This window comes from Pseudoalteromonas piscicida, from assembly GCF_000238315.3.
Classification (GTDB): Bacteria; Pseudomonadota; Gammaproteobacteria; order Enterobacterales; family Alteromonadaceae; genus Pseudoalteromonas; species Pseudoalteromonas piscicida.
The window spans coordinates 634,384-749,726 of sequence record NZ_CP011925.1 but is presented as its reverse complement, the minus strand read 5'-3'; the positions used below and the strand labels follow the sequence as shown (position 1 = coordinate 749,726).

At 42.7% G+C, this 115,343-nt stretch carries 81 protein-coding genes and 2 pseudogenes (2 of these 83 only partly in view); 32 read left to right on the top strand and 51 right to left on the bottom strand.

Going from position 1 to position 115,343, the window contains the following annotated elements; all coding sequences use genetic code 11:
* The 17 genes from PPIS_RS22750 to PPIS_RS22670 form a co-directional block, all read right to left on the bottom strand.
* A protein-coding gene (locus PPIS_RS22750; protein ID WP_010374816.1) for a sigma-54-dependent transcriptional regulator crosses the window boundary here: on the bottom strand, positions 1–740 show its 5' portion. It extends 601 nt beyond the left edge of the window; the window shows 740 of its 1,341 coding nt (coding positions 1–740); the start codon lies at positions 738–740; its stop codon lies off the left edge, out of view.
* Positions 741–854: 114 nt separating this feature from the next.
* Positions 855–2,057, bottom strand: a complete 1,203-nt coding sequence (locus tag PPIS_RS22745) for an ABC transporter permease (RefSeq protein ID WP_010374817.1) — start codon at positions 2,055–2,057, stop codon at positions 855–857.
* Positions 2,058–2,075: 18 nt separating this feature from the next.
* Positions 2,076–3,389 carry an ABC transporter permease gene (locus PPIS_RS22740; protein WP_010374820.1) on the bottom strand — a complete coding sequence of 438 codons (1,314 nt, stop codon included), beginning with the start codon at positions 3,387–3,389 and terminating at the stop codon, positions 2,076–2,078.
* 3 nt (positions 3,390–3,392) lie between these two features.
* Positions 3,393–4,115, bottom strand: coding sequence for an ABC transporter ATP-binding protein (locus PPIS_RS22735; RefSeq protein WP_010374822.1), 723 nt, complete (start codon positions 4,113–4,115; stop codon positions 3,393–3,395).
* A gap of 14 nt (positions 4,116–4,129) precedes the next feature.
* Entirely contained in the window at positions 4,130–5,386 is a 1,257-nt protein-coding gene (locus PPIS_RS22730) for an efflux RND transporter periplasmic adaptor subunit (protein ID WP_010374824.1), read from the bottom strand.
* 400 nt (positions 5,387–5,786) lie between these two features.
* Positions 5,787–6,419 carry a sensor histidine kinase gene (locus PPIS_RS22725; protein ID WP_010374827.1) on the bottom strand — a complete coding sequence of 211 codons (633 nt, stop codon included), beginning with the start codon at positions 6,417–6,419 and terminating at the stop codon, positions 5,787–5,789.
* Positions 6,420–6,422: 3 nt separating this feature from the next.
* A complete protein-coding gene (locus PPIS_RS22720) occupies positions 6,423–7,184 on the bottom strand; it encodes a response regulator (protein WP_010374830.1) in 762 nt (253 codons plus the stop codon).
* Between the two features lie 181 nt (positions 7,185–7,365).
* Positions 7,366–7,944, bottom strand: coding sequence for a thymidine kinase (locus tag PPIS_RS22715; protein WP_010374832.1), 579 nt, complete (start codon positions 7,942–7,944; stop codon positions 7,366–7,368).
* Positions 7,945–8,000: 56 nt separating this feature from the next.
* The gene (locus PPIS_RS22710; protein ID WP_248694175.1) at positions 8,001–8,726 is read right to left on the bottom strand and encodes a type 2 periplasmic-binding domain-containing protein; all 726 of its coding nucleotides are present in this window, start codon (positions 8,724–8,726) and stop codon (positions 8,001–8,003) included.
* Between the two features lie 104 nt (positions 8,727–8,830).
* Positions 8,831–9,292 (bottom strand): methylated-DNA--[protein]-cysteine S-methyltransferase, encoded by a 462-nt coding sequence (locus PPIS_RS22705; protein ID WP_010374837.1) that lies wholly within the window; start codon positions 9,290–9,292, stop codon positions 8,831–8,833.
* Positions 9,289–10,647: an AlkA N-terminal domain-containing protein gene (locus PPIS_RS22700; RefSeq protein WP_010374838.1), complete on the bottom strand. Its 1,359-nt coding sequence runs from the start codon at positions 10,645–10,647 to the stop codon at positions 9,289–9,291. The genes PPIS_RS22705 and PPIS_RS22700 overlap by 4 nt, the downstream gene beginning before the upstream one ends.
* A gap of 142 nt (positions 10,648–10,789) precedes the next feature.
* The gene (locus tag PPIS_RS22695; protein WP_010375214.1) at positions 10,790–11,401 is read right to left on the bottom strand and encodes a superoxide dismutase; all 612 of its coding nucleotides are present in this window, start codon (positions 11,399–11,401) and stop codon (positions 10,790–10,792) included.
* 14 nt (positions 11,402–11,415) lie between these two features.
* Positions 11,416–11,934: a hypothetical protein gene (locus PPIS_RS22690; protein WP_010375217.1), complete on the bottom strand. Its 519-nt coding sequence runs from the start codon at positions 11,932–11,934 to the stop codon at positions 11,416–11,418.
* A 107-nt stretch (positions 11,935–12,041) separates the two neighbouring features.
* Positions 12,042–12,923: a cation diffusion facilitator family transporter gene (locus PPIS_RS22685; protein WP_010375220.1), complete on the bottom strand. Its 882-nt coding sequence runs from the start codon at positions 12,921–12,923 to the stop codon at positions 12,042–12,044.
* Positions 12,924–12,980: 57 nt separating this feature from the next.
* On the bottom strand, positions 12,981–16,109 hold the full coding sequence (locus PPIS_RS22680; RefSeq protein ID WP_010375223.1) for an efflux RND transporter permease subunit: 3,129 nt from the start codon (positions 16,107–16,109) through the stop codon (positions 12,981–12,983).
* Positions 16,110–16,122: 13 nt separating this feature from the next.
* The gene (locus PPIS_RS22675; protein WP_010375225.1) at positions 16,123–17,232 is read right to left on the bottom strand and encodes an efflux RND transporter periplasmic adaptor subunit; all 1,110 of its coding nucleotides are present in this window, start codon (positions 17,230–17,232) and stop codon (positions 16,123–16,125) included.
* 383 nt (positions 17,233–17,615) lie between these two features.
* Complete coding sequence (locus tag PPIS_RS22670) at positions 17,616–17,942, bottom strand: DUF2946 family protein (protein WP_010375229.1); 327 nt, start codon at positions 17,940–17,942, stop codon at positions 17,616–17,618.
* A gap of 272 nt (positions 17,943–18,214) precedes the next feature.
* Between PPIS_RS22670 and bfr (PPIS_RS22665) the strand changes: the two genes are divergently transcribed.
* Positions 18,215–18,682 (top strand): bacterioferritin, encoded by a 468-nt coding sequence (gene bfr, locus PPIS_RS22665; protein ID WP_010375232.1) that lies wholly within the window; start codon positions 18,215–18,217, stop codon positions 18,680–18,682.
* 15 nt (positions 18,683–18,697) lie between these two features.
* Positions 18,698–19,162 carry a bacterioferritin gene (gene bfr / locus PPIS_RS22660; RefSeq protein WP_010375235.1) on the top strand — a complete coding sequence of 155 codons (465 nt, stop codon included), beginning with the start codon at positions 18,698–18,700 and terminating at the stop codon, positions 19,160–19,162.
* A 32-nt stretch (positions 19,163–19,194) separates the two neighbouring features.
* Here bfr (PPIS_RS22660) and PPIS_RS22655 read toward each other — a convergent pair whose 3' ends face one another.
* Positions 19,195–19,389 carry a (2Fe-2S)-binding protein gene (locus PPIS_RS22655; RefSeq protein ID WP_010375238.1) on the bottom strand — a complete coding sequence of 65 codons (195 nt, stop codon included), beginning with the start codon at positions 19,387–19,389 and terminating at the stop codon, positions 19,195–19,197.
* Between the two features lie 482 nt (positions 19,390–19,871).
* Between PPIS_RS22655 and PPIS_RS22650 the strand changes: the two genes are divergently transcribed.
* Positions 19,872–24,359, top strand: a complete 4,488-nt coding sequence (locus PPIS_RS22650) for an EAL domain-containing protein (RefSeq protein WP_010375241.1) — start codon at positions 19,872–19,874, stop codon at positions 24,357–24,359.
* A 45-nt stretch (positions 24,360–24,404) separates the two neighbouring features.
* On the opposite strand, the gene PPIS_RS22645 is transcribed toward PPIS_RS22650, so the two are convergent.
* From PPIS_RS22645 to PPIS_RS22635, 3 genes are all read right to left on the bottom strand, one after another.
* The gene (locus PPIS_RS22645; RefSeq protein WP_010375243.1) at positions 24,405–27,188 is read right to left on the bottom strand and encodes a hybrid sensor histidine kinase/response regulator; all 2,784 of its coding nucleotides are present in this window, start codon (positions 27,186–27,188) and stop codon (positions 24,405–24,407) included.
* Between the two features lie 118 nt (positions 27,189–27,306).
* Positions 27,307–28,197: a cation diffusion facilitator family transporter gene (locus PPIS_RS22640; RefSeq protein WP_010375246.1), complete on the bottom strand. Its 891-nt coding sequence runs from the start codon at positions 28,195–28,197 to the stop codon at positions 27,307–27,309.
* Between the two features lie 528 nt (positions 28,198–28,725).
* Positions 28,726–29,211, bottom strand: coding sequence for a GAF domain-containing protein (locus PPIS_RS22635; RefSeq protein WP_010375249.1), 486 nt, complete (start codon positions 29,209–29,211; stop codon positions 28,726–28,728).
* A 70-nt stretch (positions 29,212–29,281) separates the two neighbouring features.
* On the opposite strand from PPIS_RS22635, the gene PPIS_RS22630 reads away from it, so the two are divergent.
* The 4 genes from PPIS_RS22630 (at position 29,282) to PPIS_RS22615 (ending at position 37,456) form a co-directional block, all read left to right on the top strand.
* The gene (locus PPIS_RS22630; protein WP_010375252.1) at positions 29,282–33,976 is read left to right on the top strand and encodes an ATP-binding protein; all 4,695 of its coding nucleotides are present in this window, start codon (positions 29,282–29,284) and stop codon (positions 33,974–33,976) included.
* A gap of 28 nt (positions 33,977–34,004) precedes the next feature.
* Positions 34,005–35,210, top strand: a complete 1,206-nt coding sequence (locus PPIS_RS22625; RefSeq protein WP_010375255.1) for an EAL domain-containing response regulator — start codon at positions 34,005–34,007, stop codon at positions 35,208–35,210.
* A 46-nt stretch (positions 35,211–35,256) separates the two neighbouring features.
* Complete coding sequence (locus PPIS_RS22620) at positions 35,257–36,459, top strand: response regulator (protein ID WP_010375258.1); 1,203 nt, start codon at positions 35,257–35,259, stop codon at positions 36,457–36,459.
* A gap of 121 nt (positions 36,460–36,580) precedes the next feature.
* Positions 36,581–37,456 carry an AraC family transcriptional regulator gene (locus PPIS_RS22615; protein ID WP_010375261.1) on the top strand — a complete coding sequence of 292 codons (876 nt, stop codon included), beginning with the start codon at positions 36,581–36,583 and terminating at the stop codon, positions 37,454–37,456.
* A gap of 84 nt (positions 37,457–37,540) precedes the next feature.
* Here the strand turns inward: PPIS_RS22615 and PPIS_RS22610 are convergent, their stop codons facing one another.
* The gene (locus PPIS_RS22610; protein WP_010375263.1) at positions 37,541–39,952 is read right to left on the bottom strand and encodes a TonB-dependent receptor; all 2,412 of its coding nucleotides are present in this window, start codon (positions 39,950–39,952) and stop codon (positions 37,541–37,543) included.
* A gap of 534 nt (positions 39,953–40,486) precedes the next feature.
* Positions 40,487–41,389, bottom strand: coding sequence for a sulfite exporter TauE/SafE family protein (locus tag PPIS_RS22600; protein ID WP_010375269.1), 903 nt, complete (start codon positions 41,387–41,389; stop codon positions 40,487–40,489).
* 255 nt (positions 41,390–41,644) lie between these two features.
* Here PPIS_RS22600 and PPIS_RS22595 point away from each other — a divergent pair, with 255 nt between their 5' ends.
* From PPIS_RS22595 to PPIS_RS22580, 3 genes and pseudogenes are all read left to right on the top strand, one after another.
* Positions 41,645–43,912, top strand: coding sequence for an aminotransferase class V-fold PLP-dependent enzyme (locus PPIS_RS22595; RefSeq protein WP_010375271.1), 2,268 nt, complete (start codon positions 41,645–41,647; stop codon positions 43,910–43,912).
* 316 nt (positions 43,913–44,228) lie between these two features.
* Positions 44,229–44,390, top strand: a pseudogene (locus PPIS_RS25850) (DUF2256 domain-containing protein).
* Positions 44,391–44,495: 105 nt separating this feature from the next.
* On the top strand, positions 44,496–46,658 hold the full coding sequence (locus PPIS_RS22580; protein WP_010375274.1) for a TonB-dependent siderophore receptor: 2,163 nt from the start codon (positions 44,496–44,498) through the stop codon (positions 46,656–46,658).
* 61 nt (positions 46,659–46,719) lie between these two features.
* On the opposite strand, the gene PPIS_RS22575 is transcribed toward PPIS_RS22580, so the two are convergent.
* The 6 genes from PPIS_RS22575 to PPIS_RS22550 all read right to left on the bottom strand — a co-directional run bounded on the left by PPIS_RS22575 (position 46,720) and on the right by PPIS_RS22550 (position 54,484).
* Positions 46,720–47,226 carry a hypothetical protein gene (locus PPIS_RS22575; RefSeq protein ID WP_010375277.1) on the bottom strand — a complete coding sequence of 169 codons (507 nt, stop codon included), beginning with the start codon at positions 47,224–47,226 and terminating at the stop codon, positions 46,720–46,722.
* 87 nt (positions 47,227–47,313) lie between these two features.
* Positions 47,314–48,324, bottom strand: a complete 1,011-nt coding sequence (gene ltaE / locus PPIS_RS22570) for a low-specificity L-threonine aldolase (RefSeq protein WP_010375280.1) — start codon at positions 48,322–48,324, stop codon at positions 47,314–47,316.
* A gap of 283 nt (positions 48,325–48,607) precedes the next feature.
* Positions 48,608–50,356, bottom strand: coding sequence for a hemopexin repeat-containing protein (locus PPIS_RS22565; protein WP_010375284.1), 1,749 nt, complete (start codon positions 50,354–50,356; stop codon positions 48,608–48,610).
* A 114-nt stretch (positions 50,357–50,470) separates the two neighbouring features.
* Positions 50,471–52,057, bottom strand: coding sequence for a sugar porter family MFS transporter (locus PPIS_RS22560; RefSeq protein WP_010375286.1), 1,587 nt, complete (start codon positions 52,055–52,057; stop codon positions 50,471–50,473).
* A gap of 6 nt (positions 52,058–52,063) precedes the next feature.
* Positions 52,064–53,071 (bottom strand): LacI family DNA-binding transcriptional regulator, encoded by a 1,008-nt coding sequence (locus PPIS_RS22555; RefSeq protein ID WP_010375290.1) that lies wholly within the window; start codon positions 53,069–53,071, stop codon positions 52,064–52,066.
* 69 nt (positions 53,072–53,140) lie between these two features.
* Positions 53,141–54,484, bottom strand: coding sequence for a GH1 family beta-glucosidase (locus PPIS_RS22550; RefSeq protein WP_010375293.1), 1,344 nt, complete (start codon positions 54,482–54,484; stop codon positions 53,141–53,143).
* A 185-nt stretch (positions 54,485–54,669) separates the two neighbouring features.
* On the opposite strand from PPIS_RS22550, the gene PPIS_RS22545 reads away from it, so the two are divergent.
* From PPIS_RS22545 to PPIS_RS22530, 4 genes are all read left to right on the top strand, one after another.
* On the top strand, positions 54,670–55,920 hold the full coding sequence (locus tag PPIS_RS22545) for a sugar MFS transporter (RefSeq protein WP_010375296.1): 1,251 nt from the start codon (positions 54,670–54,672) through the stop codon (positions 55,918–55,920).
* 3 nt (positions 55,921–55,923) lie between these two features.
* Positions 55,924–58,464 carry a glycoside hydrolase family 3 protein gene (locus PPIS_RS22540; RefSeq protein WP_010375299.1) on the top strand — a complete coding sequence of 847 codons (2,541 nt, stop codon included), beginning with the start codon at positions 55,924–55,926 and terminating at the stop codon, positions 58,462–58,464.
* 240 nt (positions 58,465–58,704) lie between these two features.
* A complete protein-coding gene (locus PPIS_RS22535; protein WP_010375302.1) occupies positions 58,705–59,109 on the top strand; it encodes a DUF1801 domain-containing protein in 405 nt (134 codons plus the stop codon).
* Between the two features lie 273 nt (positions 59,110–59,382).
* Positions 59,383–59,922 carry a YqcI/YcgG family protein gene (locus PPIS_RS22530; protein ID WP_010375304.1) on the top strand — a complete coding sequence of 180 codons (540 nt, stop codon included), beginning with the start codon at positions 59,383–59,385 and terminating at the stop codon, positions 59,920–59,922.
* A gap of 272 nt (positions 59,923–60,194) precedes the next feature.
* Here PPIS_RS22530 and PPIS_RS22525 read toward each other — a convergent pair whose 3' ends face one another.
* The 3 genes from PPIS_RS22525 to PPIS_RS22515 all read right to left on the bottom strand — a co-directional run bounded on the left by PPIS_RS22525 (position 60,195) and on the right by PPIS_RS22515 (position 66,772).
* Positions 60,195–60,773 carry a LysE family translocator gene (locus PPIS_RS22525; protein ID WP_019647445.1) on the bottom strand — a complete coding sequence of 193 codons (579 nt, stop codon included), beginning with the start codon at positions 60,771–60,773 and terminating at the stop codon, positions 60,195–60,197.
* A 322-nt stretch (positions 60,774–61,095) separates the two neighbouring features.
* Positions 61,096–64,047 (bottom strand): TonB-dependent receptor, encoded by a 2,952-nt coding sequence (locus PPIS_RS22520; RefSeq protein WP_010375309.1) that lies wholly within the window; start codon positions 64,045–64,047, stop codon positions 61,096–61,098.
* Between the two features lie 70 nt (positions 64,048–64,117).
* On the bottom strand, positions 64,118–66,772 hold the full coding sequence (locus tag PPIS_RS22515) for a glycoside hydrolase family 16 protein (protein ID WP_010375311.1): 2,655 nt from the start codon (positions 66,770–66,772) through the stop codon (positions 64,118–64,120).
* Positions 66,773–67,240: 468 nt separating this feature from the next.
* Between PPIS_RS22515 and PPIS_RS22510 the strand changes: the two genes are divergently transcribed.
* The 4 genes from PPIS_RS22510 to PPIS_RS22495 all read left to right on the top strand — a co-directional run bounded on the left by PPIS_RS22510 (position 67,241) and on the right by PPIS_RS22495 (position 69,594).
* A complete protein-coding gene (locus PPIS_RS22510) occupies positions 67,241–67,714 on the top strand; it encodes a nuclear transport factor 2 family protein (RefSeq protein ID WP_010375312.1) in 474 nt (157 codons plus the stop codon).
* Positions 67,715–67,812: 98 nt separating this feature from the next.
* Complete coding sequence (locus PPIS_RS22505; RefSeq protein ID WP_010375314.1) at positions 67,813–68,613, top strand: AraC family transcriptional regulator; 801 nt, start codon at positions 67,813–67,815, stop codon at positions 68,611–68,613.
* Between the two features lies 1 nt (position 68,614).
* Positions 68,615–69,298, top strand: coding sequence for an AzlC family ABC transporter permease (locus PPIS_RS22500; RefSeq protein ID WP_010375315.1), 684 nt, complete (start codon positions 68,615–68,617; stop codon positions 69,296–69,298).
* Entirely contained in the window at positions 69,295–69,594 is a 300-nt protein-coding gene (locus PPIS_RS22495) for an AzlD domain-containing protein (protein ID WP_010375316.1), read from the top strand. Before PPIS_RS22500 ends, PPIS_RS22495 begins: the two co-directional genes overlap by 4 nt.
* Here PPIS_RS22495 and PPIS_RS22490 read toward each other — a convergent pair.
* The gene (locus PPIS_RS22490) at positions 69,568–70,017 is read right to left on the bottom strand and encodes a DUF4920 domain-containing protein (RefSeq protein WP_019647446.1); all 450 of its coding nucleotides are present in this window, start codon (positions 70,015–70,017) and stop codon (positions 69,568–69,570) included. The genes PPIS_RS22495 and PPIS_RS22490 overlap by 27 nt on opposite strands.
* Before the next feature lie 136 nt (positions 70,018–70,153).
* Positions 70,154–70,828 (bottom strand): TorF family putative porin, encoded by a 675-nt coding sequence (locus tag PPIS_RS22485; RefSeq protein ID WP_010375318.1) that lies wholly within the window; start codon positions 70,826–70,828, stop codon positions 70,154–70,156.
* 284 nt (positions 70,829–71,112) lie between these two features.
* On the opposite strand from PPIS_RS22485, the gene aroQ reads away from it, so the two are divergent.
* The 4 genes from aroQ (at position 71,113) to PPIS_RS22465 (ending at position 75,411) form a co-directional block, all read left to right on the top strand.
* Positions 71,113–72,318: a gamma subclass chorismate mutase AroQ gene (gene aroQ, locus PPIS_RS22480; RefSeq protein ID WP_248694176.1), complete on the top strand. Its 1,206-nt coding sequence runs from the start codon at positions 71,113–71,115 to the stop codon at positions 72,316–72,318.
* A 254-nt stretch (positions 72,319–72,572) separates the two neighbouring features.
* Positions 72,573–73,028: an azurin gene (gene azu / locus PPIS_RS22475; protein WP_010375320.1), complete on the top strand. Its 456-nt coding sequence runs from the start codon at positions 72,573–72,575 to the stop codon at positions 73,026–73,028.
* A gap of 529 nt (positions 73,029–73,557) precedes the next feature.
* A complete protein-coding gene (locus PPIS_RS22470; RefSeq protein ID WP_010375321.1) occupies positions 73,558–73,812 on the top strand; it encodes a hypothetical protein in 255 nt (84 codons plus the stop codon).
* 3 nt (positions 73,813–73,815) lie between these two features.
* Complete coding sequence (locus PPIS_RS22465) at positions 73,816–75,411, top strand: PepSY-associated TM helix domain-containing protein (RefSeq protein ID WP_010375323.1); 1,596 nt, start codon at positions 73,816–73,818, stop codon at positions 75,409–75,411.
* A gap of 79 nt (positions 75,412–75,490) precedes the next feature.
* Here PPIS_RS22465 and PPIS_RS22460 read toward each other — a convergent pair whose 3' ends face one another.
* Both PPIS_RS22460 and PPIS_RS22455 read right to left on the bottom strand, forming a co-directional pair.
* A complete protein-coding gene (locus tag PPIS_RS22460) occupies positions 75,491–78,316 on the bottom strand; it encodes a TonB-dependent receptor plug domain-containing protein (RefSeq protein WP_010375326.1) in 2,826 nt (941 codons plus the stop codon).
* A 271-nt stretch (positions 78,317–78,587) separates the two neighbouring features.
* Positions 78,588–78,878 (bottom strand): hypothetical protein, encoded by a 291-nt coding sequence (locus tag PPIS_RS22455; protein ID WP_249031273.1) that lies wholly within the window; start codon positions 78,876–78,878, stop codon positions 78,588–78,590.
* Positions 78,879–79,080: 202 nt separating this feature from the next.
* Here PPIS_RS22455 and katG point away from each other — a divergent pair, with 202 nt between their 5' ends.
* On the top strand, positions 79,081–81,267 hold the full coding sequence (gene katG / locus PPIS_RS22450; RefSeq protein WP_019647448.1) for a catalase/peroxidase HPI: 2,187 nt from the start codon (positions 79,081–79,083) through the stop codon (positions 81,265–81,267).
* Between the two features lie 171 nt (positions 81,268–81,438).
* Positions 81,439–83,349: a S9 family peptidase gene (locus PPIS_RS22445; RefSeq protein WP_010375335.1), complete on the top strand. Its 1,911-nt coding sequence runs from the start codon at positions 81,439–81,441 to the stop codon at positions 83,347–83,349.
* A 159-nt stretch (positions 83,350–83,508) separates the two neighbouring features.
* On the opposite strand, the gene PPIS_RS22440 is transcribed toward PPIS_RS22445, so the two are convergent.
* A complete protein-coding gene (locus tag PPIS_RS22440) occupies positions 83,509–84,390 on the bottom strand; it encodes a LysR substrate-binding domain-containing protein (RefSeq protein WP_010375337.1) in 882 nt (293 codons plus the stop codon).
* A gap of 112 nt (positions 84,391–84,502) precedes the next feature.
* On the opposite strand from PPIS_RS22440, the gene PPIS_RS22435 reads away from it, so the two are divergent.
* A complete protein-coding gene (locus PPIS_RS22435) occupies positions 84,503–84,808 on the top strand; it encodes a hypothetical protein (protein WP_010375339.1) in 306 nt (101 codons plus the stop codon).
* 68 nt (positions 84,809–84,876) lie between these two features.
* Here PPIS_RS22435 and lodB read toward each other — a convergent pair whose 3' ends face one another.
* Complete coding sequence (gene lodB, locus PPIS_RS22430) at positions 84,877–86,007, bottom strand: lysine-epsilon-oxidase maturase LodB (RefSeq protein WP_248694177.1); 1,131 nt, start codon at positions 86,005–86,007, stop codon at positions 84,877–84,879.
* A gap of 5 nt (positions 86,008–86,012) precedes the next feature.
* Positions 86,013–88,097: a CTQ-dependent lysine 6-oxidase LodA gene (gene lodA / locus PPIS_RS22425; RefSeq protein ID WP_010375342.1), complete on the bottom strand. Its 2,085-nt coding sequence runs from the start codon at positions 88,095–88,097 to the stop codon at positions 86,013–86,015.
* A 387-nt stretch (positions 88,098–88,484) separates the two neighbouring features.
* Between lodA and PPIS_RS22420 the strand changes: the two genes are divergently transcribed.
* Positions 88,485–90,176 carry a hypothetical protein gene (locus PPIS_RS22420; protein ID WP_010375343.1) on the top strand — a complete coding sequence of 564 codons (1,692 nt, stop codon included), beginning with the start codon at positions 88,485–88,487 and terminating at the stop codon, positions 90,174–90,176.
* 86 nt (positions 90,177–90,262) lie between these two features.
* Here the strand turns inward: PPIS_RS22420 and PPIS_RS22415 are convergent, their stop codons facing one another.
* Both PPIS_RS22415 and PPIS_RS22410 read right to left on the bottom strand, forming a co-directional pair.
* On the bottom strand, positions 90,263–91,504 hold the full coding sequence (locus PPIS_RS22415) for a UPF0149 family protein (protein WP_010375344.1): 1,242 nt from the start codon (positions 91,502–91,504) through the stop codon (positions 90,263–90,265).
* A 317-nt stretch (positions 91,505–91,821) separates the two neighbouring features.
* The gene (locus PPIS_RS22410; RefSeq protein ID WP_010375345.1) at positions 91,822–92,175 is read right to left on the bottom strand and encodes a hypothetical protein; all 354 of its coding nucleotides are present in this window, start codon (positions 92,173–92,175) and stop codon (positions 91,822–91,824) included.
* Between the two features lie 360 nt (positions 92,176–92,535).
* On the opposite strand from PPIS_RS22410, the gene PPIS_RS22405 reads away from it, so the two are divergent.
* Positions 92,536–94,608: a DNA phosphorothioation-associated putative methyltransferase gene (locus PPIS_RS22405; RefSeq protein WP_010375349.1), complete on the top strand. Its 2,073-nt coding sequence runs from the start codon at positions 92,536–92,538 to the stop codon at positions 94,606–94,608.
* Here PPIS_RS22405 and PPIS_RS22400 read toward each other — a convergent pair.
* Positions 94,603–95,151 carry a hypothetical protein gene (locus tag PPIS_RS22400; protein WP_010375352.1) on the bottom strand — a complete coding sequence of 183 codons (549 nt, stop codon included), beginning with the start codon at positions 95,149–95,151 and terminating at the stop codon, positions 94,603–94,605. The genes PPIS_RS22405 and PPIS_RS22400 overlap by 6 nt on opposite strands.
* Before the next feature lie 39 nt (positions 95,152–95,190).
* Positions 95,191–96,300, bottom strand: a complete 1,110-nt coding sequence (dndA, locus tag PPIS_RS22395; protein ID WP_249031272.1) for a cysteine desulfurase DndA — start codon at positions 96,298–96,300, stop codon at positions 95,191–95,193.
* Positions 96,301–96,452: 152 nt separating this feature from the next.
* On the opposite strand from dndA, the gene dndB reads away from it, so the two are divergent.
* From dndB to dndE, 4 genes are read left to right on the top strand one after another with little or no spacing between them, the layout of a single operon-like run.
* The gene (dndB, locus tag PPIS_RS22390; protein ID WP_010375355.1) at positions 96,453–97,541 is read left to right on the top strand and encodes a DNA sulfur modification protein DndB; all 1,089 of its coding nucleotides are present in this window, start codon (positions 96,453–96,455) and stop codon (positions 97,539–97,541) included.
* Positions 97,534–99,189, top strand: coding sequence for a DNA phosphorothioation system sulfurtransferase DndC (gene dndC / locus PPIS_RS22385; protein ID WP_010375357.1), 1,656 nt, complete (start codon positions 97,534–97,536; stop codon positions 99,187–99,189). Before dndB ends, dndC begins: the two co-directional genes overlap by 8 nt.
* Positions 99,189–101,153 (top strand): DNA sulfur modification protein DndD, encoded by a 1,965-nt coding sequence (gene dndD / locus PPIS_RS22380; RefSeq protein ID WP_010375359.1) that lies wholly within the window; start codon positions 99,189–99,191, stop codon positions 101,151–101,153. Before dndC ends, dndD begins: the two co-directional genes overlap by 1 nt.
* Complete coding sequence (dndE, locus tag PPIS_RS22375) at positions 101,153–101,491, top strand: DNA sulfur modification protein DndE (protein WP_010375361.1); 339 nt, start codon at positions 101,153–101,155, stop codon at positions 101,489–101,491. The genes dndD and dndE overlap by 1 nt, the downstream gene beginning before the upstream one ends.
* Before the next feature lie 94 nt (positions 101,492–101,585).
* On the opposite strand, the gene PPIS_RS22370 is transcribed toward dndE, so the two are convergent.
* The 7 genes and pseudogenes from PPIS_RS22370 to dptF form a co-directional block, all read right to left on the bottom strand.
* Positions 101,586–102,737 (bottom strand): potassium channel family protein, encoded by a 1,152-nt coding sequence (locus PPIS_RS22370; protein WP_010375364.1) that lies wholly within the window; start codon positions 102,735–102,737, stop codon positions 101,586–101,588.
* Position 102,738: 1 nt separating this feature from the next.
* Positions 102,739–103,131 (bottom strand): hypothetical protein, encoded by a 393-nt coding sequence (locus PPIS_RS22365; protein ID WP_019647449.1) that lies wholly within the window; start codon positions 103,129–103,131, stop codon positions 102,739–102,741.
* Positions 103,079–104,106, bottom strand: a pseudogene (locus PPIS_RS22360) (IS3 family transposase); the annotation flags it as partial. The pseudogene PPIS_RS22360 and the gene PPIS_RS22365, both read right to left, overlap by 53 nt.
* Before the next feature lie 9 nt (positions 104,107–104,115).
* Positions 104,116–104,817, bottom strand: coding sequence for a ParB N-terminal domain-containing protein (locus PPIS_RS22355; protein WP_010377948.1), 702 nt, complete (start codon positions 104,815–104,817; stop codon positions 104,116–104,118).
* Positions 104,818–104,832: 15 nt separating this feature from the next.
* Positions 104,833–109,893 carry a DNA phosphorothioation-dependent restriction protein DptH gene (dptH, locus tag PPIS_RS22350; protein ID WP_010377946.1) on the bottom strand — a complete coding sequence of 1,687 codons (5,061 nt, stop codon included), beginning with the start codon at positions 109,891–109,893 and terminating at the stop codon, positions 104,833–104,835.
* Positions 109,874–111,208 (bottom strand): DNA phosphorothioation-dependent restriction protein DptG, encoded by a 1,335-nt coding sequence (dptG, locus tag PPIS_RS22345; RefSeq protein ID WP_010377943.1) that lies wholly within the window; start codon positions 111,206–111,208, stop codon positions 109,874–109,876. The genes dptH and dptG overlap by 20 nt, the downstream gene beginning before the upstream one ends.
* 1 nt (position 111,209) lies before the next feature.
* Entirely contained in the window at positions 111,210–112,805 is a 1,596-nt protein-coding gene (gene dptF / locus PPIS_RS22340) for a DNA phosphorothioation-dependent restriction protein DptF (RefSeq protein ID WP_010377941.1), read from the bottom strand.
* Between the two features lie 437 nt (positions 112,806–113,242).
* Between dptF and dgt the strand changes: the two genes are divergently transcribed.
* Positions 113,243–114,766: a dGTPase gene (dgt, locus tag PPIS_RS22335; RefSeq protein WP_010377940.1), complete on the top strand. Its 1,524-nt coding sequence runs from the start codon at positions 113,243–113,245 to the stop codon at positions 114,764–114,766.
* Positions 114,767–115,120: 354 nt separating this feature from the next.
* Here dgt and PPIS_RS22330 read toward each other — a convergent pair whose 3' ends face one another.
* Positions 115,121–115,343, bottom strand: the 3' end of a protein-coding gene (locus PPIS_RS22330) for a TonB-dependent receptor domain-containing protein (RefSeq protein ID WP_010377938.1). The gene runs 2,159 nt beyond the window's last position; only the last 223 of its 2,382 coding nucleotides appear in the window; its start codon lies off the right edge, out of view; the stop codon is at positions 115,121–115,123.

Sequence of the window (115,343 nt, the reverse complement as noted above, 5' to 3'; positions counted from 1 at the left end):
CCTTTATCAGCAGCTTCAAAGCGACCAATACGCTGCTTATTCGCACCGGTATAAGCACCGCTCTCAGCACCAAAAAGCTCAGCTTCGATTAAGTCACTTGGGAGCGCGCCTGCATTCACTTTGACAAACGGTTGGTTTTTTAGTGGTGAGTTCGCTTGAATGATCTCCGCAATTTTTTCTTTACCGCTACCATTTGGACCGGTTATTAACACTGACACATCAGATTTAGCGATTTGCAGCGCCATATCTATGACTCGCTGCATGGCCACCGATTTATACACAAACCCGCATAAATCCGCACCTTGATTAAACTGTTGGCGTTCTTGTTCAGCCCGTTCAAAGTTTGCAACTTGCTTATGTGCCTCACCAAGCGCAACGAGGTTTGCAATGGTGGTGAGTAACTTTTGATCGTCCCACGGCTTAGCTAGATAGTCTGCCGCTCCGGCTTTTACCAGTTCAACCGCAGTGGTGAGCTCAGTCCAAGCCGTTAATAAGATAATAGGGAGTTTTGCATTTAATGCTTTCAATTGGTGAAATAGCGCAGCCCCCTCCTCTCCTGAGGTGGTGTCTGCACTAAAGTTCATATCTTGGATAACTAGTGCAATTTGCTGAAACGACACCACTTTAATTGCTTCTAACGGTGAGCACGCGGTAACCACTTGATAATCATGCAGCTCTAGTAACAATGACAGCGCATCAAGTACTGCGGGGTTATCATCCACAATTAAGATTTTATCCATATGATTTTATTCTTGTTATTACATGTTGCCACTTACCTATACTAGCACAACTAATACAAGGCAAGTTAGAGTAATGCTAATCAGGCTACTCACACAACCTGATTAGCATAAGGGTTATACACTTCTTGTCGCGATACTCGGTGAAATGTTCGCCGCCTTCTTAGCAGGAAAAATTACTGACGCGATACAAAGCACGATAAGCCCAAGCGCCGTTATCAAAATATAACTTACTTCTAGCGGCGGCACTGAATACAAAGACATTAGCTTTTGTCCTAGGAAAATCGTAGCCACTGTGCCAAGTACTAAGCCAATTGCACAAACAATGAGGTTTTCTACCACAAAGTAACGAACAATTGCAGACTTGCGCGCCCCCAAAGCTCTGCGAGTACCTATCTGTTTAGTACGTTTGCTGATATTAAACTGAGTAAGACCAAATATTCCCAGCGCCGTCACGACGACTAATGCGGTGATGAGCACTAGCAACATTCTTAGCATCAATAAGTCTTTAGAATTGTACTTTCCTTTCACCTCATCAAGCCCTTTAATGCCTGTGATCACACGACTAGGATTTTCTTGAAGCAGCGCCGACTCTATTTTTTTCATTACTTCGCCACGCAAACTCGGATCGGTGCGAACTAAGAAATCTTGAAATCCATTCGCATTCACCATAGGAAAAATAATTAAGCGATCAGCATTTCTAAAACGCGGCCAAGCATTAGTCATACGCTCAACAATCCCCACGACTTTTAACGGGCCACCACCATAATAAATCGTTTCGCCCAATCCTTTACCCTCACCAAATATCTCGTCCGTAAAAGCCTTACTGGCAATAACAACATCTGGTTGCTTAGCGTATTCACTTGAGATCAAGACATCACCAGATGTGAAATCACGGCCTTCTAACAATTTAACGCCCAAGGTACGGATCACTTGTTCATTGGCGTATAAATGCCCCGAGTTTGTATGTTTACCATCGTCTTCAGGGGTTAAGCTGAATCCTGAATTGCTACCTCCTCCTGAAAGCGGAACCGAGCTCACTCCCACGGCTTCTATAACTCCAGGGATACTTTTTAGTATTCTCTCATCAACGATAAGCTGTTGGTTTGCATCTATCTTGTCGTCAAACGACATGACACTGAAGGTGATTATCGACTCTTCTGGATAGCCAGTTGGCTTATTGAGATAGGTGACGCGCTCACTAATAATCGACAGTGAATTGCTGACAATTGCCAACGTCAAGGCAAGTTGTAGGATCGCAAGTACGGCACCGACTTTAGAGCGCAATAACGCATTGATAATAGGTTTTAATTCCAACATGGGACTCTCCTTATTGCCTTATTGCACTTTTAAATAAGTAGCAGGTGATGTTTTACACACTATCCAAGCTGGGTAAAGCCCAGCAAGAATACAAGTCACAATAGCGATGCTCGGCGCTGCTAACAGCATAGAGACATCCATCGTTGCAAGACTTTCGTAGACATGGCTAGTTTTACGGATCCCCCATAAGCCAAGCTGAGCAAAAACTATCCCTATTACTCCCCCCATAAAACCAAGCAACGCCACTTCAACCAAGTGTTGGTAAAACACCTGCGTTTTACTTGCGCCAAGTGCTCTTCTTACGCCAACATCAGGGGCACGTTTAAGAAATTTCGCCAGTAACAATCCAAGAATATTGGCTAAGCAAACAGCAAGGAAGATAAAACTTAAACCAATCATGACTTTGTTATCTTCACTGACTACATTATTGTACTCAAGCCACTCAGTGACATTTCGAAGTGAAAATTCTCGTGTTTTACGGTTAAATCTTCCCAAATCTTGTTGGGTTTGGATGTAGTTATCTAGTTGTGTTGCTAACGCTTGTTGTTCTTTTTCATTCTCTAATTCAACCCAAAACTGAGTCCAAAGCATTTCTGAATTCATTTTGTCCGTGAAGTTGTTAATCTCTTCGCGCTTCCAACCATTTGTATTTCCCCAAGTATCAATCTCATAAGCTGCCGCATGACTGAAGGGAATGAAGATACGCTCTGCATCAGCAAACGCGCCATTGTTTAAGTCATACATTTTAACGTTTGGCTGCCACTCCTTAGTTACTCCTACGACTTGATATCTTCGCTGCGCTAAATAAATACTTTCTCCCACCACATCACTGCGGCCAAATAGCTTTTGTGCGATAGTTTCGTCAATAACAACCACAGGTGCAGCATTGTTTGCTTGGCTTTGGCTCCACACTCCACCATACAAAAAATTCAACTCAAACATGGCAAAAAACTCTCGGGTTATTAGCCGTGTCGTTTGCAACATGGGGTTCACTTCGGGGTTGTTTACATGAACCGCAAAACCAGATTTAAACATCGCGACTTTTTTGTCGATGTTTAGCGTTTGATAGAGGTTTTTCGCATCTAAAAATGTCAGCTGAAAGGGTATATCATCCGCTGAATGATAGGTTTCTCCCTCGTCCATCACTTGTAGTTGTACAGCATAGAGTTTGCTGCTTTTACTTGGAATTGGATCGGCAGACATCATGTGATACACAGACAAACTCACCATAGTGACGCCAATACCAATAGCAATGGCCAGCGCCATTAGGCTAGTTGCAAGTGGCGTGGCTTTGAGGCTACGCCACGCTAAATCAAGGTAATGGACAAACATAACTTACGCTCCTACCTGAGATTTCAACGCTTGTGAAGCCGTACCTTTACCTTGATACAAAGTAAAATCCGCAACCTGTCCGTCTACAATTTGGATGTTTCTTGGTGTACGCCTTGCGAGCTCCGGATCGTGGGTAACCATTACTATCGTTGCGCCGTCACTGTTAATTTGTTCTAGTAATTCCATCACCTGACGCGCCATTAAACTATCTAGATTCCCCGTTGGCTCATCGGCGAGTAAAAAGCGAGGCTCACCAGCAAGTGCTCTTGCGATAGCTACACGCTGTTGCTGACCACCGGACAACTGTTGTGGCAAATGTTTTGCGCGGCCAGCAAGGCCAACTTGCTCTAGACAGTTTTCAATTCTGCGCTTGCGCTCAGCTGCCTTGATACCACGATAGCGTAGTGGCACTTCAACATTTTCGTACAAGTTTAAATCTGGGATAAGGTTAAAGCCTTGAAAAATAAAACCGATTTTTTGGTTTCGCAGATCAGCTCTTTGATTGTCGTTGAGCTTACCAACATCAATTCCATCTAGCATATATTGGCCACTAGAGTACCCTTCTAGCATCCCAGCAATATTTAAGAAGGTCGTTTTACCTGAGCCTGAAGGGCCTGTTACCGCGATAAACTCACCTTCATTTACTTGCAGGTTAAAATCTCTGAGTGCGTGTGTTTGCACCATATCAGTTTGGTATACTTTGCCGATATTATTCATAGCTAACATTATTGTTTTCCTTCTTATCTTAATAAGATGCTGGGCGCACGTTCGAATGCGTCGTAACTACTGATGATGATTTGATCGCCTTGCTGTAAACCATTAAGCACTTCAACTTCACTGATGCTTGAGGTACCGGTGGTGATCTCAATTCGCTCAGCGATATCACCACTTAGCTTGTAAGCGATGTGCCCACCTTCACTCATGAAAGCACCACGTTTAACCATTAAGGTGTTTTCTTTGTGTTCTAGTAAAATTCGAGCAGACAAACGTTGATTTTGTCTAATGCCATCAATGTTTTCGTCCGAAAAACGTACTCGAGTGGTGACTTCACGGTTATTTACTTCTGGAGAAATCGCAGATAACACGCCAGAAATATTTTGGTTGCCAATCCTGAGCTCGACGGTCATCCCGAGTCCAAGCTCTGCCGCATAACTTTCAGGAACCTGAAGCTCGGCTTCATAAGCACTTAGGTCAACGAGTTTCATCAACCCCTGATTGGCATTAACAAGCGCATTTTGATCAACTAGTAAATTACCGACTATGCCTGAAACCGGCGCAATCACATCTAAACTTGCAACTTGACGTTTTAATTCCTCAACAATTAAACGTTGCCGCTCAAGCTGTTTCTCAACAGATTTAAGTTCAAAGGCCAAGGTATCTTTGCCTAGCGCAACTTCTTGCTCTGCATGATTGAAGTTTAATTTTGCCCGCGCGAGGTCGTCTTGCGCTTCTTCTAAATCAATTTGGCTGATGAGGTTTTTTTGGATAGATAACTGAGCTCGTCGGTCCTCTCTATCTGCCGCTAATAGTTCGACACGAGCGAGATCTAAGGAGCGATTTAACGCCAAGTTTTGACGTCTAACATCTAACTTTTTCCCTTCAAGCTCACCACTCAGTCTTTGCAGCTCCGCTTCTTCTTGTTGGAGCCGGTTGGTTAAAGTTGGACTTTTGACTGTGGCTAGCACTTCACCTTGAGTCACGCTATCACCCGCTTTAACCTGTAAAGAGACATAACCCTGCTCCGGACTGTAAATTTGTGGTGCATTTGCAGCAACGACAAAACCTGTGGCGGCAATATCGCGGGTAAACTCACCAAAAGTCACGGCTGCAATTTGTACTCTATCTTTAGCCACGGAGCTACTCGCATTGGGTCCACCAAACACGACTTGTGCACTAAGCGCTGCAATAATTACAACACCCGCTAATACAAGACCAAGCTTCTTTTTAGATTTACCAGTTTGGAGCACTTCGTCTTGTCCGCTTGTGTCTTTAATCATAATGATTCTCCTCGAATTAACGAGTCAAATACCGCCACAACCGTTGCTACAGCCAACATCATCAAGGGTGAAATTAAAAAAGCAGTACTTAACCACATAACGTATCTTCTTTATTAGTTTGTATGCAGTAAAAGAGGCGAACTTTGTGCCAAAATTTAAAGCGTTGATTTTATTGATTTATTTTATTTTAGAAGTGGATAAAATATGTCCGCGGACGGAAAAAGTGTCCGCAGCGGACACTTCTTCACCTAAAGTTATAGCGCTATAGGTGTCAGTCGCCACATTTCTGCATCTTAATATATCGACTGAAGAGATAACTTGAGGATTGGATAGATAGCAAACTAACTGATTTCTTTAAGTTCAGATTTAATAATTGGAGAGTGCATTAACCAGAGTTGAATCAAATTAGTGGCAAATTTATAGTCGCTCTGGTGCCTTTACCGATAGTAGATTTTATGATCAGTTCACCACCGTGAGATTTGATGATATTAGATGCGATAGTTAACCCAAGTCCCACATGCTTTTCTGAGGCTTTAGTGGTATAAAACGGATCAAATACTCGATGTACCAGCTTATCCGCAATCCCCTCACCACAATCGAAGATATCGATAGAGAGTGTTTGATCCTCAACTTTCGTGTTTATTTTAATGGCCTTTCGCATTCTACCCGTACTTTCTAAAGCGTTCTTTATGAGGCAGTAAATACTGTGTTCTAGGAGTGCTGGGGCACAGTGCAACTCAAACCGCTCTCCTTTTTCAAATTCAATTAGGCTTAAGTTTGTACCATCCAACTCCAAATTAATCATCACAGAATCCATAATTTGAGAATAGAATTCTACTTGCTGAAACTGAGTTTGATTACTCTCAAAAAACACACTCAGTTCTTTAACAATCAGTTGAATTCTGTCGAGTCCCGAGTGCATTTCAGCCATCACATCATCACTTTCACTCAAAGCCCAGTTTAGTTGATACTCTTTCTCCAATTCACTCAGTGATTTTGCACATTCAGGCGAGAGTTGCGAATTATTTGCCAAAAATTACCAAGCTCGATACAACTTAACCAACGAACTTTGTACAAACTCTAAGTTACTTTTTAAGTACGCAAGCGGATTATTTATTTCATGGGCTACACCCGCAGCAAACTGTCCTACTGAAGCGAGCTTTTCTGATTGGATCAACGCTTGCTGCTGCTCAGCAATACGGTTATATGCCTCTCTTAAGGCATCATTTGACGACTCAAGTTCATGGGTGCGCTGCTTGACCTTTTCTTCCAATCCTTCGTTAAGTTTGGTTAGTTCATCGGTCAACAACTCAAGTCGATTTAAATCTCGATAAGAGCGCAGCGAGCTGGTTAACATAGTGAATAGACGAGATTTTGTGAGGTCAGTTTTATTTTTATAGTCATTGATATCATAACGCAGCATGACTTCATGTTCCGGCACACTGCCGGGCTGACCGGTTCGTAGTACTATTCTCACGTTATGATAGCCAAGTTCTTCACGTATGTATTGCGCACATTCTAAACCCGCTTCTTCACTTTCCATAATGACATCGAGTAAAATCAATGCAACATCATCTCGATTGCTTAAAATATCAATCGCTTCTTTTTTGCTATAGGCATGAAGTAACTCGAGCGGTTTTAATTCAAACCTGTAAGCCGTTAACACAAGTTTAGTCACATCATGCACTTCAGGTTCATCATCGACGATCAACACGACCCAAGGAGATGCACACTCGTCTAGGCTTTGTTCATCAGGCTCTGAAACGTTTAAGAAAGATAATGGCTGCTGCTGACTCATTAAAATGACATCCTTACTCCTATTTCTTAAGGATGGTACAAATCCGCAGGTTTACCAAATTATTCGAACCAGAAAATGGTATATATTTAGCACTATGGTAGGAAGAAATACTGAGTGACTATAGAACGGGATCTGTACTGTAAAGAAGCCACTCTTCACAGCACATCAGGTTTGAATATACTTATGCGCTTAGGGCATCCTTATAGTGTTTTCTACAAAGAGAAACATACCTATCGTTACCACCAATCACAACTTGATCGCCATCCGCAATAGCTTTACCGTGCTCATCGGTGCGAAGCACTCGGTTTGCTTTGCGACCGCAGTGACAGATGGTTTTTAGCTCAATCAATTTATCTGCCCACGCCAGCAAATATTGCGAGCCTTCAAACAGCTCACCACGAAAGTCCGTCCTAAGACCATAGCATAATACCGGGATCCGCAGTTCATCGACGATATCCGTCAGCTCTGCGACTTGAGCTTTTGTTAGAAACTGGCACTCATCTACCAATACACAGTCAATTTTATTCTCGGTATGAGCAGACATCAGTAGTGCTTTCACATCTGTTTGGCTTTCAAAAACTTGCGCCTCAGCCTCTAAGCCGATACGCGACGCTACTTTGCCCACACCAGCACGGTTATCAATTGCAGCGGTGATAATAAACGGGCGCATGCCTCGCTCTCGGTAGTTAAATGCCGACTGCAATAAAGTCGTAGATTTACCGGCATTCATTGCCGAATAGTAAAAATAAAGCTGAGCCATAATAGATATTTCGAAATAAAAATTCGCGCTAGTTTACTGACTAACGATTAAAAGATCTATTGCTTATCCATTTGGGTGGTTTGTGAACGTAAATACTCACTATATAAGGTGTCGAGGTTAATAAGCTGACTTGCACGCCACACTTTCCAGCTTAACTCAGGGTGCTGCTGATAAAACTGCTCAGAAAATGCCATAAAACCAAACGACGTTTCTAACGGTGGAAAAACCGCTTCTAAGTGGTTAAAGGGGGGTGATAATGTGATTGGCATATTACCGATTTGGCAAAGACCTATGGTCGCATCAAGTAATTCATTTTCAACCAGTGCAATAGCATGCTCCAACGAGTCGGTTTCGAATATGGAAAAATGCTTGGGCATACTTTCTCGAATAGCGTAGCCACGAGGGACTGCGAGTTCTATTTCTTTGCTCAGATTTAATGCTGCTTTATTGGTTTTGCTTTTGAGTAAACAAGTGCTGATCCGATTAATTGCATATTGCTGTGCAACAGTGCCATCGGGGTTCTTTGGATATGCCATTAGCCCTTCTCTAGACGCTCGATGGCTCGCCACCACAGCATCAACTTTACCATTTTCCAGCTCATGCAAACAACGGCTCCATGGCTTTCGAGTGTAGGTGAAGCTCACCTCTTTTACGTGCTCGTCAAGCTGTTGTACTATCCGGATCGTGACGCCTGGATTTGCCGATGGCACAGTTTGTCCTGCACCATGGATAAAGGGTGGAGCATGTTTATCTTCATAACAAAAACGAACCTCTGTTGCCATACAGGCCCACGAAGTAAAAACGCAAAAAACAATAAATAGCAGTCTCAACATTCACTCCAAACATATAGTCAATCGAAATAACAACGATTAACCACTAGTATACTCTATTTTTTGAAGCTCACTCCCTCATGTTGTAACAACCACTCTTTCGCTTCAAGTCCGCCAGCATATCCTGTTAGTTTGCCATTTGCACCAATAATGCGATGACAAGGCACGATGATACTAATTGGATTTTTGCCGTTAGCAGCGCCAACAGCACGGACAGCATTTTTGTTACCTAAGCGCTGTGCTATCCAACCATAGCTATGCGTTTCACCAAATGGTACTTGTGCCAACACCTGCCAGACTTGCTTTTGAAAGTGCGTACCATCCACATCAAGCGCCACATCAAAGCATTGGCGTTTGCCAGCAAAGTATTCTGTTAACTGTTTTTTTGCCATTTCTGTATGCAGATTTTCCCCTTGCTCGTAGCGCGCTTTTGGAAAAAAACCGACATATCGTAAACCAATACTAGATGCTTGTATTATCCACTCTCCAGTGGGCGAGGTTAATGTAGTTTCAATCATAATTGTTGCCATAGTTGAAAAGTTAAATAAGAACGAAAAGGAGCACACTTTTCGATATCTATTGTTTTTAAGGATTTTTCCATTGCCTTTTTGACACCCAAATCACCACCCAAGTAAATGTCTGGGTGACTCAATCCGCGCATTTTTGCATAATCGACGGTCCAAGGGCCTATACCTTTAATATTTAACCAGTTATCAAGTTCAACATGTTCCGAACCAACGTATTGCTCAGCAAAAGCTTTAATAGCCGCTTTTCGTCGCTCAGGCATTTTGAAAAAGGCAAGATCACTATCAAATACGGCCTTAGGCTTAGGGAAATAACGCATGCCATCTTCAGCCACCTCACCGAGCGTTTCGACCAATAAAGCGAGTAAGTTTCTCGCCGCTTGAACACTGATTTGTTGACCCAAAATAGCTCTCATGCCCGCTTCAAACTCACTCCAGATCCCGGGTAATCTGAGTCCCTCTTGTAGCGGCAAATCAGGCGCGGCTTCATGAAGGTGAGACTCAATAAAACAGGTGTCCGCATCTAAATCTAACACACGCCTGATCTGTGCAATCATCTGAACTAACAAGGATAAATCGCTGAGCGCGATAGCCACTTTAAAGCGATGTTTTTCAGGCTCGATTGTCGCGGTGAAACGCCCTGTTTCACCTTGTATCATGACGGTTCGCCCATAACTGTTTTCTGTTAACCACTCGATACCTGGCACAATTCTCATCGCTAAAAACTGCTGCATTTTGTCCCAGTTGTATGGTGGTCGATAGGATAAGTAAATCGCAATGGTAGAGCCACTACCTGCGTCTTTTCTGAGTTGACTTGGTGATAACTGATACAGCTTTTGGAATGCATCATTAAAGCGTCGCAATGAGTTAAACCCGGCGGCAAACGCGACTTGCGTAACAGGAAGGTCACTTTGCTGTAACAGCTGCTTAGCTAAGTCACATTGCTTATAAAGTGCATATTGTTTGGGGCTGGTGCCAAAGTATTGATTGAATACTTTATTTAAATAACGGACCGAAATGCCTAACCTATCGGCTAAGTCTTCTGTCGAATGGCGTATTAAGGCCCCCTCATCGATTAACTTTTTGGCTCTGACTGCGGTTGTTTCCGTGCCAAGCCATGCATAACTACCCGGTGCACTATCGGGGCGACAGCGAATACAAGGTCTAAAGCCAGCTTGCGCAGCATTGTGGGCAAATTGAAAATACTCTACATTTTTTTCTTTTGCAGCAGGTGCAGGGCATATTGGCCGACAATAAATGCCGGTGCTCTTGACCGCAACAAAAAACAACCCATCAAATCTAGCATCGCGACTATTTCTAGCTTGAGAACAAACTTCTGGTGTATACATGACTTTCGCTCGTACTTCGTTTTCACTCAGTCTAATAGCTATCACTATAGCAAACTAGCCATTTTTGGTACTCAACCATGTTTGGAGTATTCATGAAAAAAGCCCGCTAGGGGCTTAACTAACTGAGGAAATAAGAAAAGTACTAACTTATTGCTTGATTATATCTGCGCTCGACTTCAGACCAATTAATGACGTTGTAAAAAGCCGCGATGTATTCTGGTCGACGATTCTGATATTTGAGATAATAAGCATGTTCCCACACATCTAAACCCAATATTGGGGTATGCTGCTCCATGTAAGGGCTGTCTTGGTTGAGACTACTCGTTACCGCTAATTTGCCATTTTCATCGACAACTAACCATGCCCAGCCACTGCCAAACCGACTGACAGCAGCGTTTGTAAATTCAGTTTTAAAGCTTTCAAAACCACCGAGCTCACTTTCTATCGCCTGTTTTAACGGCCCGTCACATAGAGGCGCATAATTTGGAGTCATAATTTGCCAGAACAAACTATGGTTATTGTGCCCGCCGACATGTTCTTGCACTGCTTTTTGTAAGTCTTCAGGTAATGTTTTAATGTTTCTCAGCAACGTTTCAGTGTCTTTACCCGCGAACTCCGTCCCCTCTAACGCGGCGTTTGCTTTATTTATATATGTCTGATGATGCAAAGTATGATGGATCTCCATCGTTTTCGCGTCGATGTGTGGTTCCAGTGCATCATATGCGTACGGTAACTCAGGTAAGGTATAAGCCATTCGACCTCCAAATGTTAATGTAAAACGCGAGAATGCAGGTGCGTTACCAGCATCGCTTCGTTAATTTGATGAATAAGCTCAGGTAAGTGAGGATAGCGTTTTGCAAAATGGATCAACTCTTGTCGAGTTTTATGCAAATGATGCAAGACGATAGGTGCAAGTTCGTGGTTATATTCAAGGTAGGTTGCATGTATCTTCAGATGGATTGAGATAAGTTGCTGGCACGCTCTATTTGGTTGATCAAGCGCAATAAAGGTGTCAGCTAGATTATGCGCGGATACGACGACAGCTGGCAAACTATGCGCTATGGCACTCATCACGACATTGTCTTTTTGACATAATAAAAACTCATCTAAAATACCTGTCGCGAGTGTCAATGCAACCTGATATTCGTCACGGGCACGCAGAAATATTTGCGCTTGATATGCTTGATTACCTGAGAGTATTTTAGCTTGCCAAGGTGACAGCACTGAAGATAACGCGCAAGCTCCGCTGGCTAAGCGATTTGCACTAAGGTCCATGCGATTTTTCATATTCTACCCTATTACCGAACTAGCTTACTTGTGCAAGCAAACCAGTATGAGCTATTGGGGCACTATACGATCACACAAACATTAATGCAAACCATTTTCATTTGTATTTATTTAATTTCTACACACTGATGTGTTATCAAAGAGTCTTCGGTTAATTCAAGTGTGGTATGCGACAATCCAAACCGCGACTGTAACCCACCTTTTAACCGTGCTAGCGTGCTTTGGTCGCTCAAGGATGTAATGACAACTTGCGCCTCTAAAATATATTCATGCTCATTGAGCTGCCAAACATGAATATGGCTTACTGTCTTAACATTCTCTTGAGTCTCAAGATATTCCTTAACCTCTTGAATATTCATATTATCTGGCGTCGCCTGCATGAGAATTCTAATACTACTCTTACTTAGTTCAACGCCATGGTAAATCACGTATGCGGAGATCAACACAGTGGCGATAAGATCTACCACGTACCATTGATATAAGATGATTAATGTTCCAGCCACGATCACCGCAACGGAAGCCGCAGCATCAGAAACATTATGAATAAATGCCGCACGAATATTTAGGCTGGTTTTTGCACCTGCAGAATAAGTAATAAGCGCTGTGATAACATCGATAACTAACGCCAAGGCCGCGAGCCACACCACTATCCAGCCATCAATTGGCTCTGGATTTAAAAATCGAGAAATCGCCTCGAATAACAGATAAACCCCAACAACAATGAGTGTCGCACTATTAATTAACGCCCCAATTATTTCAGCACGTTGATAGCCATAAGTGAGTTCAAGTGAGGCCGGCTTTCTTGCAACTTTTTGCGCGACTAACGCGATAATAAGCGCACCGGCGTCACTTAAATTATGTAGCGCATCAGCAACCAAAGAGAGACTGCCAGAAAGAATGCCACCAACGACCTGCGCGACACTCAGTAGAATATTAACAAATACAGCCCAACCGAGCTTGTTTCCATGATGGTGATGTGCGTGAGGCATACTCAATCCTATTTATTGATCCGAAGAAGGGGCCACTTTCAATGGCCCCCACGGGCATTACGAATTTTTAATTTGCTTTGAGAATAGTGGATAAAGTGCTGGCAATACAAACAAAGTCAGCAAGGTTGACGTTAATAATCCACCAACAATTACACTGGCAAGCGGTCTTTGAATTTCAGCGCCCACTCCTGTCGATAACAGCATGGGAATAAGTCCCAGTGCAGAGGTGATCGCAGTCATAAGCACGGGCCTAAGCCTTGAAATTGCTCCCTCAAAGACACCTGAATGAAGCGATTCTCCCTCAGCCAATCGCTGGTTTATGCTCTCAACCATGACCACACCATTGAGTACCGCGACACCGAATAAGGTGATAAACCCAACCGAGCTTGGGACCGATAGATATTGTCCTGAGATATATAAAGAAAATACCCCACCAATAACCGCAAGCGGCACATTCACTAAAATAAGCGCAGCCTGAGCCATTGAACCAAATGCAAAGTAAAGCAAGAGTGCTATTAGCGCCAAAGATAGCGGCACCACGATTGCTAAGCGTTTTTGTGCTCGTTGCTGGTTTTCAAATTGACCACCTATTTCGACACCATAACCTGTTGGTAAGTCAACTTTACTATCAATAGCCGCGCGAATATCACTTACTACACTGCCCATATCCCGACCTTGCACATTAGCTTGGATCACCACTCGACGTTGAACGTCATCTCGTCTTACTTGCGGTGGACCAGATTGATATTCAACATTCGCAACATCAGCCAACCGGATCCACGCTCCTGAACTCGATTGTAAACGTATTTCTTCAATGGTCTGTTTGCTTTGACGGTATTGAGGTGCCAAGCGGACATAAATATCATAGCGTTCGTTACCGTTGATAACCTGCCCTGCTTTACTGCCACCAATCCCATCTTGTACTAGTGCCATAACATCTCCAACTGCCAAACCGTAGCGAGATAACGCTTGACGTTTTGGGGTGATGATCAGCTGTGACTCACCTGCTATTTGCTCAAGTTGTACGCCTTCCGTCCCCTCAACTTGCGTTACGGCCGCTTCAATTTCCTTGCCTTTTTTTGCAAGCACAGCTAAGTCTGGGCCAAATAACTTAATCGCCAACTGCGCCTTAACGCCTGAGAGTAATTCATCGACACGCGTCGCAATAGGCTGTGAAAAATTAAACAGTAAGCCAGGATAAGTCGATAGCTTTTGTTCCATCAAGGCTTGTAATTCGTAGCGATTGTTTGCGCTTTGCCACTGTGCTACTGGCGCAAGGCCAATATAGATTTCAATGTTATTTACCGGTTCAGGATCGCCACCTATCTCCGCTCGACCAATTCTGCTCAGCGCGTAGTTTACTTCAGGAAAAGTGAGCAGCATTTTTTCCAGCTCAGGCGCAACATTAAGCGCGGTTTCAAGACTGGCGGAAGGTGCCAGCGTTACCCTTAGGTTGATGGTGCCTTCTTCAAGTTCTGGGACAAACTCGGTACCAATTTTAGTGAACGTAAAGCCAGCCGCCGCAATTAATAAAATGACCATTGCCATCAACAACTTTTGCCTATGCAACACTCGACTTAACGTCCAACGGTAGCCTTTTTCCAGTGCGACGAGAATGATGCTCTCTCGCGCTTTAACGCCATGTTTAAATAAGTAGGTCGCAAGTGCTGGGACGATGATAAGGGCAACAAATATCGCTGCAACAACAGCCAAAATAATACTGATTGCCATAGGTTGAAATAGTTTGGCTTCAACCCCTTCAAAACTAAATAACGGAGTGAATACCACTAAGATAATACTGGCAGCAAAAAAGATTGGTCTTGCCACTTCCTTTCCTGCAAGCTCAACAATAAGTCCCACTGAGAAGTCATCACTTTCCTTTTGCTTTGTTAGGTGTTTAAAGATGTTTTCTACCATCACGACTGAGCCGTCAACTAACATCCCTATCGCTACAGCGATACCGCCTAGCGACATCAAGTTGGCAGATACACCCAGCCACGCCATGACCACAAGTGCAATAGCAATTGAAATAGGAATTGAAATGAGCACCAGAAAAGTTGCTCTCAGATTCATTAAAAACAGCGCAAGCACAACAACAATAAAAATAAATGCCAGTGCCAAAGCTTCAACGACGGTTTGAACTGCTTTGCTGATCAAATCAGACTGATCGTAAAAAGGCTCAAACCTTACCCCTTCAGGTAGTGCTTTGTTAATAAGTTCCACGCGGTTGTTAATGCTATCAATGGTTGCTTTGGTGTTTGCTCCCATCCGCTTTAGCACTATGCCTGTTACGACTTCACCGAGCTGTTCCACTTCACCCGAGCCGCTTTTTCTAGACATCGTCACCGCGCCTTGGCGGATTTCTCCACCAATCGATACCGTAGCAACCTGAGCCACAGTCACGACCGTGCCATCAATGGTTTTGACGGGCACGTTGGCAATCTCCTCGATCCCCTTCTCCCCACTTTGAAACCAGCCTGTTCCGCGGATCACCAACTGCTCTTGACCGCGCTCGAGATACCAACCGCCGACATTTTGGTTATTACGTTCAATGGCACTCACCACATCTTGCTGAGTAAGCGCATAAGCCAAGAGTTTATTGGGGTCAATATTGACTTGATACTGACGCACATCGCCGCCAAAGGCCAATACATCAGTTACCCCGTCAATTGGCATAATTAACAGCTTGACCACCCAGTCATTGAGACTACGTAAGGCCATTGCATCATATTCAGAGTTCGGTTCGCTCATCAGCATATATTGAAATACTTGACCAAGCCCTGATGTATTTGGCCCCATTTCTGGCGTACCCACACCGCTTGGGATCAACTCCTTTGCAGCTTGGAGGCGCTCAAATACCAACTGTCTGGCAAAGTAGATATCGGTGCCTTCCTTAAATACTACCGTAACGCCAGATAGACCTGTTTTAGAAATTGAACGCACTTGCTGCACATCCGGCAGGGCATACATCACAGCCTCAATTGGATAGGTGATTAACTGCTCAACCTCTTCCGCTGCCAGTCCCGGCGCTTCGGTATTCACTGCAACCTGTACATTCGTTACATCGGGAAACGCGTCTAAGTTGAGTTTTGGAATAGTCACGCTAGCAGTTGCTGTGATAACGAGTAAAAAAAGAATAATTAGAAGCCGATTGTTTACAGACCAATCGATAATTCGATTAAACATGGTAAGGCCCCCTTTAATGGTTATGCGGATCGAAGCCAGCTTTGGCTTGCTCTGAGGCAATAAAGAATGCTCCGGTAACGGCCACGCGCTCACCCACAGCCAAACCGATAACTTCTACCTGAGCGCCAAAGTCTTCACCTAAAGTCACTTCTTTGGGATGGAATTCGCCGGGCGCTTCTTCGATGTACACCACCCAATCACCATCAGGACTACGACTTAACGCGTCTACAGGTAACGCAATGGTTGGCTCTTTCGACGGTATGATAAAGTTGACGTTAACAAACATCCCTGCGTGTAGCTTGTCGTCACTATTTTCAACCAATAGCCGGATCTGCCGAGTTCGAGTAATGGGGTCGATAGTATGCGCTTCTTGAATAACACGAGCTGCGTATTGCTGATCTTCTATACTAATCAATGCTTTAGAATTAACCTCTAACGAAAGTTGAGAGTTGGGTTGTAAACGGGCCTCCACCCATAGCTCGCTTTCATCAGTGATTGCCATTAAAGTTGTGCCAGAAGCAACATGCTGGCCCTGAGTAAAGGCATCTTGAGTTACCACCCCCTCGCGCTCAGCAACGAGCGTATATTGGCCAAGTTCACTGGCGGGCTTAGTGGCTATTTCTTTAATCTCTTTTTCTGTTACGCCAAGTGCCAACAACTTTGAATAAGCCGAACTAAAATCGGCACTTGCCTGAACACGCTCGCGCTCACTAATGGTTTCTTTGCTCAAGCGTTTCACTCTATCCCACTCTGTTGAAGCCACCAAATACTGCGCTTGGGCCTGCGCCATTGCTTCTGAGAACAAGGTGATAAGTGGGTCGTTAATATTTACCATAGAGCCAAGCGTAGTATGGCGCTTTAACACGATTGAATCGGCTCTTGGCGATACTAAATAGCTGGTATAGCCATTAGCTTTTACTTCTCCTGGTGCAAAATAAAAGCGCGCATGGTTTTCAAGCTTGACTTCTTTGGTCTGAATTCCAGCAAAACGCATTTGCTGCTGTGTTAGTACGATAGCATTTTCTTCCTCTTCATGTTCTTCATGACCGTCGCCGGCATATGCCAGCGAGCTAAAAAGCGCGTTCACCGCGAAATAGATGGAGAAAATTTTAAAGTTTGTCATTCGATACTCTTTTACTCAAGAACGTAAGTTGACGTTCAAAACCGTTAGCTTGTTTAGCGAATTGCACCAAGCATTGCTTTTACAGTGCCAATTTGCGAACAAGAATGCGCTTCTCAAGCAGACGTGGGTTATCTGTAATCAACGTCATCAGCTAAGAAGGAGTAATACCAATCAGTGTTAAAGTAGCTTATTTACTAAATACAATTGGTATAAACGGAGTGGGCAGTATCACTGAAAGCAAAACACATAAGCATAGAACACAGGCCTAGTTGTTTACTCACAAGCACGAATTTGCGCTAAGTTAGATTTATCAATTTACTCATTAACCTAAACTCAGGTTAGTTAAGTCAAATTGAGATCGCGCCTTCAATGATAACCGCTACTTAAGCGATCGGTGGACGATGTGCTTGCTCTACAAAAGCGCGCACTTTGGGGTCTGATTGAGGATAAATTTCGCTATTTGGTCGCATTTCAAAGGGGATAAAAGATTTTAAAATCACTAAATTCAAATGCGTCCCACTGCAATGACCACAGTGGTGGCAATCTTTTGTATGATGTCCGCTGGGGTCTGCTTGCACATCTTCAGCATGGTCGTGAGTATGTTGGAGGTGAGACACTTCAATTTGATGGAAGCTAGATTCAGACGCAAATACACTTACGGATTGCACCGCAAGTAGAAGCATCACAAAAATCAGGATTAGCTTATTCAAATCTACATTTCTCTTTAACACAAAAGATCGTTGTCAATTTACCACCTGCACTTGTCCTGTCAATAGCAGTGCTAAGCTTTAAGTCTTATTTTTTGCTGTCATTACTGATCTCACTCAAAATGAAATAACAATAATTTGCATTGTTAGGCCAAAATATCAACTTAAATGCGAATTATAATCAATATATAACACTATGTTTTATAAAGATTTTTCATTGACACATCATATAAATCCGTTAGACTAGCCGCATATTCACAGTTTGAGGTAACAGCATGCAAGGTAAACAAAAAGTCATCGACGCATTCAATAATCTATTAGCCAATGAGCTTGCAGCTATCGATCAATATTTCATCCATTCACGTATGTACGAAGATTGGGGTTTGAGCAAACTATACCAACGCCTTGAGCACGAACGTGAAGAAGAAACGACGCATGCAGATTGGTTGATCAAACGCATTCTTTTCTTGGAAGGGGTACCTAACATGACAAAACGTCGTGATTTACTCATCGGCCAAGATGTTAAGTCTATGATGGAAAACGACTTAAAACTAGAGCTTGAAGTTGTCGAATGCGTTAAAGAAGCAATCAAAATCTGTGAAGAAGAGCAAGATTACCAATCTCGAGAAACGCTTGAAAAGCTGTTGTTTGATACAGAAGAAGATCATGTTTACTGGCTAGAGCAGCAAATTCGCCTGATTGATCTTATCGGTGCTCCGAATTATATCCAATCTCAGCTTTAATTAAGGACTCTACAAATGAAAGGTGATAGAGAAGTAATCGTAGCGCTTAATAAAGTATTGGCCAATGAGTTAGTGGGAATCAATCAGTACTTTTTGCACGCACGTATGTTTAAAGACTTCGGTTTTAGCCAGTTAGATAAAGCGGATTACAAAGTTTCAATCCAAAAAATGAAAAACGCTGACCGCCTTATCGAGCGAATTTTGTTCTTAGAAGGCCTACCTAATTTACAAGATTTAGGTCGTTTAAAGATTGGTGAAAACAGCGCTGAGATGATTGATTGCAATATGGCATTTGAGCAAGCGTCTTTGGTTGATCTGCAAGCAGCAATTAAGTTGTGTGAAGAAAAGCAAGATTACATTAGCCGTGAAGCGCTAGACAAAATTCAAAATGAGCAAGAAGAGCAAATTGACTGGCTTGAAACTCAGCAGCACCTAATTAAGGTGATGGGAATAGAAAACTACTTACAGTCTCAACTATAAGTATTTAATTGAGGTTGCGTGATAATGTATTGTTACGCAACCTGATCAGTGACATCAACAATAGCAATCAGCTTTTCATTTAAAATTTTCTTCGCACAGTTACAGCACTTTCCGCACTGTTTACCAACAGATAATGTCTGGCTAAGATCACGCATTGAACGAGCACCATTGTCTATCGTCTCTGCAATCTTTTTATCTGTAACACCATGACAAATGCATACGTACATAAATGAAAACCAATCTCAAACTCATTAACTGCAAACAAGTCTAATCTAAACGATAACAATTATCAACACATACCTTAGCTATAAATGCGAATTATTTTCCTTTGTAAGCTGCTACAAAGACTTAGGTTATTCACACTTCGTAAAACGTCGTACTCAAGCCGACGTTTATTTCTATAAAATTAAGAAAAATCCAATAAAACTGCTACGCTTAAATTAACTTGATAAGCGTTACTTTACACATAAGAGTGAGGGTGCTCTTGCATCCAAATAGATTGTTTTATTTGCTACAAATGACAAACCTTAAACATGTATAAATTGTTAAATATATTGCATAAAAACCAAGGTTTAAGTTGATTTCAATCTAGTGTTTCCGCTAGACTGCGCGTCACCGCTAACAGTTTTATTAGCGCGGATCAGCTTAGTTTGATTTGGTAACATGTTGTTAAAGGACTAAATAAGATTGGATAGAGAAAGGTCTTTTAATGAAGCAAGCGCTATTGTGTTTTTTTATATTATTTTCTTTGTGTTGCATAGTCGCGCCTAGCCACGCCCATAACTTCGGCCAATATACTTCTCGTTTCTCTGTGGAGGAAGGGTTAAGCCAGTCTGCAATCACTGCTATAACACAAGACAAACATGGTTTCATTTGGATAGGTACTCTGCAAGGGCTAAACCGTTATGATGGCAATCAGCTCATTAATATTGCCGCTTCTAAGGGTCTTGATGAACAAGAAATAGTTGGGTTATTCAATATATCGAATGATGAGCTTTTGATCTCTACAGGTGCCAGCGGCGCATTTTTACTGAATGTTGATGACTATACAATTCAACAAATCTACGACGGTAAACGCCAAGACAGTAACGCAGTTCTAAAACCCATCGCCACAGCTATTGGTCATCGAGAAAATATCATTTTCTCCATTGAAAGCGACCTCTACACATTAGACAGCAATACGTTAAAATCTGAATTACTCACTCACTTCAAACCAAGTAGTTACATTCGCGCCATAAACGTTATTGGTAACTTTGTGATTATTGGTACAACAGAAGGCCTGTTCACTTATTCTCTTGCAACCGGAAATGTAGAGCAAATAAATTACACTGATTCAAAATCAGAACTCAGTCATGATGTTAAATTACTCAAACGCGACCCATCGTTGGGACTGCTTGTTGGTACTGTAGAAGGTTTATATGTCATTCCAGTCAGTAACCAAACACTGGTTGCTTCAAAAAGCTATGAGCTTGTTCCTGAGAAAAATATTTGGGGACACCAAATCACTCCCTATGGCGAGTTTATTGCTACGGAGCATGGACTGTTTCTTATTGATAGAAGAAAAAAAACCAGCTCAAAAGTTCTATCCTTAACCGAGGGACAATATCGCCTCACTAATCCCAGTATCACTAAGCTTTACGCAGATAGAAACAACAACCTATGGATGGGTACATATAATGATGGCGCATATTTATGGCCTTCCAGCTCGCTACGTTTTACCACATTCATCAGTACTCAAGACAGATTTGCCAATAACAATATCTGGTCAATTCATCCTACCAGCCAAAATACGGTGCTCCTTGGTACAGATAACGGCATTAACGAGTTTGATTTAAGCACCCGGCAATTGAAATCTAGCTACCTGCAAAATAGAGATGCAAAAGCACTATACGGAGCAGATGCCGTATTTTCTATTTTTAATTCTGCACATTTCGACGAAAATACCTTTCTAATCCAAACAACTCAAGAGACCGCGCTATTTAACATCGACACCAAACAGCTAAGCCCAATTACGCTTGAAAGTGGTGACAAACTTGAGCCATATAGTTGGGGTATCGCTAAGTACTCAGAAAGCAAGTTTCCATTTATCAATAGCAATGGATTTTACGAATATGATGCAGCCACCAATACGGTACGCGCATTAGAGGGATTATCAAAACAGCTGGCAGCGGCACAAAGCTTTTTGCTCCTGCCACCTCTGGATGCGACCGATGATGAATATTGGATAAGTACGGATATCAGTTTGGTCAAATATAATGAGTCAACAGATACCCTAACAACGATTTACAACAAATCGGATAAACACTTGGTCTCAGCCGTTAATAGTTGGGTAGTAGATAGAGCAGGAACGCTATGGTTGGCAACCTCAACCGAAGGTCTTGTCGGGATCAATAAAGATACTTACGCCGAAGAATACAAGCTAACGACTGAACAAGGTTTGATGAGTAATGCTATCTACAACCTCCTGTTAGATAGAGATGGAATGATTTGGGCCAGCAGTCAACGCGGCATGTTTAGATTTGACCCAATAAATAAAGTCTTGGAAACCTTCGGAACGAATCAAGGTCTGCCGACGCTCGAGTTTAACGGCGGCGCTGCAGCAGCACTTGAATCTGGTAAGCTGATGTTCGGCACAGTCAACGGCTCTATCACTTTTGATCCGGAACAGTTCTCAGATAGTGCTGTTAAGCGCCGCCCACTACTGATCACCCAAATGGATATCTTAAGCAGAGATCAAACCTACTTAGCCCCTGACGCAATTTTACAAGCACTTGATTTTAAGTTTGACGACATGGGCATAGAGCTACAGTTTTCTGACTTTGACTTCAATGCCGATCATCACATTCAATACCAAGCTTCTTTACATGGCCCAAGTGCACTGACGTTTTCAAGCTTAAAACGAAATAAAGTTTTTCTAAATCAATTACTCCCTGGTGATTATCAGTTAATCATTGCACCGCGTTCACTTGACAGTAAAGACCTGAGCAACGCACTCAACTTGCGCTTTAATGTTGCCCACTCTCCTTGGCGCTCGCCTTTTGCATTAAGCTTATACAGTCTAAGTGCATTCGCGCTGATATTGCTCATCATTATTAAGCACAAACAAAAACAACGTCAGCTTGAAACGGCACTTAGAGCCGTTACGCATGCGGGAAGACAGACAAAACTGGCGTTGAAATCAACCAAAAGCGGTGTTTGGTCGGCGGATCTCGCTGCACGCCAGATCACACAACAGCGGGCCGAAGCGCTGGGCTTTGAGAGCGATACTATGACGCTGCAAGAGCACTATAACGCCATTCACCCGGATGATAGAGAACTCGTCGAGCGTGCTTGGAAGAAATTTATTTCTAACCCCACTAAAGAGCAGCTCTCTCTATCTTATCGACTGCGCTGCGCAGACAATAATTGGCATTGGTTTCACGACTTTGGCCAAGTCGCAGAATTTGACTCACAAGGTAAAGCCACTGAACTGCACGGCATTTATACCAATGTAACCACGCAAAAAGCGAACCAGATGCGCGCAAATATGCTGGGCGAAGCCTTCAGCCAAGTGAACGATTGGATTTTGATTTTAGACCCTAATTTACAACCCATTTCAGTCAATAGTAGCTTCTGTAGAGCGTTTCAACTGCAGGAACACGAAGCGTTAAACGACTTAACAACTGAGCGTTTTGTTAATGCTATCGGGCAAAAGAAGTTTCACGGTTTAATTGCAAATTTAAAATCTCTTGGACCGAATCAATATCTAAGACAGGAAGTTCAAGTTACAGACGGCTGGGATAAAGTGCACCCGGTTCAACTTAGTATTAGCGCGGTTTCCAAGGACAATGTGAACCTCCAATACTTCGTGGTCGTTGTTACCGATCTGACAGAGCAGAAAAAAGCCGAGAATGAACTTAGATATCTCGCCAATTTCGACGCTTTGACTGAGCTACCAAATCGCAGCTTGATGCTACAGCATATTGAATTTGCACTGTTTAACGCAAACAATACACAGCAAAGCTGCGCCCTACTCTTTATAGATTTAGATAAATTTAAACCAATCAATGATGCCTACGGACACCATATCGGCGATAAATTACTGGTCGCGATAACTAAGCGGATCAAAGAGCAAATTAACAATAACTGTATCTTAGCAAGACAGAGCGGCGATGAGTTTCTCGTGCTAATTAAGTCCTTCCCTAGCATCGAATATGTGAGTGAAGTAGTTACCCGCTTAGTGAAGCACATACCCGAACGTATCGAAATTGATGGGATCACCATGAGTGTATCTGCCAGTATTGGTGTTGCAGTTTATCCATTCGATGCACCGGACTCAGAATCTTTGATCCGTAACGCTGATATCGCCATGATCCATGCAAAGCAGTCGGGAAGAAATGCATTCAAGTTCTTTACTGAGTCAATGAATGAAGAGATCAGTAAAAAGCTTCGGTTAGAAACCGCAATGAAAACGGCAGTTAAAGACGGTGAGTTTTTCAATCACTACCAGCCTATCATCAATACCACTACAGGTCAGCTTGCCGGCGTCGAGTTACTTATGCGCTGGCGCAATAATGACATGCTAATTCCTCCATGCGATTTTATTCCAATAGCAGAAGAAAGCGGTTTAATTGAAACCTTGACTGAGCAAGCGCTTATTAGAGCCTTAATAGAATTACGTCCATTATTTACACAAGAACCCGACTTTTATTTATCTCTTAATTTAAGCGCAGTTCATATTTTACGCTCAGACATTGCACACCAATTCACTGAGATTTTAAAAGCGCATGGTCTCACTAATCGGTGTTTAAGACTCGAAATCACCGAGTCAATTTTTATGTCTGATATGGTTAAGGCTCGGGCAACTATAAACGAAATGAAACGGGCTGACTTTGTATTGCTACTCGACGACTTCGGCACCGGCTTTTCGTCACTTACGTACCTGAATGAGTTCCCTCTTGATATTATAAAAATTGATCAAGGGTTTGTTCGTAACATGAGCGCAAAACCCGCGAATAAGTCTATCATTAGAACCATTTATTTACTGGCACAAAGCTTAAACATGAAGTGTATTGCAGAAGGTGTCGAGACAGAATCTCAGCTTAATTACCTAAGAGACGTAGGCTGTGAATATATGCAAGGCTATCACTTCGCAAAGCCTATGGCGATTGACGATTTACTGGCATTTTACGAACAGCATGAACGCTCAAGAGCTTGATATCGGGCTTAATGCTTTAATGTAGTGACTGCGGGCTAACAAGCGTTAGCCCTTATCTAGCGTTTCACTATCAGGTAGTTCTGAGCGCTGCCACTCACTAAGTTTTTGATAGAGTTCATTAATATCAATGGGTTTTGCAATAAAATCATCCATGCCCGCTTGGATACATTTTTGTTTATCTTCCTCGTAGGCGTTGGCTGTTATCGCAATAATATGTGGATTGCCGTATATACTTGGCTCGTTTCTGATTGCTTTGGTACAAGCAAAGCCATCCATATTCGGCATTTGGCAATCCATTAAAACCAAGGCATAGTTCTTCGCCTTCATCGCTACTAAGGCTTCGACTCCGTCGTCCACTTTGTCTAACAAGCAATGAGTTTTCTCGAGCAACTTACCAACAACCACTTGGTTAATTTTATTGTCTTCTACCAATAGAATATCAAGGCCGTTGAAATCAGGTGCCCCAACTTCTTGTTGCTCTCTCTTGACGCCCTGTCCTTTCGAGGCCGGAATATCTACATAGAATTGACTACCAAGCCCAAGTTCACTGTGAACCCTTACCTCACCATGCATCGCTTCAACTAGTTTTTTAGAAATGGCTAAGCCAAGTCCGGTACCACCAAACTTTCTTGTGGTTGAAAGATCAGCCTGTGTAAACTCATGAAATAACGTTTCCTGTTGCGCTTTTGAAATGCCGATCCCAGTATCAGCAACGGTAAACTTTAATATCCCACTGTCATAATGGACGGAGAATGTGATCTGGCCTTTATTGGTAAACTTTCCAGCATTGCTGAGTAAATTATTTACCACTTGTGATACGCGTAGTTCATCTAACTCAAGGTATGTAGGTAGTTCACTACCCTTTTCGTACTTAAACTCAACGCCATATCTGACATTGGAAATTTTAAAAATGCTGACCAGACTGTCGAGCATTTCTTGCAAGTTCACAACTCGACGTTCTATTTTCAGAGCTCCCGCCTCAATTTTAGAATAATCCAAAATATCATTGAGGATAAGCATTAGATTCTTTGCCGATTGCCGTATAATTGTTATTTGGTCTGCCATCTCATTGCTAAGGCTTTGCTCTCTGATCAAGCTATCCGACATACCGATAATTCCATTTAACGGCGTTCTAATTTCATGGCTCATATTGGCGAGGAATCGGCTCTTGGAATGGTTGGCGGCATTTGCGGCTTCAACGGCTTTGGTTAGCTCTTCCGTTTTCTCAGCAACTTGCTGCTCTAACTCACGATTGAAGTCGGTAAGCTTGCGGTTAAGTCTTTCGTTTTCTAGGCTGGCTTGGTTTTGCTTTGTAAAACTCAGTGTTAGCTTAAACGCCAACTGATTGAACTGCTGCTGCAACTCAATTATTTCTAAAAAGCTGCTATCTGCATTGGCCGAATTTTCGATTAAAGTTGAAGGTTCGTAAGCATGAATATCATGACTGAGCGCCACGATTGGACGCACCAACAATCTCGTGAGTTGACGGACAAAAATAGAGCTCAATACAATAATCGCAAGCGCAAGTCCTAATGCATCTGACCAGGCTTCAGCAGCAACTAAGTTAAGATATTTACGGTCGAGCATAGTGATAACTGACCATTCATATTGTTTAGATACCGCAGCCTGTTTAAACAAGATTTGCTCGGTAGAATCTTCAAAAGTTGAGGATTCTTTATCAAATAAGGCCTGCAACACCACGTCACTTGGCATATCCAGGGTTTTAAATTCGGTCTTTAACGAGCTATAAACGACCCTTTTGTGTTTATCCAACACAATCAAGTTAGCATCTTCAGCAAGGATTTTTGGAATAAAGCGTTCAAACGAGCCAAATATTAAAGACCCTTCCACAATCCCTTTAAACTCTTCGGCGATAAAGATTGGTGCTGAAATTGCTACGATAGGTGCTTCATCAAAACCTCGTCCTTGAAATATGCCCGACACAAATCCTTCGGGGTATTCAGATGCTTTAATAAAATAATCTCTATCAGATACATTGGCATTTGTTCCCTTCATCGTATCAGCAAAATGCTGCGGATAAAGGTGAGTAACATTAGCATCTTTGTCCGCAACAATCGCGGTTCTAAAATTAGCGTGAGTTTTTAGCAACCGCTCAATAACATAATCAGCATCAATCCCTAAGGATACATCCGTTGCGGATATCACCATCGCGCGACGATATGCATCAAGGTAGTCATCAATTTGAGCGACAATTGAACCAGAGGCTTCTTCAAGCTGTGTTTTTATCTCAGCTTCAATTCTTTTGTAGTAATTGTTTGTCAATACAACGGTTGTCATCAATACAACCAAAACGATAACAAGGTTGACGGTAGAATTAAGAATTTGATTGAGCGGCATCCCTTGCCACTTGCTGCGAGTAAAGAAAAAGCTCAGCAAGTCGACCACAGCGAGACAAATACCTGCGTTGATTAGGTACTTAGCCAGTGCAGTGAATATAACGAGTAGCGGCAGTTCGAGGGCAAAATAGCCAAAAATAAATAATGCAGGCAAACCCAACAAAATCCAATAAACGATACCCCGAACAAAAAATGGCTTGGCGAAACGGACACAAACAAAGTGAAGCCACAACACTTCGAAGAAAAAAACCACAGAGGGCCAAGCATGCTCCCATCGATACCAAATAAAGCCGGCACCAATAATCACAGCAATAATGGCATAGCGCCATCCGCATAGTAGCAGGATAAATAGTACAAACAGCTGGCCAAAAAGAAACTCAGAGCTATCCAAAAACCAAATTGGCAACAGATTGGCCAGCCCGCCTAATACACCTAAGACTAAAGTTATGATGAGCGCTTGCTTTTGATTCAAATGTTACACCACCGGTTTGTGATACTGCCTATGTATAACAATAAAAAATATTTTAAAACCTGCCAAGGTAGTGTAACAAATAACTAAAAAATATATCACATATTAGGATATGTTTACCCTAATGATGAGGGCAATCATGGCTCTCTATTTGTAGCACACTACTCAGTACATTAAAGGACTTTTTCAACGCTTCTTCCACTTCTACACGACACGCTGAATCATGAGATTCAATAGTACAGTGATGCTTTAATACCACATGTGCACCAACGACAACCGCCCCATCAATTTTGCTAACCGTAATATTATGGGCGCTTTCAACATGCTCGGTAGACACAATCGTTCTCTCAACTTCTTGAACCGTAGGCAAAACTTCTGGAGGTGTAGCAAGCCCTTTAAGACAAGCAATTATCACCTTAATACCCGTAAACAATACAAAGACAGAAATCAGCATACTCGAGAGAATATCAACCACCTCCCAGCCTGTGAGGTGTATGATCACACCTGCGATAAATGTCGATATGGTGGAAAGTAAATCAAAAAATGAGTGCAAGAAAACAGCATAGACGTTAATACTGTCTTTACGGCCTTTGTACAACACCCAAGCGGAAGCGCCGTGAAACAAAAACCCAATTGCAGCAATCATAGACATTAAATAGCTGTTCACCTCTAGGTCATGACCGCCCGCATGATGAGACAACCGCTCACTCCCTTCGAGTAAAATAATTACCGCAATTGAAAGGTAGAGGATGCCATTGATAAGCCCGCCAGTATATTCAGCCCGCTTGTAACCATCGTTATATGTTTTAGCAAGATAGACTGCCACACTTGACGCTATCAACGCGATAAACAAGGAACTATTGTGAACAAACAAGTGTCCAGCATCAGCCAATACTGCGAGAGAATTAGCGTAATAAGCACCAATAACTTGAATGATCATAAAAGAGCAAGTGATTGCGAGCGCAATCAGTAGTCTCCGGCGAGAAGCTTGATGCGTAGTGATATCTGTCATGAAATGAGTCGTGTACCTAATTAAATATAAGATGCTACGTACAACCACAACATAAGATGGAGCCATTTGACTAAATGCACCTCACCTTATCTTTTATACCGTGTAGGAAAAAGCCGTGATTCAAAAATACAGAAATAGATCTAGAAATATACGTAGTTAACCTGAGCTTAGGATAATTAATGCCTTTCTAGCAGCCAGTTTTAGCGCTAACTGCGTTGAATTCACTTCCAATAGCCAGCTATTAGTGCGCAAATTCGCCCAGTTATCACCAAAACTCTCTGGCTAGATAAAGAAGTAATTTAATGTTACTTTAGAAGCAATGAGTTACCTCATTCCTTATCCAAACCTCAGGTTAGTTATCGTTTAAACATTGCCCTAAATGGCAATGATATACAGTCTCAATTGTAACGTTTCCACGAGCTAAATGCACTAATATTTGCGACTATAACGGCCGACTTTATGGAAAATTTTAGCCTTTATCGTTTTTACTTGCGCAACTTTATCGTTTTTACTTGCGCAAAAGTACAATTAGATTTTCTCCAGTTGAGTCACAACGTCGTTTGCAATTTGCCTTAGTATTTCACAGTCAGCTTCACTCAACTCTCGGGGCTCTAAGTCGATAACACACACGGTTCCAATACGAAAGCCGCTGGACAATATGATAGGCGCACCAGCATAAAATCGAATATGTGGGGCATTTAACACCAAAGGGTTATCCATAAAGCGAGGATCTTCGAGCGTATCGGAAACTACGAATACCGTGTCTTCTAATATTGCATGGCCGCAAAATGAAACGTCGCGAGACGTTTGCTCAGCATCTAATCCAAAGCGGGATTTAAACCACTGTCTGTCCTTGTCAACAAGACTCACCAATGCAATTGGAGCATCAAAAACATGGGCTGTAAATTGAGTAATTCGGTCCAATTCAAGTGTTGGTTTTGTATCGAGTATCGCAAGCTCCCTAAGCGCATGTAATCTGGCATGTTCGTTTTCAGGTAACTCAGGGATTTTCATAATCTACTTAATTAGACAGTGTTTATATTTCTACTATAGTTTGTTTTGTGAGATAACGCAGGTGGCAAATGTGAGCAAGTATTTTAAAATAATCTCCCTAACCTTTTTTTCCCTAGTCTGCTTAAGTGGTTTTTACCTCGAAATTAACGAGTTTAATAAAAATCGTGTGGTTCACCAGAGTCTGACTTTATACTACAACAACCTTTCCGCCCTAGATAAAGCAATTGAAGTGATCTTTAGTCTGCAACGTGAACGCGGCATGTCCACGGGATTTAAGTCCGAGGAAGAACACGACGCGCGGCTACTGGCATATTATCAGGAAACAGACGAAAAAATAACAAGACTCACAGCTGAAAAACTCACGAGCATTAATAACTTCGATCAGTTTCAATTGACCATAAAAGACGATATACAAACACTGAGAAAGCTCAATAGACAAGCAAATATCAATCACGAGCAACTATTTCTTCGCTACACAATTTTGATAAATCACTTAATCGATACAGTCCGAACCATACAAACTGAGCAGTCCTTCATCCATAATTTTGGTAGCAATGAGGACAAAACACAATATCAGAATATTCACACACTTATCAGAGCGATAGAGTTAGGGGGCAGACTCAGAGCGAAGATCAGCCGATACCTAACGGCAGATGAAGAGGCCACTAGATTAAGTGCAATGAGAAGTGCGCTACAATACTACGCCACTCATGTCACACTGATGGACAGCCTCAAAGATAATCAAAATACCGTACAGCTATACAATGCTGCTACGGCGTCTAGAGAGTATGACTATGTCACCTCAGCCTTAAACCGCTTTAGCCGTGGAGCTGAAGCCAACTTACCACACTATGTGTGGTGGGATAACAGTACTGCCTATTTGAACCTGCTCGCTAGTGGCAGTCTGAATCTACTTAAATATATGAAAGAGTCAGCTTCTGCATCCATGCAAAAGTCACAAGAGCGAGCTCAAACCTCACTCATTATCTCTTTAACTATTGCACTGCTTTATATCATTTTAATTTGCCTATTGATTAAAGCGTTTACCGAATTAAAAATATATAAAACGGCACCGCTTAGAACACAAACTGCACAGCTCATTGTAATATTTTCGTCAGTACTTGCCGTGCTATTTGTGGAACATTTTGCAAGCCAAAAGCAGCTATTGTACCTCTCTGAAGTGCAAACTCTTAGGCAGCTAAACAACCACTCATTAGAGCGTATCAACCACCTTAAAACGCTATGGTATAAGCCACATATAGAAAGCCTTAGATATGCCAGTATTGGTACCAATGCCAATCTCACTAAACCATCTCAGTTGCAAACGCTAGACGTTAATAAGCTTAATAACACTCCGTATATAGACAAAAGCCAGATCGCGTCGTTTTATTCTCAATATCAAGAAAGTTTGCACCGTGGAGGGGTAGTTACACAAATCATAAGGGGTAATGATGGCCACCGTATATTGATTATGACGGGTCTTGGGCTATCCGATAAGGGGCTGACGCAAACACTGTATTGGTACGAAGCTCAACTAGATGTGTTACTTGGCAGCCTAGAACTCAGTCTTGATACTCGTCTAGAAAACGCATCAGGTTACTACACTAAGCAGGAAGTCGAAGCGATTAAAATTAGCGGAACACATACTCCATTAAGCCAATTACTGCTTACTAATAATCTTGACCAAACCGACTTTCTAAGTGCAAAAATCTGGGATCAGGAGCTTCAAGTGGGTACCTATGCCTATTCACGTGAAGCATTTAATCAAGATCTCTTCTACACCATAGAAATTAAGTTTATCTGGCAGGTGTTGTCATTAGTTGCATTTTGCTTATTTGGTTTAGCAGTTAGCTATCGCGCCCAACAAAGAGCAAAATTAGACAAGCAAGCTGCAAAAGACGCTATCCAAAAGCGCCAAACTTTATTGAACTCATCTGAGAAGCTTGCCGCCATCGGCAGTTTTGAGGTGGCTGTTGGACAACACCTAGCACATACCTCTGAAGGCTTTAGGACGCTGTTTAACTTAACTCCCGAACTTGAGTACCATAATTTAAAACCAATTATAAAATTACTCGATAGTGACAATAGGAAGAAGTTGCAATCAAACTTACGTTCCTTAACTCACGATCAATCTAGTGAACTTCAATTGACAATAAGAGACGAGTCTTCAACTAGATATCTAAATGTCATTCTCAATTTAAAATACTACTCAAGTGAAAATTCGCAGTTTGTTGTCGGGGTTGTAAAAGATGTAACGAATCAAGTTAATGAAAGCAATCGCCAAAAGAGAATACAAAAGGAACTCGTCGCCGCGAGAAAAGAGGCCCTAGAAAAAATGCATGAAGCTGATGTGGAAAGAATGTCAGCGCAGCATTTACTCAAAGTCCAAAAGTCGACAGAAAAGCTGCTTCAAGAAGCCATTGATTCATTTCCAGCATTTATCCTGCTAATTGATGAAGACCAGCATATAGCTATGCTGAATCAGTTTAACGAACACATCAAAAGAACTGATCACAACGAATACCAATTCATGGGAAGCTCTCTCAACAAAGGCTCTGACGTTATAGCATTTATTACCCAGCTTCCAATGACAGACGATAGCGAATTACTGTCCATGTTAGAAGAGGCAAAAGACAAAGAACAATATCAAGCACTAACGACGTGCCAGTATGTCAGTGAAGATATCCTGCACTGGTTCAACGTGTTAGTGAAAAACATCACTACAGATTCAGGGAAATACACTCTCATCTACCAGAATGATATCACTAAAAGTATCAACTTTTCTGCAGAGCTTGAGCAAGCTCGCATAAAAGCAGAGCAAGCAAGTGAAGCAAAGTCTCGTTTCCTAGCAACAATGAGTCACGAGATAAGAACGCCGATGAACGGCGTGGTAGGCATGCTGGATATTCTTGCCCAATCTAACCTTGATCATGAGCAATCTCACCTCACCAAAGTCGCAAAAAGTTCAGCATTGGTGCTACTTCGAATAATTAACGACATATTAGACTTTTCAAAAATCGAAGCTGGAAAAATGCAACTTGAATCCACACCATTTAGCTGGCAAGAAATTATTAAAGAACTCGCGGAGCTCCTTGCATATCAAGCGGACTCTAAAAAGCTCAAGCTTGCCTTTTATCTTTCGCCACAGTTACCGAATTGGCAATTAGGGGATCCGGTTAGACTGCGCCAAATTTTATTAAATCTAATCGGTAACGCGTTAAAATTCACCAAAACTACCGCCACAGCCTCCGGTTTTGTAGAAGTGACTATTGGGCGCTCTCCCGATGATGGTTATATGGAAATTAGCGTGAAAGACAATGGTAAAGGTATGTCCGAAGAACAAGTAGAAAACCTTTTTAAGCCATTTGTTCAAGCAGATAGCAGTATTCAACGCCAATATGGCGGTACCGGACTGGGCCTTTCCATTACCCACAAACTTGTTGCCATGATGGAGGGGGAAATTGACTGTAGAAGCCTAGAGGGCTTTGGCAGCAACTTTATTGTTACTCTGCCATACTGTGAAGTGCCAAAACAAACCAGCGCTATAAGCTTAACCTTAGACAGACTAAAAATTGCCGTAGTGGGCGACGAGGACAAATTTGAAAAGGACCTCCAAAATCAACTACGCATCTATGAAGCCCAATGTGAAATATTCCCTCGAGAACTGTTTAATGCGCAACTAATTGATAGTCAACAATTTGATTATCTCGTTATCACTGCAGAAGCCTTCCAACAACTCACTACAGAAGGAAAAGAAGTTTTCATCGCGGAAAGCGAGTGCAAGTATATTTTGCTAGACAATAATCAGGATAAGCTTCCGCATGCAAATAATATCAACGTCTCAAACCTCGCACTATATCCTTATTATGCGTATAAAGTCGTTTCACACATCGCCACCTTAGAAGGGCTAATCGACAGTGAATCAACAAATGACGACAGCGATACTAAATTTAAGACATTGCCTACAATTAGTGATGCCCAAGCACTTAACAAGCTTATCTTAGTCGTTGAGGACAATGTTTATAATCAGGATTTATTCAAAAGACAGCTGGCACTGCTAGGCTATCAATGCATTATCGCCGACAATGGTAAAGTTGCCTTGCAGCTACTCGAACAGTATCACTTTTCGCTTATTATTTCAGATTGCCATATGCCAGTGATGGATGGCTATGAATTCACAAAACAGCGTCGCGAGCATGAACGTGAACGCAATCTAGAGCACATTCCTATCATTGCAGCAACGGCTAATGCGTTAGACGGTGAGAAAGATATTTGTTTTAACGCCGGGATGGACGATTACATTGCAAAGCCCATTGTCTTGCAAAAATTAAACAAAAAGCTAAAAAAATGGTTTTCAAGCAACATTCCAACAAACAGCCAAGAAGCGGAGAATCCTCCCTCACTGATTGAGGAACTAGATGCGCCAACCAGACATATCGATTTGGTGATACTCAGTGAATATGTAGGTACAGATAAAGAGCTACAGAGTATTTTCTTAAGAAGCTTTGTTGACGACACAAAAAAACTGTTACAAGGGGTAGACCTAGAACATCCTGAAAGTGTCAAGAATATTGCACATCAAGGGAAAACCTCGGCAAAAGCAGTCGGCGCAACACAACTCTCTGAAAAAATGGCAGAACTTGAGCATGCAGCAAGTGAAGGTAAGCACATAAAAATTGAAAATTTATTGAATCAATGTTTGATGCTTTTTGATAATGCACAAGCTGAAATCGCTTCTATACTTAATGTGGAAGATCTCACGTAACACGTGCTAAAACTCAGGCCTAGTATGTATGATAAATGAAAAGCACCTTATTATTGCGATTGATGATAGCGAGCTTATTCTTACGCAATTGCAATTGTTGATTTCTAACCAGACACCATGCACTTTTAAAGGGTTTAACAGCGGCCTGTCTGCATTAGGAAGTCAAGAGCTCCATCAAGCTTCCCTCATTTTGCTTGATATCAACATGCCGCAAATGGATGGTGTAGAGATATTGCGAAAATTTGCCGAACTAAGCATCCAAGCACCTATCGCATTACTAAGTGGCGAAAAAGGCCTATTCATCAAAAATACCGCAGCACTGGCTGAGCTTCATGGCCTCACCATTATATCTAGTTTAGAAAAGCCACTCTCTGCAACCAAACTAAAAGAACTTTACAGTCAGCTCCAGTCTCAAAATACATCCACTAAGTCCCAACACGCACTACAAAACTATAGTAAAGATGAGATCTATGAGGGGCTATTGCGAGAAGAGTTTTGTGCTTATTTCCAACCAAAAGTCGCCAGTCCATCCGGTGCAATTATTGGCGCAGAAGTACTTGCAAGGTGGCATCATAATACCGATGGCACAGTGCCACCTTCACAGTTTATCGCGACAATGGAAGAGCATAATCTTATTCATTTGCTTTCATATAGTTTGTTAAAACAAACCTTGTCCTTGCTTAGCTATAATCGAGATATTCTTAAAGCGCTTCAGTTCAGTATTAATTTGAGCGTTAAAGAGCTAGAAGACATAAAACTCCCAGAAAAACTCGAGTCCATTTGCGAAGAGTATTGCACACCCACCTCTCAAATCACTTTAGAGCTAACTGAAAGTCACTTGTTGGAAAACATCAAGCGCGCGCTTGATGTGTTGCTGCGTTTAAAACTTAAAGGCTTTAAGCTGTCTATTGACGATTTTGGTACTGGATATTCTTCTATTAAGCAACTTAACGAGTTGCCGTTTGATGAACTCAAAATCGATAGATGCTTCGTTGATGGCTGTTCAACGCAACCCAACAAACGCGTCATTATCGCGAGCACCTGTGAGATGGCTCACCAACTTGGACTAGAGGTCGTCGCTGAGGGTGTCGAAGAGGTTGAAGATCTCGTCGTTGTACAGAGCTACGAAGTAGAATCAGTTCAAGGCTATTATTACTATCCACCGTGTACGCCATCAGAGTTTTTGCAAACTGTCTCAGAATCCGCATTGCAAAAGTCTCATTCTAGTAAATAATTAAAATTAATGGGCTGTGTTGTACTCTCATAGTCAGAGGGAATCTATGCATAAAAAAGACGTTGAACACGCACAACGACATCCAAAAGTGATTATTATTTGTGACGATCCAGCTGAAATGACTGGCGTTGTCGATATTGTTGCTTCTCAAGTCAATGAATACCGTACTCTCACTAGTCATAAAGAAGTAGCAGAGGTGCTAACTGAGTCTCCACCTGGTGTCATCGTTATTGCTCGAAAAACGGTCGCAAAAAGTGTCGAAATCTATAGCTTGCTTGCCAAGCACGGCTTGCTTAATTATGCTCATGAGAACATTTTGTTGTGTGAAAACAAAGAGTCTGGCGTGGCCTTTCGGTGTTGTATGAAAGGTATTTTTACCGATTACTTTGTCTACAAACCTATGTATGAGAACTACCGATTTCGTATGATCCTACATAATGCCTTGGTTCGCACAGAAGGTACATCTGAAGTTGCCAAAATCAGAGAGGAACATTTTGGTCGCATAGATGACAAGCTAAAGCAATTGATTGATGATGCAGCCTTGTACCACCAAAAAGCGGATGAGACGCTACAAACGGTAAGACGTAATCTCGACAATGAAAAAGGGATTAATAAAGTTCAAGATGACTTACTAAATGAATTAAAACAAAAACATTTATCACCACTGTTGGATGAATTAGAACATCAGCTTGCTGAGAGTGTTCATGAATTAACGAAGCGATTAAAAGACAAACAATTCTCTATCGCTGAGCTTACTGCATTGCTGAGCGAAAAAGACAACTCTAAGTGCGCGCAATTAGCGCAAAATGTATTGCCTGTGGGTGATACGGGTGAAGTCGATGTCAGTGAGCCAAAAGCGCTTGAAACCAAACAAGAAGAAATAAAAATAATGGTGGTGGAAGACAACGAAATCTACCGTGAAATGATAGCCAAGATCCTACGTGATGAGGGGTATAAAGTAGACTGTGAAACCAGTGGGTTAGGCGCTATAAAAACATTGAGAAAGCATAAATTCACCATGGTATTTATGGATTTATTTATGCCAGAGCTTGATGGTTACAATACAACCAAAAATATTCGCAATATTCCACATTGTAAAAAACTTCCTATCATTGCGCTAACTAGCAATAAAAACAAAGATATAATCAGAAAGTGGGCGTCTTTGGGGCTCACAGGGTACATCACCAAACCGTCTACCAAATCATCTATTTTAAAAGCCGTGGAAAAAGCACTTACGGAAAACCAATAAGTTGCGTAAAGTACAAATCAGCAAACATTATCAAATCGAGTTCTGCCATGATAAGCCATATCAGCTCTGACGTAAGTTTCGGAGTTGTAATTGGCCGCATAAACCAACAACGAAGTGAACGATGACTAGAAAAGCAACGACCCTGAGCCATTACACTACTCGCTTAAATATTGTTATTGATTACATCTATAACAATATTAATCGCGAACTTGATGTGATCACGCTTGCTGATCAATGCCATATGTCGACTTATCACTTTCACCGTGTTTATCGCTCAATCGCAGGGGAAACCATCAATGCAACCGTGAGAAGAATGCGACTACATGTTGCTGCAGGTATGTTAATTCGCACCCAAGACTCCATTGCAAAGGTGGCTGAGCAGACCGGCTATGCAAGTATTGAAGCGTTTAGCCGAGCATTTTCTCAACGATATAAGCAACCACCTAGCCTATTCCGCCAACATGAACAGGCCAAGGCAAAAGGCTGTGCGGCCGAGTTTTATATCATTAAGGTAGATGAGGATTCGAATATGTTTAATGTAGAAATAAGCAGTAATGAGCAAATGATGTTAATCGGGCTTGAGCACCATGGCGATTACATGCAAATCGGTCAAGCATTTGAAAAGTTAAACGTACTGGCGCAACAACAAGGCTTATTAGGTGGAGATACGCGTTTCTTTGGGGTGTATTTTGACGACCCAAAAACCGTAGAGGAAAGCAAACTGAAATCAATGGCAACAATTTTGGTGCCAAAGACAACGGCATCCCTCCCTGATGAGCTTTGTGAATTCGCCATTCCATCGGGCAAAACAGCTAGCCTACTTTACCAAGGTGACTATGCTTCTCTTGAAACACCTTACGAGTATCTGTTTGGACAATGGTTACCAAACAGTGAGTTTGAACCTGCCGATGTGCCTGTTATCGAAGAGTACTTAAATGATGTCAGAGATACACCACCACACGAGCTTCTCACTCGTATCACTTGTTACATTAAATAACTGATTTTTTATCCTGTTCAGGGATTAACTGATCTAAACGTGACTAAGAAAAGGAGGGACTTCCCTCCTTGTTCTTTGTGAACCTTAGAACCTATAGTTAAAGCTCAACTTAGCATTACGCTCGTTGCCAGGCGTACCGCCTAAGAACAATGCTTTACTGTAATAGCGCTCATCAGTTAGGTTTTCAAGGTTTAGCTGAATATCGAACTGTTCAGCATCGAACTTAATCGCAGCATCCCAGCGGGTATAACCATCAATGGTTGCCGTAGGCAGACCGAAAGAAACAGAGTTAATTGTTCGTTCACTCTCATAGTTAATGCCAAGACTGTACTCTAACGCCCCCTCAAACCAATCCACGGGTTGAGTATATTTAATCCACGTGCTGGCAAACTTTTTCGGCACGCCTTTCATTTGACCTGAGCGCTCATTCAAACGGATCTCAACAGCATCTTGATAGGTTGCGTTCATATTCACACTAATCTGGTCGTTCAATGCTAAATTTAAGTCAAGTTCTACACCTTTTGACTCGTCTTCATCATCGAAGAAATAGCGTGGAACACTCACATTGTAGTCTTCACCAGGCTGCTCGTTATACTCAGGGTTGTTATACATTAGGTTTGTGCGTTTAGTTTCAAACCACACTAATGACCCCAATAAATCTTCGTCAAACGCAGTAAAACGCACACCAATATCTAACGTTTCAGATTCCGAGTCAGGTCTGTTTTTACGGTTCGCATCAGCTTCATTTTCTAGGCTACCCAGTACACTGTATGCAGTACGACCTTTTGCCATATTTACAAAAGCAGAAAGCTGAGAGGTCACTTGATAATTCAAACCAATATTATACGTCATACCAGCATCATCCGTGTCCAGCTCTTCACTCTCTTCAGGTGAACGCTCAGTGCCCAAATGCTGATATTTTTGTTCAACGCTAGTATATGCAAGGCCAGCACGAGCAGTTAGTGCATCAGTGATATACACCACTTCTTGTGCACTAATGCCATACGCCGTAAGTGTTTTATCGTAGTTACTGCGTAGCGATGGGTTATAATCCTCAAATTCGCCTGTCGGCCAGTTTGGCTCGCGAATATCTAAGATATATGGAATTGAGCCTTTACCATCTGCATCATATGCAGACCAACTTTTTAAGCGCATATCACGATTTTCATAGTTAACGCTAACTAGGTGCTCACCGCTCAAAGAACCCATATCCCAAGTTAACTGTAAATCAGCAAAGTACTGCCACGTTTTTTCGCTGGCAACTTGACGGCGATACTCTTGACGGCGAGCCGCATAAGGATATAGCACATCATCAATCACAAGCGGGGCTCTTGGGTTTGCATTGATCACACCATTGCGCTCCCAATAAACATAATTATAAGCACCTGTTTGGCGAACAAAATCCGAATCGTAACTACGCCATAATATCTGCTGGGTTAGCTTTGAGCTGCGATTTAAGTACCAATCGTGACGAAGCTTTATCCGTAACTCTTCACCTTCATTAGGACGAGATAAAGGAGAAATAAGATTCCCATCGCCAAGATTGAAAGGCTTTAAGCCATCGCCAATACGGATTGACTCAGCAAGTTGCGCGCGCTGTTCATCATTCAGTTGTACACCTAACCACTTACCTTTCTCAGCATCATATTGTGGGTCATTTGGCAAGCGATCAGCTGTAACCAGTCCTGGTTGCCCAGTAATGCTATCCCAGTTAATAATGCGTACAGGATCGCCAATTGAATCTACTTGTTGCGAATCATCAATATAAGCCGTTGATAGTAAAAATGAGTGCTCACTGCTTGGGTCGAAACGTAAGCTTGCATAGATTTCGTCTCTATTAGATTCTAGATCTCGATAGCCGTCGCTACGCTCATGGTTTGCAACAACACGGTAGGCAAGCTTGTCAGTAATTGCATCTGTAAAATCAACGCCCAAGCCATAAGTATTCCATGCGCCCACTTTACCGTTAATTGCAAGCGCTTGTTCAAATTGTGGCTTTTTCTCGACTAAATTAACTACACCACCAGCTGCACCAATACCATAAAGGCCTGTAGCAGGACCTTTTAACACTTCAATACTTTCGATGTTGGTTAAGGAGCGTGTTGGGTTAAAGCTGTTACCTAAGTCAGCACCACCATACATACCATCATAGGTATAGTTTACGCCTAGGCCACGAACCATTAGCGAATCACCAATGCCGTAGTTATTACCTGCCTGAGATAAACCACTTACGTTGCGTAGTGCTTCTTGTAAAGTCGCTGCGCTTTGCGAATCTAGTAGCTCTTTGTCAACAACAACAACCGCTGCGGGGGTCTGCATAAGATCCATATTAGACTTAGTTGCAGTTCCAGATTGCAAAATAATTTTATTGTGTTTGCCGTAGACACTGATTTTTTCTATGTCTTCAGAAGCAAAAGCCGCTGTGCTTGTACCTAGTAAAGCTAGCTTAACCGCAACACATGAGGCGGAAAGAACAGAAGAGCGAGAGTATTGCATTTTTTAACTCCAAACTACGCAATTGGATCTTTTTGAAATAGCCACGAATACCTATTTCAGAAAATAATTTATCAGAGAGAGAGCGAAGTTTAGCAAAACAATAGTAATGATAACAACTATCATTTACATTTTAAATTTGTAATGTTTTTTGCAATACACGCAAAGATGATAATAAAGTGTAACGGATGGATATTTTTATTTAGCGAGCGTAATCTAACTTCGTTATTTCCTCGCTGCGCGGCTTACCCAATTTTGTAAACCGCATTAGGGCCTGTTGACCTTTGCTGTTTGATTTTTGTTCTCCTGAGTGTATTTTGGTCGCGACGCTCGACTTGCCGCCTAGTAATCTAGGCAAAAGTTGAGCAACAATGAACAAAACGCACTCAGGTGAACCCAAAGGGCAGCGCTTGATTGGCATTTCTACTGTGTTATCGCCTGACTCACATAGAACAACTATGCTACACAGGCTCTGCCTTGTATAAATACCAATCAAACTGCTGCAAAAACAAACTTGAAAGATAAACAGGCCCTAGATTAAAACAAACCTAGCAGCGTCGGATATAACTCATAACAGGTAAAGCTCACTTCAAGCCCAATCAAGACTAAAAGAAAACTGACCAAATGCCCTACTTTTACTTTTGAACAAACATAAGCGCCTAAGGGGGCACCAACGACCACAATCGGTATTGCCGCTAGCAAATAGCCATTTATTTCACTGGTGATCGTATTGAGATGCCACGCATTGATGCTACTTCCAATCAATGAGGTAAACGTCATCACCACGACAGAGGTTGCAGTCGCCTTTTTCACATCTGCATTATAAGCAATCACCAACAAGGCAAAGAGTGCGATATCTGCACCCGACCCTACCAATCCACTCGCTATACCTCCAATTAATGCTACAACCATAAAGCGTAGCATTTTAGGTTGGATAAACTCACTGCTAGGTTGATGATGTGCCTTACGCCACCACCTTAAAATCAGTGTTAGTGCAAAGCAGAGCAACAAAAAACTAAAAATAGACTTAACGAGGAGCCTAGGTGCTAGAGGTGCGATATATAATAGGCTGAGCGTTACACCAAGCGCAGCCATTGGCAACGCCATTAAAATAACATTTTTATATACCGGAATTCGGCGACAGAAAATGGTAATGGTCGCCGCGGTCATACCAAAGCTTTGTATCGCTAGAGAAAATACCTTGGCAGTAGCAGGATCTATATCTAATAATTTAGTCATCACAGGAAATGCAACAGCGCCACCACCTAATGCCGTTCCACCTGCCACAAACGATCCCAACGCCATGGTAAGCGCAATATGGGATTCACTGATAATTTGGCCAAGCGCCTGATAAAAGCCTTGTACCCAGATCAACGTAGCGTACACACCCAGTGTAAAAAATAACGGCCACATTGTCGGTTTTGTTATTCGTTGCAACATCATTCATCCATTACTCTAAGAGCCTTTCCTTACCATTTCGATTACCTTGCTCGCCTTGCCTTTGAGCGAACGCAATTAAACATGATGAATACATTTTTTTCAAATTAATTTTACATTAAACATCACTCTATCTAGTCTGCAAGAAACACATCCTCAATAGTTGAAACGTACGCCTATCTCCCTTATTATAACTATAAATAATTACTTATTACTTTTTGTTATATCGGTAATTTGCTTATACCTAAAGGCTCAGTCATGACAGTAGAAACGGTGTTACCTCAAATATATCTAGATGCTAATGCAACAACCCCTGTATTAGAGCAAGCAGCAGACGCAGCATTGGTTACCATGAAAACCATGTTTGGCAACCCCAGCAGCAGCCATATTACAGGCCTTCAAGCGAAGCAACTGATGGAGCATACTCGTCAAAAAGCACGTGCTGTTTTAGGTTCTGGTCATGGTCGAGTGATCTTCACCAGTGGCGCAACCGAGGGCATCCAGACCGGCATACTATCAGCCCTTTGTGAAGCAAAAAAGAAGATACAGCCAAACAAAAAATATACGCTACTTTACGGGGCAACTGAACACAAAGCGGTGCCTGAATCACTCAAACATTGGAATCAAATTTTAGAAATTAATGCCGATGTCAAAGCTATTCCAGTTGATGGTGCAGGTAATCTGGATTTAGCGTTTATCGCAAATGAAGTGCCTAATGCGCTAATGATTTGCACTATGGCTGTTAATAATGAAACTGGTGTATATCAAGACCTGAACAAATTAGAAGAAGTAATAAGAAAGCATAATTCAGATATTTTTTGGATGGTTGACTGTGTGCAGGCGCTGGGCAAACGCAGCTTAAACCTAGCAAGAACAACAATTGACTACGCACCTTTTAGCGGCCATAAGCTCTATGCACCAAAAGGCATCGGTTTTGTTTATATTCGAGAAACCGCACCGTTTACGCCATTTATTGCAGGAGGCGGTCAAGAGAGCGGTTTACGCTCAGGAACAGAAAACTTGCCAGGCCTTGCCGCACTGAGTGTGATTTTTGACGAACTGCTAAAAGAAAATGACAGCCAATTTGCAAGCGTAGATAAACTACACAATTTTCGAAATCAACTGACACAAACGCTTAAAGATGCGTTCCCGACAATTGTATTTAATAATCAATTCAGTAATAGCGTTCCAACTACACTAAACTTTGCAATTCCGGGATTTAGCTCAAAAGAAATCATGGATTTGTTCGACGCAGCAAACATCCGTGTCAGCTCGGGCTCAGCGTGCAGTTCAAAGGTAACGCGCAGTTTTGTGCTAGATGCCATGGGACTCCCTGCATGGCAAAGCGAGTCGGCTATTCGACTGTCTTTTGGTCCTGCCACAACCCAAACTGAAATAGACGCGGCGTGTGAGCGCATTCTCCATTGTGCTCAGGCACTCGGTCACAGCTGTCTCATGCAAGCGGCGAATGGCGTTAACAATAAAGAAGCGCTTGACGGTCTAGTACAATTCAAAGTGGGTGGTGCATGCTGTTGGCTGTTTGCTGATAAGCAGTCAAAAACGGCGATTATTATCGATCCACTTCCTGAGCTGGTAGAGCGTCTTAATACGATATTGGAATGCCAGCAGCTAACACTGCTCGCTGCGCTTGATACACATGGTCACGCAGATCACGAATCGAGTCGAACCGCACTGACTTTACCAAAACAAACATGCGACCATTTAGGCTGGCCTACTCAAACTACACAAATTGAATTTAAAGGCCAGCCACTTGAAGCGCTAGCCATTGGTCACTACCGTCTTGCAAAACTAGCCACCCCTGGACATACGGAAGATAGCGTCACCTTTATGCTATTGGAGCAACAGCAAGGTGAGTACACCATTAGATACGTTTTTTGTGGTGATCTAATCCTAATGGGGGCGCTAGGTAGAACCAACTTCTCCACCAGCTCATCAAAAGCGATGATGCACAGCATTCAGTTACTTGCTCAACTTATCGAATCCGATACTTTGTTATGTCCAAGCCACGACTACAACAATGAGTTTGCAACCACCCTAGCAGCAGAGTGTAATCGTAATTTGCTATTAAATAGTGTGCTTCAACATGACATTGCTGTTGATATATTTGTCGAGAAAAAGGCACAAATAGACAAAAACATTGTTGATGAGGCTGGCAGCGAGATCATGTGTGGCGCAACGGTTTGTACTAAAAACCAATTTGAATTGCACGAGTACACCACAAAAGAGCTCAATGCCCACATCGCAAACAACGAAAGTGTGCTGTTAATTGATATACGAGAACCGCATGAATATGCCCTAAACCACGACAGAGCATTTGATCAAAATGTGCCCCTCACCCGCCTTACTGACTTTATTTGCAAACATAGTCAAGACAAGTCGAAAGAGTTGGTGTTGGTGTGTCGCAGCGGCAGCCGTTCACAAGCTGCCGCACAAGCGCTGGCGAGACTTGGCTTTCATAATATCGGACATTTAAAAGGAGGGTATGCACTCATTCCATCTGCATAACCTTTACCGTTTCCTTTCTAAAGCCCCTACAGCGCTTGCTATGGGGCTTTTTTGATCTCGTTTTTCATCATTACCGTATGACTACTAAAAATGACTAATACCAATTGGCTTAATTAAGTGCTCTATTTTGAGGCGAGAAAGTCTTGTCGATAACCCCGCTACCGCGTCCTGCTATCGCCAAGATACCTACATCCGTGTAGGCAAGGCGAAAATTTTGCTATTTAGTTGTTCTAAATGAGAAATTTTTAACGCAGTTAGCGTCAGATTTGCTCCGTCAAATTGAGCAAGTATTAAGACTAATTGGTATAACCCTTACATGGCTCATAAAAAACCAAATCTACCTTATAAAGTATGCCCTATTTGCAAACGTCCGTTTTATTGGCGGAAAAAATAGCAAAGAGATTGGGAAAACGTTAAGTACTGCTCAAAGCGCTGTGCTGCCGAGCGCCGCTCAAATATAAGGCACATCAATACGTAGTCTAGAATAAAGCTTTGTAATATTTGCAAATTACAGAACAATGATATTGATAATCACTCTCATCTACAATATCATTTGCGCAAACTTAGATCATAGGGATTAATCATGCGCTCATTTAAATACAAATATCCAAGCCTTATTGCCAGTGTTGCACTGGCGTTGTCTTGCTCCGCAATTGCACAAGAGCAAACCAAACAAGATAAAGACGACATTGAAATCATCGAAGTTAGCCCAAGAGGTCTGATTTCATACGTTAGTGCTACTGCGTCAAAAACAGCAATTCCTATCGTCAAAACGCCAGTTTCAGTTTCTGTATTAACAGCGCAACGTATTTCTGATTTAGGTGCAGAAACGCTGCAAGATGCGATTGGGTATGTTGCGGGTGTTTATAATGGGCCATATGGCGTTGATACTCGAGGCGACTGGTCTAAAATTCGTGGCGTCGACCCCTTACTCTATGTTGACGGCCTGCAAAAACTGTTTGGCAATTACAACAACACGCGTACTAACCCTTATGCGCTTGAAAGCGTCGAGATTTTAAAAGGCCCTTCATCAGTACTTTACGGACAAGGGTCTACAGGTGGTATCGTCAACGCAGTATCAAAATTGCCAAAAGCAGACACTGAAGGTGAGATCTGGGCACAAGTGGGTAACTACGACCGTAAGCAACTAGCACTTGATTACAACACCACATTTGGTGAGCTGCAAGAGTATCAAGCACGTGCTGTTGCCATGTATCGAGACAGCGGCACGCAGACCGATTATGTTGATGACAACACCCTGATGCTTACACCAAGCTTTAGCTGGCTTGCTTCAGATGAAACTAAAATTACCCTACTTACCAATCTTCAGAGAAATGAATCAGGCTCTTCAACGCAATTCTTCCCGCATGAAGGCACTATTCTACCAGCAAAATATGGCCAAATTCCCAGTGAGCGTTTCGTCAGCGAGCCAGGCTGGGATAAATATGATACTGAGCAACAAGCAATCACCGCTATTGTTGAGCACAGCTTTGATTTAGACACACATATTAAGTTCTCCGGTCGCTACAGCGATAGTTCATCCGAGTACCGTACCATTTATTCTTGGCCACCAAAATTTGAAGCCGACAAACGCACTGTTAAGCGTATCGCCAGCCTCACCGATTCAAGTGCACGTAGTGTGACGATGGATCTTCAATTCCATAAATATTTGGAACTGGATGTGGTTAAACTCACTATGGTTTCAGGTGTTGATTACCAAAATGCAGATACTGACTCTGATCGCGGCCGCGGCGTTGCAGCACCATTAGACTTATATAACCCAGTGTATGGACAAAGCACTGAGTTACCAACTGCGGTTGTCGATAACCCTGAAAATACGCTAAATAACAAGCAGCTTGGTGCTTATGCACAAGTTACTGCAGAAATAAACAGCTGGGTACTCAATGCGGCACTTCGCTATGATGACGTTTCAAATCAAGTGCAAACAGCAGGTGCAATCAAGAATAGTCAGAATGCCACAACAGGTAGGATTGGTGTGCTTTACCAGTTTGAGAATGGCATAGCACCCTATGCTAGCTATTCTGAATCATTTAAGGCTGTATTTGGACAAAAACCACAAGGTGGCGCATATAAACCGCTTGAGGGCGAGCAAGTTGAACTTGGCTTGAAATATCAGCCAACAGGTACTGAACACCTTATCACGGCATCTATATTTGAAATCAAAGACAAAAATCAAATACGAAAAGTGTCCCCCGAATTTGAAGTACAAGACGGTGAAATCGCGGTAAAAGGATTCGAGCTTGAAGCCCAGCTTGAATGGCAGCACCTTGATATTTATGCGGCATATTCTTATTCAGATACGGAACAAGACGTTTCTCCGCTGTCACCTACAGAACTCTATGTAGCGCAGGACTTGGTTACGTTAATCACAGATGATGCTCAGCTCTCAGCAACACCAAAGCACTTAGCTTCAATTTGGGCGACATACCGCGCGGACGAATGGCTTCCTGGGCTTAAATTTGGTGCCGGTATCAGACATGTGGGAGAAACCTACGATGGCAGTCGTACAGTTGAACTAAACGGACAAACACTACATCAGCAATTAGTGACCGACAACTTTACGCTTGTTGATATGATGATTGGCTATGACATTGAACAATATCAATTCAGTTTGCAAGTTGATAATGTCAGCGATAAAACGGTTATTACCAGCTGTTTGTTCCGTGGAGACTGTTTCTACGGACAGCGTAGAACTATTAGTGCTAACGTAAAGTATAAGTTTTAACGATTAAATTATAAGAACTAAATCGCCCTAGAACCGAGACCAATGGTAATAGGGCGATGACTTAAAACTGATAGCTAAAAATTAAACTGCCATCAGCGCGATCAACGTTATGTCTATCACTTTCACCATAACCTGCAACCAATTTAACCCGCCAACCTGGTTGATTGATACTGGTAAAATAGTAGCTATAACTTACACCGATACCATTTGTCGTTTCACTATCAAAGAGGTCGATAATTGGCTCAAAAATACCACATGTAATATTATCATCGTCTTCACATACGGGGCCCGCATCTCTTGCTCCCAAAGCCCCTAACACCACGCCTATCGCATGTTTGTTATTGTCAGACACCGCTTTCTCATAGCCTACAGAAAACCCATCGTCCAGACCAATAAGATAATTTCCATACCATCGACTATTACTATCGGCCTGTGGAAGAGACAGTTCAATTTGACCAAAAAATGGATAGCCAGTACCAGCAGAAAAATCGACCGAATTGGCAACACTTGCGGTGCTGATTAGCAAAGCAGAAATACCAAAAGTGGCCTTTATCAACGAAGAGAACATTAAATTTTCCTTGCTTAACTTTCGCACAAAACTAGCAGTAATCGTTCCCAAATGAAATACACTCGATGTAAAGACGTGTAACATCTATCACATCAACAAATTAGTGAGTTCTGTTATTAGCTTATCCACATCGGCGCGGCTCACCCCCATATGCGTCACAAATCGCATGCCTTGATATCCTGGAGTGATATTAATGCCCTTAACCTTTAACTGCTTTGCTGCCGCAAAAAGATCAATGCCAGCTTCCACTTCAGCGAAGATAATATTTGTCTGTACCAAGTGCTTGCATGGCTTAAACCCAGGCAGTTGCTCAAGTTTTTCAGCTAAATATTGCGCGTTTTGATGATCTTCCTCGAGACGCTCTACATTATGTTGCAAAGCATAAAGACCAGCCGCCGCGAGCATACCCGCCTGACGCATACCGCCACCAAGCATTTTTCTAAGCCTTCTCGCTTTGTCTATCAACGCCTTATCACCAAGCAATAAAGAGCCAACCGGCGCACCAAGTCCTTTAGATAAGCAAATAGTAAATGAATCAAAATACTTTACGATTTCTGTGATATCAACCTTTAACGCAACTGCTGCGTTGTAGACTCTTGCACCGTCAAGGTGAAGTTTTAAGCCACGCTCATCACACAGCGCTCTGGCTTGTGCGATATATTCTAGACTTAATACCTTGCCACCAATGGTGTTTTCTAAACTAAGCAGCTTAGTTTTCGCAAAATGAAAATCATCAGGTTTAATTGCTTGTTTAATTCTTTCTAAGCAAATACTGCCATCGGCCTCGTTTTCTAGTGGCTGCGGTTGAATAGACCCAAGCACAGCCGCACCACCCGCCTCAAATTTATAATTGTGCGCTTGTTGGCCGCAAAGATATTCATCCCCTCTTTCACAGTGGCTCATCAGTGCAAGCAGATTTGCTTGCGTACCTGAGCTGGTAAATAGCGCAGCCTCAAAACCATGACGCTCAGCCGCAAACTGTTCAAGTGCATTTACTGTTGGATCATCACCATAAACATCGTCACCAAGCGGTGCATCAAACATGCTTTGTTTCATGGCGGGGGTCGGTTGCGTAACCGTATCAGATCTAAAATCCATCAATATTATCCTTGTCAAAAGAGGAGCACACAGCATAATACCAATTGAATTAATTCTCTAATCAATTTGAAGGGTGAAATAGCATATTAGCTTCGTTAAAAATTTCTCATTTAGAACAACTAAATATCAAAATTTTTGCCTTGCTACTAAAGCTATTTCCCCGCTTCAAGATAGATCATTTACTTAATACAACTGGTATAACTGAAAAACGCGCATTGAAGAATAAAACAAGATGACAAAGGGAGTTGTTCACTCCCTTCAAGATCCGATACTTTTGCAGGGTTTACTGCAACCCGGGCCAAGTGCCATTATCAATGGCTTTAGGATAACCCGCATCCACTTTGTCAAAAGTAATGCTATATCTTAAATAGCGACCGTCAGTTAAGAAGAAATAAGCACGCGTGTCGTTCCACTTTAATGCTGCACTTATCTTTGTCGCGTAGGCACCAAGTCCCGGCCAAGTATTATCGTTGATAGCCTTGGGATACCCACTGTCCACTCGGTCATCTCCCAAGTCATAGCGTAAGTATTGACCATCATCTAGGAAGAAATACACCTTATCTGACGTCCAACGAAGAGTTGCGGTTATTTTATTTGCGTAGGCAGCAAGCCCTGGCCAAGTATTGTTATCAATTGCTTGAGGGTAACCTGCTCGTACCTTATCGCTCTGTACGTCATAGCTCAGGTATTGACTATCCGATAGGAAGTAGTACACCGTATCACTGTCTTTATAAAAACTCGCTCGAATTTGTTGTGCATAATCGCCAAGTCCCGGCCAGTTGCCATTAGTCACCGATACCGGATAGCCATCATCTGTTTTATCTAACACCGTATCGTAACGCCAGTAGCGCGCGTCTTCAGAGAAAAAGTAGCTCTTAGTATTGTGCCACTGATGCGCCGCACTGAGTTTCAGCTCGGTAACTCGATAGCCAACATACACACCCTGTTGCTCAAAGCTATAGTTATTGATGCCAGATTCGGGCTGCGGATCTTGCCACTGTGTAACACCAGCAGGCAATGTTTCAACCAATTGGCTATTTCGATAAACACGCGTTTGCGCATTCGCACCATTTAGCCACGTAAATAGTTTATTGGCATAATTGAGTTTACGAATTCCTAAGTCACCGTACATCGGCGTGCTTTCAAAACCCGCTTGCACATTTGTTTCAATGCCCATGTAAGATAAAATCGTCGGTACAATCGCTGTCTGTGCTGGATAGCCATATAAACCAGAAAAGTCGGTATTAGCAGGATTAACGTCTTTTGAGCTAAATTCTTTATTCAGCACTTTGTTGGTGGCGATAAAGATGGTTTTCTCAGGCTCGGTTTGCTCACCGTGATGACAGCCGACAACCGGTGTACGGCCATGATCGGTGGTGACCATCACCAACCAGTTCTCACCGTTTTGCTCTCTTGCTTCAACCGCGTCGAGCAGTTTACCCAGTCGCTTGTCCGCATCTTCTACCGATTTATTGTAGGCAGAACCAAAGCATAAGCTGTGACCCACGGCGTCCGGTTCATCTAAATGTAAAAAGACAAAATCAGGTGAGCCGTTATTTAATGTTGCCAGCGCTTTATTTAAATTATCGTCGTCGCTACCTCCCTCCGATCTTCTGTCCATCAAGGCAACATCGTCACTGAAGAATTGCGTATGAATGGGTCCCCAAGTACTAAAACTTGAGATATCGGCGTTAGCATCATGTTCTGCGATGTAACGATAAAGGCTGGGATAGGCTTTGTTTGCTAGACCTGAGTCGTTGCTCGGCACTTGATGCTTATTCACCCAAATCCCAGTTAAAATTGTCGCCCAACCTGGGCCACTTTTGGTTTTTTGCTGTGTTTGTGTTTTTGCGATCCCGCCAGTGTAAGCTTGAGTTAGATATAGGCGATCAAAGTTCGGCGTATTATTGGCAGCAATTTTTTCGTATTGCAGGCCATCGATACCAATGAGCAATACTTTGTTTTCAAGTGCATTTACACTTGCGGTAAATGAAAGTGCAAGTAATGCACTGCTAAGCACGGGTAATTTCATTATCTTTCCTTTAAATGTGAATTTCTGGACTAGTCCAAGGAAGATGATAAATCCCCAACATGAAAAATCGTTTACAAAAAAATTACATGGAAAAATATTTTATCGCGAGTTTTGCTAACCTGCTCTTGCTTCCAAACTTTCGCTTAGCTGCTCCAAGCTCTTACCCTTGGTTTCTTCCACAAACAAAAATACCAGCGCAAACGAAAGCAATGAAAACAGGCTGTACAATAAAAAGGTGGTGCTTGCACCTAAATATTCAAGCTCCCACGGAAACACTAGTTGTACAGTAAAGCTAGCGGCATTATTAATCACACCGACAACGGAAATCGCAACGGCTCGAATTGCATTTGGAAATATCTCCGAAAACATTACCCACATGACTGGCCCCAGCGACATCGCGAACGACGCCACAAAAAGGGAAATCCCAAGCAGAACCAGTTTTGCTGGCATATTAATACTGTGAGCGAAAATCACGGACTTGTATTGCCGGTACTCATCTGCAGTTAAACGCTGCTTGATTGCGTCATTAAATGCAACATCGGAGGTGAAAGTCTGGCCTAATATTGGTGCTAAAGCATGCACAGGAAAATCGTCTACTTCAGTTTTAATTTCAGCAATATGCGCTGTATTTAGCTGATAAGTTGCTTGTTTAAAGCCCCAACTACACAGCGCCATACTAAAGCAAATACCAGTTAACCCAATGAGCAACAATGGTCGCCGTCCGAGTTTATCTATGGTCAGTAGCGCAACGATGGTAAAAACCACATTGATCAGACCAATCCAAATCGCTTGCATAAATGCAGCGTCAGTACCAATACCGCTTTGCTCAAAAATGGTCGGAGCATAAAAAAACACCACATTGATCCCGGTGACTTGCTGCGCGACGGCAAGCACAATGCCTACCATCAAAGGGACACGAAGTCGCTTACTAAACAAACTGCCCATTTTGCGTGCAAGCGACAAACTACTCAGTTGCAGTTTAGGTAACGCGGCTTGAATAGCATCAAGTTGCTGTTGTGCATTGTTGCTACCAAATAATCGCGTCAATGTACGTTTAGCCTCTAGCTGCTGATCCTTCATCAATAACCATCGAGGGCTTCGCGGTAATAACAGTAACAACAAAACCCAAGCCAGTGCTGGCAGAGCTTCAACACCAAGCATCCAACGCCATGTTTGACTGTCTATTTGCCAACTAGACACCCACATTGCATCGCTATGGCTGAGCTGAAGTAAGAAATAATTAGTGAAATAAGAGATAAATAGGCCAACGACGATATTGAGCTGGTTAACCGATACCAAACGCCCGCGCTGATCCGCTAAGCTGATCTCAGCAATATACATAGGCGCCACCATCAAGGAACAAAATGCCATACCGCCAATAAAACGCGCAATCACCAATGCTTCAAACGAAGTCGCAAAAGCCGAGCCAATCGCGGAGACAAAATACAAACACGCGGTCATCAGTAATGTTTGCTTACGGCCAATGGCATCGGCCACCGGCCCTGCAATAAGAGTTGCGACCAACCCTCCTAAGGTAGGCGCACTCACGACTATCCCTTGCTGCCATGGGGTGAGCTTAAAGGCCTCGCTAATAAACCCAATTGCACCCGAAATCACCGACGCATCAAAGCCAAAAATAAACCCACCTAACGATACAATTAAGGTGTACTTTAATGCATTGGATATCGACAGGCTGGTCATCGCTTATTACTCTGCTTTTACGGCGATAGAATCGCGCAAGATTAAGGTTGGTGGGTAGAGATTTTCCACATCGGGTTGGTGCTTCTCTTTATACACATGCTTAAGTACCCAACGCGCGGCCGCATTGCCCATTTTACGAATAGGGTTATCTATGGTGGTAAGTTTTGGATAAAGATATTTGGTAAATAACACATCGTCAAAGCCTACAACGGAAAGCGCTGATGGGACATCAAGTCCTGCTTCTCTGGCCGCAGTCATCGCACCTGATGCCATCTCATCGTTTGCGCAAACCAAGGCACTAAAGCGCTGCCCTGTTTGCATTAAATGATTAAATCCTGCGATGCCATCGATTTCATGATAACCGCCTTCAAATGAGAGCTTAGGATCGAATGACACATTGTATTCAGCTAAGGCTTTTTGATGACCAGCCAAACGCGCTTTGGCGTCAAGCTTAAATAACGGTCCACTGATATACGCGATATCTCGATGTCCGCGCTGCAATAGCGCCTCAGTCGCTAAGTATCCACCCAGTTCGTTGTCAGTATAAAAACAGCGCTCTGCCAACTCTGGAATGTGGCGGTTCACTAGCACCAGTTCTACATCTCGTCCCGCAAGCTCAATGAGATATTCATCACTGACTGCTTCTGCATGCACAATTAAGGCATCGCAGCGCCTGTCCAATAAAAATTCGATGGCTTGTTGCTCTTTTTCTTCATCACTGTGACCCGCAGCAATAATGGCATGTTTACCCGCCGTTCTCAGCGTACTCTCTATGGTGCTCATCATGTCACCAAAGAAAGAACCGTGTAGCTCAGATACCATAAGCCCCACACTGTTACTGCGGTTAGAAGCCAAAGATTGCGCGATGGCGTTAGGTTTATAACCTAACTCTGACATTGCCGCGAGCACCTTCTCTTTGGTTTTGTCACTCACCTTTGCATTGCCATTCATCACCCGTGACACCGTGGCTAATGATACCCCTGCAGCTTTTGAGACTTCGTAAATCGTTGCCATATCTATTACTTTTACTCCATCAGTTGTATCTGCGCACTATACCAATTTTGGCTCAAAATGCGCATAGTTTTAGACACTTGATTTACGCTCAAGCAGCATCGTTTGGTAGGCTTTTGCACTCGCCTTTAAGGTTCTTTGCTGAGTATGATAATCAACGTGCACAATACCAAAGCGTTGCGTATACCCCTCTGCCCATTCGAAGTTATCCATTAAACTCCATGCAAAGTAGCCACGAATATCAACGCCCTGCTCCATTGCTTGATTAACTGCGAGCAGATGAGATTGGAAGTAAGCTAGTCTTTGCGCGTCTAATACTTCGCCATTTTCCATTTTATCGTCAAAGGCCGCACCATTTTCTGTGATATAAAGTGGTGGCAATTGGTACTCAGCATGTAACTCCCGAAGCAATGTACAAAAAGAGTCTGGCACGACTTCCCAGCCCATTGTAGTAAGTGTTTCTGCACTAGGCTCAACTTGTTCATACCATCCATTACCATCAGATTGATAAATATTTCGGGTGTAATAGTTCACGCCAAGATAATCAATGGGCGCAGCAATAATCTCTAAATCTCCAGCTAAAATATCTGGTTGTACGTCCCTTGGGAGCTGGGCAAGTAAATCTGGGTACTGCCCTTCAAGAATAGGCTTGATATACCAGTGATTACAGTAATCATCCGCGATTTTTGCCGCTTCCACGTCACAATGCGCTGTAGACACAGGATCCGCATTGGCAAAATTCAACACGACTCCAAGAAGGCTATTTGGGCAATGCGCTCTTAGTACTTGCATCGCTAAGCCGTGAGCAAGAAGCAGGTGATGAGCTGCTTGTCTTCCCGCCGCTTGGGAGCGCAAACCCGGTGCATGAATACCTAATTCATACCCCAAATGTGCACTACAAAATGGTTCATTTAACGTGGTGTACGCATACACTTTATCGCCTAGTGCTTTACATACCACCTCGGTATACCGTGCAAATGCTACAGCCGTTTCTCGATTCAGCCAACCGCCCTTATTCTCAAGCGCTTGTGGCAAATCCCAGTGATAGAGCGTGACAAACACTTTTAAGCCTTTCGCAACCAACGCATCGACCAATTGTTGGTAAAATGAAAGTCCAGCATCGTTAACCGTGCCATCATCATTCATTACTCTTGGCCAAGAAATAGAAAGGCGATAGGCGTCAACCCCCAAACTGGTTATGAGCTCAACATCTTGCTGCCACCTGGATATATGCTCACAGGCAATATCACCGTTACTACTATCCTTTATCGCGCCATCATGTTCACAAAACCTATCCCAAATTGACTCACAACGCCCACGCCGCTCACCTTCGATTTGAAATGACGAAGTCGCAACGCCGAAAATATAGTCTGCCTTCAACATGGCCGAGTGTGTTGGCAGGATAATTTTATTCATGGTTAATCGTTCCAAGTTATGTGTTCACGCCAAGGTACGAGCGTGTTGTGTTAGTGACTGTGCAAGGCAAAAACATTTTTTATTTGAATTCGTGTTCGCTTTCTGCAATCATCATTAGAAATGTAAGCGCTTTCATTTTTATAAATGTAAGCGCTTTACCAAAAAAAATCAACTAGGAGTTTGTCGTGAGCGTACCGTCTCAATCACAGGTTTCAGCAGCAATCGCTACGGGCCATACTGGCCAGTACCGATTTGCTTTGGGGGCCCTCACCTCACTATTTTTTATGTGGGGTTTCATCACATGTTTGAATGATATTTTAATTCCGTACCTCAAAGGCGCGTTTGAGCTTAATTACACTCAAGCGATGCTGATCCAATTTTGCTTTTTTAGCGCCTATTTTGTTGTTTCGGTGCCAGCTGGCAAATTGGTTGGAAAAATCGGCTATCAAAAAGGCATTGTAACTGGATTACTTACCGCAGGCGTTGGTTGTGTGCTTTTTTACCCAGCGGCTGAAAGTGGTATCTATGGCGTGTTTTTATTCGCGCTATTTGTACTAGCGGCAGGGATCACAGTGCTACAAGTTGCAGCCAACCCTTTTGTTAGTGTACTAGGCTCCCCTGAAACCGCCCCTGCACGACTCACCATGACCCAAGCCTTTAACTCCCTCGGTACGACTGTCGCCCCATTTTTTGGCGCTATGCTCATCTTCAGTGAGGGAAGCACAGTTGAGGTGGGCAATGCCAGCGCAACCCAGTTGCCTTACTTGATGTTGGCAGCCATGCTCGCGTCATTGGCTTTGGTCTTTGCCTTTATTAAACTTCCCCAGCTAAGTAGTACTACTGAAGAAGTCACCACAGGTGAAATCAAGGCATGGCAGCATAGACATTTGGTGCTTGGTGCAATCGGTATTTTCGTTTATGTTGGGGCTGAAGTAGCGATTGGATCAACACTCGTTAGCTTCTTACATCAACCGGACATTGGCAACATGACCGAAGCCCAAGCCGCAAAGCTCATCGCATATTATTGGGGTGGAGCTATGGTCGGACGCTTTATTGGCGCGTTAGTCATGCAGAAAATATCGGGTCGAACCGTGCTTGCCTTTAATGCAGCCTGTGCATTTGCATTAGTCCTTATCGCAGTATTTAGCAGCGGTCAGCTCGCCCTTTGGAGCATTTTGGCGGTCGGGCTTTGTAACTCCGTGATGTTCCCGACTATCTTTAGCTTATCGTTGAATGGGCTTGGAAAACAAACGGCACAAGGCTCTGGTATTCTCTGTCTTGCTATTGTCGGCGGTGCAGTAATCCCGCTATTTCAAGGGATGCTAGCAGACGGAATCAATCTGCAGCTGTCATTCTTACTGCCTGCTTTATGCTATATCTACATCGCCTACTTTGGATTAAAAGGCGCAACTCCCCAGCGTTTCAAGAGTAATTAAGACATGAAAACGAAAATAACCATGCTAAGTCTTGCAATGGCTATCGCAACCTTAACAGGATGTAGCGAAAGCCCAAATAAAACCAGTGTTGATGCAGCTCGCCAAGTGGAAAACTGGCCAGCGCTGACTCCTGCTATCGAAACCGATAACAATCTAGAAGAAAGAGTTCGGTCGATACTCGCTAAGATGACCCTAGAGCAAAAAATTGCGCAGATGATCCAGCCTGAGATTCGAAATATTACCGTCGCAGAAATGCGAGAGTACGGATTCGGCTCATATCTCAATGGCGGCGGCGCATTTCCTTACAACAACAAACATGCAACGCCTGCAGATTGGGTCAAACTTGCCGAAGCGCTTTATCAGGCATCGATTGACGATAGCCTAGATGGCAGCACAATTCCTACCATGTGGGGAACGGATGCGGTTCATGGCCACAATAACGTCATTGGCGCTACGCTATTTCCACATAACATTGGCCTTGGCGCGGCAAATAATCCAGATCTCATCGAGAAAATCGCCCACATTACCGCAAAAGAAGTGTTAGCCACCGGAATTGATTGGATCTTTGCCCCTACGGTCGCGGTGGTACGTGATGATCGCTGGGGACGCACCTATGAAGGGTACTCTGAGCATCCCGACATCGTAAAAGCGTATTCCAGCGCTATTGTTAAAGGCTTACAGGGCGACCCTAAGGCGGACTTTCTTGGTAAGAACCGCGTGATCAGCACAGTAAAGCATTTTGTTGGCGATGGTGGTACGGTTGATGGCGACGACCAAGGCGACAATATCGCCTCTGAAAAAGCATTAATTGCACTTCACGCTCAAGGCTACGTAGGTGGACTTGAAGCCGGAGCACAATCGGTGATGGCATCGTTTAACAGTTGGCATGGCGAAAAGGTGCATGGCAGCCATTATTTGCTTACCCAAGTGCTCAAAGAGCGAATGAATTTTGATGGTTTTGTGGTGAGCGACTGGAATGGTCACGGCCAAATAGAAGGTTGTACGAACGACAGCTGCACAGAGGCCATCAATGCCGGCATTGATATTGTCATGGCCCCGAACGACTGGAAAGCCTTGTACAACAATACGCTAGCGCAAGCAAAAAGCGGTGCTATCGCGCAGTCTCGCATTGATGATGCAGTAAGTCGTATTTTAAGAGTTAAACTCCGTGCGGGACTTTTTGAAAAACCAAGTCCTGCAAATCGTCCATTGGCTGGCAACTCAGAAATCATTGGCGCAGAGTCGCACCGTAAAGTCGCGCGCCAAGCCGTACGTGAGTCACTGGTTTTACTCAAAAACAACGATCAGCTATTACCACTGAAACCGAACCAACATCTTTTGTTAGCAGGCGATGGTGCCGACAATATCGGCAAACAATCGGGCGGTTGGAGTATTACTTGGCAAGGTACCAACAACACCAATGCTGACTTCCCGGGCGGTACTTCTATTTATGATGGTATAAAGCAGCAAGCAGAAGCGGCTGGTGGCACCGTCACATTAAGTACTAGCGGTGATTTCGAAGATAAGCCTGACGTTGCTATTGTGGTATTTGGCGAAGATCCCTATGCAGAAGGCCACGGTGATAGAGCAACACTTGAATACAAGCCGTCTGATAAATCTGATCTTGCATTACTCAAACGCTTTAAACAAGCAGGAATTCCTACGGTGGCGGTGTTTATCAGTGGTCGCCCAATGTGGGTAAACCCTGAACTCAACGCATCAGATGCATTTGTGGCGGCATGGTTACCGGGATCTGAAGGAATTGGGATCAGTGACGTATTACTCGCCGACAAAAACGGTCAAGTTAAGTATGATTTTACTGGCAAGCTTAGCTACTCTTGGCCAAAAACGCCGACACAAATCGTAAATTACCAGGATAAAAATTACGACCCACTTTTACCTTATGGTTTTGGCTTACGTTATTCAGACCAAAATGTACTCGCAGATAATTTACCAGAGCAAATACAAACTCAGGCAAATCTCGCCAGCGGTGTAGACTTACTGGTAAGGTCGATCAATAAACCTTGGCAAGGTCATTTATACAGCAGTGGCGAAAATCAACTGATAAATGCCAACACCCATACGCTTGGTGGTATTAGCTACCGCACAACGGACAGAGAAGTACAAGAAGATGCCATTGAGCTACTTTTTGACGGTAGTCGACGCAGCGGCTTTAGACTCGCCAGTGAAAGCTATTTTAGGGAAGACATCAGCCCAAGTGTTCCAACCGACAGCGCCCTTACCTTTAAAGTACAAGTTGATGCTGCGCCAGATAAACCGGTTTGGGTAGCGATGAGTTGTGAAGGCGAAGCGGATGCAAACGGCTCATGCACCGCAAAGGTCGATATTGCTAAGCAACTTCAAACGATCCCTTTAGCCAAGTGGCAATCACTAAGCATTGACCTCAATTGCTTTACAGCCCAAGGCATGGACTTCACTAAAACCGTTGTCCCTTTCGAGCTTTCAACCGCCGGGATACTGGAGGTAACACTGTCTGAGATACAGATCTCTTCAGAAGCATCACCAACACTAAGCTGCAATTAGTCTCCTTAACACGATGTGGTCACGAGGCCGTGTTCACATCGTTTTTTAGTGTCTAATGAAGCCACTTTAATGTGGACTAGAATTTAAGAGATCTAAGATAAGCCAATTGTCTGATGCGCGCGTTTATTCTTTTTACAGGGCACAAACAAGCGATTTAAAAAGTCACACCAAGAGCACACTTGCCCTCACCTGCTCAATTTAATACTCTACTTTATGAGCTAACACCAAGGAAGAGCCAGAGTGTCAAACATAGCCGAACAAGTGATTAGTACCTACCCACCTGCTGCGCAAGCAAAAATCAGGGCACTGCGTAGTCTCGTTATGCAGGTTGCCAGTGAGCAAAACTTTGGCGCGGTGATTGAGGCAATAAAGTGGGGAGAGTTAAGCTTTAGTGTTAAATCGGGTAGCCCTTTCCGTATGGCTTGGAAAGCCAAAACGCCTACTAACTATCACCTTTATTTTCACTGCCAAACGAAGCTAGTTGATACATTTAGAGTACTATTTTCCGACGAGTTACAATTTGAAGGAAACCGAGCGATTGTCCTTAAACTAGAAGAAGACATGCCAACAGCACAACTTTACCGTTGTATTGCCATTGCAATGGACTATAAAAACCTCAAAAACTTACCTTTACTCGGGCAGTAACAACCAATCTAGGTAAACCTTGCCCGAAGCGAAAAACCCACCGTTACCAATTTTTACAACCGTGTACTTCTTACCTGAATAAAACGTGAAAAAATTACCCCTTTAAAATACAAAAAACAAAAACCAATAAAATTCAATGAGTTAAATTTATTAATTTGTGGTTCAAGCCTTGCTTACTTAATGATAGATAATCAGTGTAGATGCATTTCGCCATTCAGCATTGGAAACCACCAAAACCAACTAGCGCAAATAACAACATTAGGAGCATAAAACATGACACCAGAACCCGAGCTGCAAGAAAGTTTTATTGATTTCGTGAACAAGCAGCAATTTCCATGCATTTGTGGTGGTAATAGAGCCGAATTAGCGTTTAACCATGTTGAGGTTTTAGGTTTTGGCGATCTCACCTCAAGACACAACAACTTTAGTTTGATAACCAGTCTCTATTCTTTTGTCGAAAAGGTAGATTTTGACAGCATGAAAAGTGCCGCGTTTGTGGCGATTTTTGAGCAGAGCCAACACTTAGATGACAGCGACTTTAATAAGTCTGTTTGGCGTAAACTGCAGGAATTGCAAAACCTAGTTTCGCAGAGCACTCCTAGAGGGCCGCATTCTCAATCGTCAGATTGCAGCAATAATTTTCATTTTAATTTGGATGGCGAGCCGCTTTATATCACTTGTTTAAGCCCTACAAGCGCATCGAGAAACAGAAAGTTTAAGTACCCAGCGATTGTTTTTAACTTAATGCCTCAGTTTGAGGTCCCACAGAGTTTCCGTGTCGTCGAATCACACGTAGAAACCCACAGAATTTAATGCACATTGTACCAACGGAGAGGAACTAGATATGAGCAACATCATGGTAATCGATTTTATTATTTACGTCGTCATTGGCATATTAACAACTTTGGGTTGTTTTGGCTTAATGAGTGCTTCAAGCGCTTATTCAAATCTAAGTAGCCCAACCACTCGCACTAAGGCGAGTAAGCCTGCTGCAGTGCGGAGCTAAGCAATGCCGAATTCAAGCTTTGCTCCCTTTAACTACTCGCGGGAAAAGGGAGTATGCTTACATTTTTAAGCCACTCAAACTACTTACCGGCGGCAACTAAACCGGCGCCAAACCCAAAAAACACGCCACCGCTCACTTTGTTCATCATTGTCATACTCTTCGGTGACGACAATTTAGTCTTAGCAAGGCCAGAAAACACCGCATAAGAAATATGTACCATAAACACCAGCAGGCTAAAGGTAAAAACCAGCAACATAAATTGCGGCATAAAGGCATTTTCCACATTGATAAATTGCGGAAAGATAGACATAAAGAAAATAACAGCCTTAGGATTGGTGATCGAAACAAAAAAGCCTTCTAAAAAGCACTTTTTCATCGTACTTGCAGCAATAGACTTGCCTATTTTACTTTCACCTTTAGTTCGCCACATTTTGTAGCCTAAATAGAAAAGATATGCAGCGCCAATAAATTTAACGACCGTAAATGCCAACACCGAATTGGCTAAAATCACACCTAAACTTGATGCCGATACCGCGGCGACAATCAAAATCCCGAGCGCGACACCACAAATACCAGCTAAAGACTTGGCAAAGCCTCTTTGAATTGAGTTATTGATAGTCAGCATCACCGCAGGCCCTGGTAATAAAATTGTCGCCAAAGCGACACCTACAAACAGCAAATAATTGTCCAAAACATCAACCCCGCAAACATGTCGATTCACACTCACTGAATCATCACACTAAATCATGAATTTACAAAGTAATATGCGATAGGTGGGAGCTACATACTGAGTTTATCAATGATATTCATCTTCGAACTCAGCCTTATCATTTCCCTATGCAATATGCGCTTGAATGAGTGCGGCATAAAGTCGCACCTACTGAATTAGGGCCAAAAAAATGCAGACTCATCGGTCTGCATTTTTATGCCAATTTGCTTAATTAAGTGAAATTGGTATTAGTGAACGGATGCGCAAGGGATCACTCAAAGGTATACCTCATACCAACCGAGTATCTCGGGCCGTATTGACGAGCAAATAAGAATTGCTCTTCATACCGACCATATCCTTGCTCGGTTTCATTGTTTAAGTTAATACCTTCAAAGAACACCGTAAACTGCTCATCAATATCGTAATTCACACTAACGTCCCATTGACCGTAAGACTTGGCATATTGCGGTGGTGCATCTGCCGAGCCTTGCGCTTGACCTACCCCGATTAGATAAGCGTCACGCCATGCGTAGGTTAACTTCACCGATAACCCGTCTTTTTCGTAAAATGCTTGGAAGTTAGCCGAGTCACTCAAGCCCGTCAGCGGTGCTTGCTGCACTAGGCTTTCACTATCAAACTCAACATCGCCATCAACAAAAGTTGCGTTTACACCAAGGCCGAATCCCGTTTCACCAAATAAGTGCTGTACCGCCACTTCAAAACCATCAACCGATTTGCTATCGGTATTTTGTGGCTGGCTGATGTTCCATACCATCAAAGGATCGTCACTGCTTGGTTCAATTTTGCCCTCGGCATTACCGTGACCATTGGCGAGCATTTGCGCAAAAATGGCATCACTAGTCGCCTGCTCTCCACGGGCTTCAATGTCTGCAATCGCTTGTTTATACCTTGGACCATTATAAATATCGTAAAGACCTTCAATGGTGGTTTGCGTGATTGTGGTTTGAATAAAGTTATCGACCTCTTTTTTAAAGTAGCCAAGCGATGCGTAACTTCCTTCGTTGTAATAATATTCAAGTGAAAAATCTAGGTTTGTCGACTCAAACGGTAATAGATTAGTATTGCCTCGAGAGCCAGTTCTCGCTCCCGGTTTTGGGCTGCCTGACAAACTTCTGCCACCCGCAAGATTACTAAGCGGCGCACGCGACATTGTTTTGCCCCAAGACGCTCGTGCAATTAAATCTTCGGTGATATCAAAACGCACATCGATCATCGGCAATAGAATGTCGTAATCCCCTTCCTGCGTTAAGAAATTGTCATCCCCCCCCGCAGCGTATTGCATAATCCATTCAGATGGACTGTCCCAATTCACTTGCGTTTCCACACGCTGACGTACCACACTTGTCACATCCGTTTGTTCATAGCGCAGGCCTGCGTTGATCTGCACAAAGTAGTCAGAAAATTCAAACTCCCATTTGGATTGCAAGTAGATGCTGTCAGTGGTTTCATCAACTCTACTTTGGCTGTCTATGCCATCAAAATAGGCGTCCGCCGAGTAGTAGTCGGCACCGATCACATCTTCTGTAAGATACGCAAGCTGCCTTGCAATAGCTTCATCAAAGTCATAGGTATAGTAATACCCAGGCTGTAAGTCACTGCCACCACCTGCAAATTGATCTAGCAAATCGCCAGTTTCATGGCGCGTAAACATGCTATCTGGGAAAATTTCTTTAAACGAAGGGTTAAAACCCGGTCCTCCTCGTAGACCACTCCACGCTTCATATCCCCCAGTTGACTGTTCAGTGCGAGCTGCACCAAACTGCACACTGACTAGGCCAATATCAAAACTGTCGTTAAACCAAGTGGCGTCAAGTTGTAACTGCTCGACTGTCGCCTCTCCGGGAGAATGGATAAATTGGCTAAAGTTAGAATCAATTTCACTTGCCATGAGTTCGTTCGTGCCATTTTTCCAAAGCACATTTGCATGCGGCACTTCGCCCTGCCGATAATCATAAATCTTAGTGAGCAACTGATCTGAGCCTAAGATGATTTGACCATCACTACCCAAGCCTTTATCTGCACCATTATCGGTTTCGTTTTTTGAGTCGTGATAATCAAGCTCTACATGCCAATTATCATTAATTTGCCAGTCCAGATTTAAGCCAAGTGAACGCGCCTCAACTTCCGTCGTATTTCTATTTGCAGTGAACGACGCATCATTACCGCCAATATCGGCATAAACCGCGGTGCCATTAGCATCTAACTCATAGGCGTTAATGTTACCGCCAAACTCATTCCAAATACCCCACCCCACCGTATTAGAGCCAGTTACGGCAAGGCTTGCCGTATAATCTAAGGTAGCAATGAAACCGTTGGTTGGTGTATATTGAAAGGTAACTTGACCGTTTGTTCTTTCTCGCTCTAGATCTTCAATGCCGTAGTTCATGTCTTTTGGAAAAAAGTAATTTCCGACTTTATTACCCTCGGCATCTTCAGCACGGCCATCAATGATTTTAGACGGGTCTAAATCAGGTAGATCAACATTGGCCTGCCAGCCTTGAATGTTGGCTTGCTGCTTTTGAAAGTCACGTTGCTGATGGGAGAAGGAAAACCCAAAACCAAAGGTTTCATCGGCAAAGGTATTACTGTAAACCGCGGAAACCTCAGGTGTAACATCATCTCCCGCTTCGTTAGAGGTATCAACAATCGCCTTTGCTGTAGCACTAAAGTGCTGCCCTGGGCGTTGTAGAGGTTTAGCCGTGACAATGTTGACTAAAGCCCCTAAACCGCCACTGGGTACATCAGCACGTCCGGTTTTATATACCTCAAGCGCACTCACGCCTTCTGCGGCTAGGTTTTCCAAGTTATACGAACGAGTATTACCTGTGCCCGGCATTTGGCGACCATTTAATGTCACCAAGTTAAAATCAGGCCCAAAGCCACGTACGGTAATTTGGCTGCCTTCGCCGTTGGCACGGCTGACCGAAACACCAGTGATCCGTTGTAAAGACTCGGCTAGATTGGTATCTGGAAATTTCCCCATTTCCTCTGCAGAAATGGCATCCATAACCCCCGATGCGGAGCGCTTTAAATCCATTGAACGGATCAAACTTCCGCGGATCCCTTTCACTTCGATCACTTCGACTTTTTCGGCTGTTTGTTGCTCTTCTGCTTGAGCTATGCTGACCATTCCCGCATTCATCGCTATTGCTAGCGACAACTGAGCGGCAAGCTTACTTTTATTGAATTGTTTGTTATTCATGACTGCCCTGCGATTCTATTCTTGCTGCTGGATCACCGAGTTCAAAACACTATTGGCGATCCACACTGGCTTATTGACTGACGATTTCAACATTGTCTATGCGGTAAACGGCGCCTTCGCCCATTCCCCAGCTGGGGAATACAATCAAGACATCAATGGCACTAATATCGAGTCCAGCATCGTACAAAGCTTGAAGTGGAAACGTATACGTTTGCCATTTGCCAACTTCTGGAGCTTTACCTTCAGCGCTTTGGTTAAGAGCAAGCTCTACCGCTGCACTGGCATCATTTGACTCAATTTTAAATAGCCATTGAGCGTCGATATTTGCTGGTGTTGAAGTCACCTTCATATCAAACTTAACTACGCCAGTTTCTAGTAAATGGGAAGCATCATAATAGACATCATCATCCGCTAAAAACCCCATCACGGTTGGGGTTGCACCAATAACAAATTGCGCAACTTGACCATGGGCTGCATCTTCGTCTACTTCTATTGTGGGTGTAGAGCCACCACAACAATCCCAAATTGACCACTGCTCAGCAGCTTGATCTTTAAATAAGCTTAGACCGCCACTCGCCTTACCACCGTTAGGATGAAAGATTTTTGCGTTATCAACACGATAAACCGCACCGCTACCTGAGCCCCAGGCTGGGAAAATCATCACCACATCAATTGCACTTGGGTCAAGTCCTGCCTGAGCCAAAGCTTCAATTGAGAAAGTATAGGTTTGCCATTCACCGGCCTGTGGTGCTACACCTTCTTGTGATTCAGATAGTGGTAGCTCAACCGCACTCGCGGCATTGTCAGACTCAATTTTAAGTAGCCAAGGGGCATCAGGCGTTGACGGTAAGCTCATGACTTTCATCTCAAACTGTACTACGCCACCTGCTAAAATTGCAGTTGCATCAAACGGCTTTCCAGCTCCGCCCACTTCTGTTCGAGACGAAAACCCCATTACCGTTGGTGTGTCACCAATCGTGAATTCAGCAACAATACCATGCGTCGCATCGTCAGAGACTTCAGTCGGTGTCGAGCCACCACAACAATCCCAAAGCGGCCACTCAGCGTTAATGGCATTTTCAAATAAGGTCAACGAAGGTAAGTTTGTATCCTGTGCAATCTCAACCTTATCAACACGATAGATAGCACCGTTTCCGGCACCCCATGCTGGGAAGATCATCACGACATCAATAGCTGATACATCAAGTCCTGCATCAGCCAACTGCTGTAGTGGGAAGGTATAAGTTTGCCACGAGCCTGCGGCTGGTGATTGTCCTTCAACGCTTGCAAAAAGATCGAGTTCAGCAGCGCTAGAAGCACCTTGGCTTTCAACTTTAAATTTCCATGCAGCGCTTGGGTCTGAAGGCATTTGTGTCACTTGCATATCGAACCGAATATAGCCCGCTTCTAGCATACTCGTTGCATCAAATGGCGAGGCTTTACCGCTTGGATCTGTGATAAATTCGGCACGGCTGGTAAAGCCATTTACGGTTGGCGTCTCACCGACTACAAACTCAACAACATTGCCACGGCTTTCGTCTGCAACCAATGCAGGCATAGAGCCACCACAACAATCCCAAGCAGGCCAGTTAGCGTTAAAATTATCATCAAAGATGGTTAGGTTTTTAGCGATACCCGAAGAAGGTGGCGACGGAATAGGTGCTTCGCCTTCGACTAACGCATCCTCAAGGTCGTCGTAGCCTGGGCGCACCGTTTCACATCCTTTGCCCGTTTCAGGATTAGAGCCGCATTCATACACTCTGACATAGTCAACCACAAACGATTGTCCGTTCACAAAGGCGTCCGAGTCGATACCTTTATTATTAACGTTTTCTGGCCAATCACCGCCAACGGCAAGGTTTAAGATAAGGTGAAACTGCTGATCAAAAGGCGCACTATCCCAATGAGTAACCAGCTCACCAGAGCCTTGCTCGTAGTATTCAGCAAACCATCCACGGTGTTTTAAACCAACCGCTTCTTGCTTTGAGTTGTAACGAACCTCCGATTGACGTTGCGTGGCATAGAGATAACCATCAACGTACCAACGGATCTCACCCTCTTGCCACTCCACAGCATAGGTATGGAAGTCATCGGCTGGATTTACACCATCAGGTAAGGCGTATGCTTTACCGGTGTGAACATTATTAGGCCAATCACGGCCGTAATGAAGCGTGCCATGCACGTTAGATTCAACCGACCCGTCTTCATTAGCGACCTTGAGGTTTACCGCTTCCATGATGTCTATTTCACCAGACTTGGGCCAGCCACCGTAAATCTCATCCGTAGGCAACATCCAAAACGCCGGCCAGCTGCCTTGCCCGCTTGGTAGCTTGGCCCGCATTTCGAATCTGCCATACTTAAAACCAGCTTTATATTTGGTGTTCAATCTTGCCGAGGTATACGGCAGTTGTGCGCCTGCTTGCGCAGGGGTAGCGACAATATTCAGCATGCCATCGGCAATAAACGCGTTCTGTTCACTGTCGGTGTAACACTGTTTTTCATTGTTGCCACCGCCGTCGCAATTTACCTCGTGCGTCCACTTAGATGTGTCTATCGCATCTCTATCAAATTCATCGCTCCACACTAGCGTCCAGTCTGAAACCGGCGTTGTGGTATCAACGGATTTATAATTAGTTTCTGTCTCGGCGCTTCCGCCACATCCCGCTATGATAGCCACAGAGATTGCGGTACATAGCCTTGTTAATTTTCTTGCTGCAATTTTCATCAGTTACCCCGATGCAAAACGTCGTTGTCAAATGGTTGAATACTAAGAACTTTATTATTTAACCTGAGGCTTAGATAAGCAGTCGATTAACTCATCGTTTCTCAGAACAGGTTATTTAGCTATACGCTGTAAGAATACCCAGCGCGTTCCCAGCAACAAATGTAAGCGCTTACAAATGAAGTTAAAAAAACACACGCAAAATGTAAGCGCTTTCACAAAAGTAAACTAAGTTAATTTATTCGTCAATATTAAATTGTCATAAGGTGAAAATCTGCATGCTATAAATACAGACTAAACAGATCAGTTGCACCTAATAAAACCGCAGCAGAAAAAGCTGTAAAGGGGCTTTACGTGTTTACGCAATCGTTACGTCAGGATAAATCATGCGCTTTCGCTTGGTTGACAATACCGTTAAACTCACTGAGATTATTGAGCCTCAGGCTGAGAACAAAAAATTAGGGTCACTTTATGAAATCATATTTCCTCTTAGTTGCAGCGGCAGGTGTTATGAGTGGTTGCACGACCACCAACCCAAGCAGTGACCAGCGCCTCTGTGAGACGACACTGCACAATTACATAAAATATCGAGATTCGGGTTCAACACAAGCATACCAAAGTGTTTTTACACAGGATGCAACATTTAGTATCCCAGCACTCAATATCAATATTACTGGTGCTGAAGAAATAACAATAAGGCAGCAACAAGCCATAAAAACAACAAAGAGTATGCACATGATAACCAGTGCCGATATTCAACCTATCGCGGCAAATAAGTTTAGTGCTAAAAGCTATTTTGTTCTTTATCAGCAGCCAAAATCTCAATCAGATGCCCCAATCACCGTATTTAACGGCGTGTATGAAGACGAGCTTAAAGTAATCGATGGCCGATGCTTAATCAATCACCGCCTTGTTAACGTGATCAAAAAAGAGACTTGGCATTAGGCGTTATTGACCCGGTTATTGTTTGTGGCATTGTGCAATTTTGTACAAGACTTATTGAGTGAAGACAGATACGCTTTTCATCAATGGGGGAGAGAATTATGCAACACTCAAAGTTTAGTTTTCATCGTGAGCTCGGTGGCCTAGAAGTACTACACAACATTGATAAGCAGGAAGACTTTGGTAGACATAGCCACAGCGGCTATACGCTTGCCATAGTGGATAGTGGTGCACAGCGATTCTACCGCAGCGGCGGTGAACACTTAGCTAGTCAGCATAGTGTCATTTTGATAAATGCAGAGCAGGTGCACGACTGTAGAAAGGCATCCAAAGATAAGTCTTCGTACCGTTCACTCTACCCAACGCCTGAACTATTCAATCAGTTTCTTGGTGATGGTAAGGCAATGGCTCCTTTTTTCCATGATGCAGTGGTACACGACCGAGTACTTGCGGCACTCATGAACAGCACTTTTAACGTCTTAGAATGTGGTACCAGCGTGCTTGAAAAGCAGTCTCAACTTATTACTCTGCTATCTTATTTAAGCAATAAGCAAGGCAAAGTCACATTCGATACAAAAATCCCTTCGGTTAAGCAACGAATTACCACAGCACGCCATTTTCTTTTGGATAATTTATTTGAAGATGTGTCACTCAACTCCTTAGCGAGCCTTGTCGGCATGAGTCCCTTTTACTTTATTCGCGTGTTTAAGGCCCACACAGGCCTCACTCCCCATGCCTTTCAAATACAACACCGGCTTAATCATGCCAAGGCATTGCTGCGCAGTGGCAAAAGTGTTTCCCATGCAGCATTAAGCGTCGGCTTTTATGATCAAAGCCACTTCAACCGTCATTTTAAAAAGAATATGGGGATCACACCCAGTCAATATAGCAAGGCTTGTTAATATGAAAGTCGCAGTATGCAAAGGCTTTTGGGATATGTTGCCATTAAATCTCGCCGTACTTCCTTGGGGAATATTGTGTGGCTCCCTTGCCGTGCAAAATGGCTTTACGCCGCTCGAAGCACAGTTAATGTCGTTATTAGTTTTTGCAGGCTCGGCGCAGTTAGTGGCAATAGAGCTTATTGCCAAAGACACAGCGCTTATCACCTTGCTTGCGACTACCTTTATTATTAGCGCGAGACATTTACTCTACGGCCTTGCTATCCGCAATAAAATGATAGATAAGCCCCTTAAATGGCGTGGCCCCATTGCGTTTTTTCTCACTGACGAATTGTTTGCGTTTTCCCATCACCACCGAGCCTACCAAGGCAAACTTCGGCTCGTGTATGCGCTCATCGCAGGTGGTAGCTTTTATGTTGCATGGAATCTGTGGACGCTCATAGGTATTGTCGCAGGTCAGTTTTTACCTGACTTGACCAATCTTGGCTTAGACTTCGCGATTGCAGCAATATTTATTGCTTTAGTGGTTCCGAGTATTAACGCATTACCCGTGTTATGCGCTTGTTTAACGTCGGCCGTAACTATCTTAGTGTTCAAACTGATCCATTTTGAATTTGGTTTAATTGCCTCAGCACTGCTCGGAATGTCGGTGGGATATGTGCTACAAAGTAAAAAGGAGCATGTATGATCACCACTATTTTAGCCATGGCTTGTGTCACGTTTGCAACTCGGTATTTATTTTTGGCAAAACAACTGCCTTTTACTATCGGTCCTAAACTACAACGCTTTTTAAGTTTTAGCGCCCCTTGCGTACTGACCGCCATTTGGGTACCCATTGTATTTATTCAGGACAAACACCTTGCCATCACGCCAAGCAACCCCTATTTGGTCGCCGCAACGGTCGCGGTAATACTGGCGTTTCGCTTTAAAAACCTCTATGTCACCACATTTGGGAGCCTAGCTGTGTTTTACTTGCTGTACTAAATGCGAAATGGTTACGGCCGTTGGATTAAACCCCAAACGCATGAGCGCCGTTTCATTGTCTGCTTTACTCACGCAAACCAATGCGCGCTGGTTTAGCGCTTCGAAGCGCCCTGTCACATGGGCTTCACGGCCAATCGCAGCAAGTGGAAATACCATATCGCCTTGCTCAACTTCGATATTTACATCTAGGCCATTTGCGACTCGTAGCGTCATCCAGCAACCTAATTTTCTGCAAACATGAGTGACCACCCCTTTTACGGTCACAAGGTTTGTTGTGTAGTCATTGAGATTTGGCAATATGTGCTCTGCCTCGACTAACTTAGACATGTCTGCACCACCGGCAAATTCTAGCGGGCTTGAAAAGCTAAACCGAGAAAATACCGCCAAAGAGAGTGCTGTTAGTTTTATCGTATCCTTCATCATTGCGACTCCATAGCTTTTATCACTATTACCTCATCAATTGCTTACTCCTATAAAAAGTTATGGAGCATCAATCATATAGCTATATAAAAGTACAATTCGCAACTAAAATCAACACAAAAGTTAATAAAAGGTAAATTTAGAAATTAAATGTTTTTGAAATTGACGCCACAAATGTAGAATCTGCATAGGAATCAATATCATTGCTTTCATAACCCAATGAAAAAGACCACGTACTAATCGAGTAAGTTCCAGTTAGATGCCAGTGGGTATAGTCATCATCACCCGACTCCCATTCGTATTTATCACTATCAAAGCTCATTGAATGATCAACCCCGAGCGTCAGTGACCACCGATCTGTGATTGGGATACTATGCGTGAGCATCACTATCCCATGAGCAGCCCCTGTTCCAAAGTAATCCCATGCATACCAAAAGTCTAAATTTGTCTGGCCGTAATTAAACTTTGCATAGGCTTCTGCATAGTTATAATCAGAACTCACATCATCACCATGATAGGTATATTGCGAGAGACCAACATCAAGCTTTAATTTTTCAGTTAGCGTAAATTTGTAGCCACCATACAGATCTCCTTCTAAATCCGTGCCATCTCCAAAATCTACTTGAGACACCCAGCCTCCAGCATACCAGCCACTTTTTCCAAACCAATCTAAACTGACTTGAAGCGCTTCGTCTTCCTTAGTTTGACTCACGCCATTAAATAAATAATCGGAAGCCAATGTTACAGTAGAAGATGTCGCCGCGTTGACGAATAGTGGAGTAACCAACAATGGCAGCAGCCAGTATTTTTTCATCTTTGAAATCACCCTTTAATTGCAGTCATTTCAAGCATAGACCGCAGTTCCCACCCTGTCACTGACACAGTTTCATCCACTTTTTAACGTGCTTGGCATGATTGTTTTTCGTTTTATAAGCGTCTGGCTGGCGGTAATAAAAAAGTACTCATTGATGCTAAAAGGCGAGTAAGCAGGTACATAAAGTGCGCTGTGAGTTATCAATAAATCACTCCGCTTGCAGGACAGCACCTAATGGTTCTGTTAGGATGCGTTTTTTGCCTGTAGAACCTTTGGAAAAGCCCTTGAAATTGTCATTTATATTTCGCTTACTGGCGTTACCCACACTGCTATTTACGCTGACAACTCAAGCCGCGTCTGTTTATATACAAGCAGGGCCGGGGAGTTTTAATCATGCCGCACTTGACCTACTCGCCAACCGCCAGTCGCAGGACTATGAGCGCTTTTACTCGGGCACCCCTGAGCATACTTATGCCAATGCCGCACAAGCGCAGAGCTGGGCCTTTAGCGCGCTGGCCAACTCCACTATTGAAGGACAACTGGTCCCAGCCATTGTCAATGCGATGCGTAACTACAAGGTAACTGAGCTGAGTGGCGCTGTGTATATGCCCATCGAAATGTGTGTTTTTGGATTGAACAAGACAGCTAAAATTACGCATGTAGCATCCCACCCAGCAGCTCTGAGCCAAATTGGTCATTGGCTCAATGCTCATCAGGTACAAACCAAGCCCGTGCCCAAAGGCACCAACGAAGCGGCTCGCTTACTTGCAAATGGACAATTTGATCAAAACACCGTTGCCGTAGGTAGCTGCGCACTCAAAGTGGTTTACCCAGAGCTGGCACTACGCAAAGTAAGCGTTCAGGATAACGCGGATAACCATACGCTGTTTGGTCTGATGAAAGTGGAAAAACGGTCTCAGCCGATAAGCGAAGATGAAGCTCGCGCCGCGCTGGCACAGATCGTTGAAAAGGCGAATACATTGGTCAAAATGCGAACAGACTCTGCAGAGGTGTTATTCTCACATATCAACCAACGCCTTGCTCAGATGCAGCCTGTAGCACTGTTTAAAGCACAACAACACAGGCCAATTGAAGACTTATCCCGTGAAGCCACTGTGCTTTCAAAAGCGCTAGAGCAAGCCCGCCAGCAATGTCTGGATAGTGCAAGCGTAGAGACGTTTTTCCAAGCACAAATGGATGCAGCAAAGGCTATTCAATACAGATACCGGGCACAATGGCTGGCTGAGGGCGTACCAAACGAAGATGCCAATTTGGATCAGCTAAGAAGCACATTAAATCAGCTTGGTGCAGCCATTCTTGAAACACTGACCCAGCATCTTGCCAAGCACGGTAACCTCACAGATGAACTGGCAGGCTTATTTAACCAAATAATAAACACCGAACAGCTCTTTGCAAACGACAAAACTAGACTCTTTTCAGCACTGCAAAAGGTGCGTAGGGTGGATAACTGCACTATCACTGCTTCATAAACAAATTAGCGACTTGTTGCGATAGCAACAAGTCGGATTAGCTGATGTCTTGCCTGATTAGGGCTACACCAATGACATCAGCGGTTTTTCCTTGCGTTGATGGCCGAAACATATGGGCCTGTTAAACTTTCACTTTGCTTTTCACTCTTTAATTTCAGTCACTTCATGCAAAGACCCATTTTATTGATCTGCATCCATTTACATTCATCTTGGCAAAGATAATAATGAGAATGATTTTTAATTAAGGAGTTAATATGAAGACCTCTCTTTCCATCACATTACTTAGTCTAGGTGCCTTTCTCTTCTCTCATGCCGCATCAGCAAATGAATGTGAGCTCAGCATCGAAGCCAACGACATGATGCAGTTTTCTAAAAAATCACTCAGCGCGCCATCTAGCTGTAAAGAAATTTCAGTCACGTTAAAGCATACGGGCAAGCTGCCAGCCACTACCATGGGTCACAACTGGGTGTTGAGCAAAGCTGCAGATGTTCAAGCCGTTGCAACCGATGGCATGTCGGCAGGTGCAAATAATAGCTATGTAAAGCCAAACGACAGCCGCGTTTTAGCCGTATCAAAGGTGATTGGCGGTGGCGAGCAAACCACAGTGACCTTCTCTACTGAGCAGTTAAAGCAAGGTGACAGCTACAAGTTCTTCTGCTCCTTCCCGGGCCATTTCGCCATTATGCAAGGCACCTTTACACTTAGTTAGCCATTTTCGGAGCGGAGTTTATACTGAGCCTTTTCAAAAACCCGCTCTTACAGTTACCACTCGGGGAGCTTTATACCTTGATGAACAAGCGGTTTTTTCAAGCATTCTGCCGCCCCACTCCAGTTAGGCTATCTCTCTCACTGCAATTATTACTTACCCCTTGAACAACATACCTATAATCATTACAATCAATTGCAAACAATAATGATTATCACCATCATGAGCTTTTTCTCAATTATACCGTTTTGGTTTGCCGCCGTGTTGCTCTACTTAGCAAGTCCTAAGCAACGATTTTTGGCCTCTTCGATACATAAACCCATAGCATACAGTATGGCTGTAGTCCTTGTTTTGTCTGGGGTAATTATATTAACTCTGCAGTACCCAATTATTTCTGCAATGTTAGCCAGTCTCGTTTTAATTATGTTTTCTTTGGTGTCGGTGACTCTAATAAGTGGATACTCAGTAAAGCGCCTCTATCTATGCTCAACACTTATCTTTTTGCTATCTCTATTTTTTGGAGGACTAAGTTATGTGGCCTAAAACGTTAGTTGGGTTTTTCTTAGGCCTGTTACTGTCTATTTCTTTGGTGCTAAACCTCAACTTGCTCCTGCCATTTTCAGAGTCCACAAAGCTGATGATAGGTCTGGTGCTGGCATTTCCGATATGGGCGGCGATCTTAGTTTGGAGCTATGCACTTTCAAGCGCTAAAGCCGCGTGCAAACCTTTGTTTGCTATCTTTATTCCCTCTATGCTACTAAACACAGCATTACTGTTAATAAGATAAACAATGAAAAATCAAACACTAAAATCATTGACCGAAGCACATGCATGGATTGGGATCATTATTTCAACGGTACTATTCATTGTGTTTATTGCGGGATCTTTGAGTCTATTCAGAGACAACATCACGGGCTGGGAACGTGCCTCCCTAGCCGCCCAGTCTAACGAGCCACTTAGCGCTATTTCCTACGACAAAGCGATCACATCAATTGCGCAGCAATACGATGTCGATACACACCATGGCTTTTTTATGCGCGAGCCTACGCCACATAACCCTTTTATTGAAGTTTACTTTGCAACCCATTTAGACGAGCCGCACCCGATCACGGGCGAAGATCATCAAGACCAGCACCTTCTGCTATCACCACAGACGGGAGAAGTCCTCGCTGATGCCGACAGATTTGAATTTGCCAGTTTTCTCTATGAGTTGCACTATGATTTAGGGCTTGGCCGCGCCGGACTCTATTTTGTTGGGATCATCACCCTCTTTTTCTTCGTTGCTGTGCTAAGCGGGGTCATCATTCACTGGCGCAAAATAGCCAAAAACTTTTTCCAATATCGCGCCGAAGGTAAAAAAGACAAATGGCTAGATGCGCATAATCTAATTGGCACGATGGGCCTACCATTTCACTTAATGTATGCCTTCACAGGATTAGTATTTAATCTCGTTATCATTTATCAGATTTCATACGCCGTATTACTTTACGGTGGTAACCAAACGGCTCTGCTCCAAGCAGCTGGATTTAATGAACCAAACATTGAAGCACTGGAGCAATCACGACCAATGCGCGGCGTCGATCAACTAAGACTTCAAGCACTAGATACGTTAGGAGATGTATCGCTCACAACGGTGGAAATCACCCACTTTGGCGACAAAAACGCAGTAGTGAGTTTTACCGCGAAAAGTAACGATGCTTTTTCAAATTACAAAGAAGTACAATACACACTAAACGACCAATCACAAATTTATCTCACTGAAAACAACTACGACAACGCTGTTCGCGCAGGGCTCTCTACCATCGCGAGTCTTCACTTTGGAGATTTTGCTGGGTATGGCATGCGACTGGCATTTTTGAGTCTTGGCCTTGCAACCGCCTATTTAATCGTTACCGGTAATTTGCTGTGGATTGACAAGCGTGCCAAGCAGAAAAAGCAAAGCGCTAAAAGTCTATTGTTTGTAAAACGATTAACATCAGGTGGCTTTATCGGTGTGCTATTGGCCATCGCCATCGGATTCGCGATGACGACTTTTCTATCGACAAGTCACATAGACAAACTAGAGACGGTTAAGTTTTCGATGTTTTCAGCCTTTCTCTTTGCACTCATTAGCAGCCAATTCGCAAAGCACGTATTGTCGTTTAGCAAAGTATTATTAGGTCTAAGTGGTATTTGCTATTGCTTAAGCGCGGTCATGAATGCGGCGTCTTTTGTCTGCCAGTACAATACCTTACCCACCCAAACGAGAGTTGACTTTGCTATCGTAACTGCACTTATGTGTTTAATGGCCTTGATTTGTTGGAAGACAGTGTCACGGATCAACGCGGCAGCAAAAACTTCTGTGCCTGTTTCGCAAGATCAGCAGCCACAACAAACCATGAGCTAATCAAACAGCATCTAGAATAATAAAAAAGCGGGCTTACATAGCCCGCTTTGCCATACACTCACAGGGAAACAATGTGAAATTAAAACTCTGTCTTAAATCTTAGGTAGTACTCACGACCCAGATATAAAGACGAATGAATGGGATCTGCGTTATTTCCATTACCCGTCGCAAAAGGCGGCGCTTCATCCAATAGATTGTTAACGCCCAGCGTAATTTGAGTATCAACAGAGTCTGCATGGTAGGTTACTTGGGCATTATGTGTCAGCGTGCTATCAACGGTATTGGTAAAGTTAACGATTTGGTCACCTTGTTTAACCGATACTTCTTCTAACATCGAATCGATGTAGTAACTTTGCCAACTTGCGCTAAAGTCGTCATGCTGCCAATTAAGTGCAAAGTTAACTCTGTGCTCAGGCACCGCCATCTGGCCATTAACGCGCTGTCCGGCTCTGTCTTTGGTTGCAAGGCCTGGTTCAATGACTTCATGTTTACTCACAAATGACCAGTTTAGTGCGGTACTCAAATCACCAAATGAAAACTGCCCGATGTCAAAACGAACTTCAGCGTCTACCCCTTGACGATTTAATGCATTGAGGTTTTCATTAAATACATCAACGCCGGTGATCACCCCCTGAAACTCACCGGATTGAACACGATGAACAGAGTCGCAGTACAAACCATTATTCATACATTCACTCAATTTGGTCACCGCGCTAATGTTACCAATGGCATCTTTTAATTGGATGTCATAAAAATCTAAGGTGATTGAACCGTTAGTAAGCCAGCTCGGCTGATAAATCACGCCAAGTGTTTTGCTCGTCGCGGTTTCTGGTTCCAACTCCGTGTTACCGCCAGTATTGGTTCTGATCTGCCCGATCGTTTCTCGGTAACTACCATCAGCGGGAACGCCTGTGCTGACACAGTTTTGGTTTGGATTGGCTACCGCACAAGGATCATCGCCATTTTCAAAGCCAGGTAACCTTCCTTTATAAAGTTCCACCACATTAGGCGCTCTAAATGCTTGTGACCAAGTCCCTCTAAAACTCAACTGCTCATTCAACGCCCAAAATACGCCTACTTTTGAATTGGTGGTCGAGCCAAACGTATCAAAGTCTGAATATCGAGTCGCGAGGTTTAACTCTAGGCTCTGCGCCCAATTATGGTCTGATAACAGTGGTACAACAGCTTCTAGATAAGCTTCATTGAGCGAATATTCACCACCAGTTGGTCTACCTAACCCATCCGTGACTAAAATATTAATAGAAACGGCATCTGTTTGATTGCGCGCCTCAACCTTTTGATTTTCGATGCCAAAAGACACACCGAGGTCGCCCGCAGGCAAACTCGCCACGACACCACTTACGTTCGCGCTGGCGATTTTAATCTGGTTATGACCTTGTTGGATCCCTGGCCAATCACCAGAGAGATAATTTAGCATGTCCTCGGAGATCTCAGAGTCGGTACCGGGTTGACCAAAAATATTAAGCGGCACACAACCCGCAATTAGCGTATCCGGTGTAGCACCACAGCGCAGCACGCCTTGCTCATCAAAGTGGGTAGGACCAACCGCATTTTTAGCCGCTGGCCAATTGAATATACCAGTTTTTAGTCGTTTGTTTGAGTTGCGACCAAAATTGTAGGCCAGCTCCCAGCTCCAATCAGCATTAAAATCACCAGAGAGCGCCATCACAATACGGTATTGGCTGTTTTCCACATGGTTCATACGGCCATTGGTTTCCACCATTCTGCGACGCCAGTCATTGATGGCATAAGGATTACCATCTTTGTCTTTTGGACCGAATTGTTGGTTGTAATAATTATCAGGAGAGTAAGTGAAATCTAAATACCCACCCCAAACTGGAACTAATGGCTGAGGCGCACCATTGGTCGTGGATTTTCGATGTGAATAAAGCGCCTCGAAATTGAATACCACGTCATCCGAAAACTTCAAATTGCCAAGATCATACTCGCCAAACGCACTCATGCTATAGCGTTCAAAAGGCGTTTGCAGCAAGCTCGGCTCTTGGTAGTTATATAAGTCATTTTGCGCAAGTGACGCATCGGAGATAGTTTCACGCCACTCGCCATACTCTGGGCCTCGGGTAACAAATATCTCCTTGCCATTTTCATCCGTGACTTTTAGGTTACTCCATGGCATTGCGGAACTACCGCCTTGGCCGTAACTGCCATCGGGGTTGAGGGTTAAATCAAAGCGGCTAAAATCTCTGTCACCAGCATACACTTCTTGTTTTTCATCGTAGCTGGCACTCACCATAAAGCGCCCTTTATCACCAACAATGCCTGTTACGAGTTCCAAAGAAGTTGTATCAGCATCGCCTTCAGCAGATTGGCCAATGGAGCCACTGACCTCAAAAATATCGCCCGTTTGGCGAGTAATAATGTTTACGACACCAGACACCGCATCAGAGCCGTAAATAGAAGAGGCACCATCCAATAAAATTTCAACACGTTCAATAATCGCAGTAGGAATAGCACTCAGGTCAACCGCAGCATCCGCGCCATTACCCCCGTTTGGTAAGCGGCGGCCATTTAGCAAGACCAATGTGCGCTGTGCACCTAAACCGCGTAAGTCGAAGTTTGTCACGCCCGACGTATTTTCATTTTGAGAAGCATTAGGTGCACTGGCGGAAACCGTTAGATTTTGCAGCATATCGCCAATATTTTTAAATCCAGTTTGCTCAATATCCGCTCTAGATATTGTGGTTACCGCGCCGGGTTTACTTAGGTTTGCCCGCGCGATTCGCGACCCCGTCACCATGATCTTCTCAACAGGTTCCGACGCTGCTTCCTCGGCAAACACAGGGGCCGTCCACACCATAGCGCCCGAACCACATAAGCTGGCGATTGCCAACGCCAAAGTCGTTTTTTGTTTTGTTATTGTCATAACGGTTTCCTTTGTAACGTTCCAAATTATAATTAGACGCTGACGATAGAAAGTTTCTTATTATCACCACAGGGAATGAAATAGGTTATTTATTGCGCCTTTTTATACTGATAACACAATTAAATCGTTCCAACAAATGATTCTAGACGATTTGCGCAATATTTATTTACTTTTATTGAATATTCAAGCATCTAATTAAAAATCATGTACTCAGTAAGATTTAGCGTGTTCACTACCCAGAAAGTCACAAGTGTCACCGCTCTCTTAGCATTCAATATTGGCCTTTAAGGCCACCGAAATCTGGTAAAAAGCACTTACCGGGACTACCTTTATCTAGGGCCTGTTGACCTTTGCTGTTTGATTTTTGTTCTTCTGAGTGTGTTTTGGTCGCGACGCTCGACTTGCCGCCTAGTAATCTAGGCAAAAGTTGAGCAACAATGAACAAAGCGCACTCAGATGAACCCAAAGGGCAGCGCTTGATTAGCATTTCTACTGTGTTATCGCCAGACTTACATAGAGTGACTATGCTACACTGGCTCTGCCTTGTATAAATACCAATCAAACTGCTGCAAAAACAAACTTGAAAGATCAACAGGCCCTAGGGTTTATTAGTCTTTGCGATTTGATTTTTGTTCCTCTGAGCGTGTTTTGCTCGCGGCGTACAAATTGCCTGATGTACATATCGATCAAACTTCTGCAAAAACAAACTTAAAAGATAAACAGGCCCTAGCAATCTTCCGTCATCGAACAAACAAGGATCTCCCATGGATAAGAAGCAAAACACACCATCGATTTGTCCTTTTGCGCATGGTGCAAATACGTCGTCAGAGCATAGCGAGCACCAATGGTGGCCAAATAGCCTGAACCTAGACATATTGCATCAGCACGATACGAAAACCGATCCGATGGATGCCAATTTTGATTACAAAAGCGCATTTAACAGCCTTGATTATCCCGCCCTGAAAAAAGACCTCGAACAACTTATGACAGATTCGCAGCCATGGTGGCCTGCCGACTGGGGACACTATGGTGGATTAATGATCAGAATGGCATGGCACGCTGCAGGCAGTTATCGTGTTGCGGATGGTCGCGGTGGCGCAAACACGGGTAATCAGCGTTTTGCTCCGCTAAACAGTTGGCCGGACAACGGAAACTTAGATAAAGCGCGGCGTTTACTTTGGCCGATTAAAAGAAAGTATGGCAATCGTATTTCGTGGGCCGATTTAATCGTGCTGGCGGGCAATGTTGCTTATGAGTCGATGGGATTCAAAACCTTTGGCTTTGCCGGTGGCCGAGAAGATATCTGGCATCCAGAAAAAGACACCTACTGGGGCAGCGAAAAAGAGTGGCTGGCTCCCTCAAATAACCAAAACAGCCGTTATAGCGGCGAACGCGATTTAGAAAACCCGCTTGCCGCTGTGATGATGGGTCTTATCTACGTTAATCCTGAGGGCGTAGATGGTAATCCCGATCCGTTAAAAACAGCTGAAGATATGCGTGTTACCTTCGCTCGAATGGCAATGAACGATGAAGAAACGGTTGCGCTAACCGCTGGCGGACACACTGTGGGTAAAGCGCACGGAAATGGCAATGCCGATGAATTAGGCCCGGAGCCCGAAGGCGCGGACTTGCATGAACAAGGTTTTGGTTGGATGAATCACAGCTCGCGTGGCATTGGCTCTGATGCGGTAACCAGTGGTATTGAAGGCGCTTGGACGACGAACCCAACTCAATGGGACAATGGCTACTTCTACTTGCTGTTCACATACGAATGGGAGCAAACCAAAAGCCCTGCGGGTGCATGGCAATGGCAGCCTATCAATATAAAAGAAGAAGATAAACCAGTTGATGCTGAAGACGCATCTAAACGCTGCATGCCGATGATGACAGATGCCGATATGGCACTGAAAATGGACCCTACTTATCGTAAAATTTCAGAGAAGTTTTATGCCGACCCCGACTATTTTAACGATGTTTTTGCAAGAGCGTGGTTTAAGCTTACCCATCGCGACCTTGGCCCAAAAAGTCGTTATCTAGGCCCTGAAGTCCCTAACGAAGATCTACTTTGGCAAGACCCCGTCCCCAGCGTTAACTACACCCTAAACGACAGTGAAATTAGCGCACTCAAGCAACAAATTCTAGCAACCAATGTGACGCTTTCAGAATTAGTAGCCACCGCGTGGGATAGTGCGAGAACGTTTAGATATTCCGATTTTAGAGGGGGTGCAAATGGTGCGAGGATCCGCCTAGCCCCGCAAAAAGATTGGCTTGGAAATGAGCCGGAGCGTCTAGCGAAAGTGCTTGCGGCATTGGAAGCCGTGCAAAGTAATTTTACGCCTACCGTAAGCATGGCTGATTTAATCGTATTGGGTGGCTGCGCTGCTGTTGAACAAGCGGCTAAAAATGCCGGAGTATCAGTTCAAGTGCCTTTTACCGCTGGACGAGGCGATGCCACAGACGAGCAAACCGACATTGAGTCATTTGATGTATTAGAGCCTGTACATGACGGTTTTCGCAATTGGCAAAAACAGCACTACAGCGTAAAACCAGAAGAAATGCTACTTGATAGAGCCCAACTGATGGGGCTCACTGCCAAGGAAATGACCGTACTGATCGGCGGCATGCGCGTGCTTGGCACCAATCACGGGCAAACATCGCATGGCGTATTTACCGATAACGTTGGCACCTTGAGTAATGACTTTTTCGTCAACTTGACCGATATGGCATATCGTTGGGAGCCAAGTGGAGAAAACTTATATGAGATAAAAACACGCGACACGAACACGGTAAAATGGACCGCGACTCGCGTTGATCTCGTCTTTGGTTCTAACTCTATCTTGCGCGCTTACGCCGAAGTCTACGCACAAGATGATAGCAAAGAGAAGTTTGTCCGCGACTTCGTTGAGGTATGGACAAAAGTAATGAATGCAGACCGATTTGACCTAAAATAACCACTTAAAAAAAACCTAGGATGTGATTATTCTTTACGCTGATTTTCAGCAGCAAAGACAATCACATCCTAACCACTACATTGGTTTACACAAAACCCTAGCCAGATGCTTGCCATTGTTTCCTATCGTTATATGCTAGAAATCAATAATAAAAATGAATGCAGGGATATTATGTTTAAAAAATCACTCATTGCATGCACCTTGCTCGCCACGCTAAGTGCATGTAATCAAACCACTCAACAAGTTGGTAAGCCGCAAACCAATCAAGTTGCCGCTGATTTTAAAACCTATTCAGCAGAAACTTTTTTTGATACCACAAATATTCAGGGCAGCGCGTTTCGCCCTGATGCACAGAAAATTTTGGTCACTTCTGACGAGTCGGGAATATATAACCTCTATGAAGTTGACGTCAAAACCGGCGAAAGATCACAAATAACGGATGCCACCGATTCAACCTACCCAATCGGATATTTTCCAAATGATCCCCGCATCTTATTCACGCGAGACAACGGTGGAAATGAGCGCTTTCATGTTTTTGTCCGTGACGAAAATGGCCACGTTAAAGATCTCACGCCAGGAGAAAAAGTGAGAGCTGGTTTTATCGGTTTTACTAACGATAACAATGCCTTCTACGTGTTAAGCAACCAGCGTGACGAGCGCTTTATGGATCTATATCGCTTTGATGCTGCCACCTACGAAAGTGAACTTATTTATAAAAATGACAAGAATTTAAATGTCCAACAGGTGAGTGAAACCGATCGCTACCTTGCACTTATCAATGCGCAAGGTAATAAAGACAGCGACTTATTCTTACTCGACTTACATAACCCCGGCGCCCCTCTCGTTGAGATTTCAAACGTGGCGCACGAGGCAAACTTTTCCGCTTCAGCATTTTCTAAAGACGACAAATATTTATACTATGGGACCGATGCCCATGGTGAATTTTATCAAAATTGGCGCTATGAAATCGCGGCGGGTAAACACACGCCGTACATAGAAAAAAATTGGGACGTGAGGTTCTTATATTTCTCCGATTCCAACCGCTATCGTGTTGTCGGTGTGAACGAAGACTCTAGCGTAAAAGTCACGATCACCGATCTTAAAACAGGAAAGGACATCAAACTCCCTAAGCTCCCTGCAGGTAGTATCAACGGCGTTAACTTCTCCGATGACGAAAAGCTGATGGCTTTTTATTTAAATTCAGATACATCACCAAATAACTTGTACGTATGGCGTGTTGGCAGTGATGAAGTTAAGCAGTTGACCTCAACCTTGAGCGACAAAATCAATACCGAACATTTGGTCGAGAGCACCATCGCTCGCTTTAACAGTTTTGATGGTTTGGAAGTGCCAGGCGTACTCTACAAGCCAAAGCTTGCTAGTTCGACAAATAAGGTGCCCGCGCTCGTATTTGTTCACGGAGGTCCCGGAGGCCAAAGCATGACGGGTTATAGTGCTCTTACTCAGCATTTGGTTAATCAAGGGTATGCGATTTTCGCCGTAAACAACCGAGGCAGCTCTGGCTATGGTAAAACCTTCTTCCACTTAGATGACAAACGTCATGGTGAGGATGATTTACAAGACATCGTTTGGAGTAAAAAATATCTACAACAGCTAGACTGGGTCGATGCTGATCGTATCGGCATAATGGGCGGAAGCTACGGTGGCTATATGACTGCAGCGGCACTGGCATTTGAACCTGAAGAGTTCAAATTAGGGATCAACATCTTTGGTGTGACTAACTGGGTAAGAACCCTTGAGTCTATTCCACCATGGTGGGAAGCATATAGGAAGTCTCTATATGATGAGTTAGGCGATCCGGCTACCGATAAGGAGCGTTTGCATCGTATCTCACCACTTTTCCATGCCAAAAATATCACTAAGCCATTGATGGTTGTGCAAGGTGCAAACGATCCTCGTGTACTTCAAGTAGAGAGTGATGAATTGGTCGAAGCCGTTCGCTCAAACAATGTGCCTGTCAAATATGTACTATTTGACGATGAAGGGCATGGGTTCTCTAAAAAGGAAAACCGTATTGAGGCCTCTCAAGCCTATCTCGACTTTCTTAAAAAGCACCTTTAACAAATAGGCTGCCGGATCCGAGTATCTAACTTCAGGTTATTTAGCTCGGATCCGAACTACTCACACTGCTTGCTTATGACTATACTTTGACCAAAATTATACCAATTAGCTTAATTACGAAATCTATTTTGAAGCGAGAAAACCTGAGCTTCGGAGAATTCAGCACGCGCTAAGCTCGGCAACTATCCAATCCCTAAACGCCTTTAATTTAGGCCACTCAAAGTGACGCTCAGGTGCGACCAAGAAGTAGCGATATTCACACAACCATGCAAAGTCGGGATAGATTTCTAACTGGCCAAGCTCTAAAGATTGATTCACTAAACGTCGACGTAACAAAGAAAACCCCTGCCCAGCCACCGTTGCCTGCTGCACCAATGCCGCATTATCAATTTTAAGATTACTGAATGTATGACCACTTAAACCCAGTTGCTTGTTTAGCTCAAGCCACGCATGTTCATTATCTCTACCTTCGTCATAAATAAAATTGAGCTTTGATAGCTGCTCTCGCAGCGGTTGGTTTGGGTCAATTAATCCAGGGCGGTAGGCAAGAACTAACTCATCCTCCGCGATGAGTTCGCTTTTTAGTCCCGGATAGTTACCAAATCCAAAGCGGATCCCAATATCGATATCGTCGTGGTTAAAATCGGCGAGTTGCTCAGTAGGATCAATACGTAGCTGGAAGTCTGGCAACGCCTTGTTGAAGCTCGCCAATCTAGGCAAAAGCCAACAAGTAGCAAATGAAGGCAAAACCGACAGGTTAATAGTATTTGGGTTCGGATCTGATTTTAACGTCGATAGACCCATTTCCATTTGCCCAAAGGCCTTGTGTAAGTAAGGCAACAAGTCTTGCCCTTGCTGAGTTAGCAATACCTTCCTTGTTTGCCGCTCGAACAACATGCAACCAAGCTGTTGCTCGAGGGTTCTTATCTGTTGACTCACGGCAGCTTGAGTCACAAATAAGGCTTCCGCCGCCTGCTTAAAACTACCTAATTCTGCCGCCGTTTTAAAATACCAAAGTCCTTTGAGTGGAGGTGATTTCATTCGCCATCTTACTTAATTAAAACTTAACTATAGGTCAGAATTTCTAGTTTGTCAGTTTTATGAATGCACACAATACTTAGCAATGAAATCAGAGACGGAAGGAGTCTTTATCATGAAATACGCAATTATTCTTGCATTTCCTCTAGCAGCACTCGCATCAACATCCGAGCAGGTACAAACTGAAAAAGTATTTACCGATGCAGGATACCCCTACAAAAACTTAATTATGAAGGCCGAAAAAGTGGAGCTTGTTTATTCAGAAGAGCAAAACAAAACGACCTGTCGAGTTAAGGTCTATAGCGGTGATGTACTTCATGAAGGGGAGCCTATGGAGATATCGGCTAAAACGTTTTCAACCGATCCCGTCAAGGGCTGCCTTGCCCGGCAAAATGCCAAACACATTTTAAGTTTGCTTTAATATAAGCTAACCCGAAATCAGAATAACAACTTGTGCGCTAGCAGTTGTTATTCTTCGGTTAGCTTCAGTTAAGCAACCTGATTGATAAGCTGCTGCCGCTTGAACCAAAAAGGCGCATCACACCAACGTTTTTCCTTATTATAAAACTGCTGCTTTAGCGCTAAGTACTGATCAAACTGATGTGCTAAGTCTTGTTGATATACTTTGCTGCTATGCATAAATGCTTGAGATGTTTTGGTATTGCCGATAATGGCTGCCGCTTGGCACCCCGATGTCATGGCAAACCCTAATCCCATAGAAGAAATAGGGTCAAACGCACAAGCCGCATCCCCCACAGGTAAATAATTTTTGAGATGAGCAAAACTGCTAAAATGACTCCCGGCAGGTCTGATCCATAGATTTTCGTCGACCATCTTTGCCCCCTCAACCCGCCTTGACATATATTTACTGCTACCTAAGTGAGCTTGCCACTGCGTTAGACGATTTAAGCGCTGCTTTGAGAGCAATTCAAAATCACTGAAATACGTTACAACTAACATATCGTTAGAAAGTGCCGCACTGTACCACCAGCCAAATTCATCGCTTTCAATTAATTGCAGTTGCTCAAGCGCCCCTCGCTTTACTTTAAAGAAGGCACCAACCCCTGTAAGTCTGTCATATTGCTGAACAGCCGCTCCTAGAGATTTGCCAATCAGCGAATTACGCCCAGACGCATCCACAAGATACTCGCAAACAATGGTAAACTGACCATAGTCAGGATGACTCACGACCACTGAATAACGGCCGTCTTGTAACTGAGTAATTGCTTTGCTTTTAGTGCGCGGGAATACCGTACCACCACGCTGGATCGTGCTTTCGAGCAAGGTTAGATCGAATATCTCACGATTAATTTGATAGGTTGCTCTATCTGGTGCAAAAATCGCGTGACGATTAGCGGATTGCTCACTTCCCCAAAACGCACTATTACCTTGAGTTGGAGTAAAACAGTGCGGACCGAAATCCGCTCTGTCTATCTGCAAATACTCCAATACCGAAAACACACTTGCAGATACACTTTCGCCAATTCTTAATTTTTGTAAATCAGACTGCTCGATTAAAATGACTGATAGGTCTGTGTGATTGAGCAAGTTTAATGCGGTGCTAGCCCCAGCAGGGCCAGCACCAATTACTAGCACATCACATTCGTGAGTACCATTCATACCCATTACCGTCTTGTTCGAGTACCGCTGCGAGGCACTTTTTTCGCAGCTCGTTTTTGCGTAATTGGCTTCGCCATTTTTTCTTCAAGCCCTTTTAGTATTGCTTTGGCCTTAGAGCACCCGCAAGACAGGTGATCTTTAAGGTCATCAGGAATGTAAAACACCGGAATATCAGTTCCGTCGTCTTGGCAATTCCCGGTAATATCGGAAACAGGCACATCCTTATACGCAAACAATTGGTGATTACGTTCGATTTCCGTAAAATACGGGAAATTCGGTTCATCACTATTTTGATTGCGGATAAAACCAAGTGCCGACCAATGCTCAACCATTTGCACAAAACTATTAATACCCCGTGCATAGTTGACTTGCTGGCCAGCTGGAAGGTGAGTAAGTGATTGATCATCAAATTGATTCGTCAATACATCCCAAGGGCTTTGCGGTGGCCACCAGTAACTGTAGTAAGTTGGGGCAGCAGGCACCATTTGCGGATCGTCTTCCGTGCCGACATTCACTTTATTCACCGTTGGCTCGGTAAAGTTCACATTTTGAATGGTACAATTGAAAAAGTCAGCTTGCCATGGGCATGCCATGCGCTTGGTTAAATCTCCAGGCTGACATCCACCGCCTTCGCACTCATCACGCTCAGCATCCAAACCGCTCGGAAAGCCATTACCCATGCTTTGATCTTTGATGATATAAGGCGCCGCGTACACTGCTGGATTTTGTAAACTCCACGTTACCTCAATCCCTGGACACATAGGTAAGCCAACGCAATTACCCACGCTACCTTGATCCGCATAAAATACGCCAAACTCATCGACTGCGCTCTGTGGCGCTGAAGGTTTAGCACTTGAAAAGTTACCAGCAGCCCACTGACTCAGTAAGAAATATTGAGTCTGCGTTAACGTCAGAAACTTATCGACAATATTGTCTTCAGCGTTGCTCACCGAGTTACTACCAGAGTTCATTGGCATCAGTGGTAAATTACCCTCAATACCATACTCGAAGAGTTGCTGATTGGTTTGATCGTTTGGCGGAGTTTGCTGCACTGTGGCTGGGTCAACTGGCTGTCTAAAATACTTAAAGTAAGCCTGACGATTCGCTTTGTTATCTTCAGAGCTGTCTTTAAAATCAAAAATATTGGAAACAAATGCCGACATAGATTGGACATTTGATACCCACTGATACCGACTGATACGCTGGATAATCGGCTCAATATCTTGGTAATAATTTGCCTGATAAGAAGACTGATACTCACCATTGCTGTAAAGCTCAGGACATAAGTTTTGTTCACGTACCGCAACGTCAAACATAGTATCACTGAGGTTGGAGATATTGACGATTTCCGGTGCAAAGTCCGGAGAGCCAACAATTACCCAAGCTGAGAGCTGCAAGGTTTTACCATCGTCAAACGTAACCGTGCAATACACAGTCCCATCCGCAATATCATCATGCCACGTGTCCGCGCCACCGTAAGATTCAAGAGGCTGGTTACCACCCGCATTCCCTTTACCGCCAAGTACTACTAAGCGGCCTTCGTTATCGGTTAAAATATCTCCGAGCGACTTTATTTCAGTGCCTTGGCACGGTTTGGGAGGGAAACTAACCGGATATCCTGCAGGGGCACTGGCGGCGTCAAATTCAGCTTTTGCATTTGCGCCAGATATCGTTCTTGGACCTGGGTCAATAATTAGGCTTCGACGATCCGTTGCATCTGCATTACGCCAAGGCGTGTTGCGATTGCTATAACTATTATCTTGACCATAGAGTAAGTTGCCTTGTAATTCATTAAACTCATACCATGCCGCCTTTTTATTCGCGACGTGTACGGTCCAACTAATGGATTTCACGTTATCGCTCGATAACGTTAGTTCATTGTTATTTTCGTCAATGATTTTAAAGGGTTGGCCCTGTCTGCGGATCCGGCCTTCTGCATCTTTAAACTGACTGACAGGGCTGTCTATCTGATTGCCCCATTCATCGGATTCAAACGGTAAACCACCTATTTTGTCTGGTGCTAAATAAAACTGACCATCGCTATTACCGAGTCTTGCGACACCGACAGAGGGGTGAAGTGAATAGTTCATATTTATATCCTTTAGATATAGTAACCACGGCACAAAACAACACACTTGTTAACAAAACATACTCAAGTGTGCGCTAACTTTCGCTTAAATTGAGTCCCAGCTAAGTAGAGTAACTGTAGCACCAGCAATAAAATGTGTATATTTCACTTCATTACAGAACATACGACACGAACAAAATAATCAACAACCATATGATATTAATTGAAAAATATTTTTATCTTTTTTAAACCATGTAAGAGCCTAACACTCAAAGAACAAATCAGGTGATTAGAAAACTTATTCGTTACAAACAAAAATTAATTGAAACATTTATTTCACAAACTATAATCCTTGTCCCTCAGTTGAGTAAAAACGTTATTTTTTGCTTTTAGTTTTCAAGGAGTAGATATGAAAATAAAGCCTCTCACATTTGCACTAGGACTTGCATTAAGCAGCACAGTTCAAGCATTCACCCAATTTGGTGGACAAGGGATCATGCCCATGGGACATGAATGGTTAACCCGCACCGCAGCACTTGAAGTGCTGGATGCCGAACACATTATCGAACCAGATCCCAACGACCCCAGACACGCTTGGCGCTATGGTTTGGCAAAGAACATCGCGCTACATACCGCACAAGATGAAATTACTCGACTCCAGTCCCAGTTAAACAACAACCCGCTCTATGAACCAAGATACGACAGTGTGAACTCCGCCATCGTTGGTGAGCGCTGGGTTGATATTGCTGGATTTAACGTCACCAACGCCAGTACCGACCCTACCGGCCCAAACTGCTTTAGCGCAGTCTCGCAAGAGCCGGCTGACATTCAGCTAGATCACTTTATGCGCCGCTATGATGATATTGCAGGCCAAGGTGGTGTAGATGCAGCTTATCGCGCGCAAAAACGCTTTGTTCAACATTTTATTGATGCGGCTATGGCTGAGGAAAAGCGCCTCAAGGTATGGGATGGTGGTGGCCACGCCGCCCTTGCGGAAGTAGATCATAATTACTTTTTGTTTGGCCGTGCTGTTCACCTATTTCAAGACTCATTTAGTCCAGAACATACGGTAAGGCTCCCAAAAGATAACTACGAAAAGGTTTGGCAAGTAAAAGCTTACCTTTGTTCTGAAGGTGCCGAGCAGCATTCGCACGATACCAAAGATGTGCTCAACTTCGCCAGTGGCGATGTAATTTGGCGAGCGAATACACGCTTAGAATCTGGTTGGCAGTCTTATCGTATTAGTAGCATGAAACCGGTTGCGATTGTCGCGCTGGAGGCCAGTAAAGATCTCTGGGCTGCGTTTATTCGCACAATGGCAATACCAAAAGCACAAAGACGTAGCGTAGCCGAGCAAGAAGCACAGCGACTAGTACAAAACTGGTTGTCGTTTGACGAGGCAGCTATGCTGGCTTGGTATGAGGACGAAAGTAAACGTGACCATACTTATGTACTGGCCCCTAATGAGTCGGGAAAAGGGAAGTCGCTTGAAGCCTGTATGGCAGAGCTAAATGTAGGTACAACTAGCCAAGCCGAGCGTGTTGCACAGCTAGATGCAGAGCGAAACCAATGTCTTTTTAATATCGAAGCCGAACCTGGTTTTGAAGATCTTAACGACCCACACTTAGATATACCCTACAACTGGCGTTGGAAATCTCTAACCTGGCAAACGCCACCAAGCGGCTGGACATATCCGCAGTTAAGTGGTGATTCGGGCACACAAATCACGATAAAGTCGCCAGTAAATAATCAGTATTTAGCGGCACAGACCCTGAATAATGACACCCGAATTACCTTTAGCCCAAATGAGCCTCTCGATTTAATTCAGGTAACCAATGCTGAGGGTCTGCACTATTTTAGAGCCACTCAAGCCCCTTCACTGTTTTTAAGTTACAGCAGCAAAAGCGCAGGTTATCTCAAGCTCGTAGACTCCCCTAAACAAGCACTCTACTCGTTGATATATCAAGGTGGTGTTTGGAATATCAAAAATCAATTTTGGCAGCAATATATTTGGTTTAACCAAGCACAAAACCAACCTGAGTTAAATCGCCATGGCGAGCCGGACCAGTTATCCGCTAAGTGGATGATTGAAGGCATATAACGTAACACAACCCCCAACCAACAGGCCCTATCATTTAGGGCCTTTTCCTAAATAGACTCACTCAGCGTGCCTGATACAAAGTACTATTAACTTTTCTTGCGCAGCCAAAAGAGGCTTCCTTCAACGCTTAACCAGGCTTTTTTGCCACCACAATCTATATAACTTAAGACTTCTTCTTTTGAACCCAGTGTGTAGCCATATATCTCTTTTTGCTTAGTCTTTTCTTGACCTGTAAGCATCTTGATAAAGTGCTTATTGTACCCTTTGATTGTTGCTTTTAGCTCATTCAAGGCTTTGCTCTCGCCATCCTGCGCAAAACGCATCAACGCCTCTGCAGATAGCATAAAAATACTCTCTTCTTCATATTCACCGAGGCAAGCTTGTAGTTTATCCCACTGTTTTAAGATCACTAAACCGTTCACATACAGGTATCGACAGGCCTGATTGTCGTTAGGATTAAGTCGCAGCAGCACTTCTAGTTCATCAACCGCCTCTTGTACTCTGTCTGCCCAAAAGTAAATCCACGCTTTATGGTAACGAATAAACATATAAGGTCTGGTTTCGTGGATAAGCCAAAAATCACCTTGATTTTCCTCAATATAATCAGGCGTAATAAAGTCTTGTTCTTCATTATGAATAAACTGGTCAAGTAAAGGGATTGAATCGATGTGAGTCAATTTGAGTAAGTTCTCAATCAGTGAGTTTCTTATTTCTTCTTGTTCTTCGTCAAAATCTTCTTCAAATTCAAACGCTCCGAACTCGTTGTCTAATTCAGGATCCCAAATTAAAGTATCCCCTAACTCCATAATCGCGCCTGCCAAATAACGCTTTACGTCATGAGCCTCTCGCTCAAAAGGCATCATAGGCTCAGCGTGTGAAAACGCCTCCTTGGCTGCATCTAAGCTAGTAAACCCGGTGAGCTGTTGTTGTAATTCACTTACCGCACCTTTCTGCTCTAGTGACAAGTTCTCAAAAGATACTTTATCCAACGCCTTAAGCAGACCAAGACAAAAGCTCGGTAACGGAGCCCCCTTTGCTAATGATGCAGCAAAGTCTTGCTTAGAGAGCGCACACTCTTTTGGCAACTTATAAATTTTTCCATCCAAGCTTGAAACGCACTGCTCATGCAAATCCATTAAGGCCTCTAACTGAGCACGGTAAATAGCCGTGTAATCACCAAAGAGCTCAGGCAACCACTCGTGTATTTCAGCAATATCATTAATGGCAACTTTGCCAATCAAATAGCCTTCAACAAAATAATAATCCGGTTGATGCTGAGTATATTGAGAAAAGGCATTAACTGCTTTGCGTAACGCACTTGGAGTCATATAGAACATTCCTTTAATAATTGGGTAGGTAGGGGCAGCTTTACGCAGCGAACTCTACAAAAACATCGCGGAATAAATGCCCTCCTACCATACTAGATCCCACTGGTAAAAACCACTTCACGCGGCGATCTCTACATAAAACATCGCGGAATAAATCCCCTCATACCATACTAGCTCCCCGCTGGTAGGAGCCGCTTTACGCGGCGATCTCTACATAAAACATCCCGGAATAAATCCGCTCTCATCACACTAGCCCCCGCTGGTAGGAGCCGCTTTACGCGACGATCTCTTGCACCCCATTACAGAGAACCAACCCCTCACACAACCTTTCGACGCTCCAAACCCCAACAAAGCACTAAAGCAACCACACCACTTGCATAGGTAACATACAAAGGCACTGAGGTGTCGGCATCTTCAGCATACATAAACACACTCGACATCACCCAAGCTGCACCTGCACCAATCAATAACCACACCGCCGCAGAATACAGCTTATACACCGGCGCACTTATATAACCCGACAACACCACACAAGCCGCTGCTACACCGCCTATCACCGGCTTCTTCCACCAGCCCGCATATTCCGCCAACATCCCAGCCAAGGTTGCTGACACGACAAAAGTCACGACGACGATTATGATAGACAGTAAAAACTTAAGGGCTTGGTTCATCGGGCTATCCTTTATGCTAAAAGTGCTGATTAAAAAGAGCTTACTCAAAAAGTAACCAGCCGTCACTTTACCATTTTTGGGTTTCACTCTTAGGCTTAATATCTTGAAAAACTTCGACAAGCAATATTTTGCTATGACTAAACTACTTTAATAATCACCTGCAATTTAAGCCCAACAAGGTTATAGTCAATACAAAGGAAATCAAAAACCAAACAAAAATGTCTGAAAAAGGCCACTGGTTAACCAGCAAACAAACCCAAAAGTTACTAAAGATCAGTGGCTGCGAGCTGATGCATCGCCGTGAGCGCGGGCAGTTAAAATACCAAAAGCGCGGACGCGCCTATTACTATTATTTTGAACATGTCGACCCAGCTAAACTTTCTTGAATATAAAAAGCTTGTTAAAGCAATTAAGTTTGGCAAGCAACTACCAAATGCCGTATACGTGCACCACTCGGCGATATGCTCAGCACTACCTGAGGAGTTGCAAAACCTCCTTGAGCAACAAATTAACAGCCATCAGCTTTCAGCGCCATGGAACGTACTTAAACTGCTCAAACGTGACTTTAAAATCACCTTACTCCACTACCCTGATTTTGATGATTACGCTTACCCAGCGCTACAGCACAGCACTACTATTGATATTCTCGAAAGCACAGCTAAACAGGCTGACTATTCAAAATCCGACAACCCACCCATTTTGCATCGTAAAGAAGCTTTTGTGTTGCCTGACTATCCAAAATTTGCTGAATTTGAATCTATCACCAAAGAAGGTGAAGCTATTGGCCTTTATCAAAACACCAAAACGATAGGCTTTAAAAAGCAGTGGGGCGCATTAATCAAACGGCAAGGGTATCAGCTAGATGAATACGGCCGGCTGCACTCTTGTGAACAATTATCCCAGCAAAAAACCGAGCCGAGCGCAGAGCAAACACAAGTAATTCAACGACACTTGACCGCAATAAACCGTGACAGGCTCTCTGCACCATTTCAAAAACTTGCCAAGTTTGGATACCTTAACGGTGAATATTCAATTCAAGACTACGGCTGCGGCCTAGGGGATGACCATCGCGAGCTAGAAGCAAGCGGCCTTAATATCAATGCCTGGGACCCTGTCCATAAACCAGAAGGGCAAAAAGTAAAAAGCGACATTGTCAATCTAGGCTTTGTACTCAATGTAATTGAAGACTATAACGAACGTGTAGACACGTTACGCCAAGCATACACGTTATGCGACAAACTAATCGTAGTTTCTGTTATGCTCACCAATTCCGCCATTACAGAGCAATTCAAACCTTATAAAGACGGTGTGATCACCAAACGAAATACGTTTCAAAAGTATTACAGCCAAGCACAGATCAGAGAATTTATAGAACACACCCTAAATGTAAAAACGGTACCGTTTGGGCAAGGGATCATTGCTGTATTTAAATGCCCAGAATTACTCGAGTTACACCATATTGAACTACAGTTTCAAGCTCACGAATGGCAGCATATTACAAAGCGTCCAACCACCAAACAATTACCTACGCGTGTAAAGCAAAGCCTATTCGAAAAACACCCAGCATTATTTGAGCAATTTTGGCAGCATTGTTTGCACTTTGGCAGAGTACCCGCCAATAACGAATTTGAACAAAGTGATGAGTTGCGGGCCATCATTGCGAGCCACAATAAAGCGTTTGAATTAGTATGTGACCATTTTGACTTCCAAGATTTTAAAAACGCACAGCTAAAACGCAAACAAGACTTATTGGTATACTTTGCCCTCAGCCTATTTGGTAAACGCCAAGCGAAAAGCCATTTGCCCAACCGCCTGCTAAGAGACATAAAAAGCCACTTTACCAGCTTTAATCAAGCCATTGACGAGGCAAGACAATTATTATTCTCAATTTCAGATCCAGTCAACATAGGTGAAGCTTGCCATCACACCTATTCATCGTTGCAACTAGGCGAGTTTAATCATAGCCACAGCTATATTCTGCCAAGAGCCTGCCTCAATCTGCTACCAGCAGTCTTGCGAGTCTACATTGGTTGTGCCGCCCAGCTATATGGCGATTTAGACGACATTGACTTAATTAAAATTCATATGCGCTCAGGCAAAGTCACTCTACTTAAATACGACGACTACAACAAAAAACTCCCGCTACTCACCGAACGCATAAAAGTGAAACTGGCCGAGCAAGACATTGACTACTTTTACTATGGCAACGAATACCCACAGCAACCGCTGTACAACAAAATCGACTTTCTTGAAAACAGCTCCAAGGCACACCGAGCGCAGCAGCGCTTCGATAAGAAGCTTGCCGATATGCTTAAAGGCGTACCAAGAGCAGAATGGCCCAATTGGAACATTCTGCTAAAGGTGTTTGAGTATTGGGGGGTGGAGTTGAAAGGTAACATATGGAAAAACACTAACATTAAAATCAAGCTATAAATTATTTTTAGCTTGAGCAAATAAATAAACTATCTTCTCTTCTAACGACCTTAATTTTTGCATGGAACACTGTAGTGCCTCTAACCTCTCCTCAACCAACTGAACATCTATCTCTTTAAGAGTTGTCAAATCGCCCTCAGACACATCAAATATATCTTTAGCAATTCTCGTTGAACTTTCAAAATACTCACTCAACTCTTTAGAAAGTCCCCCCTCCTCCAAAACTTTGGCTAGAAAAATAGCTTTTTTTATCCCCCTTATGTTCACAAAAAAATCTTGATACGACGTAGCATATTGTTCAGAAAAAAAGCCAGGTAGTGCTATTTTTTTTATCGCATGATTTGAAAAAAAGGTTTCTGATAAGTTTAAGAATAGATTTACTGAATCGACATACAAAAAATAGCTGTCGAGAGCATCATAGAATATCTGAACATCTTTTTCTGCGAGCTTTTCTTTTACAGTTTTTGATTGATGAAGTAAGAATCCAAAAATCAAGACCATTAATGTGACAATCGCTGGTGATGCTTTTACTAAAGATTCCATAAAACATTTCCTTACTTTACTCTTTCAGCTGAATTTCTATCAGAGCTGAATTTTTCTAAAAGCTTCAATAATTTGTTCAACAGGTAAACTATCTACCAAACCTCCCCAGGACATTCTAATTGCCCCCGAAACCCTTTCGTCGTCTAACCCCATTGCTGTCAATACGTGTGAAGGTGTATAACTTGATGAAGTACAAGCTGAACCATTTGATACAGCTGCGACCCCTTTAAACATAACCATAGCAGCTTCTGAATTAACGCCCGGCACTGAGAAATTTAAAACATACGGAGAGGAGTTCTCGCCATTATACTGCGCACCAATTTTATCCAGTTCAACCATTAACGATCGCTTTAAAGAAGCAGCATGCGTTTGCCACATTTCACCATTTTTTGCGGCTATCTCACACGCCAAACCAAAACCAGCAATTAAAGGAACCGGTAACGTACCAGGACGCAGTCCCCTTTCCTGCCCACCTCCAAAATAGATTGGCTTTAATGGTGGCTTTATAAATCCGCGTTTACGCATGACAAGTGACCCCACACCTTGAGGTGCATAAACTTTATGTCCGCTTGCGCTGATTAAATCAATACGCTGATTTTTTAAATCTTCGCTCAACTTGCCAAAGCTTTGCGCAGCATCTACATGTAGGTAAACTTCATGCAAGCTAAGCACGTCGCATATTTCAGAAATTGGCTGAATACACCCAGTTTCATTATTAACATGCATAATTGACACAAGTACCGTATCTTCTCGCAATAATATTCTAAGTTGCTGAGGATCTACCAGCCCGCTTTCCCCCACGTCTAGATAGCTCACCTCAAAGCCATTTTTTTCTAAATGCTCAATTGGCTCTAACACCGCCTTATGCTCGATCCGCGTGGTAATAATATGTTTTTTATTTTCTTGTTCTGCATATTCTTTTAAACCAAGAATTGCAATGTTATTACTCTCGGTAGCACCACTTGTGAAAATAACTTCAGATTTATCAGCTGCAACTACTTCTGCGACCTGCTTTCTTGCAGTTTCAACGTGTTTTTTAGCTAATGCACCAAATTCATGAGTCCGACTGCCAGCATTACCAAACTCTTCAACCATCAGTTTGTATACTAAATCAGCAACTTCTTTAGAGACTGGCGAAGTTGCGTTCATATCAAGATAGGCAGTCATTATCACTCCAAAAAAACTTATAAATATTCACAGACAATTTAGTCACTATACTGTAGAATTTGCGCAAACTGTTCGTACGAACAAAAACAATAAACTACGAACTAAACAGAAAAAACACAATACAAAAAGTAGCAATGAGCCAAATCGTATCGGGTACTTCCTTTCCTGCAATCAGGGGAACCCAAGCAAAAACAGAATATTACATCGTTATGTGCCCACTAAAAAGGTTAAATAAAATATTTACCTTTGATGAAAGCCAATTACCTGTAGACCAACGCGCACAGCGTATCATTAATGAAGAGCGTATACCTGATATAGCAAACTATATTCTCGATAACCGAGAAAACTACGTTTTTTCAGCGCTTACCGCATGTATTAGTGGTGTAAGTGAGTTTGTGCCAATTGGCGAAAGCAAGCACGAACAAAAAATTGGTACTCTTTTAATTGATGAAGACGCTGAACTATTTATCACAGACGGGCAACACCGTAATGCCGCTATTTTAGAAGCAATAAAGGCTGACCCTTCACTGGCTGATGAATCTATATCCGTAGTGTTTTTTAGCAATAAAACGCTCGAAGAACGCCAACGCATTTTTAAAGACTTAAACCTTTATCCGGTGAAAACAGACTCGTCACTGAGTATCACTTACGATGACAAGCCTGATGCCATACTTTCAAAAACGGTAGTGTTTAGAAGTGAACAGTTTACAAAGCTTGTTCATATGGAAAAAAGTAATCTAGGTGTACGTTCTAAAAAGCTAGTTAGTCACAGCGCAATTAATAAAGCCACCAAGTACCTACTTGGGACCATAAATCAAAAAAATTATGAGTCACTCATGCCTATAGCAACTGAGTTTTGGCATGAAGTGCTAAACAATATGCCTGCATGGCAGCTGGTATGTGAAGACAAAGCATCTGGCGGAGATTTACGTGACGAATCAATTCACGCACACGCCGTTACACTTCATGCTTTAGGAATGCTTGGTGCCTATTTACTAAAACACGATTCGCAATGGCAAAAAACACTCAAAGGCTTAAGTGAGATTAATTGGTCGCGTAGCAATAATGCATGGCGCGGACGCTGCGTAAACAACAATGCAATGACCAATAACCGCAAAGCTGCTGAACTTACCTGTATCAAAATTAAAGAATTTTTAAAAGTAACGCTTACGAACAAAGAGCAAAGTGCTGAACAAGCATTCAAAGGGGCAAATAATGACTGATAGTGTAGTACAGTCACACTCTGCTTTTGCTGGCGGGCTAAAAGAAGCCATTAGGCAAAGTATCGACCATATTAAAATGCTCTACATGAGCGACAGTATTCCTTGGGTATTAGGTTACAGTGGCGGTAAAGACTCAACGGCCATTTTGCAGTTGGTTTGGTATGCCCTGCAAGAGCTAAAAGAAGAAGGCAAAGCAAACAAAAAAGTACATGTAATTAGTACAGATACGTTGGTTGAAAACCCAATTGTTGCTTTATGGGTTGAAAAATCACTCGATAGAATGAAAGCCTCTGCAGATGAACAACAATTACCAATCGTGCCACACCGCTTAACGCCAGAAATTAAAGACCGTTTTTGGGTTAACTTAATTGGCAAAGGCTACCCCGCACCGCGAATGAAGTTTCGTTGGTGTACTGATCGTTTGAAAATATCACCTTCAAATACCTTTATCCAAAACCTTGCGAATAAAAATGGTGAAGCTATTTTAATACTCGGTACTCGTAAAGCAGAGAGTACCGCCCGTGCAGCTGTAATGGAGAAATTTGAGAACTCAACCACCAATACCCGTAAAGCCCTTGGCTTAACTGAGAATGGGTCACTAGAGCGAGTTTGGGTGTATACGCCTATTTCAACATGGAGTAACGATGATGTTTGGGTTTACTTAAACAGCGTTAAAAATCCATGGAATTTCCCTAATCACGATTTAATGGGCATGTACCAAGGCGCGACAGAAGGCGGCGAATGCCCACTAGTAGTAGACAAGTCAACCCAAAGTTGTGGCGATAGCCGATTTGGCTGTTACGTATGTACTATGGTAACTGAAGACAAATCAATGAACGCCATGATCTCAAACGACGAAGAAAAAGAGTGGATGTATCCGCTTGTTTCACTGCGTAACGAACTGGAGATTAACGATAGTAATCGAGAGAAAAAACTCGAAAAGCTGCGCCGAGATCGCAACAACCGAGATTTCCGCCGTATGAATGGCACACTTACCGTGCACGTATCTAAACATGGCGCAGACGTAGTGCACGGTCCTTATATTCAGTCATTCCGTGAGCACATGCTCAAAAAAGTGCTTGAAGCACAAGTAGCTGTGCAGCACATGGGGCCGCCTGAAGTCAAAAACCTAGAGCTACTACCAATTGAAGAGTTAGAAGCGATTCGAAAAATTTGGCTTGAAGATAAACACGAAATTGAAGACAACTTGCCAAAAATATATGAGAAAGTAATTAAAAAGCCATATCCAGGTAAACGCCGCGCGCACCACCCTATTTTAAACAATGACACGTTAAGTAAATTAAAAACTTATTGTGAGCAACATGGCGATAAAGAAGGCTTACTGTATCAGCAAATTCGCGCCACCATGAGCGTTGCAAACAAATACCGGAACCAGCTTCGCAGAGCAAAACTGGGCGATGAACTTAATGATGTGCTCGACAAAGGTGCATTCAACAGCATGTTTGAAGCAAAAGAATTTGCCCTAGAGCGCGAACGTCATCGTTTACATATTAAGCTAACAAACGATCAAAGCCTCACAACAAAAGAAGAAGAAGAAATAAAAGACAAGATCCACATGATCACTAAGTGTATTAAAGAACAAGGTTATAGCTCCCTGCCAGAAATTGAAGTTGTGGAGGTAGAATAATGTTATTGCAGTCTCTTACATTACATAACTTTGGTATTTACAAAGGCACACACACGGTTGATTTATCTGTTTCAAACGACAAACCTGTTATTCTTTTTGGTGGGCTAAATGGTGGCGGTAAAACCACTTTTTTAGATGCATTGCAGCTCGTGCTATACGGCAAACATGCCAAATGCTCTAACAGAGGAAATCTAGCTTATGGTACATACCTAGCCAGTACGCTAAACCGATACGTCGCTAAATCAGAGCAAGCTTCATTAGAGCTAACATTTAGCCACACCACAGGCACAGAAGCACAAACATTTACTGTGCGCCGCGAGTGGAAAGTAGCAAAGCAAGTTGAAAACTCAAAAGATAAAGTCACAGTAAGCTGCAATGGTGAACACGACCAATACATCAGCGAACACTGGGATGAATTTGTAAACGAGTTTATACCTATGTCACTTTCTGACTTATTCTTTTTCGATGGCGAAAAAATAGAGAACCTCGCGCACCCAGAGCGCAGTAATGAACTCATTAAAACAGGCATTGAAAACCTGCTAGGGTTAGATTTGCTCAGCCAATTACACCTAGATTTGAATAACATTGAGCGCAAACGCAAAGCAGAAAATCTAGATACAAGTGTAATTGAAAAGGTTGAAACCTGTGAAACCGATATTGAAGCAAACAACGATATTATTGAAGCGCTAAGCGTTGAAATTGCTAAGCTGAAAAACCAGCAAGGCAAAATCAATGTTGATATTAACAAAGCAAGACAAAAAGTACGTGACTCAGGCGCACACCTCATTGAAGAGCGTGACCAAATTCGCTTTGAACTCGGTGCAATAGCGCAAAAGTTAAAAGACAACCAACAACAACGCGTTAAGCTAGATTCCGGCATCGGGCCGCTTGGCTTAATTAAGCCACTACTTGAGCAAACACAAAAACAAACAGCACTTGAAGAACAAGCAAGCGAAGCCAGCGCACTTAATAAAGCCATTGAAAGCTATGAGGCAACTTTACTTAAATCGCTTGAAGGGCAAACACTGTCAGAAGCAGCGCGCACTGCACTTGAAAACGCTATGGCAAGCATGGCTACTGAACGCAAAGCTCTTGCCAATGTTGAAAGCTATGTGGGTTTACCAAGTAACTTATTTAATGGGCTTGAAGCAAAGCTTGAGCTTGACCAACAAGAGCGCGAAGCGCTTATTAAAGAGCGAGAATTACTACTTGAGAAAAAAGCGCTATTTGAGAAAAAAGAAGAATCAATTCCTGATTACGAAACTGTAAAACACGTATTAAGTGAATTGGCACAGTTTGAAGCTGAATTTAAAAACGCACAAACACTGATTAAAGCCAAATCAGCCGAGCTTGAACAAGCACAAGCAAAGCACGCCGTGCTAAATCAGCGTTACACCAACCTACTTACGCAACAAAGTAAAGACACCTTTGAACAAAAACGTTCGCTACAAGTGGTTGACCATATTGGTAAGTTAAAAGAAACCATGCAAGGTTTTGCAAAAAGCTTAATAAAAGAAAATATCGAACTACTGCAAGATACAATTACTGAAAAGTTTATTGCCCTTACTCGTAAAGAGCAGTTAATAAGTGGTGTGCATATTTGCCCTACCAGCTTTTCTCTTACACTACTTGCACAAACCGGTGAAGAACTCTCACCCAGCAGGCTTTCGGCTGGTGAACGACAACTACTTGCGATTGCAATTTTATGGGGGCTTTCAGAAGCGTCGGGTAAAGAGCTACCAACTGTTATCGACACCCCACTTGGGCGATTAGACGGAAAACACCGTACTCGTTTAATTGAAGGCTACTTCCCGTTTGCAGCAAACCAAGTATTACTGCTCTCTACCGATGAAGAAATCATGGGTGATTACTACAATAAGCTTAAACCTGCAATTAGCCGCGAATACCACATTAGCTACAACGAACAAGCCACTACATCGACTATTTCAGAAGGGTATTTTTAATGTTACATACAATCGACACTATCAAACTTTCTGAAAAACAAAAGCAGCAGCTTATTCGCTTAAAAAGCAAAACAGGCATCGAAAACTGGAATGTACTATGCCGCTGGGCACTGTGCATGTCACTGGCTGAAGACTCTGTACCACCGTTTGAAGAAATACCAAGCGACAGCAATGTTGAAATGACGTGGAAGGTATTTGCTGGCGAATATGCTGATGTGTATTTAGCGGTTTTACGAGAGGCTTTTCAGAAACAAAGTGCACAACTAGAAAGTGTGCACTTTGGTGATTTTGTTAAGTTACATTTGAATAGAGGTATTAGTTATAGCCTTAACTTATAAAAAACTACCGAACATCTTATTTTGTATAGTTGATAATAACCTAAATGTCAGCTATACAAATGGCTAATTTTCAACCCCACATCATTTAATGTCGTTACCTTCCGTATTTTCTTACCAAAGTAACCAAGAATAAGCTACTAAGTAACAAGCCCGAAACCGAAACTATATTAGCCATTACCCGACTAATTCCATTACCAGGTGAAAAATCTCCGTACCCTAAAGTTGTAAACGTTACAACACTAAAGTAAAAAGAGTCCCATAAAACTATGTACCAATATTTATCCCCTTCGAAAAATGACTGTATGTCTGAAGCTGACTTTATTCCGACGAAAGAAAAAATAATTGTTGAGAGTAATACCAACCAAAAAGCGCTTTTAGCAACTTTTGAAGGGTTTTGACAGTTATCGGAGATTATATGAATCCAACTTTTTTCAGATTTGCCAAGTATCCTTCGATTTAACTTATTTTCCTCAATAAAGGTTTCAGACGCATTTGGTTCATCACCTGCTAAGCCATATTGAATTCGCATTGCACGAGTAAATTTTAACTTTAGTGGTAGTAAATCATCTTTTTTGCTTGTCTTTTCCAATACTAACAAAGCAGATTTTAAAGATTGAGCAGAGTCAGCATGCTCATATTTCGCTCGATAGTATTTTGCTAAGTCTTCATAATATTTATAAGAATCCTTATAAAAAACTTCACTTGGATATTTTTCGCAAAAGTCACACAGCTTACGAAGGAATTCAATATAATTAACATCTTTCTCAATACTGTATTGATAAGATAAATATATTTTTTCAAGCAGCTCAAATTGCTCTATGACGGTAGCGCTTTTTTCGTACATTTCAGAAAATAAGCTAAGCAATGCTTCTCTATGGCGATTATCAATTTCAGTTAAACTTCTATCTATAAGATCAAGCTGTTTATTATTTAGTTGCGCTTTTATATCTTTAGGTTCTACCTCATCAGTTGCTTGGGTAACTAAAACAAATTTACCATCTTTTATCATTAGCCATTGCTTTTCTTCAGTATGCAATTTCCTTCGTAAATTCGGTAAAACAGCTCTAGCTATCCTCTCTAACTCTTCTTTAGCGTAATCACTATCCGTGTCATCAATCTCATCTGGTGGGAACTCTTCATAAAACTCTACTAATGTTTCTAGTTCATTAAGTTTTTTATCATCAGTGTCCTCAAGTCCTTCTTTCAAGAAAGTCACGAAACACTGGTAATCAATTTCATGCTCCATGTTAACCTCCTAATTCCTCATTAAGAGAACTAAGAAGATCATTTAAGCTTTCCATTTCAAGAGTGTTAAACGAATTTTTATCAAGAAAAGCAATAAAGGACTTAATTCTTTTTAATTTACCACTTTCCTTTAAATCATCTGGATCAGGTAAATTATGTATTGATGTGCCTGCTTCTAAATCATCTACATATTTAGTATCTATAAGTGTGACGAACTTTCTTGCGTCGCCGGGATTTTTGACTTCTAAAATCCCTTCGTCATTCACTGTTATCGCACTATACACAATATCAAGTTTGGTTTTATTCTCAAATTGATAAGTCGTATCATTCCAACTGTAGTGGTCAACTAATTTTGGCCACAGTTTTAGAATCTTGGTATCTAACCTCAGATTCATTTGGCGCTAAACCAGCATTATAATGATGAGGCCTAACGTTGTTATAATATCCGTTGATATAATCACTCACACCATATTTAGCATCTTTAAAGTTTTCGTATCCAACCTTTGGCATCCACTCCGTTTTAAAGCTTCTAAAAAATCGCTCCATTGGCGCATTATCCCAACAATTTCCGCGCCTGCTCATACTTTGTGTAATTTTATAGCGCCATAAACGTTGGCGGTACTTCAAGCTTGTATAATGGCTTCCTTGGTCTGAGTGAAACATCAATCCACTTGGTTTACCTCTGCTTTCATACGCGAGTTCAAGCGCTTTTAGCGTTAAGCTAGTATCTGGCGACAACGACATTGCCCAACCAACGACTTTACGTGCAAATAAATCAACAACGACCGCTAAATAGGCCCAGCGATTGCCTGTCCAAATATACGTCACATCACCGCACCACACCGTATTCGGCTCAACAACATCAAACTGCCTGTCTAGCAAATTTGGGATTTCAAGATGCTCATTACCACCCCTTTTATATTGATGTTGTGGTACTTGGCAGCTCTCTAGTTTTAGTTTAACCATTAGCTTAGCGGCGCGATAACGGCTTAATTCAAAATCGTTATTCGTTGCGATTGCTGCGATTGTCCGTGCCCCAGCTGAACCGCCGCTCATTGCATGTATGGCTTTAACTTCAGCTTCTAGCCTTATTTGCTCTGGTGTAGGCGTTGTATCCCGTATGGCCCAATATTTATAGCTGCTGCGATGCACATTGAATACGCTACACAACACGCTAATTGGGTAACGCTCTCGTTGATTTAATTTCTCAATTAACGAGAATTGTTCAGGGAGTCGGACATCAAGAGAGCGGTAGCCTTTTTTAATATATCCTTTTCTAATTCAATACGTTGGATTTGCTTTTTAAGTTCGCGGATTTCAATTTGTTCGGGTGTCATTGGTGAAGCTAATGGGGACTGGCCATTCCGTTCTTGATGCCACTACAAACCTAACCATTCGCGACCTTTTTTTGAAGGTGATAAAAACTCTAACAATAATCCGTAATGTCGAGGTTCAACTTTATCTTTAAAAGTAGATTCTTTCATTTGTTCAAATGCCTTAAAACCTCGATATCTTCGACCAGCTTCCCTATTAGTAATACCTAAGATAGAACCTATTTCAGTAAATTTCTTACCTTCCATATGTAAATCATGGATCAGTTTAGCGCTTTGAAAACCATCCCATTTCTTTGCACCTGATACATGCCTTATTCCCATTAAGGTAGCTGAATAAACCTTTATATCTTGCTTAGTTCCTTCGATTAATATTACGTTGATGTTTTTTAATTTCTCTGCAAGCTCTGGGCTCGCTTCATTTTTCAAACTTTTAAGAGCCGCAGTTCTCCTGTTACCTTCAACTACAAGAAATTTCTTATCAGCATTAGTTAATTCTAATTCTTGGTTCTCTACTGTATCTAGAACCCTTACTACTATACGTTCCATTTCAAGAAAGCCGTGACTTCGGATTGAGTCCTTTAACTCACCCAATCGCTGTGTTTCAAGCCTTTTGAAAGTTTGTGGTTGAAACTCTTCAGCTTTTTCATCAAGTATTAATTTGGTATTTTTTTCCCCGAACAATCTATAGTTATTAGGATCAAGAACTAATTGTTCTAATCTAACGCTGATATCCCTAGTCTGTATCATTTAAAATAACCTTGCTTAAATGGAAATAACTCTAGCACACTGAATCCTTACTAACTTACCTTCTGATTTAAGATAAGCATCGCCTTTACCGTTTAGTACTTCTGCGCCTTGTTCATCTAAGATAACGCGACTTTCAGTACCATTTTTAACTCGCAGCGCAAGCTGGGCTGGTAAATTTGAACGTAAGTTTGTGCTAATGACATCGCCACTTGGTTTTTGTGTGGCGATAATTAAATGAATACCCGCAGCACGGGCTTTTTGAGCTAAGCGTTTAAGCTCAGCTTCAATATCTTTTTTCATATCTTTGTCAGACGTGAGATCAGCGTACTCATCTAGTACTAACACCCACCAAGGAATCCGAGATTCTTTGTCAACTTTTGCATTGTACTCCGGCAATGAACGCACACCTTGTTCTTTAAACTGCTTGTAGCGGGTTTGCATTTCTTCTACGGCTTGCGTTAAAAGAGTAAGCGCATCTTCGTCATCCCAACCTATTTGACCAAGTAAGTGTGGGTATTTTTCAAAGTCATTAAGCTCTGTACCTTTGGGGTCAATCAACATTAACTTAAGCTCAGCATCTGAGTAATGCTCACACATGCCATAGAGAATGGTATTAAGCGCTTCAGATTTGCCGCTACCTGTAGTACCACCTATTAAAAGGTGTGGGCAGTTTGAAGAAGAAAAGTTAATTTTTACAACATTGCCAAATCTATCTTCACCCAGTGGTACTTCAAGGGCATTCTCTGGGCGCTGCCAAGCCGGCCAAATATCATTTTGATCAACATAGTAGCGTTGGCTATCGTTTTTAGGCACATCAAAAGTCACGCAACCTTTATCAATAGCAAAACCGACTTCTTGTTCTTGCTCTAGCTTTAAATCTAATTTTAACGCTTGCGCCTTTTCAAAAAGCTTACGTGGGTCGGTGCCGGGGTTTAACTCCACTCTAAACAAGATAGACGCAGGCCCTTCAACATAAGGAGCCTCACTGATAGGCCTTGATACGGGAATATTGTAACTGTAGTAGCAGTCAATAACCCTTTGATAAAATGCTTCTAGTTCTTCTTCGCTCATTGTTTTGCGTTTAACAAGTGATTTGTTTGGCTCTGCAACTTGGCTCAGAGTCGGCTGTTCGCCTTTCATCTCATTCAGTGAACCAATATCTGCAAGTTCGATAATACGACTACCTGTCGTCGTTTTCAGCTTACTGTCTTCTTTATCGCTTTCCTCACTTGTAACTTTATCATCAAGTACTACAAGTTGAGTTGTTGCCTCAGCTTCTAAAATATATCGCGCATTAATATGGTGTAATTTGGCTGGTGTAAGCTCTTTAAACAGTGTTTGCATTGGGGTTTTTACCCAATGGCTTAGGCACGCTGCTGGTAGCTCGACTTTGAGTATATTTTGAATTGGTGTAAATGCAGCATGAGTAAAGTCAGTGTCTTCAACATTTACAAACAATAACCCAGCTGGATAATCAGTTAACTCAGCAAGTTGATAATCACCTTGTAGCCAATACTCGCTGTTGTCTTCAATTACATTAAAGTAATCATTTCTATACACGTTATAAAGTTTGTATTTATCAATTTGCATCAACACTTGGCGCATAAACAAACCACGGTATAAGTGTCCTGCTAATGTTTGTTGACCAAGTAAAGATTCAAAGTAGCTTTTTAACTCTTGTGCTTGTTTAACACCTTTACTGTGGGTTTGGCGTTTACCGGTTTTAACCTCTACAGGCAGTAAAATAATTTGTTGGTCTTTAAAGCCAACAAACAAGATGTCGTCAGAGATCACGCCTTTTTTAAAGCCCTGCGCCAAACGTGACAAGTCACTATCAGCCATATTTAAACCAAGGTTGCCTGCCACACGAATTACTTCTGCAATTGAAAGCGGCACCCAAGTAATATCACTTTTAGCGAGTAAACAATTTACATATTTGTAGGCACAAATAATGCCGCGTTTTTCTTTACGCTCGTTGTCATTGGCAGTAACGAGGTTAAGTAACCATTCGCCGTTAAAGGCATTGAACTCTTCAATAATACCGCCGTTATCACTTTCAAGTACCTTGTTATACAAACCTGTTTGCTTAGTTACGGTAATCGCGTCGTAATTTACTGAGTTTGTGTAGTTATCTGAGTAATGAATAAGCACCATATTCTTTTGGCTTTCAAAAAACTCTAAAGTGACTTTAGGGTCAATAATTGTTGTCCAAATAGAGTTTTCGTAAGAGCGCTCAAGTAGCGTTTTAAACTCTTCTGTCACCACAAGCGCTTGTGAGCGTGATGGGTTGTATTCTTCGTGTTGGCTGCGCGCAGGTTTGACTAAGCCACTGTACTTGGCAATAAGTTCAAGCTGCGGTGCTTCGCTAGTATCAATACCTTTTAAACCAAAAGCAGTGTAATAATACCCGTTCACATTCGAAGCTGCTTCGCCTGGCATCAAACCATGACACGCAACACCCGTTTTTTGCTTTAACACATCAACATCGGTTGCTTTTACACGCTCATTATTTTTGAAAAAGCTAATATGGGCATATGCTTGCGCTTTTTCACCTTTGTCGTGCGTAAACTTGCTATAGGTTAAACGTGTACGTAGCAAATCAATAATGCTATCGGCTTGAGTGTTAGCTGGACCTTTATTAAGTTCACACAGGTCTTTTAGTTCATCATAACTTGCTGTGTCTGCAAACTTATCAAACCAACAGTAGCTTTCGGTTTCGTCGTACAAATTCACATGTATGTTTGTGACCTTGTCCTTTTTCAGTTTAATGTAGTCAATTAACCCTAAAAAGACTTCTTTATTTTGTTGATTGTTAACTGAGTTAATAATCAAGGTAGTTTTATTACCTGCAACAAACAGATGTTTAAAGGCAGCTGTGAACTTGTTTACCTTGTCTTTTACTAAACTGCGAACAAAGTCATAACTGCTTTCTTGCTGCGGAATAAGCTTTGACCAAAAAACATTTTCTTTCTCTGAATGGTTGTATGAGAAATCATGTTTCGCATCGTACACAAACGGCATTAAACCTTGCGCAGTTAAACGGTTAATTGTGACTGGCGGTAGCTTTTTAAAGCTGCCGCTGGTTTGCTTATCTTCCGCTAACACTCGTGCTAGATTGGCATTGTAAGCTAGAACAAGCGGGTGTAAGGGTGTTATATATTCCTGCTCTGCAAATTCAGCAAAACCAATATTCACCAACGTTTTTTGTGACTCGTTTAATGGCGCATTAAAAGGGATTTGATTAATCTCATGCTGGTAAACCGCTACAACTTTGCTAATGATTTGACGTAACTCATTACCCCAACCGGCAAGGCTGATAAGTGTTTTAGTTTTTTGTAAGTAATCGAATAAATCGCGATACGCTAAAAATAGCTCGTTATATACACCTTCGATATCATGCAGTAGCGTTTGCTCATTACCCTTTTGACATAAAATAGCGCTATCAACCAGCTCGGCTTCATATTGCAATATGGTTAGTCGCTTAGCTTTTGGCGCAATTTCTTTACCATCAATTTGGACTTTATTTTTGCTGCGGTTAAATTGCCCGTAGTAATTGTCTTCAAATAAGTGATTAAAACGCCCTTGGTCCAGCAATAACGGTAACGCTAAGGAGTCAGTTGAAACTTCACCTTCAACATTAAAAGTAAGTTTTGCTTCTTTACCCTCTACCGTAAAGCATACTTCGTCTGACTCACTGGCAAGCTTTTTAAAATCAATCGTGGCAAACTCTTGGTTGCTAAAACACTCTTCGTTTTTTTGTACGGTAACTACATTACCCTCTTCAGCTATTTGTAGGGAGTTATCGTCAGTTTGTAATGTGATGTATTGCTTTTTTTTATCTGCCTCAATCAAAAAGTTGTGTTTGAATCCTTCTTCAAAAAAGTCACCTTTGCGCAGTACTAAAATTTTAAACTTGTGGGTTTCTTTGGGTTTATCTGTTTTAACTTGTACTGCGATATATCTTGCTTGCCCGTTAAAGCTGCCAGTTACTGTCGCACGGCTACGTACGCCGCCTAAGTTTTTAATTGTGACCACGGCTTTTTGCTCGTAGTTATCATGCTGTACCGAACAATAACTATCTTTTAGTTTTTGTTTGATAAAGCTTAAATCTAACTCAAATGCATTTTGTTCTGCTTCTAAAAATAACAAAATGTGGTTTTCTCTAAGCCCTGCACTGCTTTCAGTTTTTGTTTTTGCAATGTACTCAACATGCGGAGCTTTAATATTCTCAAGCTCTAAAAGCTCGGTGCGGTTTTTTCTTTGTTCATCAAAACATTCTTCTAGATCTAGGTCTGTTTTATATCGTTCAACATCGTCTTTTGGGAAGTGTTCTCTTACAAACTTTTCGCTAAAATCAAGTGCAGCTAATTTGTCCTCAAGCTCATTAGGATAATGGTGCGTAATGAAATCAAGCTGCTCACTTAACTTCCTGTTATCTTCCAAACGCTCCCTAATTGCTTCTTTATTATCCCAAGTGCCCTTATTAAGCTGTTCATCTGGCAATCTGCCGGTTTCTTCGACACGTAAATCACCATCGGCAATTGCATAATACAGCTTTTCAAAGCCAAACATGGTCGCACCGTCTTCAAGTATTTCTTCAAAGCTAACTTCAAGTAAGCATTCAGAAATTTGTGCAAGATCGCATTTTTGGTCAATTAAACCATGTAAAAGCAGCTTTATTTGTTGTGGATGCCAAACAGCACCTAGTTGCGCAACGTCTTCAGTTGAGTTTTTAAGCGTATCAAGCAATGAATTATGTATAACAAGTAAAGCTGTGCCTTTGGTTTCTCCTTCAAGCGCTGATACTTCATCTCGTAAATGTGCAATGTAGTTTTCGGTAAAGTTTTCACCTTCATAAACCGGAATTAGCTCAACATCACCATACTTTATCGTAGGTAAATCGATACCTTTTACATTAATGTGAGATTGTGATTCTTTGATAAACGCTTGATAAAGTTTATAACCTTTCTCTGCATCTGGGCATGTGAACTGGTATCTGAAACCGACTTTTATTTCAGTATTTGCCCACTGGTTAAAATGAGCGACTAAAAATTCCTCAAACTGTTTTTCTAACATATACTGCATCCCCGCTATCGCTCATTCTTTCAACATTGCCCATGCGCTCATAAAAATCGATTAGGGTTTGTTGGCTTTGTTTATCAAAAAATACGCCTCTGGCTTCGAACTCTTTTATAAGCTCGTGAAAACGAAGTTTCTCTAGTGTACCTATTGCTAGGTTTGTAAGTAGCACGACTAAATCTTGATTAAAGGTAAGTACTTGCCCCGCTTTACCTCTTTTTTGAATAAAAGGGTTTAGTATATGGTTAATCATGCCCTTTACAGGTGTTTCGTTATATTGCGCTAGTCGCCCTGTTTTTCTATCAAACTGAGCATAAGTTACTTTTAATAGCCCGCTAATTGCGTCTTCAATACTCTCTTGATTTTGCCAAGTTTGCTCGTTGTTAAAACGCTTAGCTGCAACACGTTGTTCAACAAACTCTCTCCCGAATTGGTTAAGCTTTGCCAAAGTACTTTGTTGTTCGTCGTTGCTTTGCTCTTGTAATTCAGTATAAAGCTGCCACAGCGGGCGAATATTGTCATCCGGTTGGAGCGCTTCATTCATAAACAAATACGGGAATAAAAAGTGTATATATTCATGAAGTTGTTTATAACCAAAGGTTTTTACTTTTGTACGCTCTTCACTTGCTCTTTCATTATCTACGATAAAAAAGCAAGGCTTACTTTTAGGCTCCCCGTTTGACCAATCTTTTATATTCAATGCCGTTTGTGCAATATACAAAAATCCGTATAACCTGATCATCGCATTGAAGTTATTAAGCAAGTAGTGTGGGTGCTCGTTTAAAAAGGCTAAGTCTTTTTGAAAATAAGCAGTGAGAAAAGGTAAATAGGTAGGAAGCTTTTTATACTTTGCATCAGCTTTTTTACCTGTTACATAAAAATTGTCAAACTCGTCTTTTATTTCTTTCTCTAAAAAGTTTAACTCGCTTTCAGGTGACTTGACTAAGCTAAAACCATTTAACAACCCAGCAAACATCGCTCCCATTTTCTTATCATTTTCACTAATTTCCTCTTTTACTGATTTAAAAATCAGTAGTTCGGGCGACACTTTAAAAAGCTGGTCGTTCTCAAAGTACATTTTTTCAAGCACCGTCCAAAGCTCAGCTTCATCTACTTTTTCTGTAAGGCGTTTTTTGCATAACTCTTTAAAGCTGTCTGTACTTTCAGTTACAAGCGCTTTGTCATAGAGCAAATGTACAAAAAAACCAAGTATGGTATCCCAACAAAACTTGTAGTGTTTATCCTTTGTTCTTAGTGGTAAGAATGAACCAAATCCATTTTTATCTGGTGGTGTTAGTGTTTCTTTTAACATATTAAATACCACTCACTTCAAATTCATCTTCATCAACTTTTTTGATACCAATACTGGTACTGCCCTTCACTATTTTGAGTGTATTAACCTTATTTGCGACTTTAGAAATGTCTTCGATTAGTTCGTCTAACAAAACGACTGTATTTTTATCGTGTTTATTTGGTCGGTAACCGTCTTCTATACGCTTTATAAGTTTAAGTAAATTTAAACTAACAGGAATTTTTAGCGGTTCACCTTCTACATTTAGACATGCTGTAAAACTGGCCGAGCTTTTGGGTAAGTGGTTGATTATATTTTTATTATCAGCTTTGACTTCAAGCTCTGCAACTAACTGGTAACCGTTAAGTTCTTTAATCAAATATTGGCTTTTATCTAATTGCGGCGCATTACGGTTGTTGTACTTTCTAATTGCCGAGCGAAGTAACTCACTATAAAAAGGCTTTAAGAGTTTTCGCTGCTCAGCACTATTATCGAAGTCTCTATGTAGTTGGTAAATCTGAACATATTGCTCAATAAGACTTTCACTAAAATCTTGTGCAAATTTCGCGTGATAATTGTTGCTAAATTCAGCTCCCTTAAGCACATAGAAAAGCCTTAAATATGAAAGCGCACTTGATAACGGTTCTATACCAATTTGTGTAAGCTCTGAACGATATTCATTAAACATTTGATCTGTAAGACCTAAGTCTTTCTCTATCACAAATGAATCAATACTTTTAGTTCGAATATGTGCAGGATCGAAATCAACAAGTTTATTTGCTAGCTCGTTATCGCCACCAGCAAATAAGTTATCAAATAAGTAGTTAGGTCCAGCAATTAACGAGAAGGTAAAGTCTAGCAGTGCTCGTGCAGTTAAAAATTGGTCGCGCATTAAACAAGCCTTAAAAAGAAGTTCGATAATGTTTTTTTGAACTGCCGGAATGCTTATTAATTCGAAATTAGCTTGAATACGGCGACTTTCTTTATCTTTGTATTCTGCAATATCTTTATCCACAAGCTGGCGGATTAAGTTATTATCTCTCGCCGTCAAACGCGCTAAAAATTTTTGCGCAAATTCTGCCGTGTAACCAGCTTGGTCAATATAAAATTTTGGATAATCCTCAAAGCTAATAAAAGTTATATTGCCAGAAGTTTTAACACCTTCATAAAGGTAAGCTTTAATTGCCTGTTTGAAAGCTTCATTTTCGCCCTCTTCGGCATAGTTACCAAGCATACCGGTGTTAATTCCCACCACAAGTGGGTAGGTACCTTCATCAAAGTCAGAAAATACTTTATCTAGTGTTTGAATCGCATTTTTATTTGGCTCAAAGCTATGTGTAGCGTCTAAATGGAACTTTATACGGGCATCAAACTGCTTTTTATATTTAGTAAGTAATTCAGATTTCCCATCACCACTACTACCACATAAAAAGAAAATTTCTTTAGAACCAGAAGCCATACTTGAAAGTTGCTTTTTAACATCAACTTCAATTGGCATTTCAATATATAGCTCTTCCTTTATTCGACGTTGAAGATTCGTTTTGTCTTCACTTCTTTCTGTAGACACAGCATAGGGAGATGCCATAGACATGACACTGAGGGCTTCTTTTAAGCGCATAAAGATCCTGTTCGTGAGCGGTTACTTCATCCTTAACCGCTGTATATATTCATTTGAAATTAGATGTAAACGAATGCTGAGAGTATTAAACCCGAAAATCCGTAAGTTTTGTAGTGATTTGCGTCAAATTTCTAAGCCTTTGCCACCAAAGTGTTAGATATTTTTTGCCAGACCGTTAAAACTAGGGTTAACTCAAACTGTTAAAAGTAACAAATATAGATGGGCTAGCCCATTACAACGTATTACAGCTATTTTTATCACTTTACTGGCTTAGTCGGTGTTTTCCCTTTTGGTAGCTCGGTGTTGAGGTACTGCGCTATCTTAACTCGTATGATGGTTTGCTTGTAGGCTGGTTATGCGAGGTATCGATTCGGTTTACAACTTTTCCACATTCACCTACATTGGAAATGTAGCTTGGGTTTCAACAGGAAAGTGGCATGCACTTCAAAAATAAAATAACAAACGAGCGTTCTTATAATACCGGTGGCAGTGAGGCGAGTAGCCTTGAGAGCGACCGTGGGCGTATTATCAACAGTGCAGCGCTTAGACGGCTGCAACAAAAAACCCAAGTGTTTCCGCTTGAGCGTAATGCGGCTGTGCGTTCGCGTTTAACGCACTCGCTGGAGGTGCAACAAAACGGCCGTTACATTGCTAAAAAAATTGTTGATGCGCTGGTGCAGCAAGGTAGGCAAGATTTGCTGCAATATGAAGATAAAAACGGCCAGCAGGTGGATTTGTCTGAGTGTTTGGTTACTCTGTCTGAAATGGCCTGTTTGATGCACGATATTGGTAACCCTGCGTTTGGTCACTTTGGCGAGGCCGCTATCAATGATTGGTTTAAACGCTATTTGAGCCAGCATCAACAACTTGCAAAAAGTGCTCGAGCGGCGCTTAGGTATGGCTCAGAAGAGAGCAAAGCGTCGGATCTGGCGGTACTGAATCAAGAAATGGAGTTACTGCTCGATATTTGTAGTTTTGAGGGTAACGCCCAAGCCATTCGCGTTATTCATACGCTTTCTCGACTCAATCTTACCTATTCACAATGTGCCACTGTGATGAAATATACCCGCTGCGCAACCACGCCTAAATCAACCGTGGCCATTGATAAGTCTTATCTGCAAAAGAAAGCAGGATACTATTTTAGTGAAAGTGGTTTTGTCAGTGAGCTGTGCGACAAATTGCAGATCCAAGTGGGTAATCGCCATCCTGTGACTTATATCATGGAAGCGGCTGACGATATTGCTTATTGCCTTGCTGATATGGAAGACGCTGTAGAAAAAGGCATTATTAGCGTAGATGAGTTAACAGGCTGTTTAATAGAGGAATATCAAAATATCGCCGCTGGATTTGGGATCACCGATGACAAGCAGTTAGAGCTTATGAGTAAAAAGCTGCACTATGTCAATGACAAAGCCAGCAAGCATATGGCGAATTTTGATAATGAATTTTTTATTTGGCTCCGCGTGGGGTTGTTGCACCCGCTTGCAGAACATGCCAAAACGCGTTTTATCGATAATATTGATGCAATCTACGAAGGGAGTTTTAATGCTTCGTTACTGGAAGATAATAGCCATCTTCACGCTATTGTAAAGTCGTTGAAAACAGTGGCGGCCAACAAGGTGTTTTCGAATAAAGAAGTCGAGCAGTTGGAGCTTCAAGGCTACAAGATCACCAGCAGCATATTGAATGAATATCAACGGGTGCTTGATTTAGACGCTGATGAATTTAACGCAGCATTAAGTGGCGACCATGACTTTGCGATAGAGTCGCGATTGATTAATCGAATTTCCAAAAAGTATATTGCGGTATACCGCGAAACGGTCGCGCAGCTTAGTGAGCCTGAGCAAGCTGAGCCGATTTTTGAGTTTTATTATCGTTGCCGCCTTATTCAGGATTTTATTAGCGGTATGACTGATCAGTTTGCGTATGATACCTATCGTGCGTTGACCGCGTTGGATTGAGGTTTAGGAAATGTTCGCGCGTCTTGTTGGAAAGATCGCCGCGTGAAGCGGCTCCCACACAAGATAGTAAGCGGATTTATTCTGCTAAAACAGATGTCTGTCGCGGCGTAAAGCCGCTGCTACGAGTGAGGTAAAAAAGGTAGAGAAATGATCGCCGCGTGAGGCAGCTCCTACACATGGTAGTAAGCGGATTTATTCTGTTAAAACAGATGACTGTCGCGGCGTAAAGCCGCTGCTACGAGTGAGGTAAAAGTAGAGAAATGATCGCAGCGTCCTGCACAAGTGGTAATAAAGAAGGAGGTGCAAATTGCACCTCCTTTGAGTTTTGTAATCTAGTAGTGCTTTACATGGATATTAGAACGTGACGTTTACACCAAACCAAATATTGCGGGCTTTGTCTTTTACGTTGTAGTCGTCGCTAAATACGACTTCACTTACCACACCACGGCCGCTTAGGTATTCGTATTTACCATCACCGTTTAAGTCGTTGTAATCTGTGCTATAAGACGTAAAGTCTTCATCCAATAAGTTATTGATACGCGCAAATACAGTAACGTTGTCGTTAAAGGTGTATTTA

Excerpts from the sequence above, each read along its gene's own strand:
- PPIS_RS22745 (WP_010374817.1), bottom strand. The coding sequence starts at position 2,057 with ATGTTGGAATTAAAACCTATTATCAATGCGTTATTGCGCTCTAAAGTC.
- PPIS_RS22740 (WP_010374820.1), bottom strand. The coding sequence starts at position 3,389 with ATGTTTGTCCATTACCTTGATTTAGCGTGGCGTAGCCTCAAAGCCACG.
- PPIS_RS22735 (WP_010374822.1), bottom strand. The coding sequence starts at position 4,115 with ATGTTAGCTATGAATAATATCGGCAAAGTATACCAAACTGATATGGTG.
- PPIS_RS22730 (WP_010374824.1), bottom strand. The coding sequence starts at position 5,386 with ATGATTAAAGACACAAGCGGACAAGACGAAGTGCTCCAAACTGGTAAA.
- PPIS_RS22720 (WP_010374830.1), bottom strand. The coding sequence starts at position 7,184 with ATGAGTCAGCAGCAGCCATTATCTTTCTTAAACGTTTCAGAGCCTGAT.
- PPIS_RS22715 (WP_010374832.1), bottom strand. The coding sequence starts at position 7,944 with ATGGCTCAGCTTTATTTTTACTATTCGGCAATGAATGCCGGTAAATCT.
- PPIS_RS22710 (WP_248694175.1), bottom strand. The coding sequence starts at position 8,726 with ATGGCAACAGAGGTTCGTTTTTGTTATGAAGATAAACATGCTCCACCC.
- PPIS_RS22705 (WP_010374837.1), bottom strand. The coding sequence starts at position 9,292 with ATGATTGAAACTACATTAACCTCGCCCACTGGAGAGTGGATAATACAA.
- PPIS_RS22700 (WP_010374838.1), bottom strand. The coding sequence starts at position 10,647 with ATGTATACACCAGAAGTTTGTTCTCAAGCTAGAAATAGTCGCGATGCT.
- PPIS_RS22695 (WP_010375214.1), bottom strand. The coding sequence starts at position 11,401 with ATGGCTTATACCTTACCTGAGTTACCGTACGCATATGATGCACTGGAA.
- PPIS_RS22690 (WP_010375217.1), bottom strand. The coding sequence starts at position 11,934 with ATGAAAAATCGCATGGACCTTAGTGCAAATCGCTTAGCCAGCGGAGCT.
- PPIS_RS22685 (WP_010375220.1), bottom strand. The coding sequence starts at position 12,923 with ATGCCTCACGCACATCACCATCATGGAAACAAGCTCGGTTGGGCTGTA.
- PPIS_RS22680 (WP_010375223.1), bottom strand. The coding sequence starts at position 16,109 with ATGTTTAATCGAATTATCGATTGGTCTGTAAACAATCGGCTTCTAATT.
- PPIS_RS22675 (WP_010375225.1), bottom strand. The coding sequence starts at position 17,232 with ATGACAAACTTTAAAATTTTCTCCATCTATTTCGCGGTGAACGCGCTT.
- bfr (WP_010375232.1), top strand. The coding sequence starts at position 18,215 with ATGCAAGGTAAACAAAAAGTCATCGACGCATTCAATAATCTATTAGCC.
- bfr (WP_010375235.1), top strand. The coding sequence starts at position 18,698 with ATGAAAGGTGATAGAGAAGTAATCGTAGCGCTTAATAAAGTATTGGCC.
- PPIS_RS22655 (WP_010375238.1), bottom strand. The coding sequence starts at position 19,389 with ATGTACGTATGCATTTGTCATGGTGTTACAGATAAAAAGATTGCAGAG.
- PPIS_RS22650 (WP_010375241.1), top strand. The coding sequence starts at position 19,872 with ATGAAGCAAGCGCTATTGTGTTTTTTTATATTATTTTCTTTGTGTTGC.
- PPIS_RS22640 (WP_010375246.1), bottom strand. The coding sequence starts at position 28,197 with ATGACAGATATCACTACGCATCAAGCTTCTCGCCGGAGACTACTGATT.
- PPIS_RS22635 (WP_010375249.1), bottom strand. The coding sequence starts at position 29,211 with ATGAAAATCCCTGAGTTACCTGAAAACGAACATGCCAGATTACATGCG.
- PPIS_RS22625 (WP_010375255.1), top strand. The coding sequence starts at position 34,005 with ATGATAAATGAAAAGCACCTTATTATTGCGATTGATGATAGCGAGCTT.
- PPIS_RS22620 (WP_010375258.1), top strand. The coding sequence starts at position 35,257 with ATGCATAAAAAAGACGTTGAACACGCACAACGACATCCAAAAGTGATT.
- PPIS_RS22615 (WP_010375261.1), top strand. The coding sequence starts at position 36,581 with ATGACTAGAAAAGCAACGACCCTGAGCCATTACACTACTCGCTTAAAT.
- PPIS_RS22610 (WP_010375263.1), bottom strand. The coding sequence starts at position 39,952 with ATGCAATACTCTCGCTCTTCTGTTCTTTCCGCCTCATGTGTTGCGGTT.
- PPIS_RS22600 (WP_010375269.1), bottom strand. The coding sequence starts at position 41,389 with ATGTTGCAACGAATAACAAAACCGACAATGTGGCCGTTATTTTTTACA.
- PPIS_RS22595 (WP_010375271.1), top strand. The coding sequence starts at position 41,645 with ATGACAGTAGAAACGGTGTTACCTCAAATATATCTAGATGCTAATGCA.
- PPIS_RS22580 (WP_010375274.1), top strand. The coding sequence starts at position 44,496 with ATGCGCTCATTTAAATACAAATATCCAAGCCTTATTGCCAGTGTTGCA.
- PPIS_RS22575 (WP_010375277.1), bottom strand. The coding sequence starts at position 47,226 with ATGTTCTCTTCGTTGATAAAGGCCACTTTTGGTATTTCTGCTTTGCTA.
- ltaE (WP_010375280.1), bottom strand. The coding sequence starts at position 48,324 with ATGGATTTTAGATCTGATACGGTTACGCAACCGACCCCCGCCATGAAA.
- PPIS_RS22565 (WP_010375284.1), bottom strand. The coding sequence starts at position 50,356 with ATGAAATTACCCGTGCTTAGCAGTGCATTACTTGCACTTTCATTTACC.
- PPIS_RS22560 (WP_010375286.1), bottom strand. The coding sequence starts at position 52,057 with ATGACCAGCCTGTCGATATCCAATGCATTAAAGTACACCTTAATTGTA.
- PPIS_RS22555 (WP_010375290.1), bottom strand. The coding sequence starts at position 53,071 with ATGGCAACGATTTACGAAGTCTCAAAAGCTGCAGGGGTATCATTAGCC.
- PPIS_RS22550 (WP_010375293.1), bottom strand. The coding sequence starts at position 54,484 with ATGAATAAAATTATCCTGCCAACACACTCGGCCATGTTGAAGGCAGAC.
- PPIS_RS22540 (WP_010375299.1), top strand. The coding sequence starts at position 55,924 with ATGAAAACGAAAATAACCATGCTAAGTCTTGCAATGGCTATCGCAACC.
- PPIS_RS22530 (WP_010375304.1), top strand. The coding sequence starts at position 59,383 with ATGACACCAGAACCCGAGCTGCAAGAAAGTTTTATTGATTTCGTGAAC.
- PPIS_RS22520 (WP_010375309.1), bottom strand. The coding sequence starts at position 64,047 with ATGAATAACAAACAATTCAATAAAAGTAAGCTTGCCGCTCAGTTGTCG.
- PPIS_RS22515 (WP_010375311.1), bottom strand. The coding sequence starts at position 66,772 with ATGAAAATTGCAGCAAGAAAATTAACAAGGCTATGTACCGCAATCTCT.
- PPIS_RS22510 (WP_010375312.1), top strand. The coding sequence starts at position 67,241 with ATGAAATCATATTTCCTCTTAGTTGCAGCGGCAGGTGTTATGAGTGGT.
- PPIS_RS22505 (WP_010375314.1), top strand. The coding sequence starts at position 67,813 with ATGCAACACTCAAAGTTTAGTTTTCATCGTGAGCTCGGTGGCCTAGAA.
- PPIS_RS22500 (WP_010375315.1), top strand. The coding sequence starts at position 68,615 with ATGAAAGTCGCAGTATGCAAAGGCTTTTGGGATATGTTGCCATTAAAT.
- PPIS_RS22495 (WP_010375316.1), top strand. The coding sequence starts at position 69,295 with ATGATCACCACTATTTTAGCCATGGCTTGTGTCACGTTTGCAACTCGG.
- PPIS_RS22490 (WP_019647446.1), bottom strand. The coding sequence starts at position 70,017 with ATGATGAAGGATACGATAAAACTAACAGCACTCTCTTTGGCGGTATTT.
- PPIS_RS22485 (WP_010375318.1), bottom strand. The coding sequence starts at position 70,828 with ATGAAAAAATACTGGCTGCTGCCATTGTTGGTTACTCCACTATTCGTC.
- azu (WP_010375320.1), top strand. The coding sequence starts at position 72,573 with ATGAAGACCTCTCTTTCCATCACATTACTTAGTCTAGGTGCCTTTCTC.
- PPIS_RS22470 (WP_010375321.1), top strand. The coding sequence starts at position 73,558 with ATGTGGCCTAAAACGTTAGTTGGGTTTTTCTTAGGCCTGTTACTGTCT.
- PPIS_RS22465 (WP_010375323.1), top strand. The coding sequence starts at position 73,816 with ATGAAAAATCAAACACTAAAATCATTGACCGAAGCACATGCATGGATT.
- PPIS_RS22460 (WP_010375326.1), bottom strand. The coding sequence starts at position 78,316 with ATGACAATAACAAAACAAAAAACGACTTTGGCGTTGGCAATCGCCAGC.
- katG (WP_019647448.1), top strand. The coding sequence starts at position 79,081 with ATGGATAAGAAGCAAAACACACCATCGATTTGTCCTTTTGCGCATGGT.
- PPIS_RS22445 (WP_010375335.1), top strand. The coding sequence starts at position 81,439 with ATGTTTAAAAAATCACTCATTGCATGCACCTTGCTCGCCACGCTAAGT.
- PPIS_RS22440 (WP_010375337.1), bottom strand. The coding sequence starts at position 84,390 with ATGAAATCACCTCCACTCAAAGGACTTTGGTATTTTAAAACGGCGGCA.
- PPIS_RS22435 (WP_010375339.1), top strand. The coding sequence starts at position 84,503 with ATGAAATACGCAATTATTCTTGCATTTCCTCTAGCAGCACTCGCATCA.
- lodB (WP_248694177.1), bottom strand. The coding sequence starts at position 86,007 with ATGAATGGTACTCACGAATGTGATGTGCTAGTAATTGGTGCTGGCCCT.
- lodA (WP_010375342.1), bottom strand. The coding sequence starts at position 88,097 with ATGAACTATTCACTTCACCCCTCTGTCGGTGTCGCAAGACTCGGTAAT.
- PPIS_RS22420 (WP_010375343.1), top strand. The coding sequence starts at position 88,485 with ATGAAAATAAAGCCTCTCACATTTGCACTAGGACTTGCATTAAGCAGC.
- PPIS_RS22415 (WP_010375344.1), bottom strand. The coding sequence starts at position 91,504 with ATGACTCCAAGTGCGTTACGCAAAGCAGTTAATGCCTTTTCTCAATAT.
- PPIS_RS22410 (WP_010375345.1), bottom strand. The coding sequence starts at position 92,175 with ATGAACCAAGCCCTTAAGTTTTTACTGTCTATCATAATCGTCGTCGTG.
- PPIS_RS22405 (WP_010375349.1), top strand. The coding sequence starts at position 92,536 with ATGTCGACCCAGCTAAACTTTCTTGAATATAAAAAGCTTGTTAAAGCA.
- PPIS_RS22400 (WP_010375352.1), bottom strand. The coding sequence starts at position 95,151 with ATGGAATCTTTAGTAAAAGCATCACCAGCGATTGTCACATTAATGGTC.
- dndA (WP_249031272.1), bottom strand. The coding sequence starts at position 96,300 with ATGAACGCAACTTCGCCAGTCTCTAAAGAAGTTGCTGATTTAGTATAC.
- dndB (WP_010375355.1), top strand. The coding sequence starts at position 96,453 with ATGAGCCAAATCGTATCGGGTACTTCCTTTCCTGCAATCAGGGGAACC.
- dndC (WP_010375357.1), top strand. The coding sequence starts at position 97,534 with ATGACTGATAGTGTAGTACAGTCACACTCTGCTTTTGCTGGCGGGCTA.
- dndD (WP_010375359.1), top strand. The coding sequence starts at position 99,189 with ATGTTATTGCAGTCTCTTACATTACATAACTTTGGTATTTACAAAGGC.
- dndE (WP_010375361.1), top strand. The coding sequence starts at position 101,153 with ATGTTACATACAATCGACACTATCAAACTTTCTGAAAAACAAAAGCAG.
- PPIS_RS22370 (WP_010375364.1), bottom strand. The coding sequence starts at position 102,737 with ATGGAGCATGAAATTGATTACCAGTGTTTCGTGACTTTCTTGAAAGAA.
- PPIS_RS22365 (WP_019647449.1), bottom strand. The coding sequence starts at position 103,131 with ATGAATCTGAGGTTAGATACCAAGATTCTAAAACTGTGGCCAAAATTA.
- PPIS_RS22355 (WP_010377948.1), bottom strand. The coding sequence starts at position 104,817 with ATGATACAGACTAGGGATATCAGCGTTAGATTAGAACAATTAGTTCTT.
- dptH (WP_010377946.1), bottom strand. The coding sequence starts at position 109,893 with ATGTTAGAAAAACAGTTTGAGGAATTTTTAGTCGCTCATTTTAACCAG.
- dptG (WP_010377943.1), bottom strand. The coding sequence starts at position 111,208 with ATGTTAAAAGAAACACTAACACCACCAGATAAAAATGGATTTGGTTCA.
- dptF (WP_010377941.1), bottom strand. The coding sequence starts at position 112,805 with ATGCGCTTAAAAGAAGCCCTCAGTGTCATGTCTATGGCATCTCCCTAT.
- dgt (WP_010377940.1), top strand. The coding sequence starts at position 113,243 with ATGCACTTCAAAAATAAAATAACAAACGAGCGTTCTTATAATACCGGT.